Here is a 115,343-nt window from a genome sequence, read left to right on the forward strand (position 1 = left end):
TTTGATGCTCTCCAGTTCCATTTTGAAGCGAATCACAACTTCCAGTGCGGTATTCTGTAACTCCCCAGGTGTAAGCCCATCGCGATGCTGTTCAAAATCCATGCGAATCCGGTCAGCAAGTTGTTCAGTATTGCGGGACAGAATGAGTTTGGCATACTCCCTCCATTCAATGAAAAAGGTCGCCGTTGAATTTCCGCACCTTTCCAGCATGGCATGGTCGATGACTTTAAGGTCGGGATAAATCATCACATACTGGAGTGCTTTTTTGGCCTCCGCATAACTGGTCGGCGCATGGTATAACCCTTTCATCAATCTGCCTGCTCCAATGCGTGCCGCCGGATGGGTTACGGTTATCTCATCAGATAATGCCTGCAAGCCATCCATCAACTTCTGTTCCTCGTCACTCGTACCCTGAATGTTGGCAATAATGACGATGTCTCCATCGATATCATGAAATACGTTCAGATGGCGTCTGTCTCTCAGCATCTCTTCTACACGTTCAAACATGCCAGGTACTTGCCCTTTGTCACGCAGAATGGCCACAGCAACGTCCGGTGCATCCAGCGAAAGGTTCATGAACTGAGCACGTTCTTCAAATTCAGTAGCTGCAATCTGCCCCGTAAGCCATCGATGAAGAATGTTATCTTTCAGAATCTGGATGCCATACGCATCATCGGCTTGAGGTGATACCGTATGATCCAGCTTGGACGCCGTGTTGCTCAGCGTGGATTCCAGTTCCTCTACATTAATCGGTTTGAGCAGATAGTTTTCAATCCCCAGCTGCATGCCTTCCTTCAGATATTCGAACTCATTGAAACCACTGAGGATAATGACCTTAATCTCAGGTTTCACTCGCCTTGCTTCCCGAATCAGGTCAAGACCATTCATGAGTGGCATGGATATATCCGTGATCAGAATGTCCACAGGCTGAGAAGAGAGCGCTTGTAACGCCGCTTGTCCATTGCCCGCATGACTAACAATTTCCATTCCAAACGAAGACCAGTCCACAATATCGTATAAACCTTCAATGATGAATGGCTCATCGTCCACAATAAACACCTTGTACATATTACACACCTGTCCCTTCTGTATGTGGATAACGCACCCTGATTCGTGTTCCTTCTCCGAGGGTGCTCTCTATGGTGATACCGAACTCTGGCCCGTACAGGAAGCGCAATCGACTATGGACACTGCGTAGCCCGAACATCTGACCAGACTCTTCAGGACGTTCCAGTTCTTCAAGGATTTCCGTCAGGCGTGCCGGATCAATGCCTTTGCCATTATCTTTGACTTCCACTTGCACCACATTATCCGTCTCTTCCACAACAATGGATAATCGGTTATCCAAACGTTCTGTTTGAATGCCGTGTACGACATAATTCTCAATAATGGGTTGCAGCGAAAGTTTGACCACAGGGTGTTGATAATATGCAGCATCGATCTGGATCGTATATATGAAAATATCCTTGTAGCGGATTCGGAATAACTCCAGATACAAGCGGCAAGCTTCCATCTCATCCTTCAGCGTATAATTTTTCTTTTGCTGTACCAGGCTCTTGAACAATACGGATAAACTATAGATCATCTCGCCAACATCTCTCGCCCCTTGGGATATCGCCCTCATCCGAATCACTTCAAGCGTATTGTAGAGAAAATGAGGGTTGATACGCGCCTGTAACGCGACCAGTTCGGTCTCCTTCTGTTTGATCTCGGCTTTGTAGACCCGTTCAATGTACAGATTCAGCTCGTCCAGCATATCGTTGAAGCTATGTGAGATCTGCCCCAGTTCATCATCTCGCGGATCGTCGATGCGAGCCGTCAAATTGCCATATTTCACTTTTTGGGTGAAGCGGATAATTCGACGGGTTCGTTTGGCAAAGTTAATAATGAAAAATGCCGGAACCAGCACGGCAAACAAAATACATACGATACTGATCGAGATGATGGTATTGCGAATACCCGCATAGGTTTCAGCCATCTCTTCTACCGGAACGGTGCCAATGACCACATACCCCTGATCAGCGGAGACAAACTTGTTCACATACATGTTCTGCTCCTTTTTCATTGAATCCATATCCGTCTGATCAAACAGGGAATCGGCTACATTCACGTAGGGATACTTCTTCCCGTAATAATGATTGTTGGAGTCAAATAACACTGTCCCTTTCGCCGATAACACCACGATGTCTCCCTTGAGATTACTCTCGTAGTTATCCAGCGCATTACCGATTCCCTCCGAGTCAAAGAAGACAAGAAATTGGCCCAGATTCCGAAGAGTCTGTGTATTGTTAATTGGTACGCGGATGGAGTAGATCGCAGGGTCCCATTGATTAACCTCTTTGCGAATCCAGTAGTTGGGTGCACTGATATTGGGCGTTTCCATCGCCATTACGTCCGGAATATAGGAATGAGCTACATTGGCGTCCAGCTTGCGGAACTGCTTGTGTTGATTAAAGGTAGACAGATCCTGCTGCTCAGCGCTATACAACATGAGTTGGTTAATCTGCGAATTGCGATCCATAATATTTTGAAAATGTTTCAACACATCGGCCGAATAGTCATCCTGATTGGCGTAATATCCATTGGTCATGTGCTGAACATATTCAGCGTACGAATGATTCATCAGATAAGTAATGTTGGCGGAAAGCGCCTCATTCTGATGCATATCCCTCACCATGTTTTGCACCGATTCATACTGCTGATGAATGTACCGATCCACATGTTCCATCGCCGCTTTCTGGATCGCCAGTTCCCGGCGAATCGTGGAGTCGGACACCGACAGGAAGATGATATAAGACAATGTAATGATCGTGACAATCGATATCATCGAGAAAATCAGGAGCATTTTCATAAACATATTATTTTTGAAGAAATTATTGTAAACGCTAACAATTTTCAATTCGCATGTTCCCTCCGATGCTGTTTTCCTGACTTGAATTATACCATCAGGCTTCTGACATTAACTTGTCACCTGCAACTTTTCTTTAGTTTATATCTGTGTTTCTTTAATTTCACCCTATTTAAAAACGCTTTCATCCACTATCGTTAACCATAAGTTTAGCTTTGTGTAAAAGAATACCTTACATTCATTCCACTTGAAGGAGGAACAGCATGACACGCAAACTCAAAGCAAAAGGCATCATTCCCAAGGTCACTGCCATGGTCCTGACTACGGCTCTGCTTGGACAAGTTGTTGCATCATCCGTTTATGCCGGAGACACGCTCCCTTACACCGGTGAAAGCGCCAAAGGGATGAATCAGCCCTATCAACACGGGTACACCTCGGCCCAGATTCTGAACTGGACACCAGAAAGTGATATCCATGGTGATCTCCTTCGTGCCCATGTTCCCTTGCAGCCCCGTAATGAAGCGTTCGCTGCCACACAGGCTTATCCTGAGCTTAGCCCGGACACCCAACTGTTCACAATGAGTGGTGATTATGGCAATGCATTCTTCGATAGCACACCTTATACCAATGAATTCAGCCAGTATCTATTTAATTATTGGCAATATACAGACTACTACAGCTATTGGCACGGCATGGCCTCTGCGGGAGTACCTGAGGAGCTGTACGATCCGAGTAAAGAATGGACGGAGAAATACTTCGAGTTTGGCATTTTGAACATTCCGAATCCGGCCTACACCAATGCAGCCCACAAGAACGGCGTTAAGTCCATTGCCAACATCTTTTTCTCGGACAATGACCGTGGGCCACAAACCTATAAACAAATGCTGATCCAGGATGAAAACGGTAATTTCCCTGTGGCCGAGAAACTAGCCGAGATGGCAGAATACTACAACTACGATGGATATTTCTTTAATCAGGAAGAAGTTGCCCGGGGTGTAGCCCCTGAAGATATCGCATCCTACAAGAAATTCATGAAATATCTAAGAGATAAAGGCCTGTACGTTCAGTGGTATGATTCCACCATCAATACAACAGGCAAAATTCAATACCAGAACCAATTCAATGGGCTCAACAGCCCATTTGTGCAGGATTCCGTTCTCGGCAGAGTCTCGGATTCCATCTTCCTGAACTATGTGTGGAACCACAAGATGCTCCGCGATTCCCGTGATCATGCCCTTAGCTTGGGACTGGATCCACTGGAAACCGTATTTGCTGGTGTCGAAGGTGGACATGACAAATTCGGCCGCTGGAAGCAATCCTATGACCTGCGCCATAACCTGGATGAGAACGGTCAACCGATGAATAGCATTGCGACACTGGGTGCCGACTTCACCCACAACGCCCTGGATGAAGAGATGGGCGATGGCAGCACCAATCATCGTGCGGAAGATGAGTACCAGTGGATGACCTTTGTACGCGATCGTGCGTGGTGGTCAGGGCCAAATCAAGACCCGACAGATGCACGTCGTAATGCGTCTGCCGATCTGTCGGATGTGTATGCTTCCGGTGCAAATTGGGATGGAATCGCTGCGTATCTGACCGAACGCTCCGTTATCAATGGCTCCAATTTTGCAACCAGCTTCAATACAGGTCATGGACTGAAATATTATGAAAACGGTGCTGTCTCGAACGATAAAGAATGGTCCAATATCAACATTCAGGATATCCCTGTCACTTGGCAATGGTGGATGGATAGTAAAGGTGACAAGCTCAGTGTTGATTTTGACTACGGTCCATCTTACGAGAAAGGCGCAAGGTACAACTATGACTCCATTGGCGCGTTTAATGGCGGCAGCTCTCTCGTGGTGAACGGTACACTAGACGCGGAGAACTTCCTGCGCCTCTACAAGACCGATCTGTCCGTCAACGGACAATCGAAACTGGAGCTGACGTATAACAAACCGTCGACTAGTGACGCTTCCTCCCTGCATGTTGGGTTGATCTTCGAAGATGATCCATTCAACGTGGTCAATGTGGAAGTGCCTCAGTCAGGCCAGCATACTACAGGTTGGAAGACAACTTCGCTGGATTTGAGTGCCTATCAAGGCAAAACCATTGCCGCTATGGGATTATCTTTTGACCCGAATGGCAAAGCGATTGAGAATTACCAGATGAATATTGGAGAGATCCGCATTTCCGACGGTTCAGCGGCTGTACCGGATGCACCGACCGGATTCCATATTGCCAAAGCACTGACCAACACCGACGAACTGGTTGTTGCATGGGACATGAAGGACTATTCAGAGGTCAAACAATACAATTTATATGAAAATGGCGCCTATGTTGGCGGCGTGTATGATTCCACTTTTTATATCAAATCGCTAAAACAGCCGTCTGGTGAACTGTCTATACGTGCGGTTGGTGCAGACGGTACCGAAAGTGAAGCAACCGTCCTGCCTTACGATCTGAATGCAGCCGTTCAGAATATTGATGTGAAATTCAAAAAGAATGGCGATGCTATTGTAAGCTGGAAAAACCCGAAGAAAGTGAAAGACTCGGGCAAAGACAAAGATAAGAATACGGATAAGGACAAGGATAAAAATAAAGACAAAGGAAAAGGCAACGAGTCAATTCAGCTCACACTAGGAACAGAATACACAAAAGAACCCTTCACCAAGTCGCTTCAGGTCAAAAAAGGAAAACAATCTGCCGTCCTGACCGGACTTCCGACCAATGGTGAACATTACGTGCTGAACATCGCCATTGGCGGGCAGAACCCGGTAACCCATACCGGACAGCTCGCAGATCTTCAGATTACACCATACGCCAAGGAAAAGGTCACGGTAAAAGATGGAAAGTACAAATTATCCCTCCCGAATCTGGAGGACTGGTACAAGATTTATATTTATGAAAATGGGGTGGCACGCGAGTTCGGAGTCACTTACGTTTCGCAGAAATTCCCGTATATCATTCGAGGAAGAACAAAGCTGAGCGAACTGACTTTCACGCCAGCGTCCAGCAACAGCTCTTTGAAGCTGGTCATTGAGGATTATGCGGGCAATCAGGCTACTACAATTTTGAGGTAACACTACAAGGTATTTTTTTGTTCTCGCCTGCATACCAGTTGAGATAAAAACAGCCCTTCACTTCCAAAAGGAAGTTGAAGGGCTGTTTTTGTTGATCTAACAATAAATATTCTGCCCAACAGCTATTAAACAGCATTCCCGTTAGCATAGTCCTTCGGATGAAATTGAGGATAGATGCTTGCGCAACTGCTTTTTATCTATTTTATCCACGGCTGTTCTCGGCAAAGTATTCACAATGAACAGTTGAGTCGGCCATTTGTACGGAGCAAGGTGTGGCTCACAAAACGCCCGCACCCGCGTCAGATCCATACTTTCACCGTCCCGTAACACGATGAAAGCGACGAGTTCCTCGCCTTCGTCAGGAAGAGGATGTCCGATTATAGCCGCCTCGCTTACCGACTCATGGCTCACAATAACATGCTCCACTTCGGCAGAGAACACATTGGAACCGTCCACAATAACCATATCCTTCAAGCGATCAAACACATAAAGGTAACCTTCGACATCCAGGCAACCGACATCCCCAGTTCGAATCCAGCCATCGGACATGGTCTCGGCAGTAGCCTCCAACTGGCGCCAATACCCCAGCATGGTCTGTGCACCTCGAACAACGATTTCTCCAGCCTCGCCCGTAACTGTCTCACTTCCGTCCGTATCTAATATCCGAACTTCAAAAGCCTGTTCACCCTGAGCAGCCAGGTCAGCAGGACGACCTACGGATCGAAGGAGATGAGGATCGCCCATATGCTGAGCAGGAAAAAGACGGCTTATGGACATTCCACATTCCGCTTGTGAGTAGTTGTTCACAATGATAACTTCAGGAAATTGCGATACGACCTCCTGTAGTGTATCCGGAGAAATAATGGACCCTCCGCAGCCAATAAGCGACAGGCTCTTCAAGTTTCTCCCCCCGACGGATGCCTCGCGGGTAAGATCACGGAGCAGTTGGCCTACTGTGCTGAGTTGTGTAATCTGATCACGTTCAATAGCTTCCATAATGCGGTGTACATCCGCTGGGTATTCGTCTAGGAATACAAGACAGCCTCCAGCAGCCATGGTCGCCCACAACTGGAACTGACCCACCAGATGGGATAAGTTGAGCACTAACACACGACGCTTGAGATCATGACCGAAGCCTGCAGAAGGCGTAAGTTGATTCCAAGCAGCCATACCACGATGCGAATGCATGACCCCTTTTGGCCGACCAGTTGTCCCACCCGTATAAATCAGGACTGCCGTATCGTCTACACTTCGTTTGAAATGGTCTTTTGGAGAGAACGCGGGTTCCTGCTGTAAAAGAGTAGCGAGCGAACTGTTATTCGTCCCTTCTTCGTCTGTCGTGAACAGTTTTGGACAATACCCAAGAAGCTTTACCGTGGCAATAGCTGCTTTAGCATGTTGGTCATCATGAATAACCATATATGGTTCTGCATCCTGAAATATGGCAGCAAGTTCAGGTACTGTTAGCATAGGAGAAGGAACGAGTGGTATAGCACCAATCTCAACTGCTGCATAAAACGCAACAACGAGCTGGGGATCTGGATCACCTAAAAGGGCAATACGATCACCGGCCCGGAGTCCTTCAACATACAGGGTATGACTGAATCTTTCAACCAGACCGTAAAGCTCCCCATAACTCATCGTTTGCCCATGTCTCATTAACGCAGGTTCCTCAGGGTACAGACTTGCTGCAATTGGCAATCGTTCGGATAGAAGCAAGCAATTACCCCCAACATTTAAATTTCCATTTCTCCGTTAAGAAAACTATGGAATAAAAAGAGAGTAGCATATATCTGGAATAATAAGTAATCATCATCCCCTATTAAGCTCATAAATTCTCCTGATATTACAGTTCTGCCCACATACGATCCTTGCCGTTAACCTACTTGCTAGCTTAATTAGACAGATCAAATTGGACTGCTTTTTAAACTGAAATCCAACATTTCTCGTTATCATTACGTTTATTTAGGAAACGAGTACCCAGGAGGGGATTGTCATAAAAGTAAAGACAATGCATTTTATTTTCAGTGTTGTAGCGTTATTTTTACTATCAGCTTGCGCAGGTGGCGTTACTGGCTCTAGTCAGCAGAATGAACCAGGTGAACCTTATCGTATGGCGTTGGAGGAGTTAATTTCAACAGATACGGCTCTTAATGAAAACATGGAGTATATCTCATTAGATTTTGATAAAGGAATTCCATTAAAGGATTCTGATAAGAAAAGCATTGAGGATTACCTTCACAGCAAATATAACGTAAAAATTTATAACCTAACCTATGAAGAATTGATTGAAGAAGGACTGTCAGAACAGTCTGAAAACACGCTAAAAGGGATTTTACTGAAAATTGAAAAGCAGGAGAAGCAATCAGATAATAACATTGCCATAGAGGTCAGTAAGTATCGTGCCAATGAGGGGACGCTCTCTGCAAAAATAACTTTAACCTATGAGGAAGGTAAATGGAAAGTTGCTACTCATACTCCTACAAGGGAAAGTTAAAGGAAATAATTTCTTTTACCAACGAGAGTGCTAGGAAAAGTTTATTATGACAATTATGGAAGTAGCCCTTTTGGGCTTTTTTTTGTCCGTATTTTCTGGAGTACATCCCCCCTAAAGGTATACCCATAAGGATCCTTAGCATTTTGCAACGATCCCTATTGTCATCCGTTAGTTGTAAACCACAGTTGATTACGTTGATTCTTTGAGCATTAAGCTAACGTTTCCCGTTATTTTAATGAACCTCAATTATGCATAAGAATAATTAATCGAGACCACTCCTCGTTAACTACGGAACGAAGGATTACCCCAAGTACCCAAAGAAGAACTTCGGCTCCTGCTCCTAGTTTGTATCCTCCCATAGTTGAACGGAAAAGAAGTATCTTTATATACTAAAAGTGAGGCCTTTACATCTAAAGTAATCTTCAACTTGTTTAATTCTTTTCCAATATACTTAACAAAAAAGTTCATAACGTCTTTTTACCATTCAAATAATCTACTCATGATGTTTGTAATTATATATGTATGAGTGATTTAGTAGGACGTCCAATTTTATAAAAAATAATCCCAACCTTTATTTCTCCTGGCACACTATATTATTGTCAGGAATTACAGATGCAAATATGGAGGAAAAAATGGATTCAATCAGTAAAAACGGAAAAGAAGCCGCGGAAGCGATTCGGAGCTATGTCAAACCGATTTTCGGTTTTGCGTTAAACCGGGTCAAGCAGCGGGCCGAGGCGGAAGATCTGGCTCAGGAGATTATGCTGCAGTTGTTGAAATCCTTCTCTGGGGTGCGGGACATTAGAAGCCTGGACGCTTACGTCTGGACGGTTGCTCGATACACTTGGGTGAATTGGTTGAAAAAACGTGCGCACGCTCCCCAAGCGATCGAAATCAACGGCATGTCTGAACTGTCTGCCGCCCCTTCCCGGGAACCGCTTGACCGTCTGCTGGCAACCGAAGCTTCACGCGAGCTGCGCCGAGAAGTCGCGTTTCTGTCCGACATCCATCGCCGGATCGTGGTCATGCATTACTATGACGGGCTTAAAATCGGTGATATCGCGATTGCTCTGAACATTCCTGTAGGCACGGTGAAATGGCATTTGAGCGAGGCTAAAAAGGAGTTACGGAAAGGGATGAAACGTATGCGTACAACAGGAACTTTAAGTGTCAATCCGGTCAGCATGGGGGAAATGGGCCATTCGGGTTCGGCCGGCAGTTTGGGCGAAACCAACGATTTTCTTGGACGCGCCTTGGCGCAAAATATCGTTTACGCGGCTTATCACAAGGCGCGTACCGTACATCAAATCGCGGAGGAGCTGGGAATGCCGCCGGCTTTGTTGGAAGGCGAAGTCCGGCATCTGGCCGATTACAATTTTCTCATCCAAACCTCTCCCGGCAAATATCAAAGCAATACCATCATCTGGGACCTCTTCGAGTTGGCCGTAGCCGGTCATCAATTTTGGCAAGATTGTGCTGCCGAAGTGGCCGATGTTCATTTTGACGCGTTAATGGAAGTTTGCCGTCAAGTCGAGGATAGCGGAGTGTACGTTCCGGACAGCGACTATAACTTCCTGCTTTGGACCTTGCTGCCCAAAAACATCGAGGAGCAATCTTGGCGGAGCATGCCAGCGGGCGAAAACTTCGATGCGGTCGCACCAATACGAAAGGACGGAGGTCAATATATTGCCTATGCGGCGTTAAATCGGAGCCACTATGCCGATCCGGGTTTTGATATGAGTAGTTACGTCACCTTCGGTCCGTCGCTCCGCTATGTCGAAAACTCTCCTTTATACTTGTGGCAATTCAATACGTACTGGAGCGACCGCCAGATGGATTGGCGTTCCCTGGAATATCGGAATGTCGAGATTTGTCATGCGTTCCAACAAGGGGAACTGCCCGACAACGAAGAGAACGCCGAGCAATATTCGTTCCTGCTGGAGAAGGGGTACATCCGCAAGACGGAGGAGGGGTACAAGTTCAATGCGGTTTGGATCGACTCTCCGCAAACGTTGGATCGGTTGAACAAAGCAATGCCGGATTTGTCCGCTCTGTATGCGCCTGCTGTCGGCAAGCTCTACGATAAAATGCTCAACCTGTTCCTGCAAAATCAGCCGAAGCATTTGGAGCCGCAGCTTGCTTATATGGTGAGAGGTAACACCGGCGGAGGCCGGCTTGTCGCTTATATTTTGAAGCATTTGATCGATAACGGGAAGTTGAAACCGCCGTTGCCGCACCAGCAGAAGAAGATTTCAACCTGGATGGGGCCGGTCAAGTAAGTCGGTTCGGAAATGTATACGAAGAATAGCCGTTCCCGGGTGGTGGCCATTTTCACACAAAACTTTGTCTGTCCTGTCCAACGAAGTGATTAGGACATCGCTATTTCACCACGGCCCCCTCCTGAACGTAGAAAATGATTAAAAACTCCCCATGACGCGTGTGCGCCATGGGGAGTTTTTAATCGCAATCGTATCTGCAAGATCTCCCCTTTACCTTACGATTTTTATCTTTCTTGTCCGCAACCAACCGTGAGAGGCCAGATGCTCCACATACTCAGCAGATCTATTCAGCAAAACTGCCCGTTAGTTGAGTAAAAGCAGCCAATCACAATGATCAGCTGCTTTCTTGTTGTTATTGAGCTAACGTTTCCCGTTAGCTTAATACATCAGGCGCAAAGTTTCATTTATTATTGAACAATTTCATTTACTAATTCATCATTCCAATGATTATCGGTATACCCACGGCTGTTGTTCCATTCTGCTAACATTTTTCTTTGTCTCAATTCTAAATCTCTGTAAGGGGCTGCAACAAACTCGATGTCGTGGAACAGATCATTATAAATAGGTAATTCGCTATTTAATTCCTTGAATTTTTTAAATGCACCTATATCCTTATCATTTGCAGCCCAAATCACTTTTTTAATCAAAGACAATACGATTGTACCTGTGCACATGGGACAAGGCTCACAGGTAGTATATAAGGTAAGTTCGTTCTTAGGAATAAATTTCTTGCTCTCAGGGTGAAGTATCACATTTCCAGCTTTTCTTATAGCGTCCACTTCGGCGTGAGCTGTAGAATCACAGCTTGAAAAAACTCTGTTCCTACCTCGGCTTACAACTGAACCATCTGCATCAACAATAATTGCACCGATAGGAAAGTACCCTCATCTCTTGCCTTTTCTGCTTCTTCAAAAGCTAACAGAAGGTTTTGGTAATGCTTGTCCATCTTATACACATCCCATCTCAGTAATTCCCAATAATAATATATTCCAAAAATATACTGCTACTCCTTCTCCCATAATGCTAATTTTTTCTTGTATGGCTAAGCTAATCTGCCCGCTAGCTTAATGAGGAGCTCATCATCCTAATATAATTTTCCTGTTCTCTACTTTCTGTAAAGGTATACAAAAAAGGAGCTTCAGCATTTCTGCAACGCTCCTATTGTCCGTCCGCTAGTTGAAAACAGCAGATGATCACTTTGAAACCCTGCCGACTATAGGCCCTAGGAATATTAAGATTGCATCTGTTTACAAACAGTATTCCAATTATAAAAAGGAGATCTGAGATGATCACCTGTTAGCCATGATTTTATACATTAAAAGGAATTACTTATGTAAGGTCACAGCCACTCACCCTAATTAGAGCGTCTCAACCAACTTCTGAATCTTTGAGTGGGAAATTAAATATACAGGTCCCATTATTTCTATTTTGCCGTCCTTTACACGTATAGCGCTCTCCTGTTCTGCCGCATAAACATCAATCGCTTCAGACAAGGGGGACAGGTAGCCTTGAACAAACGTGGCGTAGTCGCGTTGAGAATGAGATTCGTAGGCAAAATGATCAAAACCAATACCATTATAAATAGTACTTGTTTCAACTTCATCAGTGTTATTCAAGCTTAACCATTTTGCAGCCATGTTTAACGCACCGGCGCTGGCACCCATTATAATGGCATTGCTATTCTTAATAACATCCGATAATTCATAATCCAACAAAAAATCGTTCTGTAAAACAGGATATCCACCACATAAAAAAATGACAGAAGCGTTCCGAATGAATCGCTGAGCATCTTCTTTCTGCATACGGTAATCGATGAAATGATATTCATCAAAAATAATGTTAGCCTGATTCAACCATGTCCATTCAGAAACATCATCAAAGTTAACTTGCTCATCTTTATAACCAGACGGATTAGCACTAATCATAACAAGCGATTTTCTGTCTTGTATATCCTCCTGTAAACAATGGACCAGCTTCTCAGGAAAAAAATGATTAAACCAACTGAAATAGTAGTGAGTTTTCAAACTTAATTACTTTACATTCATCCATTCTTAACGAAAACATATTATACATGCTAGAAAGATGAACGGTTCTTCAGCCGCGTTAACCTGCTCGTTGGCTTAAACAATCGCATCACTAAACGATTCTTACTTTACTAATGCATATATGTTCGTGTCTCTTAATTCACTTCCATCAACAGACAGGTCTTCATTCCTAATAACACCTTCCATGTCAAACTTCAATCTTTCGGGGATCATCTTGCTTTTAGTGTTTTTAGTATCACAGCGTATTTCTATTCGATTTGCATTCAAATGATTAAAAGCAAAATCAGTGATACCTTGTACAGCTTCAGTCATATAACCTTTCCCACTATACCTAGTATCAATCCAATACCCAATTTCAAACTTTCGAACTTCCCAATCAATGCTGTGTAAGCTAGAAGAGGCTATTAATTGCCCGGTATCCTTCAAAAATACAAGTAGCCTTAGGTTTTCTCTACTTAGGAATTTAATATGAGCTTCTCTTATACCAAGTTCTGAATTATACTCCGTATGCTTTTCCTGAGCCCATTTCATCCAAGGCTTCAACTCTTCTATAGAAGCATTTACAGCTTCACATACTTCCTTTCCATCACCTGGTTTAGGCATTCTAATCAGTAGACGCTCTGTAAAAAACTCATCTGGAAAATCAATCATGATAGGATTCATAGACAACCTCTTTTTATATGCATTATACAAAATAATCCAATTAATTGATAGTACATTTAACATATCTATAACCACGTTAAAAAAAGCCCGGTTCTTCCCCCGGGCAACATACATTATTTGTATGGGTTACTTACTTATAAACTCTACCATCTTCTGATGTAATTCCTTCTCGGAACATTGAAAGATACCATTAAAATCCTGAGGGTCACGGATCAATTTGTTTAAATGGTCTATTCCATATCGTTGAACTACAAACTCCACAAATAGGAACGAAAACTGAAATCCTTTCATCGTTTCGAAATCCCAGGTATCATTATCTAATTGTTCGAACGTTGGGATCTCTAAATTGTGAATAGCCTCTTCTGTTGTACCTTCAATATAGCCCTGAGTCATCCCCTTGGCTTCATATCCACCAATTCCTTGCCTTATCCATTTCGGAGCCTTCGGATTGATTTCACTTATTAGCCACATGGTGAACAAGTGAACCGTACCTTTAAGAATCGATTGATAGGTATGCTCCGGTCCTGGATTTAATGGAGATACAATTTTGAGAATACTCCCTTCATAGGTACCCATGAACCAATTCGGAGCATCTGCTTCTCCGACCGCTTGGTGAAACGATGGCATATCAGGATATACTTCAATCGTTACTTTTCGCGATGGATGATAATTGTACTTTAACGAGATTCGTTCAATATGATCACTTAGTTCATTGAACAAATCATGGTGTACTTTATTAGGCGTATTGTTCAATCCCTCGTTTTCACCCTGATTAACAATTGAAATCAAATCTTGAATAGACATGATCGTAACGCCTCCCCATTCTTTCAGTTCCTTTTTAAGTTTTTCCAAAGCTCTATAGAGTCTGTTCTTTACTGCACTCTCACGCATCCCTACAATCTTAGAAATTTCAAGCAATGTGCAGTCCACAAAAAAGCGTAATGCAATGATTTCCTGGTCGGTTTCATTTAACTTTTTCAGCGCAACTCCGATATCAATTCGAAAATCAACATACTTCGTAAATTCAAGGGAGATCGACTGTGATTCATATCCCGTAAAATCAAACGGCGTTTCTTTTTTCCGCGATAATCTTCGATATTCGTTTTTCACTGTATTCTGAGCAATCTTGAATATCCATGTAAATAAATTTGATTTCCCTTGGAATCGGTGAAGATTCTCGACTGCTTTTAAAAACACCTGTTGAGTCAAATCATCTGCAACCATCGGGTTCAATTTCAGGGAAAAGTAGTTGCAAATTCTTTGACGATACAGCTCATAAGTGTTTTCAAAGTTAGTGATGCTTTCCTGTTTATCCGGATAAACAGGTTTTGTGTCATGAGCTCCTGACATGGTAAGAACCTCCTCTTGATTTACAATGAATTAGACACCAGAGAGAGTCAGAAGGCCACATAAATATAAAATAAATATGTATTCAATCTTTCAGGTTTGTTACTTACAGGACTAATCACCTTTTTGAAATCTCACTTCATATCATCTCTATGATTTCATATCTTTACAAATTTATAATGATAAGCAAAGATTGGAATAGTTCTGGAGGGAATCACATCATGTAACCGCCTTCCCAAAATGAAGGAGAGATAATAATGAAATACACCAATGTTTTATTATCAAGCGTTATTGTTTTAGGTAGCTTAGGCACGTTATCAACTGCATCATCTTCACTTCATACTTCAGATAAAATAGCACATATTGCTGCTAACTCAACATCTGTGAACTCTTCGACATACCAGAGTATATCTAAGTTTGAAAAAACAAAAGGCTCAAACAAAATTGTCTGGAGAGGTGACGACATCACGATAACCGCGAACACCTTAAAGCTAGATGCTGCTGCCGATTTTGAGCAAAACATCATTGACACCATTGTAGTTACTCATGGTAAAGAAAAGCACACCCTACAAACAGGAGATTTTGAAGTGAAATTATTGGATATAAGTAGTGTTGCTGAATCTCCATCGAATGAATGGGTTGCTATCCAAGTAGAAAAAAGTGCCGGCAGCAACCTCATTCTCATGAACCTTAAAACAGGAAATTACACAATTATAAACGAACGTCTTGAAACGGCAGGTAAACAAAATGTAGAAACCATTTCATCATATAATTGGTCACCAAAAGAAGACATCATTGCATTTTCTTATGGAAGTACGGAGAAAAGCACGTTAGCAATATACGACACTAAGAAAGACAGTGTTGTTTATCTCCCTCGGGCAACCAACTATATTAGCACAGGTCTAATATTATGGCATGAGAACGGAAAAAGTATGGATTACATTAGTGAGTATCCTTCAGATCAATGGATTCTTTTCAGATACGATATAGGAATCAAAAAAGTTAAGCCTGTAAAAAGAATCACCAAAAAGGAATTTCAGCAGTGGTTTAAATTAGATAAATATCCTGCAAAATAATAAAAAAATGATTGGACGAAAAATACGTTTCTTCAATTCAACTTATATAGCAAAAAGGCGAGTCTCCATTAATCGGGGGACTCGCCTTTTTGCTATATAATAAACATTTAAGAAGTTCCTTTTTGTTTACTCGCCTGCATCTGCTGGGCAAATCTCATCATCTCTTCGAACTCTTCCTCGGATACGGCATCTCCATCGGTGCTTATGTCTTGTACAATCGGAATTTCGGGCTTGGCTTTGGTTCCTTTGCCGTATGTACGGGTACGGGTTCCAGCTGCACCAGCAGCCTGTTTGCCTTTGACCTTGGCCTGATCACGAATATATTGAACAGCTTTCTCGTAGGAGTTCACCTGTTTGAGCAACATGTTGGAGGCGATCGCCTCAACAAAGTTACGGTTAATCCGTTGCTCGCCGCCGGATACAAGCAATGCCATCAAATAATGAATCAATACATTGATAACTTCACCAGGCAACTTGTAACTCAGATCAATTTTCTCAAATATATCGATCAGATTGTCCGGTACTGCACCAGGGAAGAACGTCTGCAGCAGACGCGTATACGGCTCATTCCGCAACATCATATTGTATTGATGAATATCACACTTGGTCATAAATTGTGGAGGCACTTCGACGTAGTACTCCATCTGCACTCCATGCTCAACAGGTGGTTCACCAGAGTCCTCTTTCCGTTCAGGCTCCTCCATATGCTGTCTCAGTGCCACGACCTTGGCTGCCTGTACAGTCTGTTGCTCATGGCGCTTCTTCGTCTGCCTGAACTGCATGCTCGCCTTATGCTGAAGATCATCCAGAATCAGCTGGCCCTGTGGGCTGAAGATATCATCTTCGTCCAGGAGTCGGCATACATCCTGCACACTGAGATTAAACTTGTTAACTACATAATTTACAATGCCCAGTTGTTCATGATCGAATCGCAATTGTTCCACATGACGACGATTGACCGACTCCCGCGGGAAACGCAAAATAATGTCGGCATAGTTCAAACTATTTTCTTCCGCTGCATCATTCGTGCCTGTCCGCTGGGCCGTAGTTGATACTTCCGACAATGCTTGCTCCAACTCATAATCAATTACGTGGGTATTCAATTCAAATATATCGTAAAAGGGAACGGAAATATTCTCTTTATTGGCTGCCGGATAAGGCGCGTCCCCATTTTCCACTGCCGAGAAACCGGAACGCAAGGAAAGTACGGCGAATTTGCCTATCTTGTCACGAAGCAGCAGTGTCAAATGCTGTGTCCGGAAAAACTCTGCCGGAGAGAGCGGCGGTTGCAGCTCATATTCGTAGATGTAATCATCATTTTCCGGTATATATAGACGTGATGTCTGAAGTAGCCCCACTGCCTCAAGCTTGGATGTCTGCTCTAACAAATATTTGCGCCCTTTCTCACTTGGCTCCAAGCCAAGCGTCATGAACAACCTCCGTTGCTGTTCAAGCGGCGAATAACCGACCTGTTCACCGGGAAGATGCTGAAACAACAGCCGATACAAGCCAACCGCAAAAGCACCTACCATGGGCTGATATGCTCCTGTAAGCATACGGTCATCCAGGGCGCTAAGTCCAAACTCCCTGTATACGCAGTAGCGATGATGTTCAGTATAATGGTGCAGATTCTTCATGCGCATAGCCTGATCTCCTTCTCCCCAAAAGTATGTTTATCTATTCTATCATAAATGTCTGATCCTCAAATGCTCAAAAACAGTTAAAAAGATGGCCTGTTCTCGTTCCGTTTCGTCCTAGGTCGACATCATTCACGTTTTCGCCGAATTCAGCAAATTTCTAAAATAAAATGTCGAGAGCCGCTAGAATACTATAAAAGCTGTAGCCGCAGAATACAAGGGAATATCTAAAGAGAATGTTCTCCAGATGTATATGAAGTACAAGTGTACAATAATCCTTATAATATAAATGAACAGCAAAAAAGCCTTCCCTTTGTACTCGTAAGCGTTTACGACAAAGACAAGACTTTCACGCGATTACAGTGGCATGTGTTACCTCTTTCCAACAATCTAAAACATTCTGTACCCACCCAAACGCAACTTCTGGATCGTCCATCCACTGATTATCGCACCAGCCAGTCCAGCGATGCCCGTCATATAGTCTACAAGCTGGAAAGAACCCAGATGTGACATCAGAGATGACGACTGATCCCATAGAGAGTACACAACAATAGGCAGAATTACAATAATGAACAGATAGGAAGGAAACCAGGTTGTCTTCATCAGCATGTTCAGAATGAAACCGATACCAAACATCATAACGAAAAATAATACCATCAATACCAACACAGGTATAAATTGCATCGGGCGACATTCACCTCTTCTTTCACACATTCAGGTTTCACTTCTAGATAGTAGTTAGTGTACCGCAAAAAATGTGGCGAAGCAACGAACTTTCTGGACAAATTTCCCTATATTTATACTCTGTTCATTTGCCCTTCTGCTTCATGTTGGGATACAATGTAAACGATAAAGCAATCACCCGTCCCTTATAGGGATTTGGAAATATACCTTGCAGGAGGAACACAACCAATGAACGAAGCCGCATCAACACTGGAGGGCTGGTACGCCCTGCATGATTTTCGCTCGATTAACTGGGCCGCCTGGAAAGCAGCAGATGATGAAGAACGCGCTGTAGCACTGGACGATCTGGAAGAATTCTGGAAGGAATGGAAAGAAGTCGAGAATTCATCCAAAGGAAGTACCGTTGTGTATACGGTTGTAGGTCAAAAAGCAGACCTCGTCATGATGCATCTGCGTGAAACGCTGGAGGATCTGAAGGCTGTTGAGAACGCGTTTAACAAAACGATGTTTGCCCAATACACAACTAAGTCGTATTCCTACGTCAGTGTAGTGGAACTGAGCAACTATCTTGGCAAAGAAGGCGAAGACCCGATGCAGAATCCGGATATTATCGCCCGTCTGAAACCTGTTCTGCCACAACGACAATACATCTGCTTCTATCCGATGAACAAAAAACGTGAGCTGAATGACAACTGGTACATGCTGTCCATGGACGAGCGTCGCACCATGATGCGTAGTCACGGCATGATTGGCCGCAGCTATGCGGGTAAAGTGAAACAGATCATTACCGGCTCTGTCGGTTTCGACGATTGGGAATGGGGCGTTACGCTATTTGCGGATGATGCACTTCAGTTCAAGAAACTTGTCTATGAGATGCGTTTCGATGAAGTTAGCGCCCGTTACGGCGAATTCGGTTCGTTCTATGTGGGAAGTCTGTTGAACGAAGGAACACTGGAAGACATGCTTAAGCTGTAGAAACAGCACAAAGCACAATAAAGCACCGCGACATCTCCTGTAAAGGATACTGTCTGCGGTGCTTTATTATCTATCTATATTCTACTACCTCAAGCTTGATTTAGATCTATATTGTTTGAACTATTTATTTACACAAAAACGGAAAGGACAGAAAAAACCTGAAAAAGCGAAGCTATAAGCTTTCTGCAAGAAAGCTACTTCGAAAGCATCCACTTTGCCTACAAGCTTTCTGAAAGAAAGCTACATCGGAAGCATACGCTATCACCGGATTTTCCCTTTAACAAAAGGGAATCAAAAAAATCTGGGGATAACAGCGATTGGAAGGTTATTCTGTCATTGAAGTGTATGTGTAAACATCTTTAGTTCAACTTATATCGTCTCTAATCCTCGTCCTCATCATCTACCGCTTTCAGCGATTCGAGGAATTCGGCTGTGGCCCGGTCACGGTCACGACCCTTCTCTTTAAGCCGCTCAATCGCAGGCATAATGAGAATATCCACTTCTTTCTGCACGATGTAGGCCAGATCATATTGATCCTGTTCCTCCAGATAACCACCGACCTGCATCAGGGCGTTGTAACGATCCAGCTCTTCACGTGTTAATAGTCCCCGGACCTGAACACTGCAATGTCTCATCCAAAAAACCGCCCTTTCTTCAGGACTAACGGAATACCACCAATGATGAACAGATAACGCAGATCTACCAGCTTCTTCAACTGAGCCGCTTTCCAGCCCTTGTATTTCTTGCCGCCCACAACGGCAATAGCTTCACCTTTACCCAGTGATGCAACCGTGCCTTTGCTCGTAAATACAAAAGGTTGTGGCTGTTTCTTGCGAATGGATGCCACAACGTTCTTGGCGCAGTTCACACCCTGCTGCATCGCAATCTGGGCTGTTGGCGGATAAGGCCGTCCTTCCGCGTTGAAGACAAGTGAATTATCACCAATGACATAGACATGCTCATGCCCTGGAGCACGCAAGTAGTCGTCTACTTTCACACGTCCTCGCATCACTTCAAGACCTGCCTGTTCAAGCAGTGAGTTACCGCGAATACCGCCGGTCCATACGACTGTAGCTGCATCGAGCTTTTCACCTTCACCCACAATAACCCCGTCCGGGAGACATTGCTTGATTGGAACACCAATTTTGAAAGTAACACCCTTTTTCTTGAGCACATTCATTGCATGTTCTACCAATTCCGGGTCAAATCCAGGCAAGGCCGAAGGCGCTGCCTCTACATTATAGATGTGCACATGTTTCGGATTCACGTCGAACTCCTTGCACAGCTGTGGAATACGATCTGCAAGTTCAGCTACGAATTCAACACCACTGAAACCCGCTCCACCTACGACAAACCGAATACGATTTCGTTTGTTATCGTTTTTGTACATCGCAAATTGATATTCGATGTGTTCTCGAATCAGTCTGACCGAGTTAATGCTGCGGATTGTCATGGCGTGATCGAGCATCCCCGGAATACCGAAGGTCTCAGGCTCACCGCCTAGTCCAATAATCAGATAATCATAGGATAACGTGCCGTCCTCCAGAATAATCTTCCGATCCTGCAGACGAATCTCCTTCACGGAAGACTTGACCAGATCAATCTTGAACTCATCAATCAGCTTGGAAATGGGCACTCTTGCATGCTCAATGGTATCCGTGCCGGCTGCCGGCATATGTAGATGTGTAGTAATATAATGATAATCATGCCGATTCACCAATGTGACGTCGGCCTCGTTATAGTTCAATTCCTTCTGCAGCCGCTGGGCTGTCAGAATCCCGCCATAGCCCGCGCCGAGGATGACGATTTTGGGAATACTGCTCATGTCTATACCCCTTCCGGTTTCACTTGCATCAGCCCGATCTTGGGTGAGATGCAAAATGCACATACTTACAAATATTGATGAGGTCTTGCCCATTATGACGACAAATGTTAACTTCGCGAATTTATTTAAACGTTTGCATCAATTTCATAACTCACTAAAAATGGATTTTATGAAACTAGATATCGACGTATCGAACCGTTTTGATCTATATCTAGACTTGATTGAAGCAACTAAAGGGTTTATGAAATTGATACGTTTGCACGCAAGTTATCGTTTCAAGTTGTGAAATTAACCACAAGATTCTACAAAACACGGGATCTGTCTTCATATTACATATTGACTCTAAATTAGACAAAAAAACACATAGTACAGGTCAAGGATATCTGTATTTCTAGTAAAGATCAAGGTTTTTTTTGTTATTTTTCATAACCTTTCATTTCCAATTTCATCCTATTCTCATCTGATCTTCATCAATTGTTCCCAGTTTCGTGACGCCGCTAACTTTGCAACCCTGAATACACCGTTTATAATAGGAAAGACAGTTCAGCACCCATGCCGGTTACGATACGTAGCCTGCACATTCTTTCTGTTAACTACCTATTAAAATATGAAAGGTGTTGTTGATTCTTGACTGCACAAAATTCCAGTCATGATATGACTGATTTACTTATTATCGGTGGAGGCCCTGCGGGTCTGTTCGCCGCGTTTTATGGTGGGATGCGTCAGGCATCCGTTACACTGGTTGAAAGTATGCCACAGCTTGGTGGACAGCTTGCCGCTCTTTACCCGGAGAAATACATCTATGATGTAGCCGGATTCCCGAAAGTAACAGCTCAGGAACTGGTGAATAACCTCGTTGAGCAAATGAATCATTTTAACCCGAACATCCGGCTTGAAGAAAAGGTTGTATCGGTGGAGAAAAAGGATGAGCAACATTTCGTCGTGAAGACGGATGAGAATGAATATCATGCCAAAGCCGTCATTATTACAGCTGGTGTAGGTGCATTCGAACCACGTCGCCTGGAGCTTGAAGGTGCTGCCAAGTTCGAGAAGAGCAACCTGCACTACTTCATCAGTGATCTGAATGCCTTCGCTGGCAAAAAAGTACTGATCAGTGGCGGCGGTGACTCCGCGGTAGACTGGGCACTTATGCTGGAGCCTATCGCTGAGCAAGTAACGCTGATCCATCGCCGGGACAAGTTCCGTGCACATGAGCACAGTGTCGAAAACCTGATGAATTCCAAGGTGAATGTGGTTACACCGACCGAAATCACGGAACTTCACGGAGATGACACGATTACCAAAGTAACCCTTTCTCATGTGAAAACCAAAGAAACTCAGGAAATCGAAGTAGATGACGTGATCGTTAACTTCGGATTTGTCTCTTCTCTCGGACCGATTGCCGAGTGGGGTATCGAAATTGACAGTAACTCCATCGTTGTTGATTCCCGCATGGAAACATCTATTCCAGGAATCTTCGCTGCTGGAGATATCACAACATATCCGGGTAAACTGAAGCTGATCGCTGTCGGATTCGGCGAAGCTCCAACAGCCGTCAACAATGCGAAGGTGTACTTCGATCCGGATGCCAAGTTGTCCCCAGGACACAGCAGTAACATGAAACGCTAGTTTTGCTGAAATAACATATATTGATACAAAAAAGGGTATCTTACTCCTGAGTGAATCCATATCAGGAGGGATACCCTTGTCTTATATATGCCCGCTGTGTAACGGTCTGGTTGTACCGGAGCAGGCTTGCCCCCACTGCCTTCAGGGACTGTTAGAATGCGGCAAATTGGATGATTACACCGGACCATACAGCCCCTACGTATTCCAACCTTCCTCTGACACGGCAGACGAAGTCGAAAACGTTTGCAATCATGTGATGTACTGTCACCATTGTCAGACGAGCACGCCATGGCCAGTCTCACTATGGGACTTGTCCGGAAACCTGTAACATTGCCTGCAATGAGGATCTCTAGTGAAGAATGGCAGATACGTCGGTACCCAGTTTGCGCTTATGGATTTCTGCCAACAGCAGTGCGATGAAATCTCGTTCGAGATTCAACTCAATCGCTTTATGGTAGGAATCCAACAACATCTCATCGGATAACATAGCCATTTCCCGCCACAACCTTTCCTTTTTTTTCCTCAAAACTATCATATCAGAGATTCATATAGAGAACAAGCGTTCTTGTTATCCACAACGATATGTGGAAATCCTGTGCATAGTTTGTTGATAAATGGAAAAAATATAGAGTAATCAACGTGTATAGTGTGGACAATATTTATGCACAGGGAGTTTGTACTACTGTCAGAACGTTTATCAGCGTATTTTTTTTGGAATAAATTCATAGTTTCAAGACTTGTTGCGAGTAAATTACCCGGTAATGTAAAATTTCAAACGGTTTTCATACCGTTTTCTTTTATATATTATCGGTTTTTCTTGAATTTTCTTGAGTTTTCCCATTCATTTTCTATTGGGGTCTGGTATTCACTTCCAGAATCCAGATCTTGCCTGAATAATCCAGTCCATAATCAAATCCAAGCTGACCTACACCAGGGAACTGACTTTCCATAATGTACGTACATGTCAGTGTAAGTGAACGCATTTCCCGGCGTTTGTGCCGACCGGATATATGTGGCAGGGATAAACCAAGAGCTCGCCTTCCTGATAACATGGTGCCACCCTTGCTCAGATTCGTCACACAGAGTCCGGGACGAGCGAGTCGTCCTACTAAGGAACGGAATACCCAGCCTCGTTGGGTTTTGACAACTTTGACTCTGTAATCAACAGGTCTCCCTTGAATTGTTGCCAGATGTATGCCTTGCTGGATCAAGTACTTGCGTCTAGCCTTTACACGCACCAGAGAGCGATACATCTGGCTGAAACTGGCGAAAGAACGGGTTGTTTTCATATGGGTGTATCGATAAGCCCCACCGCTGGCCGATACCCGGATAACACCGTAACCTCCGCCTCCTACAATAGGTTTGACATACACCATTCCATAACGACTGAGCATTTGCAGCAGATTACCCGAGTTGAATGCCTTGGTCTGTGGGATATGGACAGCAGCTACCGGATATTTCATCAGAGCCGCTGTCTTCCGCCATTTGCTTGCAAGTTGTCTCGACATGGGTTGATCTCCTTCCTTGAAACAATAGTCCTTCCTTATACATACTCAACAGAAGCCTTGCTTTCTTGGATGTCTGTCCACGGCAAAGGCCCCTTTTCCATGTAACCTGTCCCAGGGTGATGGCGGAAACGGGAACACGCGCCCGGTTTGCTTTTCAAACAAGTCAATCTGTCGTATGCTACTAAGGAATGGCTTGGAAGGGCTTAAATATGAGGATCTAAGGAGCGTTAAGAACAAATGGAAGCATTTTTCAAATCACTTTATGGCGTAGCCTATTTTGCAATGTCGATCGTTCTGGTAGCTGTTACGGTACTTCTCTTTGTCACAGGTATTCGACTGTTTATGCAAAAGCGTAATCGCGGTTTTGCCGTGAGTTGTCTTATATTTGCCTGTTTCATCGTCTTTATCATTGTTGTTATGTTAACTACGCCCTTCTCTGCCACACCGCCAGGTTCACCGGAAGCCATGGCTGCCCTTCTTCACTTCGGGTAGTTGAACCTCTGTAGAAGGAGATGCTTATGACACGTACTAATGAAACCTTAGGAATTATTGATATCGGCTCGAACTCCATTCGTCTGGTTATCTATGAACTGGACCAGGACGAAGCCTATCGCATCATTCATGAAGACAAATACGCCGCTCGTCTGAGCAGCGTTGTTGAGTCCGATGGAACCATTCTGCGCCATTCTCTGGATAAAGCCATCACCATCTTGAGTCAATTCAAAGCGACCTGTGAAGCGTACCAGACCAAACTGATTCGCGCAGCAGCTACCGCAGCTATTCGTAATGCAAGCAATGTCCTGGAGATTATTGAATGGCTGGAGACAGAGACGGGGCTTACCATTGAATGTGTATCGGGAGATCGGGAGGCCTATTATGGGTTCCTTGGTGTCACTCAATCCATTGATCTGGCAGACGGTTACGTCGTGGATATTGGAGGCGGCAGCACAGAGATCACGGTCTTTCGGGATCGGAAAAGGTTACATAGCATCTCCCTCCCTATTGGTGCAGTGAATTCACATGCCCGTTACGGGGGCGAAGATCAGTGGACTGAGGAGAATGCAAATGCATTATGCAACGAAGTCACCGCGGCTCTCCGTGGACAGGATTGGATTCGTGAGCATCCTGGTCTGCCACTCATCGGACTTGGCGGCACAATGCGTACACTCGCCAAAGTGGAACAGAAGCGTACCCAGTATTCTTTGCCTGTCAGCCATCATTATGAGATCAGTGAGGAAGCGATGGAGAACATCGCTCGCTCCTTGCCACATCTCACCTCGGCACAGCGCAAAAAGGTACCAGGGCTCGCCAAAGATCGCGCTGACATCATTGTGCCCGGCGTACTGATCCTGCGAACTGTCTTCCAGATAATACAGGGAGATCGTTATGTGGTTAGTGGCGCGGGTCTACGAGACGGGTTGTTGCGTGATTACATGGCTGGAGGTCAGCCGGTCGTTCCGGACGCGCTGAAAGACAGTATCCGCAACTTTATCCATTTTGGTCCGCCTATCCCAGAGAAACGTCTGCAACGGATTCATCAGGATACGGTTACCCTGTATACGGCATTACAAGGTACCCCTCCTGATCAAGCAGATGCCCGAATCCTGTATGCAGCCTCCATGCTGCACATGGCAGGTAAACAGATTAACTATTTCCGTTATACACAGCACTCGGCCTATTGGATTATGAATTCGAGCATTTATGGACTTTCTCATCGGGAGACCATTCTAAGTGCCAGTGCAGCTGATTATCATCCCAAAAAAAGAACGCCCCAGCTGCTGAATAAGCACCGGGACATTCTGAAAAACTCGGATGAGCGGCATGCTCATCGTTTAGGCTCTCTGCTGCGCGTAGCTGAAGCCATCAATCGATCCGAGAGCATCGCTGCGATCAAAGCAACAAAAGAAAACGACTCGCTGCAGGTGCAATTCACCTGTACAGCTGAGCCGTTACTGGAACTTGATGGCCTGGAAGAGGCCGTCAAGGATCTGAAGGAAGCCTGGGGAGTTACGTTAACGCACTCCATTCAGCAGGCTTCCAAGGGATAATACCCATGGCCTCCGTCTGACTTCTCAGCGGGGGCTTTTCATTTTCTACAAATACATAATTGCCACCAGGCATAAGTTGTCTCGCTTTGACATTATCCATAAGGGACAGATTAAGGATATCCACTAGCATCTTTTTCAGCTCTGGATCAAATACGGGACACATCAGTTCAATTCTTCGATTCAGGTTACGTGTCATCCAGTCTGCACTGGAGATGAATACATCGGGGTTGCCGCTATTTTCAAAATAAAACAACCGTGAATGCTCCAGAAAACGATCCACAATGCTAATGACCCGAATATTCTCACTGAGCCCCTCTACCCCCGGACGCAGACAACATACACCACGCACAATCAGATCGATCTGCACGCCAGCTTGAGAAGCCTCGTACAATTCATCAATCATTTCCTGATGGGATAAGGAGTTGATCTTGGCAATAATTCTGGAAGGTTTGCCTTTCAGTGCATGCTCTGTTTCTCTACGAATCAGTGCAAACAGCTCATCCTTCATACCATCCGGAGCTACGCGGAACGCCTGCAATGCCTTCGGACCGGAGTATCCGGTAATCTCATTGAACAATTCGGATGCATCTTCCCCAATAATCGGATTAGAGGTGAACAGTCCCACGTCCGTATACACTTTGGCTGTACTCTCATTATAGTTACCGGTTCCTACATGAACATAACGTCTCAGCCCCTGCTGTTCCCTGCGTACAACAAGAATTATTTTGGCATGGGTCTTCAGTCCAACCAGTCCATATACCACGTGACAACCGGCTTTCTCCAGCTTACGCGCCCAAGCAATGTTGCGCTCTTCATCAAACCGGGCTTTCAGTTCCACCACCACCGTGACCTGCTTACCACTCTCAGCGGCAAGTGCAAGTGCCGGAATAAGGCGTGAATCGCCATTGACCCGATATAAGGTCATCTTGATGGCCAGAACTCTTGGATCTTCTGAAGCCTCCAATATAAAATCAGTGACTGGTTCAAACGATTCGTACGGATGATGCACCAGTACATCGCGTTTGCGTAGCAGCTCAAAATGACTTTCTCTTGGCAGAAACTCAAGTGGGTAGACTGGCTTCACCGGACTGTATTTCAGATGTGAGAAACTTTCCAGACTGTCTACGAATCCCGCCAGAAAACTCAGATCAAGTGGTCCATCAATTTCATATACCGGGTCCTGAATATCAAATTCATCCTGCAGTTCCAATAAGGCATCCGGACGAAAATCCTTACAGACTTCCAGTCGTACAGGAGCCCCGCGGCGTCTGCGGCGCAATTCTTTTTCAATAGCCTCAAGCAGATCTTCCGCTTCTTCTTCATTAATAAACAGATCCGCATTACGGGTCACTCTGAATTCCTGTGCAGCAAGCGAGATATATCCGCTGAAGAGCGTATGGATATGATGTTTGATAAGGTCTTCAATCAGTATGAATGTTTTCTTTTTGCTATTCGCCCGAATTGGAGCCTGAACTACCCGCGGCAGATTGGAAGGCACCTGAACAATAGCCATAAACGGCTCGCCCTCTTGCTCCCCTTCCTTCTGTAACATCACGGACAGATAGACAGACTTGTTGTGTACCAGTGGAAACGGACGACTCTGGTCAATCGCCATCGGTGTGAGTACCGGAAAAATAATTTCATGAAAGTACTGGTCCATTGCGCGCTGCTGTGTCACATTAAGATCTGTATATTCCTGAATGTTCACGCCTTTCTTGGCGAGTAGACGAATGAGTTCACGATACGTTTTATACTGTTCGGCGACCATGGTCCCGGTTCGTTTGATCAATCTGCGGTACAATCCCGAAGGCGTGTATCCTGTAAAATCTTTTTGCGTGAATCCGGCCTTGATCTTCTCTTTTGTCTCCGCCACCCTTACACTGACAAACTCGTCCAGATTACTAGCGACAATGCCGAGAAATCTCATGCGTTCCAGCAGAGGCGTTGTTGGATCCTGGGCCTCCTGAAGTACGCGCCGATTAAATTCAACCCAACTCAAATCACGATTAACGTAGTTGCCTGTTTTGACGTCTCTATGCATGTATGGCCTCCGAATGTGTTGCATATCTATTCTTGGTTAGAAGTTCTCATATAATTGTACTATTCGTAATCAACATCAAGCGTCAGCGCAGTGTAAACGCTACGTAAAATTTATGTAAATGATACCTCATGGCCGCAACTTTTTCCATCCCTTTACAAAGGTCAATAGACAGAGTAAAGTGAAGTACAGTGTGATTTGGTCCGGTTGCTTGTTCTCATTCCAAATATAGTTGATTAAAGGAGTATATAATGAAATCCAACAAACCTAGAACGTTACAAAAAAATATAGAGTTTTTCACGGCTGCACTATCCCAATGTATGGTAAGCGCATGGCAGGAAGACCCGGCTGGTGTCTATTGCGAGGTCGGTTGTGGCATTGTGGAGCGGATCAGTGAAGACAGTGTGCGCATCCGAAACAATGACGGAACCAAGAGCCATTATGCACGAGATATCACGATGTTCCAGACTGAAAAATAATTTTTCGTAAATACGTAAAAAAGACTAGCTTTCCGAAACAAGGTGTTGTATACTCTTGCCACAAGGAAAGGAGGTGCGTCAACATTTCTAATGTCATGTTGAACGTGTCCCTTACCCGATCCACTAGCTCAAATTAAAAGAGTCTGGTGGAGGCGCGGGATACGGATCAATGTTTCAAAAAGCGCCACGGGTAGAAAAGCCGTCTTCGGACGGCTTTTTGTTTTCTCATTTTCTGTAGAGAGGTTGATAAAACACCCAAAATATTGGAAATGAACCCTTTAGTAGAGTAAACCAGGATGGCTATAATTAGGATGCAACTCAACCTAAATCCGAGGAGGCATCTTGTAATGTTCAAAAATGTAAGGGGTTTCAAGACATCCATCATGTTGGCTTTTGTTTTGTTATTCACCTCCATCATGTTGCCCGCAGGTCAGCATGCCAGCGCAGCACCAAGTTTCGCCAAAGGAGCCGACATCAGTTGGGTTCCCGGAATGGAAGCCCAAGGTTACAAATGGAAAGATAAAAACGGCGTACAGCGCGACATCATTGATATTTTGAAAAAAGACTATCAAATCAACTCCGTTCGCATTCGGGTATTCGTTAATCCTTCGAATGATTATGGGAACGGTTACATGAATAAGGATCGTGCGGCTGCACTCGCACAACGTGCCAAGAATGCTGGCATGAGTGTGATGCTTACCCTGCACTACAGCGATTCCTGGGCAGACCCTGGTCAGCAAACCAAACCTGCTGCCTGGAAAAACTATACGTTCCAACAGCTCATGGATGCGGTATGGAACCACACTCGTGAAGTTATGACGGCGATGCAAAGCAAAGGCGTTACCCCTGACTGGGTACAGATCGGTAATGAAACAAGCAACGGTATGTTATGGGAAGATGGCAAAGCATCCACCAACATGAAAAACTATGCGTGGCTGGTGAACACAGGCCATAACGCAGTGAAGTCCCTGAGCAGCGGCACCAAAACCATTGTGCATCTGGCAGGTGGAGATGATAACGCCCTCTATGTATGGAATATTGGTGGTCTGATTAACAACGGAGCTAACTTTGACATGATCGCCATGTCCCTCTATCCTTCAGCTTCCGGCTGGAACACCGCTGTGACAAATACGGTAAACAACGCCAAGGATATGATCAACCGTTATGGCAAAGAGATCATCATCTCCGAAATTGGCATGGACAATAACCAGGCTGCAGCTGGCAAAAGTTTTGTTGCCGCGATGAAAAACCAAATTCGCAATCTGCCAAATGGCAAAGGTAAAGGTGTATTCTACTGGGAGCCTCAGGCTACACCAGGTTATAACAGTGGATATGGTAAGGGCGCTTGGCAGTCGAATATGATGCCAACTGTTGTCATGGAAGGATTTATTGACTAGAACACGGAGAGGTTAGAAGTTTGGATGGGAGCAGTGGTGGCGTTCCGGTGGCGGATCGTTCTTATGATCGCTGTTGTATCCTAATTTCTTGAACAACTTTCAAAAGTTGAAATTAGGATACAAAGGCGAACGCTCCGCTTCTTCAGAATCGATTCCGCCCCCTCCACTGCGTTGCTGCTCCTTGAGACACTTCTAAAACCGTGTGTAGGCAAATGGATTAGGGTAATGAAGAGCGGAAGGCGCTGTTCCCGGTGGGAGTAGCGCCTTTTTTTACGTTGGAGCGAATGTACAGTTGAGGGTGCCATTTGGGTAGCGTGCAGGGCATTCCGGGGGCGCAACGTTCTTATGAGCAGGCTAAATGCAGAATGGTTTTTTCGCTTACATATGAATATAATAAAATAAAATCATGCAGAACATCGGTTAGCTTATTTTAAGAGCGGGGGAAAATAGATGAGTTTTTTAAAAGGGTTCGGTCAGTTAGCTGGGGAAGTTACCGGGAGAGTCTTGGGCGGCAGCGTGAGGGTTGTTGGTGAAATTGCGGGAAGCCCCTTTATCAAAGAAATCGGGAACGGCGTAGAGAAAGCCACAATTAATACAGGCAAAACCGTTGGACAACTGGCTAGCGGGACATATGATCTTGCCAGTGGTGCAATTCGAAAAGATGATACCGCCATAGACGCGGGGCTTGCCGATATTGGAGGTGCTGTAACCAATACTGCAAAAGGTGTAGCGATATCAGCAAAGTACGTATATAACAGCGGTAAAGATGTTGTTGTGGGCATGAAAGAGGAAGATAAGGACAGAGTGAAGCTTGGTGCCAAGAATCTTTTAGCTGCTGCTGCGGTAACAACACTCGCTGTCGGTGTCATCGATGCAGTTGATGGGGCTGAAGGTGTGGATACGTAGGGATTTGGATTAGATCACCAATAACATAACAACTGAAGAAATACAGCCTAGCAGGGCAACAAAAATATGGAGAAAACTAAATGAGATTTTTTCAAGAAAAATCCGTTGTTTCTTCTGAATAAAACACGAGTAGATGAACACCGTAACCACAACGGGCAGATATAAATGAAGATCCGGACCATCCGTGCTCGGTAATAGTTTATTAATATATCCACCTATCGTCTCGTTGACCATCATGAACCCATATATAATACCGATTATCGCTGAAACTGCAAACTGAAATAGTATCTGAACTACAGCCTTCTTTACAAAGAATGGATCACGTTTGCGGTAACGGTTATTAACCATCATATATCTGTCGCCTCCTCGTTTTTCTATTACTCTTTTTGGTTACTATTTTTGATTACTACTCCTGTATTTTACCATAACGTTGATCAGCCTTCCTTTTTAGTTTTTATCGACCTATCGCTCCCCCACAAACAAAGAATTGCCCTCTCCACCTCATTGGCAGAAAGGGCAATTATGTCGATACCAGATACCTCTGTTCAGCTTACCTTAGCGAGTCTCGTAGCACGTATCGATGCGGCAGCGTATACGATAAGCGCTGTCCAGATGAGTGCGAAACCAACGAGCAGAACTGGCGAGACCGTTTCCTTGAACACAAACACACTCAGGATCAGCATGATTGTTGGCCCAATATACTGCACAAAGCCGAGTGTGGACAACGACATTCGAGCAGCCGCCCGTGCAAAGAACAGCAGCGGCAGCGCCGTCACCACACCGGAAAGTAACAGTTCGAAGAACATCGGCGCAGGTAGCGTCCATGCCGTTGCTTTTCCTACAACAGCCAAGTAGATCCAGTAGCCAAGTGCGACGGGCAGAACTACAGCTGTCTCCGAAAATAAACCCACAGAAGCGTCTTGCTTAATCTTCTTCTTCGCCAGACCGTACAAGCCAAATGACACGGCCAGCGAGATCGCAACCCAAGGGAAACGTCCGTAGTCGATAGCGATGATAAGCACCGCGACACCAGCGATGGCAATCGCGAGCCATTGTCCACGGTTTGGCTTTTCATGAAGGAAGACAACCGCCAGCAACACATTTAGTAACGGGTTCAAATAATAGCCCAGACTTGTCTCAACGACATGACCGTTGTTAACCGCCCAAATGAAGATAAGCCAATTAATAGCAATTAGCAGTCCACTCGCGGTAAGGGATAACAGGGTCGAACGACTGGTCAGAATGCGCTTCATGTCACTCCAACGACGTTGGACGGCAACGAAAATCCCCATAAAGACAAATGACCAGACAACCCGGTGCGATAAAATCTCACCTGCCGGTACATTTTCAAACAACTTCCAATACAGCGGGAGAACTCCCCACATGATATACGCAATGATCGCGTTGATTAATCCACTATTCATAACTGTATCCCCTCTTATTGCTCTGATATCTCAACGGATTATACGCCTCGATCCTCGTTTAAGTAAAGGGGGTAATAGGTCATACAGGAATCCATGCCTAGTTCAAATGACTTTTTGTTTGAGCAAAAGCTACACGTTTAGCACTACCAAATTATGCTTTGCGCTTTTTCTTTCTTACTCTCATGATGAAGGTAAAGATCGCCGCAAATACGACTACACCTACGATAAACAAATCAATATCTTGCTCAAACATAAACCACATTTTGTGTTCTACGTTCACTTGTTGTTTTGGTGGATATCCTTCCCCGAATAGTTCAGTTGCTTGGTTCAAATGATTCATTTCGATGGTCAAACTGCACGGACTACTACTTAATTCACCATCCACTTCGCTAAAGTATATTAAGTATTTGTTACCTTCCTTGAAATCAAATCCCCATGTGAAGTTAGTTGCAATAATTAGTTGAGAGTCAACTTCAGTATTCCAACTCCTCTCAACTTCCACTAAAATATATCTAATTTTCTCTTTGGTCCCCGTAAATCCCTCTTGCTTCAAGTCGACCTTTACTTGCTTTACTTCACCATATACAGCTCCATCATATATTTCTAACTCTTCTTGGGGGCTTCCCGATTCAACACATGACAAAGCGTTAACATCTTGTGCATTTGAGATAAAGAACACGGTAGATATAAAAAAAATTAACGTGATTATACGAAGCTTCAGTTTTTCCACCTTCTTCTCATAATGTTAATTGGTACATCTTTATTGACCTGTTTAACAGGAAAAATGTTGCATTTTTCCTGGCCATTAGGTGAATGAATAAAGAAGCAACCAATCGGACACAATTGTTTGCTCCATTTGTCTTTATTAAGTTATTATTCAAGACTAATCTAAAAGAAATAAAACTAAGATATTTTTCTTACAGCAAACCATAACTCAACAAAATTCAGTCCATCTTTAACTCCAGTAATTTCAAATTCCATTCCGTCGACCTGTTCATATCCTGTAGTAGGAAGCCATTCAGAAAAGAATCGTCTATATAAGGTTTCAATGGTTGCATCGAATTTATCCCATGTAAAGGGATCAGAGGAAAAGATCGCCCACGTATGTGCTGGTATCGTTATACTTGTGTAACCATCGGGTTTACTTGTTTCACCTTTAAATACACCCAACATGTATGGGAAAGTATCTTCCCCAGTTTTTTTGTAGCTACACACAGCATGCACTTTATGATAATTCGAATTCAAAGAGTTTGGTAGATCACCGGCATTTGTAGCAAGTCTTTCAACCTCGCCATTTTCGTGGCTTTGCTTCCATAATTCTGCTGGTGTCTCTACCCCGTTTAATTGAAACACTTTCTCGATTCCAAATATTTCGAAAGATTCTTTTGTTTCGATACGATAGTTCATAGGCTCTTCCCCTTTAATTGAAATAAGGAAGGAAAGCCGAGGATAGGCTTTGAGGGCAGTCCCTTCTTCACGAGCCATCGCTGGATTAACACCATGCAACGATTGAAAAGCTCTTGCGAATGATACCGGTGATTCATACCCATACTTTATGGCAATATCAACAACTCTCCTATCACTATTCTGCAATTCAATTGCAGCGAGAGTCAGCCGTCTTCTTCGTATATATTCCGCAAGTGAAACATTGGTAATGAACGAGAACATTCTCTGAAACTGATGTGAAGAACAATAAGCACATTGAGCAATTTCCTTCAATTCGATCTCGCCGACTAAGTTCATTTCAATATAATCCAATGCCCGATTCATCCTCATAAGCCAATCCATCTCATCCCTCCTCTCAACCAAAGTATAGTTTCGTTAGGTTTTCGTATCGCAACTATTTGTGCGCAATTAAGTTTCGTACCCGTCGGAAAGATATATGTTGTAAATATCCTTTCCGTTAGCTTTGACTTTTTAAGTGCCGTATTTCCTTTCCCATTCTTCACTCCATTTTTGAAAACTTTTTCCCGTTACTTCTTCCAATTTTTTTCCATCCAACGAATATGGTGCCCCATCCATTGCTGTATTCGGGAAGGATGTTCCCCCTATAACTTTGCCTTCACAAAGTAATATTGAAACTTTGGATTTACTATCGTCAAACGTTCCCAGAGGATGGTTTGTTACTGTAAAGCTATATACCGATATTTCCATTCCGAAATACTGTTCGGGTTCTACTTTTTGAACCCCCCAGGTCTGTCTATATGGTATCGTTTCCGTTATCCCGTAGAGTAGTTTATCTTTGTTTAGAGTGTATTTCTGAACTTGACCATCGTACGAAGAAATTTTATAACCTTTTGCCTTAACATATTCTGTGGCAGTCTTTTGATCACCTGTAATCGTGAGTTCATCTGTACCCATCATCGTGACCTCGTTATTGCACCCAGCAATGATAAAAAAAACTAGCCCCATTACAATACGGATAGGTTTAAAATACATCAAGTTCCCTCCAATGTGCAGAAGTATATTCATCATTTTGACGATTCGTTCATTAACTAGTTGCGTTATTCTGCCATTACATAAACAAGGAAACAGCCAATTCCTTTGATCAGGAGTTTCCTTGTTTTATTGTCCTATTATTTGAATCACTTCTCTTTTTCAGTTCCCAATTGGATGTCTTCAAATGGTACGTATTTATTCAGTTCAACTTCTTTATATACGTGTACATAATTGACAGCAAAGGTTGGAAAAGGAGCCAATTCCTTAATTGTTAAGAGCTTCATTTCTTCTATCTCAGTCTCGTTCATACCCCAATAGGTTTGCCCCAAGGTTAAATGAGGATGATATTTATCCATTTCAAAGTAACGGTCTAAAAGTTCTTGTGATGGAGAAATCGCTTTTACCAAATTTCGATGTAACTCAATGATATTGCTCGTTTCAACACTAAGAAATGTAACAGCACTTCCAAACGATCCCGGTTCTGATAATGATAATTGAAAACTTGGCATTAAAGAGCATGTCTGTCTCACACTTTCTAACCAATGAAGATCAACGGTAAGACCACCCTGCGCTTTTACAGTGATATGAGGCTCGACTACATCATTAAGACGATTACTTGCCCAACGATCACGAAATGCCACAATCTTTTCTTTATAATCATCTGGAGGGGTAATTCCAATGAAGTATTTCATATTACCTTCACGTCCTTTACCAAACTAAATAAAGCTTAAAATCAAAAAGCAGCCGACCCTTTTGATCAACTGCCGAATGGTGTTCATTTCAGTAACGTTTCACTTTCCTCCAACATGAAACACACCGATTACGGTTTCACCATCCTTGTCATACAGTGGAATATCACGACCATCTGGTGATCTGCTGTTCTGTATCGCAATAGCTTCTTCAGGTGTTTTGGGTTGCTCGCCATCCATGTCTTTTTTCAGCAGATATCCGTCTGTACCATCCACACCAGTAGCCAAGATTAAATCAGGTTCCGTTTCTGGAGAAGTCGCATATGCGGCAGAACCATATGTCTGTCCATTCTTATTTTTCGGATAAAGAGAAGTAATGTGAAATTGATTCATCTTATTTTTAACGTTTGTATATTGGGATAACCCTGAACCACTCGATACACTAATCATAAAAACCGCAAAGATCAATAGTATAACTCCTTTGGAATACATCTTCACAACTGTTCACTCCCTTATACTTTTGAACTCGCAGCAATTCCAATGAAGAGATGATGGTTCTCACATAATCACATTTCCTTCCCATCTTTAGAATAATATAACATAGATTCAAAGGAGTAGTTGGAAGTTGAACAATAATCATCTAACCTGTCTAACGTTATTGCAGAACATCCCTCTTCGATAACATAAAAAAACGGACACTGATCTGTGGAGATCAGCGTCCGTTTGTATTTCCATATTATCATTTAAAAGTGTTACTTCACTTCGCCAACAACGGTAAAGCGCTCGTTTTTATGTTGTGGATTTTCGATCTCATCAACCAAAGCAATCGCATAGTCTGCATAGCTGATGTAGCTGTTGCCTTCGCTATTCACGAGAATAACGTCGTTGCCTGCTTGATATTTGCCGGTGCGTGCACCTTCTCGATTAAAGAATCCAGCCGGGCTCAGGAACGTCCATTGAATACCCGAAGATGCTTGCAGATCCTGCAAGTTTTGGCCTTGGTTCGTTGCAGTTGCTTTGTAAGCATCCGGGAATCCTGGGGATTCAAAGACACGCAATGTTTTGGACTCGTCTGTGAACAGGCTTCCTGCTCCACCCACCACGATCAGACGAGTGTTTGGTGCATCCTTCAGGATGTTGATCAACGCTTGTCCTACTTCCACATGCAGGTTTTCTTTACCCGCTGGGGCACCAAATGCATTTACAACCACATCAAACGCTTTAACATCTTCAGCTGTAAGATCAAATACATCTTTCTCCAGCGTATTCAGGCTTTTATCTTCCAATTTGGATGCATTACGAACGATTGCCGTTACTTTATGCCCTTTGTCTGCTGCTTCTTTCAAAATTACACTTCCTGCTTTGCCTGTTGCACCAATGATTGCAATGTTCATCATGATCTCTCCTTTAAATTATCGATATTGTTTATGTTTGAACTTTATATTGTAACTATAGTTGTTACAACTAAGTTTGTCAACCATGCACAATCAGTACACGCAAAAAAGCCCCTGATATCATGCCCGTGCAAAACGGATACAATTCAGAGGCTATCTATTAAAGGGATTGCAAACTGCTTATTTCAAAACAGAATCGGGAAACCGCTGTACAACTCAGTTTCTTAACAATCCTTATCAGGCACACCCGCGTCTTCCTTCGTACGGAAAGAAGATCCACAGCCACAAGTGGCTACCGCGTTCGGATTATGGATGGTGAACCCACCCGTCATACCGGACTCTTCAAAATCAATTTCGAGACCATCCAGATACTTCAGGTTTTCCTTCTCGACTACAACCTTCATACTCTGAATATCCATATACAGGTCCTCATCGGACTCTTTATCGTCAAAGCCCATGGCGTACGAAAATCCGGTGCAACCGCCCGGTGCTACGCCAAGACGCAGGAACATACCAGGTGTCTCTTGCTGTGCAAGCATCTCTTTCAATCTGTCAGCAGCCGTTTCGCTGATGTTAATCATGCCAGGTCACTCTCCTTTTTCATATAAAATCATGTTCAAAAAGGGCGCTTTTCAGTACCAAGAAGATGGGATGAAGATAGAAATGGAGTAGCGGAGCGTAGGCAAAACTACGTGAGCAACGGACATTTCGGCTGAATCCCATATTCGACGCTGAGATGCCGCTAGGCATCCTTCGTAATCAAAAGCGTACTTTTGAACAACCTTTCATTAACTCTTCTTTAAATTATACTCCACCCCGTCAAGGGTCTCAAGTCATGTTTGCCTCTTTCCGCGTTCCCCCTGAACTCCTTTTTCTTCCCAGTGTATTGAACCCCCGCGACACGAGGTTTATAATGAATAGGTGGTCGCACTGAAATGTCGATATTTTGCCATGACTTATTCAGGTGACGATCATATATAGAGTTGTAATTTTTTTCACATTTCGAGACTGTCCGCAGTCCCCAATGCATATAGAGTCACAAGACTCACTTTAATGAAAAAATTAGCTTTACGTACGCAGCACACGCTGCACCGGGTAAATAAGAGTTAGTCCATATAAGAAGGCGGCAGTTGACCGCATCTTTGCTATGTAGTTCTGTATACAGATCCTACACACAACTCAAATCCGGTTAAGAACAGGAGGAAACAGTATGTCTACATTGGTAACACCGTTCACAGACAAAAGAATGGCTGAAATCGTTGAGAAAGTGCAGAACGGCGTAAGGCTGAACGTAGAAGACGGCGTATATCTGTATGAAACAGATGATCTGCTAACTTTGGGCCAGCTGGCCAATGAGGCCAACTTGCGAAAGAATGGCAAGAAAGTATATTTCATCGAAAACATGAGTCTTTATTTTACAAACGTATGTGAAGCTCACTGCGCTTTTTGTAATTTCCGCAAAGACCAGGGTGAAGAAGGCTCCTATACATTATCCGGTCAGGAAATGATCGATTATGTAGAACAGCATATTCATCCGGGCGTACGTGAGTTCCATATCGTAGGCGGACATAACAACCATGTTCCTTTTCAGTATTATGTCGATTCCCTGCGTGCTTTAAACGAGAAATATCCGGATGTTACGCTTAAAGCCTACACGGCAGCCGAGATCGATTTCTTCACTCGCATCAGCGGACTCAGTATTAAGGAAGTTCTGCAGGAGCTGCAAAAAGCAGGTCTGAAAACATTGACTGGTGGCGGCGCTGAGATTCTGTCGGATGAATATCGCAAAAAAATGCGTGTAGACAAAGCGAACGTCGATCGTTATCTTGAGGTGCACCGTACTGCTCATAACCTGGGCATGCGTACCCATACAACGATGCTGTATGGATCGATTGAATCCTATGAGGACCGCGTCAACCATATGGTGCAGATCCGTGAATTGCAAGACGAGACCAACGGATTCATGGTCTTTATCCCACTTTCCATGCAGCCAAAAAGTAAAAACGCGAGCATTATGCGTCGTAACTCGGCTTATGAGGATCTCAAAACAATTGCGATCAGCCGTCTGATGCTGGATAACATCGATCATATCAAAGCATACTTCATTAACATCGGTCCACAGCTGGCTCAAGTTGCCCTTGGATTCGGTGCTTCGGATGCACACGGCACAATCGTTCGCGAACGGATTAGTCATGCGGCAGGTGCACTCACACCTGAAGGCCTTACACGTAAAGAGCTCATATGGCTCATTAAAGGTGCAGGACGTATTCCGGTAGAACGTGATACGTTCTACAATGAAATTCAAGTGTACGAATAGGATATAACTCCATTCACAACCAATATTGCACCAGCACCACTCCAGAACGCAGCTTTCATTATAGGGAGACGTTTGAATTCGAGTGGTGCAAACTGCTGATTAATATCTTCAATTTTCAATATCTACTTTTCAATTATTCAAATCATAACAAAAGGAGCAGCTATGTTATTGCATAGCTGCTCCACAGTTTACAGCCCCATTTCAGTGGGACTGATGCAGAAAGGAAGCCGAGTCATGAAAAATTTCGTCATTCTTGGAGGCGGTTATGGCGGCCTCACCATCATCAAGGAACTTCTGGAGGGTAAAATTCCATCCGATACACAAATTATTTTGGTGGACCGCAGCCCCTTTCAGGGATTAAAGACAGAATATTACGCACTCGCAGCAGGAACCGTATCTGATTATGACCTGCGTATCCAATTTCCAGTGAGCGATAAAGTCACTTACCGTTATGGAGAAGTTACTTCGATTGACCTGGAACAGCGTCAGATTGAATTTGAAGGCCAAGACCCGCTCGTGTACGACAAACTTGTCATTGGACTTGGTTGTACAGACCGTTTCCACAACACGCCAGGCGCCGAAGACTACAGCTGTACCATTCAGAGCTTTAGCAAAACACGCGAGACCTACCTGCGCCTTAATGAAGTCAAAGCCTATGGCAATGTGCATATCGTAGGTGGCGGATTAAGTGGTGTCGAGATAGCAGCCGAACTTCGTGAGAGCAGACCGGATCTGAACATCAGCATTTTGGATCGTGGTGAACGTGTATTATCTGCTTTCCCGCAACGTCTATCCGTGTATGTGCATGAATGGTTCAACGAACATCAGGTAGAGACACGCGGGCATATCGCCATTTCACGCGTTGAACCTAATGCCATCTATAACCGGGATGAACAGATTCTAACAGATGCTGTCGTATGGACTGCAGGCATTCAGCCTGTAAAAGTGGTACAGGATCTGGACGTAACCAAAGACCCTCAAGGACGTGTCGTCTTGAATGAATACTACCAAATCCCGGAATATACCGATGTGTACGTCGTTGGTGACTGTGCCAGTGTACCTTATGCACCTAGTGGTCAAGCTGCGGAAGTACAGGGTGAGCAGATCGCCCATATTCAGCATGCCCTCTGGAAAGGCGAAAAGCCCAATCCACATCCACTCAAGCTTCGTGGCACACTGGGTGCACTCGGCAAGAAGTCTGGGTTTGGGCTGATGGGCAAAACGTCCATGATGGGACGTGTACCTCGTATTTTGAAAAGTGGTGTGCTCTGGATGTCCAAGCGCCATCTCGGTTAGTCGAGATCGAGCTCGTCCCAGACATCGGCTTCGGCAATTTTGGCCAGAATGGCGTTATATAGATCTTCCACTTTGTCCGTGATGACAACTTCACCATTCACCAGTGCAAAAGGAGTCATAGAACATTGGCCGCAGTTGGTGAGGCAGCCGTATTCAATCACGTCATAGTCTGGATTTTCTTCCAGTTGATCCATGACTTCATCTGTGCCAAAATGCATATTATTGGCACAAAATTCAATAATCGGTCTCATATAGGTTCACCTGCTTTGTTTGACCATTTTAATTTGTGGCCATTTGTAATATAATATAGGGGAAAGGAGTTGAAAAAAATGAGCGAAAACGCACAAAGCACCATGTATGATGAAGTAATTGATGTGCTTGACAAACTTCGTCCGTTTCTGCAACGCGATGGCGGTGACGTGGAACTGGTCGACGTGGAAGACGGCATTATTAAGCTGAAACTGGTCGGTGCCTGCGGCAGTTGCCCAAGCTCCACCATTACCTTAAAAGCCGGGATTGAACGTGCCCTTCTCGAAGAAGTTGAGGGTGTACAAGAAGTCGTACAAGTATTCTAATCAATCCTTCACGAAATAAACCTCAAGAGCCTTTCGCTTCGCTTGAAGCGGAGGGCTCTTTTTTTGTGTGCATATGCAGAGTGTCCATTTCATCTGTCCCTTTTACCAGATTCCACGTACAATCCTTCAATTCACCTTTTAAGTATCCTCGCGCTGTATGGTCGGACGAATCGGATCAAGTCCTCCAGATACATCCATAATGTTACCTGTTATAAAATCGGAATGATCAAGGCACAGATACGTAATCACTCGTGCAATATCTTCACCGCTGCCTGGGCGCCCTCTTGGCGTTTCCTCGTCGGTGATGCCTGCCATTTCATCAATCGTTTTCTCTTTGTTCGCACCACGAATGTCACCTGGACATACCATGTTAACCGTAATTCCATACGGGGCTTCTTCAACCGCGAGTGTCTTTGTGAACGAAACCAGACCCACCTTGGCAGCCGCATATACGGCGCGATGAGGCCAAGATCTCGCTTCTCCAGCATGACTGAAGCCAAAATGGATAATGCGTCCCCATTGCTTGCGTCTCATCTCTGGCAATACACGCTGATCCAGTAACATCGGTCCCAACAGATTTCCCTGCACAAGCATCTGGACCTCAGCTTCAGAATAATCCGCAAATAATCGTCGTTCACGGACAAATGGACCTGCGTTATTCACCAAAATATCAATGCTGCCCAGGTTACCTTCCACCTGCTCAACCAATGAAGAGATATCTTCCACCTTGGATATATCAGCCTGGATGGCAATGCACCGCACACCCTTGGCTATAATCTGAGCCTTTAAAGCCTCAGCTTCTGTTCTGCTGTGTACATAGTTGAGGGCAATATGACACCCCTGATCTGCCAGACTGAGGGCCGTCATTTTACCAAGACCTTTGGCACTTCCCGTTATGAGGGCAACCTTTCCCTTCACGTTCATCCCCCTCTTCAAAGAGCAGTCACTATCCAGTATAAAAGATTTATCGTCCTCCTACAACTCGCTTATCCACAAGGGATTATCCACCTTTAATTCCAAATATATTTTGACTGAGCAAGCACCTGATGAGTACGATTGGATTACTGGACCAGCATCTGTCTCTCTGGACGGTAAGGCCACCCTGGAAGTCCCTGAAAGCCATTCCTATCTGGATAAGCCCAATACCCAACGCTCGATACTTAACAGTGATGGAAAGCCTAACGGGAATGAAATCGGAAGCCTAACCAGCAATAGTGAATTCGGCTCGTGGTATGTTGTGTTCGAATACGTGAAGACAGGTCATATCCATGATGACGATCAAAATTTGAGTGCCGAAGAACTGTTAAGCAGTTATATCCGAGGCACAGAAGAAGATAACAGAGAACTTGATCCTGAATATAGAACGTACATAACGGGGTGGGAGATCGAACCGACATATGACAGTACCAAACATCAGTTGGTTTACTCCCTCGGTTTTAAGAATGCTGATCAGCAAGCCATGGTCAATTACAATGTAAAACTCCTGACACGCGAAGGGTACATCACAGCCATTCTGGTTACCGATACGGCCAACTTTCAACAGAGCCGCCAGGTATTCGAGGAAACTGTCCTTAATCAACTTAGCATCAATGCAGGATATACCTACGAGGAGTACAATGCTTCGACTGACAAAAAACATCCACCATAGGGCTCAACAGTCTTCTGATGGGAGGGATCGGGTACACGGCTTCCCAGAAATTCAGTGCTCTTCTTTTGCTCAAAAAAGGATGGGCTTTGATCCTCGTTGTCGTCCTTGGGTTAATCGGTTGGATCAGATACAAAATCAAAAGCTCACACGGAGAAGAAGAGAAACTCTCTCCCTCCGAGAGGACGTACCTGCAAGAAGCCGATGAACAGCAGTATGCTGATCAGAATGAATTATCCTACTACCTCCAATCTGGGCATCCATCCAACGCGGAGAAACAAGATAAGCCCTAACCCTTCCCTTGTTGATCCCCACGTCAGCACAGATTAGGAAACATAAAATAAGCCGTATATCTCTTCAGAAGAGATATACGGCTTAATCTTAATAGCTTCACATCATATCATACATATCGTGAATTATTCAGTTGCAGGTTCAACTGCACCTTTATAACGTTCTTTGATGAATGTTTTTACTTCTTCGGAGTGCAAAGCAGCAGCCAGTTTTTTGATTGCATCTGCATCCTTGTTGTCCTCACGGGAAACGAGGATGTTTGCGTATGGGTTACCTTGCAGATCTTCGATCAGCAAAGCATCATTCGCCGGATTCAGGTTCGCTTCAAGCGCATAGTTAGCGTTGATAAATACCAGATCCGCTTCATCCAATTGACGAGGCATCATGGCTGCATCCAGCTCGATGATATCCAGGTTCTTCGGATTGGCTGTGATATCTTGAATCGTAGATGTAATATTTGTGTTGTCTTTCAGCGTAATGATACCTTCCTTCGCAAGTAGCAACAAAGCACGTCCACCATTGGATGGGTCATTTGGAATTGCTACTTTTGCGCCGTCTGCCAATTCATCCAAAGACTTAATCTTTTTGGAGTATCCACCAAAAGGTTCAACATGAACAGGTGTTACAGAAACGAGGTTGAATCCACGTTCTTTATTCTCTGTGTCCAGATATGGTTGGTGCTGGAAGAAGTTTGCATCCAATTTTTTGTCAGCAAGTTGCTGATTGGGTTGAACATAGTCGTTGAATGTAACGACTTGCAGACGGATACCTTGTGCTTCCAGTTCAGGCTTGATGCTTTCCAGAATCTCTGCGTGTGGTGTAGGTGAAGCTCCAACTTTCAATTCAACTGTACGAGGTGCACCTGCTGAATTGTCTGCGCCGCTATCGGCGTCCTTGTTGTTTCCGCAAGCTGCGAGAACCGCAATCAACATAAGACTAAGTAGAGCAAAAGACCATTTTTTCATGTGTAAAACCCCTTCTCTAATCATTTTGTCATGTGGCATCTGCATTAATGCATATCCATCATGTTATCTATGTGTTATTTCCTGGTGAAAAATGTAACCAAGCGATCTCCAGCCATCTGGAGAATTTGCACTAGAATGATCATCGACACTACGGATATGATCATAATTTCATTTTGATAACGGAAGTATCCATAGTTGATTGCCAGTGTTCCCAGACCTCCACCGCCAACCATGCCCGCCATCGCCGTATAGGAGACGAGCGTAACAATGGTGATCGTTATACCAGCAAGCAGTCCAGGCAGTGCCTCAGGCAGTAACACCCGTCTTACAATCTGTCCGGTCGATGCACCCATCGACTGTGCCGCTTCAATGACACCACGATCAACTTCTCGCAACGTCGTCTCCACCAAACGAGCAAAATAAGGAGCTGCTGAAATCACCAAAGGAGGTATAACGCCGAGCACCCCCGTAGCTGTACCGACGAGTATACGAGTGAATGGAATAAGAGCAACAATCAATATGATAAATGGGACTGAGCGCAAAATATTCACAATCAGGGATAGTATAGTGTACACTGCCCGTGACTTAATCGAAGCAGATCGGGCTGTCATGAATAGCAGTACTCCGAGCGGTAAACCTAAGATAACGGTAAACAAGCCTGATACACCCAAAATTTGCAGTGTCTCTATGGAAGCTTTACCAACCTCTTCCCAACGTACGGTTGAAAAATCCATCTAACGAAGCACCTCCACATCAAGTCCCTCAGCGGTTAATTCTGATATCGTCCGATCAATCGCATTTGAATCACCCTCGAACCGAACGGTCAGCTGCCCATAAGGAACCTGTTTGATCGTAGAGATTGTACCTTGCAGGATGGCAAAATCCACGCCTGTTTTACGTACCGTTCTAGACAAAATCGCTTCATACGTTTTGTTACCCAGAAAGGATATCTTCACAAGTTTGGAAGCAGCACCTGCCTGCAATTCAACGCCTGCATTTGCCAGAGCGGTCTCTTCCAGAGCAAGTCCAGCTTCATGGTCACGCATCATGAAGTCCCGCGTAATCGCATGCTGCGGCTTCAGGAACACGTCTGTTACAGGTCCTTGTTCCACAATGCCACCTTGATGAATGACAGCCACCTTGTCACAGATGTTCTGAATGACATGCATCTCATGTGTGATCAGCACAATCGTAAGGTTGTACTTTTCATTAATGTCGAGTAATAACTTAAGGATTGAATTTGTCGTCTGCGGATCAAGTGCCGAAGTTGCCTCATCACAGAGAAGAACATTTGGGTCACTTGCAAGTGCTCTCGCAATCCCTACACGTTGTTTTTGGCCACCCGATAATTGAGCCGGATATTTGCTGCTATGGTGCTCCAGACCAACCAGTGCGAGCATTTCCTTCACTTTGCGATCAATGGCTTCCTTGGGTGTATTCACAAGCTTTAGTGGAAAAGCTACATTGTCATATACCGTTGCCGAAGATAACAGATTAAAGTGTTGAAAAATCATCCCGATCTTGCGTCTCTGTTGCTGCAATTCGGTTTTGCTCAGTTCAGTCAGGTTGATTCCGTCGACCCATACCTCACCCTCCGTAGGCCGTTCCAGCAAATTAATGCAGCGAATCAATGTGCTTTTTCCAGCTCCGGAATGGCCAATCACACCGTAGATTTCACCCTTTTGGATGCTCAAATTCAGCTCGGATAACGCTGTTGTAGATTTTGCCCCTTTGCCGTACGTTTTCGTTAAACCTTTTAATTCAATCAATCGCACTTGCCCCTTTCCAAACACCTACATGTATCTTTACCCGATCTAAAGGAAAACTCCCCTTAAAGTACAAAAAAAGAGCCCTTTGCAGATACAAAGAGGGCTCTTCACGTGAAAGAATATACCTTCTCATCTGCCAAAATCGTGTCTTGCACCATTTTGTAGGAATTAGCACCTAACATCTATAACGAATGATACATGTATCATGTCATTACAAATCGGTTGCCGGGCTTCATCGGGCCTGTCCCTCCGCCGCTCTCGATAAGAAATATGTTGTTGTAGGATTTTATAAGTTCATGTAGTTTATGCTTTATAATGTGAACGTAACTTCCGAAATATCAGTTATATCCATGTAACATTCGATTGAAACTCAGTATATTCCAAGTATTCCGATTTGTCAAAGGGAATTATTTCTTTTCCATATTTTATTGATATAACTATAAGAGGCTGTTAACGTTTCACAGACCATATCCACGCCCTGACGCATTTCCTGCACATGCTGATTCAGATCCTCCAATTTCACTTTACCTTGCAAGGTCTGGTGTAACTGCCACAGGTCATCGTGCATTTCTGAGTTCATGTAGTGAATTTCCATATTACGTCGCTTGCGCAGCTTGCTCATCGGTTCACGATAAGAGTCCTTGATCTGTATTAATTGCAATGCAAGATCATGATGCTCCCTTGCATAGTCGAACTGCCTTAACACAGTAAAATAAGAAAAATGCGCTTTGGTATTGGAAGTATTCAGCTGGAATATTTCATTTAATACCGTGCCGACTTTATCCAGAATGGCAAAGCAGCGGATAAAGCCATCTTTGTAGAAATACACATACCGTGCATACTCGGCTTTTTCAGTCGGCGTCATATCATCCGTTGATCCTGCAACGACCTTTTTACGAAAATGAGCAGCAGCGAAACAGCTTTGCTCCAGTTCATCCAGTGAGGAGATGAGTCCCTGAGTCCACACATACAGTTTCCGATAGTCATGCGTGGGATCATGGTCCACATGCATTTGTCGTTGAAATAGCTCAAGCGTATGCGCCATTGCGTCCATCGCTGCCTTCAATTTACCTTCGTTTATACGCGGCTTTTCCCCCAACAACGTTCGCAGCATATCTAACCTCCTCTTTTCCAAATCAACAAGAATTCATCACCGTAAACGAAACATCATTCATTCCGTGTAATTGCTGCTTGCCATAGGTTGCCCTGATCCCTCTGACATCAAACAAAGTCCACCTGTCCAATGATGTACATCACTGGATGGTGGACTTTCATATTTAAAAACGATTAGCCGGGCGATGTAGCTTGTACACCAGGAAACTCATATACGTTAAGACTCCGAACAATATGGCGATATCCAGCATATGAGCAAGAGCTACGAACATGTATACTTCCGGACGGTTCATTGTCACCATCATGAAAATACCAATGACTACTTGCATCAGAATAAGAACAACGGATACCACACCCAGAGTACGCATTTCCTTGTTGTCCGGATGATTACGGTAAGCGAAATGACCCAGGATTGCGATAACAATCACGAGCGACGCAGCTGCTGCACGGTGAGCAAAAGCAACCGCTACCCCACCCGAAAGCTCAGGAATAATCTGACCGTTACAAAGCGGAAATCCAGAACATCCGCCGGCAGAATCCGTGTGACTCACAAATGCACCTGTGTATACCACGAGATATGTGTAAATGGTGGAGAACCAGACCAGATTCCTGAATTTTTTGCTAACCCGAGGGTATTTATTCAGGCGCTCCAATCCGCCATCTTTGGCCTCCTGCCTTATGCCCAGCGCCATCATTAGAGAACTGGCAAAAGCAATCAGTGCAAAACCAAAATGCAGTGCCATGACTGCTGAAGATTGGGAGAAGACAACGGCAAAAGCCCCCATGATTCCCTGGACGATAACAAATACCAGAGTTAGGAAAGAAAACAATTGCAGGTCACGGCGTGACTTGCCAAACCGCAGAAAGGCAACAAACGAGGCAATGGACAACAGTCCAGCCAGTGCACTTACAGCGCGATGGGAATATTCAATGAGTGAAGCCACAGTATGTGCGGGAACGAGTTTTCCGTTACATAAAGGCCATTCTGTTCCACAGCCAAGGCCTGATTCCGTTTTGGTTACGATGCCTCCACCAAAAGTGGCCAGAAACATGACAAGACAGGTTAATACGGTTAACCATTTAAACAAAGTTAAGTGTTTCAATTTTTTCTCACCCGCTGTTGGTTTAAGATGGCGAAGAATATTCTCCGCTTGTTTCGGTACTTTGACACTTATTTCACAACTAAATTCATTATACCGGATAAAATGTTCATTGACGTCGCGCTTTGTGACAAAATGTTAACGTCTGGTGAAATAATGACCCACAGGTCATTGGAGTTATGTAATTGAGGGATATGCCAGTTCAATTGTGTCTTAAACAGAATCCTGAACACACAAACGCCATTTCCCTATTTCAAGAGAAATGGCGTTCTTTTTATTATACCCTTTTACAACATGAACCTGTCATACTTTTATATAAGTTCAATGAAATATTTACACAATAACGGAGAGGACAGAAATAGCCTGAAGAAGCGGAGCTAAAAGCTTTCTGAAAGAAAGCTGCAACGGAAGCATATGCTTCGCCTTTATCCCCGGATTTCTCCCCTTTATAAAAGGGATCAAAGAAATCTGGGGATAACAGCGATCGGAAGGTTATTCTGTCATCGGAGTGCCTGTGTAAAAGTTGAGCTTGTATAACATTATTTATGAATCGTGTTGTACACCTCAACTGCGCGATCCAGGAACTGCTCAATCTCTTCTCTCGACTTGCGTAGCTTGTTCACATACCGTACGAGTTCGCGGCCATCTGTATACGCCACAAAGCTCGGAATGCCAAGAATATTCTGTTCTTCACTAACCGTCCCAACCTGATCCACGTCGACCTCAATCAAGGTCAGTTCACGTGAATATTTCTCTTCAACCTCAGGCATAAACGGATCGATGTATTTGCAGTCACCACACCAGTCTGCCTTGAATACGGCAATCGTCAAACGTGGGGATTGGATGGCTACATCAAAAGCCGGTTTGGAAGTAATCTGTTCCATTCGGTTCATCTCCCTTTCTGTACCTTGTCTTACCCTAAGTGAAGCAAATTGGCGAGTGGAAGTCAAATAATCAGCGCATACTTAGAATAAACCACATGGTCTGTGAAATTAAACCCAGAACATCATGAAAGGATGTCACATCATGACTTCCACCAGAACCGATTCTTCCAGCGAACAACATCACGGGTCCCTTCTGCAGATGGTCCGTTCCATTCCGGGTGCTGCCCGTGAAATCTGGCGTGGCAAACAGGCTGCATGGCAAGCTTCAGCACAGCTTCGTCACCCATTGCGTGACATCGAGTGGGATACCGATACGGCAGCTGCCTTACACTCTGAGGTGGAGCGTTTGTTACCTGCCAGCAACAAATCTTTTACACGCACGGACCAGGTTCAAAGCGCACTCGTCTGCGAAGAAGATTGCATCATTCTGGAAGAGATTAAGACACTGACTCAGGAGCACAATCGGAGTAATATCACTCGCACGGCAGCCTATCTGGAATGTTATGAGCAATATCCCGAACTGCATTGGGCACTACTGGCCCATATGGTCTCTCGCAACGGCGGATATCACATGACAGATCTTCAGAGTGACTTAATGCATAATCTACAGAATCAAAGCGATCGCGAGCATATGTATCGGCTGCTGGAGCGGTGCAATGCACTCATTTTCCAGGATGCCTATCCACAGCTTCTGCTGTATATGAACAGTCGCCGGATCGGACGTAGCTGTTTCCATCTCTTGTCACACTTTCACGTATCGGCGTTTATGACGCCGTTTTGGGAACGCTTTTGGCTGGAACGATGCAGTTCACTGCTAAGTGTGGCATTAATTATTAATGAGCAGAACTATATCGAGAGCCGGGTGGTGCATCATCCTTATTTTCAAAAAGAAGTACTATCCAAACCCGCATTCCATCTGCATAATCTGGCCGGTCTGAATCATATCGTCTTTCCTCTTGGACGGGGAGCAGGACTCGCAGGACGCGTCATTGAACATTTTGGCAAACTGGATGAGCGAATCATGTTTGGCAAAGGCCTATATGCTCTGTTGTTTGGCGTGGAGCAAGTACACACACAAGTGTTGGAGTTCGCACGTTTGGTTCCCCATCGTGGCTCGCGCGCTGAATATTGGCCTGACCTGTTTACCAATCGTGAAGACGAGGCGGGTGAACATACATTATACGCTCAGGCGTTACTGGATGAGGAATGGCTTCCAGAAGGGCAACGATTATATAGTCCGGAACTGCTCTCCGTATGGGGGGACACGCCTTATGAACCGATTACCAGACATGACTGGCTTCAGACTCGGGATAGTCTCGGTTATCTGACGGCACCGCGTCGCCCATGGCTGTTTGAGATGAGTCACGAACACCGGTATGGCATGCTGAAAACAGCACTGGCTCATGATGCTAAAGCCATCACACACTAATGCTAAAGGACACATAGAGTCGGCAAAGACGGATGATGTGATACCCGATGTACCGCTAATCCTCACTTGCGGGGCTAATGTCGAGTTCAGTCGCTTAGCATTCCCTAACTATACAAAAAGCCCTGTCCGCTTAACAGCAGACAGAGCTTGTATCCTATTTTCACAAAATATTGGAGCATGAATGATGCTCCTTGCATGTTTAACCTCTTTGCCCAGCTCCACGTTGAAGACGCATAAGTGGACGAAGAATTTTTTGCAGAATACGGGGGTAACTGCCCAGCTCGTCCTTGCGCAGTACACGCAGCACAACCATGAGAACCAGATACACCACCACAACAAGCAAACCAACCACAAGGCAGGTAAGCAAGAAGGATACACGCGCTGGCAGGAACAGTCCAAAGATCGTATTGCCAATCCAGTTCGTTGCAAATCCTACACCTGCTGCAAGCAACACTGTAATGATAAATCCTTTCCAACGATCTCCCATGATGGAGAACTCAACGATTTTGCGAAGGACCCGCAGATTCAGGTACGTGATGACCAAGAAGCAGAGGGCCGTTGCAATAATGATGCCGTAAATGCCGAAGATCGGCGCCAGAATCAGACTTGCGATCAGTTTGATCACAACACCTGCTGCGACACTGATCATCGTAATCCGCGGTTTCCCTACCCCTAGTAAAATAGAGTTGGTGGTCATCATCGTAATCTGGAAAATGGTACCGAATGTTAACAAGGCAATGATCGGCGTTCCATCCAGATTGGTAAACAGCAATCCGTTGACCGAATACGCTGCCGCACAAAGTGCAATGACAATCGGCATACCTGTCAGAATCGAAATGCGCAACGCAAGTGTAACCTGACTCTTTAGATGCGCTTCATCCTTGCGGGCAAATGCTGCCGATATGACAGGCACCAACGATTGACTCAAAGCGATAGCCAGAATCGGAGGAATACCCGCAATACTTTGGGCTTTCGCACCCAGGATCGCAAGTACACCTGTCGCTTCTTCGAGTCCGATCTGGCCACTTAGCAGTGGTACCACAAGGGATGAATCGATGAAGTTAATGGCTGGAACCGCAAGTGAAGACAGCACAATTGGAATAGACAGCTTAAAGATATCACTGTAGATACCTCGCATCGGCAACTGCTCTGCACGCTCGTAATTCAATTGGGCCGCACGGTCGCTACGACGCAGCTTCAAGGTGAAGTACAGCATGACACCGAAGGCACCCACACTTCCTAATACCCCACCAAATGAAGCACCTGCAGCAATCGTCTGGTCATCATAATTCCATTGTAGCATGACATAAGCCACGATAATGGCTGTACCTACACGGGCGAACTGTTCAACAATCTGTGAAATACCACCCGCTGTCATGTTGCCGCGTCCTTGGAAATATCCACGCATCATCGCAATAGCCGGGAAAAGTAGTAACGCTGGAGCCAAGGCGCGAATGGCGCTGACCGACTCCGGTACTTTGGACACATACGTAGCATAATAAGGTGCCGCGAACCACAACAAAGCAGACATGACTACCCCGGCCACAGCGGCAAAGATCAGGGCTGCACGGTAGATCTGTTGGGCTTCACTCGCGCGTCCGAGCGCATAACGTTCCGATACCATTTTACTAAGTGTACTCGGTATGCCCGCCGTTGCTACAGTTAACAGCATTAAATATACTGTATTGGAGATGGTAAACGATGCGTTACCGATATCGCCGAGGATATGCTCCAGCGGCACCCGTTGAACCAATCCGAGTACTCTTGCGATCAGTGCAGCGGCCGCCAGAATGAGCGTACCCCTAATGAATGTTTCTTTCTTAGACAAACGAATTCCCCTTCTTTCCTCCACACCGGACGTGCATCCCGTTGAAGCTAATCCTGAACGTTTAGGCGAATCTTACCACCCAGATAATAAAGAGAACAATCATGACGATTTGCAAAATAATTTTCATCACAGTACTCGTAAATAGCCCCACGACGGAACCAAATCCAACTTTCGACGCTTTGGAAGGTGAAGACCCTCCGATCAGTTCCCCGATAAAAGCACCGATAAATGGTCCCAGCACCAATCCGAATGCCGGAATGACAAATGGGCCAATGATAACACCAATGGTACTCAGCGTTGTTGATAACTTGGAGCCACCGAACTTCTTCACGCCCCATGCACTGACGACATAATCAGCCACAAACAACACAACAACAATCAGAATCTGAATGATCCAGAACCACACACCAAACGGATCAAAACTGAAGAACCAGCCGTAGACCAGAAACGCGAAGAAAATCGCTACAGCACCAGGCAGTATGGGATATACCGTTCCAGCCATCCCCACTGCAAACAGCAGCACAATTAAAATCCAGGCAACGGTTGCGAGCAAAGGTTACTCCCCCTTCAAAATATGTTCACGGATCACTTCGACGATGCCGTCTTCATTGTTACTCGCTACGATCAGATCAGCCGCTTCCTTCACCTGCTCCTGCGCATTACCCATCGCTACACCAAGACCCACGGCCTCAATGACAGCCAGATCATTCAAACTGTCTCCGACAGCAACAACTTCGGACATCTCGATGCCCAGCAGCTTGCAGACTTCAGCTACACCACTGGCTTTGGATACGCCGGCAGGGTTGATCTCAATATTAACGGGTGAGGAGTTGGTCATTTGCAGACCGCCCATTTGTTGCAGTTCCATCATGATCTGGTGACGCACTTCATCCACTTCCGTATTGAAGCCGAATTTCAACCATTCCAGACCTTCAATGTTGTCCGTCCAGCGGTCCCGATTGAACAGTTCTTCCACGGAGTATGCCCAGTACCAGCTATTATATTTTTCACCGATTTCCTGCATTCTGCGAATCAATGCCGGGTCCATCAGATGACGCATATGCAGGTCATGCGGGGCTTTCCAGACCTCACTACCATTAACAGTAACCATCGGTGTCTCCAGCCCAAGCTGGACCGCATAAGGCATGGCGTGGAATACCGCTCTTCCCGTAGAAAGGCACACATGTACACCCCGACGAATGGCAATTTGAATCCACTTGGCGGTCTCCTGTGTAATTTCATGATTATCGTTAAGTAATGTTCCATCCATATCCAATGCAAGCAATTTGTATTTCAGTTCACTCATACAGTAGTTCCTCCTAAGTTGTCTCTCTCCAAGTTGAACTCATGGATATCCATTCAGGCACTACGCGGGCAGAAAACCTTTCGAGTCGTAGTATCTTTGTTTTAGAATTACCTTTTTCTTTAGTGTATTGAGATTATACGAGGTAATCGTTACGTGTACGGATCGTCTTCCGATCGCTGTTGTCTCCGAATTTTCTAGATTCTCTCTTCTTAAAGGTTAGAAATTCGGAGACAAAGGCGAACGCTATCGCTTCTTCAGATCGATTCCGTCCCCTTCACTACATCACCTTTGTATTTAGAGCTCATAACACCTAACATCAAGAAGGAAATTCATAAACAAATTTCCCTTCTCTAGGTTTTCTGCCCTCTCCGTTCCACAATGGTTCTCCAGTTCAACTTAAAGGTTCTCTTTATCTAATTTTAAAAATTCTTTCACAACAAGATCGCCCGGCACCCGTAACAACGGACGCTCCGGACGTCACAGCTAACGACATTTTACCACAGATCATCTGTATGCAACAAAATAACCCGTAATCGGCAGGATGACGCCAGATTATCAATTTATATTGCATATGTTATGTCCGGTTGCCCTTGTAAAAGTAATACGACCAGATAAGCAAAAAACCGCCTGCGATGCAGACGGCTTAATATAATTTTGTTTATTCACCTGTTATCTACTTGAAATCCAATTAACGTGCCGCTTTGCGACGAGCGTAACGGAATACGATGCCATGTTTCGGTGACAGCAGCAGTGCAAGAACAAACAAAATTCCAGCAACAGCTACCATGCAGCCCGCGATGGAAGCATCCAAGGCGTATGCCATGATGTAACCTCCAACCGAAGATGCTGCTCCGATCAGAACGGCATACAGAATCATTTTGCCCAGACGATCAGTGAGAAGGTAAGCCGCCGCCGCAGGTACAATCAGCATGCCCACAACGAGAATCGAACCAACACTTTCAAATGAAGCTACGGACGTCATCGAAACGAGTCCCATGAGCAGATAGTGGAACAGCACTACTGGAATGCCGCAGGCCGCAGCCAGCGCCGGATCGAAGGCACATAACTTGAACTGTTTGTAGAACAGCCCAATAACGACGAGGATGACTAGCAAAGTAATACCCAGCATCCAGACCGCCCTCGGCCCGACATCCGTACCTCCAAGGGTTAGCGTATCCCACTGTACATAAGCGATCTCACCGAACAAAACACAGTCCAGATCCAGATCAATATGCTGGGCGTTCAGACTAATCAGAATGACCCCTACTGCGAAGAGTGCTGTGAACACAATTCCGATCGAGGCATCAGACGACAGTCCACCCGCCTGCAAACTCTGTATGAAGAACACCGTCAGTAGTCCAAACACCGTTGCACCAAGTAGCATCCACAATGAATCTCTGGAACCGCTCCACAGGAAAGCAATCGCAATACCGGGGAGAACCGCATGGCTGATCGCATCACCGACCAGAGCCATTCGCCGCAGAATCAGAAAACAACCGAGGATGGCGCAGGCGGAAGAAACCAATACGGCCGTTAAGATAATCCAAAACGTTGCCATTACATCTCCCCCCGTTCCTGCTGATTTCGTTGTGTGGCGAGAGTCTGGAGTGTAGCCCGCTCTTCACGCATATACGCCGATTTTGCCTGAATACTACGCAAACGTCGAGCTAATAATCCACGACGCGGAGCCAGCAAGGCTGACCCGGCAAACAACACCGTAGCCGCAAGAACGGTTACAGGTCCTGTCGGCAGATTAGGTACAAGCGTACTGAAGATCGTGCCTGTTGCACCACTCAATGCACCAAATATGCCTGCCAATACCACCATCAGTGCAAGTGAGTCGGTCCAGCACCGTGCCGCTGCTGCTGGAGTTACCAGCAAGGCTGCAACAAGCACCACACCAACGGCCTGAATCCCTGCAACCACCGCGATCACTGTCAAGAGCAGAATGAGCTGCTCTAACATGGCAACTGGCAGACCCATACCACGTGCAAATCCCGGGTCAAAACTCACCAGTTTGAATTCCTTGAACCAGGCAAGACAGGCAATCAGTAATACTAGACATACGCCACCCATGACATACACATCCGTCATGACCATGGATGCCGCCTGCCCAAACAAATATTTATCGAGTCCGCTTTGACTTCCGCTCGCCCCATGCTGGATGCGCGTCAGCATCACTACACCAACCCCGAAAAAGACGGTCAGCACAATTCCCATCGCCGCATCCTGCTTGATTCGGGAGTAGCGCGTAATCCACGAGATTCCGAAGGTAGCAACAATGCCAGCCACCAAAGCACCGAACAGGAATAATCCGACCGACTTCGTTTCCGTCAACATAAATGCAATACAGATCCCGGGCAGAGCAGCATGAGCAAGGGTATCCCCTATCAAGCTCTGTTTACGAAGAAAGGTGAAGGAGCCAATAATTCCGCTACTGAATCCTAACAACAGACAGCCAAGCAATATCCAACGTGTATTGGGGTCAGATAAGATGGCAACGATCCAGTTCCACATGCACTACACCTGGCCTTTCTCCGTCCGGCTTCCGATCATCGCAATCCGGCCTCCGTACGTCTCTTGCAGTGTATCCGGTACAAATACTTCACTTGTCGGTCCACCTGCCACCAGTCGTCCATTGAGTAGCAGCACATGGTCGAAGTATTCCTCGACTGTCGCCAGATCATGGTGAACGACCAGTACCGTCTTGCCTTGTTTCTTCAACTGTTCCAAAAGCGAAATGATCGCTTTCTCTGTGGTGGCATCCACACCTGCAAACGGCTCATCCATGAAATACAGATCTGCGTCTTGCACGAGTGCCCGCGCCAGAAAGACACGTTGCTGCTGTCCACCGGACAGCTGACTGATCTGGCGGTACATGTAATCACCCATGCCGACTTGCTCCAGGCAGTGTGCCGCCAGGTCTCGCTCCTTTTTCCCCGGACGACGGAACCAGCCTAGATGACCATACCGTCCCATCATCACCACATCGAGTGCATGCGTTGGAAAATCCCAGTCCACCGATTCCCGTTGGGGCACATAACCGATGCGGCGACGTTGTTCCCTGTACGATTGACCGAAGATCCGTACCTCTCCATGCATCTTCGGTACCAGTCCCAGAACGGCTTTGATCAGGGTCGATTTCCCCGCACCATTCGGTCCGAGGATTCCGATGAGTTGTCCTTCTGGGATATCGAAGGATACGCTGCTAAGCACCGGCTTTTTGTGATACGCAACAGCCAGATCCCTCACACTAAGAGGAGCCGATGTTGGCTGCGTTCCCTGCAAGTGACTGTTGTTCAGTTTCGTAGGAGTTTGTTTCAATAAAGTTGTATCTTCCATAATCCTGTACTCCTCTCTTCATGTGATTCATTATTTCAGTGCTTCTACAATCGTCTCAACATTGTGGCGAATCATACCGATGTATGTGCCTTCTTCCGTTCCCTCAGCCCCCATGGCATCCGAGAACAGTTCTCCGCCAATGCTGACCGTATGTCCTTTTTGAGCTGCTCCGGCAATGATGGCTTCCATCGCTTTTGCAGGCACACTCGATTCAACAAATACTGCTTTGATATGGTTATCTACGAGATAATCCCGCAGTTCGCTAACATCTTTTGCTCCGTATTCGGCTGCAGTACTGATGCCCTGAAGCCCCATCACTTTCATGCCATAAGCCTGACCGAAATATCCAAATGCATCATGCGCCGTAACCAATACCCGGCTTGCTTCCGGAATCTCCAGAATCTTCTCACGCACCTCTGCATCCAGTGCTTCGAGCTTCGCCAGATACGCCTCTGCCTGAGCCTTGTACTCTTCTGCATGGTCCGGGTCCGCCTCCACGAGCGTATCGCGTACGGCTTCTGCCGCATGCATCCAGTGGCTGACGTTAAACCAGACGTGTGGATCATATTCGGTGCCGCCTGTATCTTTGCCTGAGTGTAACTCCTCGACTGGAATAGTCTCTGTAACAGCAGTAACCAGCTTGCTTGAGGACATTTTCTCCAAAATGTCTGTCATTTTGCCTTCAAGATGCAGTCCATTATAGAAAATGACTTTTGCTTGTTCCAGCTTGCGAATATCACCTTGGGATGCCTTGTACAAGTGGGGATCAACGCCCGGGCCCATTAGCCCGGTAACATCAACATATGCCCCGCCTACCTCACGTGCTACGTCAGCGATCATTCCTGTTGTAGCGGTTACTTGTAGCTTGCCATCACTGCTTGTCTCTGCATCACTGGAACATGCCGTAAGTACAACAACCAGAACCAGAGCCGCTAGCGTAATGACCCCCCTCTGAATACTCCTCATTTTCACCATTAACAATTCAACCGACCCCTTTCCCTTTCCTAAAATACTTGTCTACATCTAATTTTGTTGTACAAGGTATTAAATTTTAATCAAGACTAATAATGTTTCCCTTGTGCAAATTTTATCCGAAGCCAAAAAAAAAGGCAAGGGATTATTTCCCCTGCCTGTCCAAATTCATATGTTGTTCACTTCATTAACCTGTTAGATGTGATGTAAAAGCGCTACATCTGCCTCGTTTCTTTTACATTACTCTTTGTCTTTCCCTTCGTCTTTCTTACCTTTCGGCGTTCCATCGAGACCATACACTTCATCATATGCATCGAAGATTTTCCGTGCTATTGGTGAAGCACTGACTGACCCGAATCCACCTTCAGGTACAACAACGGCGACAGCAAGCTTCGGATTATCTCGTGGTGCAAAGGCAATAAATACACCATTCTCTTTTTTGTTCGGTCCGGTTCCCTGCTCTGATGTTCCTGTTTTCCGAGCATAATCGTAAGGGAAACCGTCAAATGCACTTACTTTGGTAACCATACCTTTGTGCACTTCATTCCAGTGCGCATCGGCAAAATCAACTTCATTGAGCACCTTAGGTTTGATCTCTTTCACCACATTGCCGTCCGCGTCACGTATTTCCTTCACCAGATGTGGTTCCATCCGCTTGCCCTTATTGGCAAGCATGGTGGTATATTGTGCGAGTTGCATCGTAGTGTACTTGGCTTGTTGCCCAAATGAGGCAAATGCCAAACGTGTTAGAGCTGATTCGTCTTTATTAGTATATTCTAGCCTACCCAGAAATTCGTTAGGCAGATCTACACCAGTGGACACACCCAAGCCAAATTCCTTCATGTGTTTGTCCCAGATATCAATTCCTTCCGAGCCATATTTGCTTAACAAACGTTTACCTACCATATCGATCATAAACGCATTGGAGGATTTCTCGATCGCTCTTCTCGCCGTGATAGAACCATTATACGCAGAATGTGAGTTCTTCACTTGTCGTCCGTCTTTCCCCAAGATAGCATATCCCTGATCGTGATAAGTCTGTCCTGCTGTAAATAATCCCTCTTTCAATCCAATCAGCACACTTAGCGGCTTGATTACTGATCCAAGAAGTATAACGGATTCCGCGCGACTAGGCTTGGCATCATTCGGTGGGAACGACTCGGTGGTTCCATTCCGGAACACATATTTGATTTTGTCATAATCCCAATCGTTCGGATCATAATCCGGCATACTCGCCATAGCCACCACATTCCCCGTATCCACTTCCATGGCTACTGCGTATCCGGTAATTGCCTTAGGGAGTCTGCGCAATTCGTCCGTTATTGCTTCTTGTGCGGCCATCTGAATTTCCTTGTTAATGGTGGAGACCAGACTGTAGCCTTTCTCCGGTGGTGTTTGTAACATCGTCCCATCTGGCAGATTACGTGCGTCAATATCAATGGACTGATATCCGCTTCGTCCACGGAGTTCTTCCTGGTATTGAAGCTCCAGCCCATCGAAGCCAACCTTTTCTTCTTCATGGTACACAAGACCAGGATCACGCTGGGTACTTGCCCCCTCACGGATGGCCTTATATTTGGCAATGGAATCTGGTGCTCGCTTGAACTCTCTTGTGTAACCCACAACCTGAACGGCTACACCATCCGGGTCATATTTTCTTATGTTTTCTTCCAGCACCATAACGCCCGGATAATCTGCTTTTTTCTCCATGAAAAAAGCAATTTCTTTGGTCGATAGATCCGATTTCACAAGCCTCGGCACATACCCAAACGTTTTCTGGTAATCCAGATCCAATCGTTTGATGATCTCTTCCCCGTCCGGCTGCTCTTTGTCCCCTGGATTAAACTGCTTAAACACAGCCGCCAGATCATGAGCCAGTTCCTCTGCTTCCTGTCTACGTTCATCATTCCGATAATCCTCATATAACAGCACATAGAGGGACTGTACAGGTTCGGAATAAGCCAGCGCGACTTTCCCTGTCGCATCATAAATGGGACCACGAACAGGTGCGAGTGGAATGTCTTTGGTATTACGACTCGTTTCCATATACGTCAGTTCAGGACCCTCCACAAATTGCACAAAGGCTAATCTGAAAATAAGGATACTGAATATGACAAATGCCGCGAAAAAAAACAGATTCAGCCTTGCGGTGGAAGGCTTGTTGACGGGTGTATCTTCCTCAGTCATGGGTTTCTTCCTCAATCGGTTAAACATGTTTTAAGCCTCTCCCGTTCCTCTATAAAAATAAAATACTTAATCCGTCTTGTGAACGCGTTCAATCCGATATTTAATCCTTTCTCAACCAAGTCTACCAAAGGTTAGCTGTCACGTCTTTCAATATTTAGTTACATTTTCGTAAACAGAACTTTTACACTACCCCATCTACCGATTTCAATGTAAACACTGACATATCAACGTTGTCCCGCTCTCCAGATCGCGTTTACCCTTCCCTTATATAAACGTGGTACAGCTCATATGGTTACATATTAATGCAACTAATTAGTTCACTCTTACGATCCATTCTCCACGTAAAAACAAAAAAGAGGACCCACGAAGGGTCCCCTCTGTAACCAATGCCTCACATTACTGTGTGCCTGATTCCGAATCTGAATCTTTATTTTTGTCCTTTTTCGGTACACCGTCGAGACCGAACTCCTCGTCATAGGCATCGAAGATCGCACGTGCAACCGGAGCCGCACTGCTCGAACCAAAGCCCCCTTCGGGGATAACCACAGCGACAGCAAGCTTTGGATTATTACGTGGTGCATAGGCGATAAATACACCGTTATCCACCAGTTTACCGCCTACTACCTGTGTCGATGTTCCTGTTTTTCTAGCAAAGTCATAAGGGAATCCGCTAAATGCAGATACCTCGGTTGCCATGCCTCGTTGTACTTCATTCCAGTAGGCATCGTTAAACTCCACCGTGCTGAGTACCTTCGGTTTTACTTTCTCGACCACGTTGCCTTCCGAATCCCGGAACTCTCTAACCAATTGTGGCTCCATCCGTTTTCCTTTGTTCGCCAGCATTGTCGTGTACTGTGCTAACTGCATGGTTGTGTATTTTCCCTGCTGTCCAAAGGAACCATACACGAGACGAGTCAGCGAGCTTTCCGTGTCGTTCATGTAATCCCGTATGCCCAGGAATTCATTCGGCAGATCAACCCCTGTAGATACCCCAAGGCCGAACTGCTTCATGTATTCATCCCATTTGTCAATTCCGGTCGCACCGTATTTTGAGTACATCTTCTTCCCAATCTCATCAATCATGAATACGTTCGAGGAATGACGAATCGCATCACGAGGATACATTGCACCATACACATGCCCTGATGAGTTCTGCACTCTGCGATTGTCCCCACCAAAGGTCGTTGAACCTCTATCCGAATAAACCGTATTGGTAGTGAAGAAACCTTCTTTCAAACCGATTAAGACACTAAGCGGTTTGATGGTGGAACCGAGTAGCACGATCGATTCAGCTCGCTTTTTAGAGTCATCCGGAGGGAATGAACGAATCGTACCATTTTGATACACATATTTGATATCATCATACTGATCATTTGTGATACTGCCTGTTCTCCAGATGTTGGTATCATAATCTGGCATACTGGCAGCAGATACGATTTTCCCCGTATCCACTTCCATCGCAACTGCAAATCCGGTCTTGGCATTTGGATGTAATCGACCGGAAACCGGATTCCGATGAAGCCAACTCAACTGATCCAGAATGGCCTGTTCTGTTTTCACCTGAACATTCTTGTTAATGCTGGAAATCAGGTCGTACCCTTTCTGCGGCGGGGTAGAACCTGCTACACCTTCAGGCAAGTTACGCAAATCAACATCAACGGATGTATATCCGCTTTTGCCGCGGAGAGCATCCTGATATTGCAGTTCCAGTCCATCAAAGCCTACAAATTCATTCTCCGTATACACCAGGCCCGGATCCGTTTGCGTTTTATTGGCCTCGTCCACCTCTTTGTATTTGTTCAAGGACTTCGAACTTCTGAACTTCTTCAGATAACCGATGGTCTGAACCGCTACCGTATCCGGATCGTAGAATCGTACACTCTCCTCGACGATCTGAATACCTTTGAACTCGTCCTTGTGCTGTAGGAAATAAGCAACTTCTTCCTCGGACAGATCACTCTTGATCAGACGTGGCATAAAACCGTTCGCTTTGCGGGAGTTCAAGTCCATCTCTTCAATAATTTTCTCCACCGTGAGTGGCTCTGAGTCCTTCAGCTTGTACTGTTCAAACACATCATGCAACCGGGTTGCAATATCCTGCACTTCCCCTATGTTAGGACTCGGTTTCCCATCAACATCCCCATAGTTTTTATACAGTGTCAGGTAGAGAGACTGAATGGGCTTGGAGTAAGCCAACTTCACCTCACCTGTAGAATCATAGATCGTGCCTCTCACAGGAGGAAGTGGTACATCCTTGGTAATGTTACTTGCTTCTTCCTGGCTAAGTTCAGGCCCTTCCACGAATTGCAAAAAGGCCAAGCGTACAATAATAACGCTAAAAATAACAAAGGAAGCGAAGAAAAATACGTTCATTCGGTAACTGAAGCGCCGTTTGTCCGTAAGTTCATCCTTCTCATTGGAATGTTTTTTCATCCATCCTACCTCTTTCATGACTTGATGCATACCGCTCAAACTGATTCTTAACGGCATGATAACCTGGCAACGTCGTCATATTCCGGACCCATGTCCGTTGTAATGTTAAGCTGATTGATCCTTTAGATGGGTGTCGGCAAAATTCGGAGGATTAAACCAGTCTCCACTGATCGCCCATGTCGGGTCAAGCGGAACCCAGCTCTCGGAACCACTCAAATACACCTCATTCCACGCATGCGGACCGTACCCTCCCTGGCCGTTATAACCAAGTCCTGTAACAACTTTGACTTCAAGTCCTTGTGAACGGGCCATCACGGCGTAAAGACGGGCATAATCAATACATACGCCTTTGCGTGTATCAAATGTATTCTGTGGATTTTGTTCATGCCATATGCCCTTTTGCTCATAGTCATCCACTTTACCATAGTCATACTGAATACGTGAACCTACCCAGTCGTATAGCGCTCTTGCTTTGGCTTCATCTGTCGATTGGCCTTTGACAATCTCACTCGCTGCTGATTCAATGTCCGTCGGAATATTGTGGTCGATAACTTCATATTTGCGTTGCAGGATGCCGCCCAGTTCCTTCTGCACAGCCTGCGTAAATACGGGTAGCTTGTCCTTGATAAACGTGCCGGACAACGGTTCGATAACCGATTTGGCCCCTTGCATATAGATCGGGGATGCTTCCACATATCGGCTGAACATGCTTCCAGGGTAAAGACTGACAATCATGAACAAAACTGCGATGACAATCATTCCGCGGACGGAGCCTATGATCGTGCCAATGAATGCACCCGTCAAGCGACTAAACATACCTTTAGGCGCACTTTCCTCGGCTGACCTCTGCCTGCTACTAAAAATAAATGAAGAGAGAAACCCGAGAATCAGTCGGATGAGTCCATAGCTAAGTACAAATAATACAGCGAACCGCATCAGCGGAAAATCTGCAATCGCCGTAACCAACGTATAATACATCTGTTCCCACCGGTTCAACTCACGGTTAGGCATGGCTGAAGCATACTCAGACAGCCACTGCTGTACATATGGCGCAAGCCACAACGTTAAACCGATCGACAACAGAATACCAATGACCGCCATAATGCCATCCATCAGGAACCCAAAGAGTCTGCCTGCTGAACGCGAAGCCCCTCTGGACCAACCCTGCAATAATGAAGCAGCCACAATCAGCAACAGCATAATCGTGATGCCATTCAATTCCTTCAGGCTGTCCAGCCAATTCTGCAGCACGTACCGATTCCCCCTTTACTACGATGCTGGTGCTGTTTTGTTCTCCTGTGCCTGTTCGACAAACGTACGTATAGTTTCATTGTCGAGTTTCCATTCGCCAAGTGAAATTCCGCGGAAGGTCACATCAACTTTATCCGATTGAGTTCTGCCCTTAATCTCAACATTGGGACTTGTGATGGTGAACGCTCCATCCTGTCCTTTGACGTATTTCGCTTTGGAAGCCTCCTTAAGCATCATGCTGGTTGCTTCCTTCTTCAATGTGTCCATCGTGCTGGATTGTACGTCTGTCACTGTCTGTTTGATCTGATCAATGGAGATGCCGCTGTATATCAGTAGAGCCGCAATAATGATGATGGCAATCGCCCATTTCAATACGGTTTTGACCACATTCAGAACAAAGAACAATATGATCAATGCAACCACGATCACCAGCCAGTTCTGCATCACAAACTCTTTGATTACTTCTATGTTCATGACTACACCTTCCGTATTAGAATTCATTTGTAACACTCCCGAATATTATACATGATTTCCGAAGCTGCTGTCAGCTAAGCCCTCTCCCTTAAAAATAAACGGTCTAAGTTCGTCCCGCCGGGCGTACAAGTAGTACCATGAGGTTCTGCCGGGAGAACGGGGAACACGTTCAAGACCTGTAGTTTGAACATGCATCGCTTAACAAGGAGGGGCTTATGTGAAAACGGCCATCTGGCTATACCTGTTTTTGTTCCTTGCTGTATTTGATTTGCACGCCCAGTATCCCATTCTGACCCCTTTTGCCATCTCGCTGGGAGCCGCCCCTACTTTCATTGGCTGGATGATGGGCATCTATTCCTTAACACATCTTCCTGGCAATCTGATTGCTGGAACACAAATCGATAAACATGGCAGTCGCCGCTACATTGTATTCAGTCTGCTCGGTGCAGGATTCATCCTGCTCCTGCAAGCCTATGTCCAGACACCATGGCAACTGCTGGCGCTGCGTTCCATCAGCGGGTTTGTACTGGCCTTCCTGTCTCCTGCATGTCTCGCTCTGCTAGCACAGTTATCCAGCGATCCGGTGAAACAGGGAAAGTATATGTCGGGTCACGGGGTAGTGCATACCCTAGCGTCTGTCGTATCACCAGCAGCCGGTGCGATCATTGTGGGTTCTATGGGATTCTCTACAACATTCTCAGGCTTGGGCTATCTGCTTATTCTCACAGGTGTCATTGCTTTCATGACCATGCCCCGTGGTATCGTCAAACAGCAGGAGAGAGTAACTGAACCTGCCAAACTTGACGTTTCACCAGCAGATGCCACAAGTGCATTCCTACCGGTGTCCTGGCGATACTTTGCCTTGCCTCTGGTGATTGCCTGTGCCCAAGGGATTCTCTTCTTCGAATTACCCCTGCGGGGCGGAGGACAATCGTCCATCATGTCTACCGGACTGCTGTTCTCTATTATCAGTATTGGGGCACTCTTCACACTCAGCATGTTATTTCTCAACCGGTATTCCCCCAAGCTGCGTCTGGTTGCGGGCGTGCTGTTAATGTCCTTGTGTTTTTTTGTGATGGCAGCCATTCCGCAAGTTCCGTTGTCTACTGTATTATTTGTACTTGGGATGTCCAAAGGCATCATCTTTCCAGCTATGGCAACCCTATTTATCCGTCTGAGCGGAGGAAGCAAGTTGGGCCGCATTTTCTCGTTGCAATCCATTGCCACCTCCATCGGCTCTTTCATCGGCCCCATCACAGCCGGGCAACTTCGTGTCGGGTTATCACCCTATTTCATCGCGTTTCTTTTGTTAATGATTGGTATGTTGCTGCTTCCATACTATACATCCAGACGCGAAGCTCCCCTGTCCGATCCGAAAAGTATATTAAATTAAATTCCGATCAGACTCTGTGTCCTTACCGTAATGGCATCAATTAGGCCAGTATTTTCATTAGCTTTGCATCATTCCCCCATTTACAGCTAAACTATATAAAATGGACTAACGTTTTACACTCGAACGGAGCGGCCTAGGGATCATCAGTGTCGTCTTCAAGATTTCATCTTTTTCTTTCTTGAATATCATCATTAGGTATGGACCATCATTGGAAGTAGTGAAGGGGACGGAATCGATTTTGAAGAAGCGGTAGCGTTCGCCTTTGTCTCCATATTTCAACCTATAAAAAATAAAATCAATCAGAAATTTGGAGACAACAGCGATCGAAGGAACGATCCGTAACCGTAACGGCCAATCCTGATCAGAATTAATTCCTGATGTACGTGAAAAAGAATTTAGAAATCAGAAGTGCTCCTGTCCGCGTGGTGAACAGTGTAAAGAAAGGAGTCCATTTTATATAATCAGTCGATTTTCGCTGCAACATTTCCCGGGGAATGTCGACATAAGCTCTCGAACAAGAGGTGAATATCATGCCTATTCATGTCATTGTGGAAGGTAAGAATGACCGAAGCAAACTGAAACGTCTGGTTGGACCCGAAATCAACATTCTATGTACGTTTGGAACACTTAATTCCCTCAAGTTGGAGACCCTGCGCAAGCAAGTCGGTTATGATGAAGTCTTTTTATTTATGGATAATGACAGTTCCGGCAAAAAAATTAGAGGTGTACTTCGGGATGCTTTCCCGGATGCAGTACAGATGTATACACGACGAGGATATGCGGGTGTGGAAGGAACACCTGATGAGTATATCATTGCCCAGCTGGAGAAGGCTGGGTTAGAGACATACATCCAATACCCTGAACATCCTTCCTATTAAAATGAAATACCAAAAGGCTGCCTTTGGATTGATATCCAACCAGAAGGCAGCCTTTACAGTATGATGATCAGATGATTATTCCTTAATCAGATTGCGAATATCTTCGGCTATGACAGCAGGCACAACGTCCTCTGTATTAAATGCATTATATACCTTGCGCAGCTGGTTGTTCTCATCCACCAGACCAATCATATTCATATGGGCAAAATCATCCTTACTCTCCCCATCGATCAGGATCTGGAATGATTCCCTAGCCAACTGTTTGGTTTTGTCCATATCCCCTCGCAAGAAGTACCATCCGGAATAATCCGCGTGGAAGCGGTCCGCAAACGTCTTAATCTTCTCTCTTGTATCGACTTTGGGGTCGAATGAAATAGATACAAATGAGACGTCTTTACCAAAGGTGTCGTCCTCTTTCAACAGATCCTGCACCTGGGATAACGTAAAGGTCGTAATAGGGCAGACATCCGGACAACTGGTGAAATAAAAGTAGAACAATCGGACTTTCCCTTGCGTATCCTCCAGTGATACTGTATTGCCATCTACATTTTCCATGGAAAAGGATTGGATTTCACGAATCTCGGGTAATTTTTCCTTACTGGCAAATACAGTGCCCCACATCAGATACACAGCCATTATTAGTGCGAGCCCGAGCAGCATCCATGTCCATTTGTACTTTTTCAGCATTTTCCTCGTCCCTTCTGTATTTCCTCTTATGAATACGCATACATATGTGAATCCAAAATCACGTTCGTTTCGCTTTATCCATCTACTGTGACATATGTATTCAAAGAAACCTACTTTTTATGAGATTCTATATTATTGTAACGGTTTAAAGGAACAATGCCCATAAATATTTATGTAATATAACCGACCGCGCATTGTCTGCCGCATTTTTTCTCAGTATCCGATATAAAGTTTATCATAGGAACTGCCAAAATAGTTTGACAAACTACGTACATTTATTGGGTATGGCACAGAAAATTGTCATAACTTTGAAATTAGGGATGTTTTGCATCCTGACAAACGGATATTATACACTATATATGGGTATCACCTAGATAGAGAAGTAATATGCCTTAGAACGATATACCACACAAAGGAGACGTTTATGGATACCTCTACACATTTTGTCATGGGGATTGGTCTAGCCGGTCTGGCTTATGTCGATCCTGTCGTCGCGGCTAGTCCCATGCTTGCAGCTGCGGTAATGGTTGGCACGATCGCCGGTTCCCAGGCCCCTGACATTGATACTGCGTTACGTCTCAAAAGCAATTCGCTTTACATTCGGAATCATCGGGGTTTGTCACACTCTCTGCCATTTCTCCTGTTATGGGTTTTGCTCATCACCGGCGTCATTGCACTGATATTCCCTGGTGTCCCTATTGGACACGTTGCCACCTGGACCGCTGTGGCCGTAGGCTTTCACGTATTCACCGATCTGTTCAACACCTATGGAACCCAAGCCGCCCGGCCTTTTACGGAACGCTGGATCGCCTGGAACATCATTCATATTTTTGATCCGTTTCTATTCACTACCCATGTCATAGCTATTCTGTTATGGGCCTTTGATCTGATCGCCCCTGCACCACTCTTCGTTACGTTGTATAGTTTGACCGGTTTATATTATATATGGCGAACGATTGCTCGTGCACAAGCGGTCAGAAAAGTTAGACGTCTCGACAACAGCCCAGAGCAGGCAAGATACATCGTTATTCCAACGATATCCTGGAACCGCTGGCATGTGGTCAAACGAGTTGAGGACGGCAGTTATGTGATCGGTAAAATGGATGGTTCAAATCTGGTATGGAGTCTGCACGCTTCGTCTTCTACTCATGCGGCCGTTGCTGCTTCACGCAAATCACCGGAAGTCAGTGCCTTCCTCTATTTCACCTCCTATGCGGTGGCAGAGGTTGAAGAACTGCCTGCCGGTTACAAGGTCCGTTGGGCAGATGTACGTTATCGACACCGGAAACAATATCCATTTGTCGCTGTGATTGTGATGGATCGGAATTTTGAAACGATTGATACGTATGTAGGCTGGTTAAGCGATGAGAAAATGGATAAAAAACTTTTATCTGCACGCCCTTGACGAAGTGAGCATGGCAAGGCACAATCAGACATAGGAACTGATACGCGAGAAAGCCCGGAGCGTTTCCGCTCCGGGCTTTCTTTTTATCCTGTTTTGTTGCTGTTGGTTAAAATAAATTATTTGCCAGACCCAGCCAGAGACTGCTCAGCGATTTGTACCAGACGTTTGGTGATATATCCACCCAAAGATCCTGTTTCACGGGAAGTGTAGTTACCATAGTAACCGTCTTGTGGGATAGTTACACCCAGTTCCTGTGCAGCCTCGATTTTCAATTGTTGCAGTGCTGAATTTGCCTGAGGTACCACCAAGTTGTTAGAACGAGATCCTTGAGCCATATTTATAATCTCCCTTCAATCTGTGTCTGTAATGTAATTGCAAGCTTGCAAGATTATTATGGCTCGTAGGCTACAGGTTATACGGAGTTTTACTAAATTTGTAGATGGAGGTTTTTCCCAATGAGTAAAGGCTTGTCTTTATGGTTCGCATTCTCTTCGATCATATTGTTAACGGTTTCAGCAATTATGATCTCCTACTCCGGTTGGTTTGCTGCACTACTGTTTGTCCTGTCCATTGCCAACATTGGCTGGGGATTTGTGATTCGCGCCAAAAAAGAACGTCAGGAAGTTCGCTCGGCTGCTTCAGAGCCCACTTCTTGATTAGGTCATTTGATAGTTCAATAATGAACGCATGAATAAAGAGGAGTCCTTCAATAGGGCTCCTCTTTATTTATGTTAACTATTCATTGCATGAAATGAAGATCTTTGTTCACGACTACTGTTTACGTCTCGGAACAAATCCCATACGTTCTTTCACTGCATCCAACGTTTGAGCAGCAACTTCTTCTGCACGACGGGCTGACGTATCCAGAACATCCGCCAATTCGCCAGACTCACGAATCTCATTATATCGTTGTTGCAGCGGTTCAATCACAGATACAACCACTTCAGCCAGTTCCTTTTTAAACGGACCGTACATCTTGCCTTCATAACGCTCAGCTACTTCCTTAAGCGTCATACCTGCACATTCAGCATAGATACTCATCAGATTGCTGACTTCCGGTTTGTTTGCCGGATCATATACGACTTCACGTCCCGAATCTGTAGTGGCACGGCTGATTTTTTTGCGAATCACATCCGGCGGATCCAGCAGGGCAATATAGCTGCCAGCGTTAGGGTTACTTTTGCTCATTTTCGAAGAGGCATCATCAAGTGACATTACCCGAGCACCCACCTGCGGAATATACGGATCTGGAATGGTGAAATACTCCCCATAACGGTGATTAAAACGTCCTGCCAGATCACGTGTCAGTTCCAGATGCTGCTTCTGGTCCTCACCTACTGGTACAAGGTCAGCATTGTATAACAAAATATCAGCCGCCATTAATGATGGATACACAAACAGTCCGGCACCAACCGAATCTTTACCGGATGATTTATCCTTAAACTGAGTCATGCGTTCAAGCTCACCCATGGAGGTCAGCGTTGTCATCAACCAGCCCAATTCCGCGTGCTGCGGTACATGGGATTGCAGAAATACGTTAGATTTCGAAGGATCAATACCTGCTGCAATAAACAGTGCAGCTACCGCTTCCGACTGTTCACGCAACGCTGCTGGCTCCTGAGCCACGGTGATGGCATGAAGATCAACCACCATGAAATGACATTGATAGTCATGCTGGAGTTTTACAAAATTTTTGATTGCACCAATATAGTTGCCCAATGTGAGCTTACCGCTTGGCTGAATACCTGAAAGTACTGTTTTCATTACACATAACGCCTCCCTAATTGTATATAAAAAAAACTCTTGCCATTCTCTGCGAACGCAAAAAGGCCCCACATCCGCAAGGGACGTGAGACCGTGGTGCCACCCTTATTCGCTTTTCTTCGATTGCTCCTGACCCTGAATCAAGTCAAGCCGAAGAAATGCCTTCATTGTTCCGTAACGTGGATTATACGGCAGACTCTAGTGGGGCAAGCCCATCTCTGGCTTAACCTGTTCAAACCTACACTCAAGGGTCCATTCGGTAAAGAGCTCACACCGGTTCACATCAACCACCGGCTTTCTGGAGAGGATTCTCTTGGCCTACTTATCCCTGTCATCGATTTCATGTCATTCAATTCTAATAAATGCTTTTAGAGTTCCATCTTAATGCGCACAGGCGTGAATGTCAAAATGAGTTGAACTTTTTTACCCGAGACATCAAAATCTGTTATGATGGAATTGCTTATCCTGTTGCCTACTTCGCACGAAATAGCGCAGGAAATCGCTGGCATGTACACAACGACACGCCTGCAGCAGTAGCTTCATCACAACTGTTTGCAGACAGATTTCAAGTGGGAAAAGGAGCATCGATATGAAACAAGTGACCAAAGGCCAATGGAATGGTTACGACACGTATATCCTACATAGCCGTGAATTGGAAATCACCCTGCTGCCGCGTCTTGGAAATAATATTATTTCTATTCGCGATTTAGTGCAGGACAGAGATGTCGTCCGCCGTCCGGATGAAGACGATCTTGCCTTTTATCTGCAGAAGCCGTACCATTTTGGCGTTCCTCTCCTGATTCCACCAGGGCGCATTCATCGTGGACAATTCGAATATGAAGGCGTTCGTTACCAGTTTGATCAGAACACGGCGAATGACAACCATATTCACGGTCTCCACCGTACCCAATCCTGGTGTGTCAGTGACATTGAGGAAGATGAAGACGGCTGTGCAATTACGACTGAATTACTGACCGAAAATGAAGAGCATTGGATGGCCCAATTCCCGATTCCCCTAAAACTTGAGATGACGTTCAGTCTGCAAAACGCTGTATTTAGCCAGCGTCTGAGAGTGACCAATCTGAGCTCAACGCCTGCTCCTTTTGGGATGGGATATCATACATGGTTTTTGTTAGACGGCAAACCTGCCGACTGGACACTGCAACTGCCTGTTTCCGGAATATACGGACAGAATGAAGAACAACTACCGACAGGTGAACTGGAGTCCCTGGGTGAATGGTCTGCTCTGAACGAAGGCATCAATTTGCAGGGACGTAACTGGGATACCCTGTTGAAAGCTACCGAAGGTGAACCGGCTACGGCTTACTTACGTAGGCAAGATGGATATACATTGAAATATTCAGCAGATGAAGCATTTTTCAAACATTGGGTTCTCTTTACCAAAGGTGAATCCGATCAGTTCTTGTGCATTGAACCGTACACTTGGCTCCCGGATGCACCTAATTTGGCTTTATCGGATGAACAAACCGGGTTGATTCGCTTGGAACCGGAACAGCCTGTTGAGTTATTTACACGTATTGAGGTTATACCTCCTACAGACTAAGCGAGCTGATCATGCTCTATTTTGCTTTTACGTATATCACCCTATATTTTGATATCCGAATACAACTTGCCGACCCGCATTGGGTCGGCTTTTTTATGTGTCCTGTGCACTGATAGTTATCCATATTTTCCCTTACGCCATATCATGTATATTTCCGTATTCTCTAACCATACTAACATCACCAACCCATAAGGAGGTGACACATATGTACGGAAGTCAAAACCAAGGTAGCGGTAGCCGCTCCAACAACCTGGTCGTTCCCCAAGCAACAGCAGCATTGCAACAATTGAAAATTGAAGCTGCTCAAGAGCTGGGTGTAACTATTCCACAAGATGGTTACTACGGTAACTATACTTCCCGTGAGACAGGTTCTCTGGGTGGATACATCACTAAACGTCTGGTGCAAATCGCTGAGCAGCAATTATCGGGTCGTTCGTAAGCTCGTAATTATTGCTTGAGCCTAAGCAGAATCCAAAAGTAAAAGCGGCCTTCTTCGGAAGTGCCGCTTTCTCTTGTGCAACGAATTATGAGCTCGACTCCATATCTGAATCCTTGTATGTATTGGTTCTAGGGTAACGAATCATCAGGCTCGCCATATTGTAATTAGACTCCATTGTTGCATCTACCAAAATCATACCTTGTCTTACTGTGAAGTCGTACGATATTTCGCCATGTGTCCAATTACGTTTGAATTTCAACGTCTCCAGTGCCATTGCCCGGAAAGAAGTTCTCTGGGTTTCGTTTAGCCCCCCTTCCTCCATATCCATCTGCCCATCTCGTCCAGCTATCGGATTATGTCGAATACCGAATTTCCCAATTACGTTGTTTCGTATTTGCACAAAAACTACCCCTGAATCTAACCCTGACAACTCATGATCAAGTTCTTTGAATACCAGATCCAACTGTCTCGCTAATGAAAGCTCATCAATTTTCATATTAACACTCTCCTTATATGCTTATAGTCCTATACAGCAAGGACTTACGACTCATTATATGACATCATATGTGCTCATTCAACAAAGAACGGCAAAGTTGGGTATTTCTAACTATGAATTGCACAATTAATTGCCATTCCACTCCCTTAAACTGAGCTTTTTCAATTAATTACGACAAAATCTTCGATAATCAAAAATGAGGATTCTGTACAAAAAAAGGCTGCAATCCTGTGTCTGTTAACACGGATTTGCAGCCTTTTCATATATATTCAACCTATTATTCGGTTGCTGTCATCTGCAGAAACTGCTCAATATCGGCAATAACCAAGTCCGCAGCATTTTGCCAGAATTCCGGTTGTGTCAGGTCCGTACCCAGATGTTTCTGAGCAAGTTCTTCGACCGTCATACGCCCTGTATCCCGCAACAAATCATCATATTTATCTGCAAATGCTGTACCTTCCTGCTGCGCTCTTGCATAGATTCCCGCACTGAACATATAACCGAACGTGTATGGGAAATTATAGAATGGCACACCCGTCAGATAGAAATGCAGTTTGGATGCCCAGAAATGAGGATGATCTGATGCAAGTACACCGCAGAACGCTTCCTGCTGGGCCTCCACCATTAATTTGGATAATTCATCCGCGTTGACCAAGCCTTTTTTGCGTTGTTCATAGAAACGATTCTCAAACAGGAAACGGGCATGGATGTTCATAAAGAAAGCCACACTTCGCTGTATCTTGTCTTCCAGCAAAGCCAGCTTCTCTTGCTCATCTGTTGCCGCCTGCACCAGGGCATCTGCTACAATCAGTTCAGCAAATGTGGACGCTGTCTCAGCCACATTCATCGCATAACGTTGATTCAAGGCAGGCAGCTCTTCCATAATGTGTTGATGATATCCATGACCAAGTTCATGCGCAAGAGTCGACACATTAGATGGTGTCCCAGAGAAGGTCATGAAAATTCGGGTTGCTTTGCTAAGTGGCAAAGACGTACAGAATCCACCTGGACGCTTGCCAGGACGGTCTTCTGCTTCGATCCAGCGTTTCTCAAAAGCCATCTCTGCAAACGAGGAAAGTTTAGGACTGAACTTGGCAAACTGTTCAACAATATTGATGGCTGCCTCATCGTAAGTGATTTTGCCACTTGATTTACCTACAGGTGCATCTACGTCGCTCCAGCTGAGCTTGTCTACCCCCAGCAGTTCTGCCTTGCGCTCCAGATATTGAACAAGCGCAGGTTTGGCACCGTTAATCACATCCCACATCGTATCCAGTGTCTGACGTGACATCCGGTTGATGGCCAGAGGTTCTTTGAGGATATCATCCCAGCCACGTTTCTCATATAACTTCAGACGGAATCCCGCGAGGTGATTCAGCGTGTCAGCACAGAAATCTTCGACATCGGTCCAAGCCTGCTCCCAGTCTGCGAATACCGTCTCGCGTACATTCCGATCACTATCACTCAGCTTGTTGGCAGCCTGTCCTGCGGAGAGCATCACCGTTTCCCCATCTTGCTCAAATGGAATGTTCACCTTGCTGACAATCGTGTTGTAGAATTTGCCCCAACCATGGTAACCATCCACACCCAGATCCAGAGCAAGACCTTCCAGTTCAGGCGACAGCTTCTCACGAGCCAGCGTGCGACTCTCGTTCAATACAAATGCCAGCGGCTGGATATCTTCCCGAGCAATCCAAGCGTCCCACACCAAATCCGATGTCTGACTGAGTGTATTATCAAACTTCGATTTGCTGCCGTTCAGCATCGCTGCAATAGAACTGATGGCGCCCTGAAGCTGCGTTGCCTTCTTATCCTTCTGGTTTTGCGATGAAAGACAGGATACAAACGCAGAACCTTCCGATACGCGAACATAACAGCTTTGCAGCAGTTCCAAAATGGGATCAAACGCAGCCGTCTCTTCTACTGAAGTCGGTGCAGCTGTTTCGTTCAACAGATGTTGCAGTTTACGTACATCCTCTTCCAGTTCAATCAGATACGCAGCAAATGTCTCGGAGGAAGAACCTCCACTAAAAATGGACTCCAGATCCCATACGGGGTGTAATGGCGTTTTCATTTAATAAGGCACCTCTCTCTATAAATTGGATGGTTAGGATTGAATTAAAAACTGGTTTTCTGTGAGCCATATCTCTATACTAGAGAAATACTTATAGCAACCTTCAGGAGGTAAACGTATGAAACCTTTACAAGTATCGGCTGATACAGCCGTCAAATTAGCAGAATCCCTGGGCGTACCTTTGGAGCACCTGATGCACATGCCCCAACATATCCTGATGCAGAAGATTGCGGAACTCGCCAAACAAGAAACCTCCAAACCTTCCGCACCAGAAGGCGAACAAGAATGATTCCGTTTGAGAACAGCTGGCCTTACGATATTGTGATGGGAGACATCTATGTACAGCAATGTCCCTACTGTCACGCAAGCAACGTGCTGCTCCCCCTCAAACCCAAAGAGCTTGTGCTCATTCGCGAAGGCAAAAAGAAATTACTGGTCTTTCCCTGCTGTAATACAAGCATGACCGTGATCGACAACGACAGTGACTATTTGTTATCCAGCCGTCCTGTCCGTAACTAATGTAAGATCAACCTAGAGGGGGCTGCGCTTTGCAGCCTCTTTGTCTGTTTCCAGCATCTCTTCAGGGAGTTCCAACTTACTTGAAATCATCTGCTCACGCAGCACGGCCCACTGTTCCCTTGAAGCACGAATCATGGCCGCATCTGTGATCCGCTTGTCATGAATGACCTTGCTGAACCATTGCACTGCTTCATTAAACCGTCCTACCCTGCGGTTCAATTCCCCGAGCAAATACAACAGTTTGGCTTCATTGCCACCCGTTCCTTCACGTTCGAACACCTTCACATAGGCTTCCAGGCTAAATTCAAGAAAACGATGTTCCTGTGCATGGTCCTCCATATAACGATACAACCAAGCTATATGATGCAACAGACCAGCGACGACACGATCTTTCTCCCGGATAACCTGTGCGCACAGCAAGGCAAGCTTGTACGTTGCCAGCGCCTGTTCCAGTGTTCGTGCTCCGCTATAATCACGTTTAACCCAGCGGTTACCGATCTGTTCCTTAAAAGCCTTGCGCTGAGCATCATTTAGATGCTCCGTTGCGTTCTCCGTCGTGGCAAACCCGCACTGCGGACAGATGCGAACCACATAAAAATCTGGATTCTCCAGCTTGTAGTAAGCACAAAAATCCGAATCCGTCCGGTAGGGCCTTTTCAAACTCGGTCTTACCCGTGAGGTTTCATACTCGGTTTCGCAATAATGGCAGGTCACTTTCACCTTATACAGCGGCTCTAATTCCAATCTATTCCATCCCTCTCCCGTACGCTTGTAATCATATTCGGATCTACGGTGTATTCACAAAATGATGTGCAGGCCCGGATAAACGCTGCAGGATAAACGAATGCAAGGGCTCCTCCACACCAATCTGTGTTAAGGCTTGATCCATACATGCAAGCCAAGCCTCAGCCCGTTCAACCGTCACTTCAAAATGCATATGACGGGCACGCATCATCGGATGTCCAAACGCCTCGGAAAACAGCCCTGGTCCTCCAAAAAACTGAGACAAAAACATATACTGCTTGTCGATGACCGGCTGAATATCTTCCGGGAAAAGCGGAGCCAGCTGCTCATTCTGCTGAACGATCGGATAGAAAGCCTCGACCAATGCGCGAACACCTTTCTCACCGCCAAGATTGTCATAAATACTCAAACTGGGATTCATTCGTCTGATTCCCCTTTCTGATGTCGAATTTTGCCATATATTACACGTTCCGTGAACATTGTGAAAACAGTAACAATATCCAGGCCACAAAAGCCTTTATCTCCATTCTATCAAAAAAAACCAAAAAGTCCTATATAACATGAAATCATCAGGACATGTAACCTGCCATCTGTGTATAGGACCTTATTCAAAATGTAACACAAAAAAAGCGCCAACCGCTTGGGTTGGCGCACTAGATATTTCATTAATAACTCCGCCAGTCCTCTTCCTCAGAGCGTACCAGCGAGGCACGTATCACATATACAAAAGCACAGACCAGGATTCCGGTGACAAGACTCATGATCATCACTCCATCCGAATTGAATTCCACCTTGGAGACAATTAGGTGACGTTCAGGCGTTTTTCTCATTTTAGCACACATCACTCAAAAACACAGCCACTTTTGCAAGCGCTTTCTACGTATAATTTTGTACTGTTTGTCCACTTTTTTTCATATATTGATGGCAATAACACCACAGACTTCCGCACACCGACCATTCCAAAAATAAAGGAGAAGAATTCATGGCTGCTTCACAACGACTCACCCATGTCCTGGTCACACTCGCTCTCCTGACCCTTTGTGTGTTAATGGTCTTGTATCCAGCGGAAACCTGGCATGCAGGTGTACGCGGACTGTCCATCTGGTGGGACGTATTGTTTCCCTCCCTTTTTCCTTTTTTGGTGCTGTCCGAGCTGCTGCTCGGCTTTGGCATTGTTCATTTTCTAGGTACCTTGCTGAATCCACTGATGCGTCCATTGTTTCGTGTTCCCGGAAGCGGTGGTTTTGTATTTGCCGTGAGCTGTGCATCCGGTTATCCTACAGGGGCGAAACTGACCGCTCAGTTATGGGAACAAAAGCTGGTTACCCGGGAAGAAGGAGAACGGCTCGTTGCCTTCACTACATCATCCGATCCGATCTTCATGATTGGAGCGGTATCGGTTGGGTTCTTCCATAATGTCGCCATTGCTCCAGTATTGGTTGCGAGCCATTACGCTGCAGCTTTTCTGGTGGGTATGCTCATGCGTTTTCACGGGGGTACAGCAAAAGGCTCACACCCAGACAGTTCTTCTGGATCTCCATCGGAGGGGATACCTAGAAACAGACTGGTCCGGGCCATCTATGCGATGCATGAAGCAAGAAAAGCTGACGGACGTGCATTCGGTGAACTGCTGCGCCAGGCAGTCTCCTCATCCCTTCGCCTTATTATTATCGTAGGAGGGCTGGTTGTATTCTTCTCGGTCATGATGGAGCTACTTGTCCAGACCGGTTGGCTTGGCGGATTATACGGGATAACCGAGCAATTGTTACGACATAGCGGACTGCCTCCATCCTTATCTCCTAGCTTGGTCGGTGGGCTGTTTGAAGTAACGCTGGGGAACAAAGAGGCTGGGAGTGCCGGGGCATCCATCCCACTCGTCTATAAAGTAGCAGCAGCAGCCTTTGTTCTCTCTTGGGGTGGATTATCCGTCCATGCACAGATTATGAGTGTTCTTAGCAACACACCCATGAGATACGGTCCATTTCTATTTGCCAGAGCAATCCATGCGCTAATCGCACCTGTGCTGGTCCTGCTGTTATGGACACCCATGATGGGGCGTTCCTCTTCACCCGTTCTCATGGAGCCCGGTTTCATCCCATCGTTATCAACGTATACACCGGACTGGGGACTGATTTTCTTATCCGGAATGATTGTTTTTGTAAGCCTCATCGTGTTGTTGTTATTCCTTGCAATATTAAGTTCCATTCTCAAGCCTAGACGACATGCCAAAAAATAAGTGAACGATTCATCTATATTTAACTGAATATGCGCCCAAACGTTGTGTTCTTCCGCGGAATTGATTATCATCGGTAGTATAATGACCACAAAGGAGCTTTCATCTTGAGATACTATGTTCAAGACCGCGGAGACCAGTTATCGATTGATCTCAGTCAGCAGTTTCACGCGCTGGCGAAGGAAGAAGGGTTCAAGCTGGATGCAGAATCGCCGGAGATTGTTATCTCCATCGGGGGCGATGGTACGATGCTACAAGCATTTCACAATTTCATCGACCGCATTCCGGATATTGCTTTTGTTGGGGTTCATACAGGCCATCTCGGCTTTTACGCCGATTGGAAGAAGGAAGAATTACGCGAGTTAGTCAGGCTGATGAGTGGCAAGGGAGATCCGGAGCGTCTCAAACCACGTATTGTACAATACCCACTCTTGGAGCTTGAGATTCGTAAAAAGTCGGGGAATTCCTCTTACATCGCCCTTAATGAATTTACGTTAAAAGGTGTAGACGGTACCGTCGTAGCCCAGGTCGATATTAACGATGTGACATTTGAGATGTTCCGTGGGGATGGCATCTGTGTATCCACGCCATCAGGCAGCACGGCATACAACAAGGCCCTTGGCGGTGCCATGGTTCATCCAACCATCGAGGCGATTCAGATTGCGGAGATTGCATCGATTAATAACCGGGTCTATCGTACACTTGGTTCACCGGTTATTTTGCCCAAGCATCATCATTGTGATATTTTCTCCCGCAAGGATCAGCGGTTATTGATGACGATTGATCATGTGAATGTGATGGTGGAGGATCTGATCTCCGTCCGTTGTCAGGTATCCAGTCACAAGGTCAGTTTTGCACGTTTTCGCCCTTATCCATTCTGGAACCGGGTTCGCACGGCATTTCTTGACTAAAATAACACACCAAAAAAGCGGTCCTTCTCAGGAACCGCTTTTTGCTTTGGCTTGAGGTTGATCCTTGCTCTTCTGAAGCACAAAGTACGCACAGCCAAAGTTACAATATTCATTGATATAATCCACCATACTGGCGATTGTGGAATCCTTCGTCGCTTTTGGATGGTTATCACGGTAAAAACCTTTTAACCTCAACTGGCTATAACCCCAGTCCCCGATAATATAATCATAACGCTCCAGCACTTCACTGTAACGATCACGGAAGACCTCTGGATTCCAGCCCTCTTTGTGGTTCTGGACGATTTCATAATTTTTGCCGCCGATCTGTACAATGACCGGTTCTTTGGGCTTTTCTTCAACTGACTCAACAACCGATTCCTGAACCGGCTCCTGGATCTGCTCCTGAAGTTGGTCCTGAATCTGTTCTGTGATTTTTTCTTCTTCCAATCCGGTATCCTCCATCACGCGTGTGTTGCCGCCTGTTCAGCATGTTTGGTAGCCGATTTCACCTGTTCATGCGCATGGTAGGAGCTGCGTACCATAGGGCCGGATTCGACGTGGCTGAACCCACGTTTTAATCCCTCCTGTTTCAATGCAGCAAACTCCTCTGGCGGATAATACTTTTCAACATACAGATGTTTATCCGATGGCTGCAAATATTGACCAATCGTCATAATATCACAGTTCACCGCACGAAGATCATCCATTGTTGATAAAATTTCATTATATTCCTCACCTACACCAAGCATAATGCTTGATTTCGTAGGGATGTTAGGTTGCATTTCTTTGGCACGAGCAAGCAATTCCAGTGAACGTTTATATTTTGCCTTGGCACGCACTTTGTCTGACAACCGCTCAACCGTCTCAATATTGTGATTCAAAATGTCCGGTTTGGCATCCATTACAATCTGCAAAGATTCCCGATTACCCAGAAAGTCTGGAATGAGAACTTCAACGCTGCACAATGGCAACCGCCGCCGTACGGCCTTCACCGTCTCTGCAAAAATCGTAGCTCCTCCATCCTTCAGATCATCACGAGCTACACTTGTAATTACACAGTGTTGCAGATTCATCTGCTCTGCTGCTTCCGCCACACGTTCTGGTTCCTGCAAATCAAGCTCCGTTGGCAAGCCTGTATTCACCGCGCAAAAACGGCATGCCCTTGTGCAAATGTCGCCCAAAATCATAAAAGTGGCCGTTCGATTGGCCCAGCATTCATAAATATTCGGACACCGCGCTTCCTCACATACCGTATGCAGCGTTTTGGAACGCATCATCGTTTTCATTTCCTGATAGTTATCGCCGGTTGTCAATTTGATCCGAATCCAATCCGGCTTCGGTTCTTTAACACGTTTAGCCAATGCATAAACCTTCTTTCTACTGAAGTTAGGCTGTTGCTCGGAACATATTATACCATGAAAGCGCTGGAAAAACCCCCATTTGTCACATCTTGTGCATTCATGCCCGATATGGACAATTTGTATAATTGGATTCCCCCCCAAGAGCTTACATGGATAAAATGAGAACTTTTGAAGAACGCTAACCTTTAGCTTGGTTCATCGGGTACCTTGTATCATTCTAATGGAAAGGGGCTGCATCCCAGTGCAACAACGCTTGACCTTCAGGCACACGTACCGCTTTTGGATCAAAACATTACTTGCAGGTACTCTGCTTCTCCCATTCTTGCCTGTTGAAGTTTACGGTGAACCCGCCCAGGCCGCTCCCAAACCACAGGCTACCGAGTTAAAACCCGCAGAAGTTTTCGCTGCACGTCGCCATTTATATGAAACCATCGGTCAGATGACTCAGATTCCCTGGTACAGGCTTGCCGCCATTGATCAGTATGAACGTACGATTACTCGCGCACACCCAAAGGATCGTAAGCATCCAGAGCGGCTTACGGGTATCTTCATGACCCCTCCGGCCTGGAGAGGATGGCTAAATCCCGATGAGACGGATCAACATCCCGAATCCATTCTTTTTTTCAAAGGATATGGACGTGATGGTTCAGGAGACGGTATAGCAGACGCCAACAATGATCAGGATGTGCTGTACAGCTTGGCTTCTGTTATTCAAGGTTACGGGAACAAACAAGAGGACTTCAACATTGCCTTGTGGGAATATTATCACAACTCCCGTGCTGTGCAACGGATACAGCAATTCGCGAAGTTATATGAGCATTTTGACAATCTGGATCTGTTCGGACATGCCTTTCCGGTCCCGCTCGGAACCAACTACTCCTATCGCAGTACCTGGGGGACAAAAAGAAGCTGGGGCGGTTATCGCATTCATGAGGGAACAGATATTTTCGCTCCGCATGGCCTGCCTGTACGCAGTACCTGTTACGGTGTCGTGGAGATCAAAGGCTGGAACCCGTTTGGCGGCTGGCGCATCGGAATTCGGGATTTGAACAACCATTATCACTATTACGCCCATCTTTCGGGTTTTGACAAAAGTGCACGCATCGGTGAAGTGGTTATCCCCGGTCAGGTCGTAGGTTGGGTTGGCAGTTCGGGTTACGGGAAACCTGGAACACAGGGCAAATTTCCTCCGCATCTGCACTATGGTATCTACCGGGACAGCGGACTGCACGAATGGTCGTTCGACCCTTATCCACAACTGAAACATTGGGAACAGGATGAACGCAAACAAAAGAACAAGAAAAGTAAGTGAGACGAGGATATGCACGATAAGTATTCGAAAAAGGGACCTCTTTAATAGAGGCCCCTTTCTTTGCTTTACAATTCAAATTTGTGTGTATCATGGGTGCGCGTCCTTATTGAGCTGTAATCCCCCATTCACATCAGGCAGATCATCCGGTTCAATTTCTTCAAGTTCATTCCCTTGCAAATGGTCTGACGGCGTTTGTTGCTGATTCTGGCTAGGGGGATTCGTAGTTACTCCATTACCGCTTGATACACCCGTATGACCTGATGGCAGCGCAATAGCTGGGGCATTACTGCCGTTACTGCCCACTGGCTTGCCCTGATTATCGTAATAATACATTGGCACATCCCCAACAACCAGAAGGTAGGAAATCGGGATTTCCGTATCGACCGTTTCGGGTTCCATGTCGAAGGGTACCACGACCGCAACCTCAGCAATGATGTGAATGTACACTTCCACCAAAATCATGTTAATACCCGCATTCTGTTGACGGGTGTTCAGATCCACTTTGACAGCGCCTTGGGGCTCAATACGGACCGGTATACTCGGGCCAAATGAAGCCAACACCGGACTGCCCAGCGCCTGCCCCAGCGGGATTTTTTCTTTTAACATGTGTACATTCTGCAGCGTGGATTGCACAATATTCATCGTACTTGCAGTGATTCGCATATGTTCATTGTAGTTCAGCATGAAACCGGACACTTTCCCGGCGGTATCCGTCTTCCAGTCAATCAATCCTTCGTTGGTTTTGCCATCGGCAACCTGTGCTGTAATCGCCTTGTTGATCGCTTCAGTTGCAATCTGCTTCACTCTAATCTTGGCCAAGTGCATGATGGGGGGCTTCATCTTTTTATCCACATAAGCAAAGCCCTGCATCAAACAAAACGCGGTGACCAATAAAATGATCAACCACATTTTGCGTTTGCCGCTTGGCGGCTTACGGCGTCTCCGGCTTCGCCATTTTCTTCTCATCATCGAAGTGTCCCTCCCCTACGGGATGAGCTATAGGCTATATGTTAACCTTATGCACCGTTGTACCGAAAAAGAAGGACAGCACATGGACACTGGATAGAAAGTAACAACAACATGAAAGGGACAAGTACTCCTCATTGGTTAAACTAACCCGGAAATCGGAAACACATAAACGGAGATAAAAAAAACCTTTCACCCGCAGATTACTCTGCAAGGCAAAAGGTTTTATGTTCAGACCACCCAAAGATTCAGGCCATGTCTATCCTTTTATTTCGGAACAGATTCCCAGTCTTTCAGGAAACGTTCAATCCCGCTGTCCGTCAGTGGGTGTTTCCAAAGTGTCGGGAGAAGCGAACCCGGAATGGTAGCAATATGCGCACCGGAAAGGGCTGCATCCTCTACATGTTTGATATTGCGAATGCTTGCTGCGATAATCTCGGAAGGCAGATCATACATGTCCAGAATAAGGCGCAGATCACGAATCAATTTCATACCATCCACCGCAATATCATCCAAGCGACCAACGAATGGACTGATGTAGGTTGCACCGGCTTTCGCCGCCATCAGGCCCTGTGCTGCGGAGAAAATCAGCGTTACATTGGTTTTGATCCCTTTTTGCGTTAACTCATGACAAGCGTACAACCCATCTTCGGTCATCGGCAATTTAATGACTACATTCGGTGCCCATTCTGCAATTTCATAAGCTTCCTTCAACATATCCTCGGCTTTGAGACCGATGACTTCAGCACTGACCGGGCCTTTAACAACGCCACAGATCTCCTGAATGACTTCTTTAAATACGCGACCTTCTTTGGCAATCAAAGACGGGTTAGTCGTGACTCCATCCACCAGACCCAGACGTTCGATCCGTTTGATTTCTTCCACATTCCCTGTATCCAAGAAAAATTTCATGATATGTTCCCTCCACTTGATGAATTCGTAAACACGATATAAGTCATTACCCGATGTTCATCATATGTTAACAGTTATATATAAAATTAATTTTTCTCTACAGCGTGACCGCCAAATTCATTACGCAATGCTGCTACCACTTTACCTGTGAATGTGTCTGTTTCCAGGGAGCGATAACGCATCAGCAAGGACAACGCGATAACAGGTGTAGCAGTTTGAAGGTCAAATGCCGTTTCTACCGTCCAGCGTCCTTCACCGGAAGAGTGCATTACGCCTTTAATTTCATCGAGGTTTGCATCTTTGGAGAAGGCACGTTCTGTCAGCTCCATCAACCAAGAGCGGATAACGGAACCGTTGTTCCATACGCGAGCCACTTGTTCGAAGTCGAAATCAAATCCACTTTTCTCCAATACGTCAAAACCTTCACCGATGGATGCCATCATACCGTACTCGATACCATTGTGAACCATTTTGAGGAAGTGACCGCTGCCCGCTTTACCAGCATACAGGTAGCCATTCTCCACGGAAGTATCTTTGAATGCCGGTTCAACGATTGCCCAAGCTTCCGGGTCTCCACCGATCATATAACATGCGCCATTACGTGCGCCTTCCATACCGCCAGATGTACCTGCATCCATGTAGTGAATGCCTTTAGGTTTCATCTCTTCGTAGCGACGGATGGATTCTTTGTAGTGGGAGTTACCCGCTTCAATAATGATGTCACCTTTGGACAACAATGGGCTAACTTCAGCCAATACAGCGTCTACCACGTTGTGGGGAACCATGATCCACAATACACGTGGGGATTCGAGCGAAGCCACCATCTCTGCGTAAGAAGATACGCCTTCAGCGCCGTATTCTTTCATTTCATTTACTGCTTCAGCGTTCAGATCAAAAGCAACCACTTCGTGTTTGTGATCAATCAGGTTTCTACCCAGGTTCAATCCCATTTTTCCTAATCCGACAAGTCCAAGTTTCATTTCAAAATCCTCCTGTTATGAACAATGTTTAAATTTCATGTGCGCTCAATATTAAAAATAAGTGCTTAACGTTTGGCGAAGTAACCGTTCCGGTAACGAATCGTTCTTTTGATCGCTGTTATCCCCAGATTTTTTTTGAATCTCCTATATAGGAGAAAATCCGGGGATAAAGGCGAACGCTTTGCTTCTACAGAATCGATTTCGTCCCCTACACTACATTCTCAGCGTTTAAGCCAACCCATTTTCAAAACTGAACAGCTAATCTATATTCAAAAATTTTCACGGCCTTCCGGCAAACATAACCGGAAGGGCTTATGCAAAATTGGAACGGTATAATTCGTAATAGATACTGTGTTATATCAACAATTTACCTTCGATCCAACTCGCTTCTGAGTTCAAGCTCTAAGGTAATAAAACATCTCGTTCTATATCCTGTTGACTTGGAAGAAGCATTTGGATTGTGCAAAATGTTCATGGGTGAGCAGAACGGATTGTACTGTTGTTTTTACTATTGTGTTCTCTTATGCTCGCTTTTTCGTTTCACTTACCACCAACGGTAACCGTCTGCTGCTGTCAGGCGATCTGCTGACTCTGGTCCATGCGAACCTGCACTGTACGTATCCAGTGGCACGCTGCCAGCTTCGAATGCTTCCTGAATCGGTTGCACCCATTGCCATGCCAGCTCCACTTCGTTCCAGTGAGCGAAGAAGGTGGAATCTCCACGCATCGCATCAAAGATCAGATTCTCGTATGCTTCAGGGATATTACGTTTACCGGAGTTGAAGGTCATATGCATTGGTTCCACTTCACCATGGTTCAATGGATTCTTCGCATTTAATTGAAGGGAAATACTTTCTCCCGGACCAATTTCAATCGTAAGCAGGTTAGGTTCCGTTGTATTCTCGGATTCATGCCCCGTTTTGAGTGGAGACTTGAATTCAACAACGATTCTGGTGGATTTCTCAGCCAGGCGTTTACCTGTACGGATATAAAATGGAACCTCGCTCCAGAACGGATCATCGATCCAAAGTCTTGCGGCAACATAGGTCTCGTTCTGAGATCCGGCTGGGATGCCAGGCTCGTCCAGATATCCAACAACTGAAGATCCTTGCAGTTCACCTTCTGCATATTGCGCACGAACAACTTCAGAAATGATATTTTCTTTCGTCAACGGACGAAGTGCTTCAGCAATTTTTTGTTTTTTGAATTGAATTTCTTCCGGTGTGCAACGTTTTGGCAAATGTAAACCAATCATCATCAGCAACTGAAGCATATGGTTCTGGAACATGTCACGAAGGGCACCGCTTTGGTCGTAATACGCGGCACGTTCTTCAACACCCACCGTCTCACTTGCCGTGATTTGTACATTGGCAATATAACGGTTAGACCACAACGCCTGAATTACCGGATTTGCATAGGTGAGCGTCTCAATATTTTGAACCATCGGTTTACCCAGGAAATGGTCAATGCGATAGATCTCTTCTTCCGCAAAGGTATTGCTCAGTTTTTCGTTCAGATCACGAGCCGATTGCAGATCGTGTCCGAATGGTTTTTCGATAATCAGTTTCTTCCAGCCTTTGGTGTTACCCAGGCCACTTTCTTGAATGTTTAATGCGATTGGCTCAAAGAATTCCGGTGCCACCGACATGTAGAACATGCGGTTTTCGGGAATGTTAAGCTCTTGTTCACGCTGTTGAACCAACTCCAACAGTTTGGTGTAATCTTCAAGCTTCGTATTATTTAAAGAACAATAACGGAAAGCTCCAATGAAATCACGAACCTGAGATGCTTCTTCTGGCGTCTGACGTGAGAATTCGTGCAGTGACTTTTCAACATTGGCCTGGAAGTCCATATCCGACAATTCACGTCGTCCCAATCCGATAACGGAGAAAGATTTCGGCATTTTCTGATCCATGTACAAGTTATATAATGCAGGGTAAATCTTGCGTTTGGCTAAATCGCCTGTTGCCCCGAACAGGACAAATGTCATTGCATCCATTGGAGTGCCTCCTGTGATCTGTGCAGTATAGTATATGATGTTGCAAAATGTTCAAATCCAAGCATGACAAAAGACGGAATAAGTGGGTGTGTTCCCCGCCTTGCCTCCGTTTATATAACGCACCTGAATTCAACCATGGAACATTCCTTCTCTCCACAACCTGTTTATAGGTTATAAATTGTAACCATTTGAATTAACGTTACCCATATTACACCTGTCGTCACAATTCGTCAACAATCGTGTCGAACCTGTGAACTCCAGTGTTTATAGGGTTTTTATTTGATGATAACGCTTTATGTGGTAACATTAAGAACAATTGGTATGTGACATTTTACACATATGGCCTGTGGACAAGTAGGTTACAATAAGTATACTAATGATATTACAAGCAATACTAAATCAAAGGAGTACAATCATGAGCGATGATGAGAATGCCAAGCAGATATGTACAAAAGTGGAACAATCTTATCAGATCATTGGCCGAAAATGGGTAGCCCTCATTATCCATGCGTTGATGGAGGAACCCAAACGCTTCAGTGAGATTCACGCTTATATCCCTGACTTGAGCAAACGTGTGTTAAATGAGCGAATGAAGGAATTGGAGGAAGAAGGACTTGTGGTTCGCCATGTGGTCACGGAACGTCCAGTTCGAACTGAATATATGTTGTCACGAAAAGGAACGGAACTGGGGAGGGCGCTAAGCGCCGTGGAACGTTGGGCTGATAAGTGGCTGTAACAACTTGAGGAATCCTTAAGGTTTATTTAGCTTGAAGGTTACCGCTGTTGCAATCCCGGAGGTGGAGTATCGCATTTAGCAACTGGCTAGTGCACTCCACATTCGGGATTTTTTCACTTCAAACGGTGAATACTAATTGTATATAGAGACGTAATAACGCTATTATTTTACAAACTAAAATAATGCTTGCTGCACCGTTCAAATTGTTGCCGATAATACAACGGGCTCGTCCCGGCAGATTTGCGAAATAACTGGATGAAATACATCCGTTCGGAAATCTGGCACGTCTGCCAATCTCCTCCACCGAAAATGTTATTATATATCAAGGCGTAAGTAGTCATGCTTCAACCTTCGAGCTGTGACGTAATCCGTAATGCTGCTACCTGTCTCTTGATGAAAAATGCGGGAAGCATACGATTTGGACAGGTGAACATCTGCCGCCATCTTGCCCAATCTGATCTCATAATCCAAATGCTTTTTAATCCACCACATCATCTTCTCCAAGTGTCTAAAATGACGTGAATCCGCTAAATGTGAAAGCGCTTCATTTACGCCCTCTTTCTGTTAAACCAACACACTCAAAAGCTGAAGCTAAACAGCAATGATTCTTCCTATTCTCCCTCACACGACTACGAGACTGATTGTAGCTCTCATTGATCCAATCCCTGACCATGGAGATTATGATCTTGAAGTGAATACGAGTTACATGGATGGAAAAATCAAGTGTATTGATTTTTTATGGTGATGTAGGTGTAATCGACCTAGTACAAAAAAAGATGCCCATTCTCACTTATGTGAGGGGCATCCTTTTCACGGAAAACACTACGAATCCAACTTGCTCCCGAGTGTAATACTCGAATCCTCGAAGTTGTCCACCGTCGTCTTTTTTTCATAAAAGTGTACGGCATGTTGCATAATTCCTTCTCTTGTGTAAAACGCGTCTTCCGCCCCTAGTGGAAAAACAACCTTCTCTCCCGTACTTGCCGACTTATAGATACCCACAATCAGTTCAAGCGTATTCCGACCACTTTGGCCATCCACCAGAAGGGGTGATCCTGTCTCAATAGCATTTAACACATTCTCAACTTGCCCAGCGTGACCGACATGAGTAACATCCGGTAATTCGTCAGCGAGCTTCTGAATCTGGTGTTCCAATTCTCGATTCGGTTCCGGAAATCCGTTATTCCGCGCGGTAGAAGCAACCACTTTCCAAGGTGCAGATACCCGGGCTTCTTTGCCCTGAAAAATTAACTGCTGCTCCTCTCCGTGATGTACGACGGAACTGGTAATCATGCCAAGCGCCCCTTCCTGGAAGCGAAGCATCGACATGGATATATCCTCAACTTCGGCATTATCATGTGCCGTATTTGCCATCATGGCCTGTAATTCCACTGGAGGTCCCATCATCCAAAGCATGGCATCAATATGATGCACCGCATGATTAAGGGTACAGCCTCCTCCTTCTTTTTCCCATGTCCCGCGCCACCACAGATCATAATAATTGTGGCCCCGCCACCAGAACGAATCAACCTGCACATGTACAATCGGTCCCATCCGTTTACTGTCCAGCACACCTTTTAGCTTCATCATTGGTGTCGTAAACCGATTCTGTGCTACTACGGATAACAACTTGCCACTTGCTTGCGCTGCTCTCAACATCAGATCCGCTTCCTCCAGGGAAGAAGCCATCGGTTTTTCAACCAACACATGTGCACCTGCTTGCATGAAATCACACGCAATGGGAGCATGCGTATACGGTGGTGTACAGACTGATACCAGATCAATGTTTTGGGCAAGTAACTCTGTGTAATCCGTGACAGCTTGTGCACCTTCCAGACCATATTCATTAATTCGCTTCTGTGCTTTTTCCACGTAGATATCGACCACAGCAACAATCTGACATCGCTCAGGGAACGACATATATGCTGAGATATGTGCTCCACTAATTGCACCTGCTCCGATAATCGCCACTTTTAACATCGTTGCATACCTCCCTTATTCCCTTCACAATACACAATAATAAAGCGCTTTTATGCGTTCATCTTGTGCTAAAATAAAACTATCTTGCGCATGATAAGGGAGGCATACATGAAGTCCATCTTTCTGGGAGAACAATTTAATCTGGTCTGTCGTCGTACATCCAACACTACGTCTCGCGAAGTGTTCCATGCTCATTCGCAGCTGGAGATAACCTATATTCACGAAGGATATGGGCAGTTGATAACCGAGGGTCAGGTTTTCTCCCTTGAACCCGGTATGCTCATGATTTTTCGACCTTTTCAATTGCACCACATCCAGATTCAAGTATCCAGACACAAGCCTTTCATTCGAAATGTACTCATGGTTGAACTTGATCTACTGAAGGCACATTGGCCCCAATTTATCGTTACTTACGACTTCATACAGGATCTGCTGGAAGAGCAATCCCCCATTCAGCCCATCCGACTTGCTGCCACATCTCCACTCGTTCAACGAATGGAACAATATGCAGATACGTATCCAGATCTGCTTCCTCACGAAGTAGAGGAGGATACACGCCTCTTTTTATTGGATCTGCTCGCACAACTTCGCTATCTGTGGCAGGACGGGCAGCAGCACCGCTCCCAAGATGTACTTTCGTCCAGTGCTAACGTTCTTCACCCTCATGCCGAAGCCATCATGCAATGGATTGAGCAGCATTACCAAGAGCCTTTTCGTTTGGAGCATATCGCAGATACACTTCATCTATCTCCCTATCATCTATCTCATGTATTCAAAAAAGCGACTGGCACCACCATTGTTGCTTATGCCCAAGCCACCCGCATTCGTCATGCCTGTGTGCTGCTCACTCGATCCTCGCTCACCGTTCCCGAAATCGGTCACCGTGTCGGTATGACCAGCCCCTCTTACTTTTGCAAAGTATTCCGTTCTACCACAGGCTCTACACCACATCAATATCGGCTGAAGGTGCAAGGGAGGAAGTAATGGATTACAACAACAAGAAAGAAGCGAAAGAATTCACTTCTCCGCTTCTTCTCGTACAAACCGATTTCACTTGCTTCACCGCACATCAAGCCCCAACTTCTCCAAATACGGAATAAGTCGCTCTCTTAATTGCCTCAAATCATCCTTCTGTTCCACTGACAAGCGCTCATCATGAATGCTTCCATCCTTGTCTACCACCATCACTTCATACGCCTTCATTTGTTCATACACAGATTTGAACTCGGTAAACTCCTCTTTAGTTAACATCTCCTCCGCCCGCGCCAACTGCTCCGTCCAGAATTGTTGCTCATTCATAGGATCCTTTTGTGAAGCAGTACTCACAGCTTCCAGCTTCTCGAAAAACGGTTCCAGCTCGGCTACAAGAAGGTTATATCGTTCCTGCTCCACTGTACTCCACTGCTCTGGATGCATATTGCCCTGAGAATCGGCATACTTCACGGCCATTTGCCCTAATTGCTTCAGCAAGTCCATATATTGAACAAATTCTTCTTCGCTGAAATGGGCCTTGGCCGTCTGCAGCTTTGCTTCCAACCTCATATAATCTTCAGCTGTTCCCCCCATAGCTTTGATATTCTCCTGTGAACCATATATTCCGTCTGCGAGATAGGTGTATCCTGCGTAGGCTCCGGTGGGTATAATGAGCACAACAGCTAATAGTCCAGTGATCAGCCATTTTTTTCGATTTCTTCTGATGTGTGAATCATTTCGAATACTATCCATCATTTTATGTTTAATTCTCGCAGGAACGGACCAGTCTTTGGTCTCTTCCTGGTAGGCTGTTCGCAACTGTTCATCGAGTTTCATGCAGATCCTCCACCTTTCCCCGCAATCTTGGATTCATCTTCTCTTTCTGTCTTAACTTCGCCAGCGCCGCATGTATGCGCGATTTTACGGTTCCAAGTGGAATTTCCAATATGCCAGCAATCTCCTCTTGCGTGTATTCATTTAAATAATGAAGTGTAACCACCTGCTGCAGCTTGTACGGTAAACGGCACACCTGTTCCAGCAGAGGACGATTTGCCAGTTTGTTGACCAGATCAGTGGAAAAATCATATTCTAGTCCCACGTCAGATTTCTCGATCCGCTTGCCAAACCGAAACTGCATCAATCTTTTGCGTCGATAACTCTGAACCTGTCGCATCGTCACCCCCATCAACCAGGGACGAAAAGCACGCTCCGCATCATATCGCGCCAATGATCGATACGCCTGAATGTAAATCTCCTGTACTACATCCTCCGCATCAGACTTGTCCTTGATGAGAAATCGCACAGTTTGATATATCCTCGTCACTGTTTTCTCATATAATTCTCCATATGCTTCTTCATGCCCCGCCCGTATTAACGTTACAAGTTCTATGTACTCATCTTGTTCACTCATTATCCATTCCCCTCCTCCTTACACTATATATTGGCATGCCAGCATCATATCGTTCGATTTATTTATTGATCTGGTGTTTATCATGATATAATATACCTAATTTTGATATAATTGGAGGTTCCGCATCTGAGTTATAAGATCCCCTTTGGTCTTTTGCTATTATCTATATCGATCGTCGGATTTATAATCGCCAGAAGCTAACTCGAGGCCTACGCCACGGTATACAGACTTATTGGGATATTGGTTATCTTATCGTCTCTTTTTCTTTCGAAAGCGGATATAAGGGAGTAACTTAGCAGGGGTGGTCACTACTGTAATGAAACTTTTCAGCAAATTGTACTCAGAATATCTCCTGATTCCACGACCTCTACGTTTGTTGTTTTTATGGGGATGGATTGTTTTGTTTTTTGTTGCTGGTACCAAATTCAGATGGTTCTACTTCCTACAATAAGCTGATTCAAAGAAGTCTGATCCCCTGGGACATAAAAAAAGAGCTGAGTCGTCATTATGACGTCTCGGCTCTTCTTTGATCATCCTCTTCCTTGCAGATAAAGATATAGGTAATCAACTCGAACTCGCTTATATGTTCCTTTTTGAGACAAACTTTATTTGATATTCAGAAATTCATATCACTTGATCACCGCTCCTGAATAGTTCTACCTGTTCAAGTCTTGCTAGTAAGTTGGCAAGGCTTTTTCTCTTGAACGCAGTTGTTTGGCTTTGCTTATGTATTCTTTAGATTTTCTTCAGATTTATGCTCATTAATTCCTTAGTTTTTTTCATTAAGATTGCTATATCAACAAGAGAGGAGGCAAAACAATGATCAGTAATACGATCTTAGAGCTACTTCATCAGTATGGTTATCTGATTTTTTATTTTGCCTTCTCATTAGGGCCTTTCGGAATTCCAATTCCAAATGAGATCACGATTATCAGCGGTGCCATTTTGAGTCACACAGGAGTTATCAATTCATGGATCACATACTTCTGTATTTTATCAGGACTATTAACGGCCATTACCTTTGCTTATTTTGCAGGGAAGTTATTTGGACCCAAGATAAAACACAGATTCCAGCATCATAAACACTTCGTCAAGGCTGAACTGATTCTGAATAAGAGTGGCAATTGGGCGATGTGCATCGGTTTGTTCATTCCAATCGTGCGATATGTTCTCCCTTTGGTGATGGGACTCAGTGGCGTGCAGTATAGAAAATTTGCTCTTATCTCCTATTCCAGTGCTTTGTTATGGACCATCACCTATTTTACAGCAGGAACTTACTTCGGCGGTCCCATTCTATCTACGCTGCAATTATTCCATTTCTAACTGGTTTGATAACATACCATCACATATATGGAGGAACCACAAATATGAATTCTAATGAACCCATTTTATTTTTGAAAAGCTTTCTGCAAAGCCCTAAACATGTCGGCAGTATCATACCCAGTTCCCGGTTTCTCGCCAGCAAAATGGTGAAGCAAGCCTCTTGGCTAGAGGCAAAAGCTGTCGCCGAGCTTGGATCGGGTACAGGTCCGATCACTCGTTATATTCATCAACAAGTACACGATTCCACCAAAGTCCTATTGTTTGAGATGAACGAAACGATGAGGAATACTCTTCAGACGGCATACCCGGAGTTCTCCTGTTATCCAGACGCCGCTCGATTGGTAGAATCCATGAATCAAGAGGGCGTTCAGCAACTGGATTACATTTTTAGCGGATTGCCGTTTTTCAACTTTGAACCTGAATTAAGAAATACGTTGGTAGACCAGATCTATAAGGCACTCAAACCTGGAGGATTATTCATCGCCTTTCAATATTCACTTCAAATGAAAAAAACATTATCCGAACACTTTATCATCGAAAAAATAGAATTAGTGCCTTTGAATATCCCACCTGCGTTCGTTTATGTCTGTCGCAAAAAGGAAACAATTTAAACATTCCAGACTATCGTTTACACTGATGTTATCCTAATTTTTAAGGAGTGTTGAATTATGAATACCGTTCTCGTTGTTGATGATGAACCCGATATCCGGGATGTCATTCATGTCTATTTACGTAACGAAGGATATCATGTCATTGAAGCAGCCAATGGTGAGGAAGCGCTAAATATTATCAAAACAACATCGGTCCAACTCGTAATACTGGATGTCATGATGCCCATTATGGATGGAATCAAAGCCTGCTTCAAAATAAGAGAAGTATCACCCACTCCCATTATTATGTTATCCGCTAAGGAAGAAGACATTGATAAAATCACGGGCCTGACTACCGGGGCCGATGATTACATGGTCAAACCGTTTAATCCATTAGAGTTACTTGCTCGCGTTAAAGCTCAGTTACGACGTCAAACACTGATCGGAAAACCAGAATCCAACTCACTTATTTTAATTAAGGACCTTATCATTGATACAAATAAACATTCCGTGAAGCTCAAAGAAAAGGACATTTCGCTTACACCACTGGAGTTCTCCATTCTGGTGTTGCTTGCCAGCCATCCTGGACAAGTATTTAGCTCCGAGAAAATTTACGAAACCGTATGGAAAGAACCTTACGGGTATTCAGATAATACGGTGATGGTTCATATTCGTAACCTGCGAGAGAAATTGGAAGTAAATCCGCGGGAACCCCATTACATTAAAACGGTATGGGGAGTGGGATATAAAATTGATTAAACGATTACCACATTTTAAAAAAAAGATACAGATTAACATCCTATATCAAATGTTGATCAGTTTATTGATTTCGTTTGTTGGCTCTGTGGGTGTAAATAATATGTTGATCATAGCTGCCGCAAAAATTAGTGAAAGATTTAATTGGCCTTCGCTCCTCTACATTTTTCCTTACGTTCTAACACCAATCTTCATCGTAATTTTCACGTTAATTTTTTTGTTTTCCACACGAAAAATTGTGAGAGATCTCATTACATTAGAGCAAGGGCTTCAAATCATATCTGAAGGAAATCTGAATTACAGGGTGCCCGTTAATCGACAAGATGAACTTGGACGCGTTGCTTCCAACATCAATCATATGACAGAACAGTTAAAGCAACAGATTGCTAAAGAACGTGAATTGGAGCAATCCAAGATGGACATGATCACTGGCATCTCACATGACCTGCGTACACCGCTTACCAGCATAATTGGCTATATTGAGCTTCTCAAATCAGAATCATTTCAAGACAAAGCAGAGTATGATCGTTTCATCCAAAATACCTATAACAAAGCAACACATTTGAAGAAGTTACTCGATGATTTATTTGAATATACGCGTCTTAACGAAGTGAACACCCAATTGGATTTGAAAAATATTGACCTCTGTCAGCTATTGGACCAATTGTTGTTTGAATTCGAACCTTTAGCTCAGGAGCATGGGATTCGTATTGAAAAAACACTCGGTAATGCTCCAATCATGGTTTCCCTGGATAGTGATAAGATCGCTCGAGCTATCGACAATCTCCTCATGAATGCACTAAAGTATTCCTTTAAACCGGGCACGATTCATGTTCGAATGAGTGTGCAGCATAATCACGTTACCATTGAAGTAGAGAATAAAGGCATACCACTAACGATAGAACAAAAAAACAGACTGTTTGATCGCTTTTATAAGGTGGATTATTCGAGGAATAGCGAAGGTATTCAATCAGGATCTGGTCTGGGACTTTCTATTGCGAGAAACATTGCGGATTTACATCAGGGGACTTTAACACTAAAACATACGCGTAACGTATTTATATTCCAACTAAGCTTGCCTTCTAACATCCAGTGAAACATCAATAGCATTGATAATGGAGGATACCGCTATGAAAACATCCGAACCACTTCTTTTCCTGCAAGGATTTCTGAGGAACCCTAAACGAGTAGGCAGTCTCCTCCCCAGCTCCAAATTTTTGGCTAAGAAAATTGTCCAGTCTGTACGATGGGATGAGGTAAGAACCATTGCTGAGCTAGGGCCAGGAACAGGGGCAGTCACACGTCTTATGAGAGCTGAATTACCCCAATCTGCTACCGTTTTTTTATTTGAAAGAGACCCGAAAATGAGGAATGATCTGAAGAAAACATATCCTGAATTCATGTACCATTCGAATGCATCCTATTTAGTGAAAAAGATGCATCAAGAACATATACATCAATTGGATAATATCATTTGTGGACTGCCCTTTTTTAATTTTTCCAGAGAAATGAGACAAAACATCCTGTCACAGATCCATACAGCGCTCCGACCTGGAGGCACGTTAGTTTTATACCAGTACTCCCTTCATATGAGGAAACAATTAGCTGAGTTATTTGAGATGGAGAAAATTCAATTTGTGCCTTTCAGCTTCCCTCCTGTTTTTGTGTATGTTTGTCGTAAAAGACAAGATGAAGGACAACGTGTATCGATCGACTTGAGGAGGACTTGATTTATCCTCTTTATATGTTTAATGTCCTGTCTTGTCCTGTGAGGATCTAATTATGCGAGTCATCATCTTACGCGGCAACAACCGCGGCATAAACGCGATGAATCGGTTCCGAGCTCCAGGCATAATTAACGTCTTGCCACGTAAGAAGCCTCGATACCCTTCTTCGGCCACCTGTCCAGCTTCCATGATCGGGCCCTGCAACATCTTCGAGACACCCATACCCGAACGATCAACAAACCCGGTGGATGTCAGGCCTGGGCACAGTGCCGTTACTGTAACGCCAGTTCCGCTTACTTCATTCTCCAAAGCCTCAGTGAACGATAGTACATATGCCTTTGTTGCATAATATACCGACATCAACGGCCCAGGGAAAAAACCTACCAACGAAGCCACATTCATCACACCGCCTTGCCCACGTTGGATCATATCCGGCAAGAATAGCTTTGTCATGACGGTTAAAGCCTTGATATTCACGTCAATCATATTAACTTCTTGTTCCATATCCGTTTCCATAAACGTCCCGAACAGACCGAAACCTGCATTGTTGACAAGATAGTCAACAACAATGCCCTTTTCCTTCAGCTCATGATAAATCTCCTGTGGTACCCCAGGTGCTGCTACATCTTTGGCAATAACCGTCGCCTGAATGCCATACTTTTTCCGATACTCCTGAGCTAGATCCTGTATTTTACCCTCGCTTCGTGCTACCAGCACAATATGATGTCCACCTTTGGCAAACCGATTTGCTAACTCTTTACCGATCCCACCCGATACCCCTGTGATTAGAACTGTCTTTCTCATATCGTGACCTGCCTCTCTTTTCTATAAAATATGTTTCATCTGGAACATCAATTAGAATGAACGTTCTATAATAGTAACAAATAGACTACCTTAGTATGAGATCCATGGATAGCATCGCTATACGAAGCAGTTTTTCCTTGGTCATCGAAGTCTTGGCCATCCCCCTTAACCCAATGCTTACGTTATGCAGATATTCCGCCAATACCTCGGCGTTGTACTCCGTTGTGAATTCACCTTCTTGCTGTCCCCACACCATAATGTCCTTGATTAGTTTCTCCGTATTTGCAAACATCTCCGTCGATCGGTGGTTCATGTCTTTATCACGTGCCGCCAATTCTACCGTCGAATTAACAATGAAGCAGCCTGATGCTGGAGATTCCTCTCCATGAATTAAAGAAAGAAATATAAACTGAAGTGCTTCCGTTGCCGTTTTAGAACGCTTTACGCCTGCTGTAAGGGCGGAGCTGATTTTGTGATCATACAGATCTACTGACTTTAGAAACAAGGTATGTTTGTCGCCAAATGTGTCATACAAGCTTTTACGATGAATTCCCATATGATTGACTAGATCTGTCATCGACGTCTTCTCATACCCTTGTTCCCAAAAAAGTCTCATCGCTTTATCCAGTACAACAGACTCATCGAACTCTTTGTTTCTCGCCATTAGCTTCCCTCCTGTTCAGAAAACAAACATTGAATAACATGCTCTCGTTGGGCCTTTAAAAGGTAAGAATGACTTTACCCTGGGAGTGACCCGTGGACACTTTAATCAATGCCTTTTCAATTTCATCAAACGTATAGGTTGAATCGATCGAGGGTTTGATATCTTCTTTTTCTATGAGAGCTGTGATTTTTTGCAATTGACTCCCGCTGGAGTGCACGAATATAAAGCGATATTCATTTTGATTCTTACGCGCTAAAGAATCCAGGCGTGCACCTACAAGGCCAAACAATGCTTTTTTCCACATTGGAAAATGGCTGTCCGCTGCAAAACGATAATTGGGTCCCGCTTTCAAAGAAACTAATTTCCCCTGTGGTTTCAAAATGCTTAGTTCAGCTTTGATTTCATCCGCACCCAAGGTGTCAATCACATAATCGATATCGGACAGGATATCAGCATAATGTTCGGTTTTATAATCAATGAATTGATCTGCTCCGATCGACAGTGTACGTGATCTGCCTCTTTCGCTCCCACTTGTAATCACCGTTAGCCCCATGGACTTGGCAATCGGGATAGCCATCGCACCGAAACCACCGGTTCCCCCAGGAATAAACAGCTTTTTATTCGGTTCGGCTTGGAGTACATCATGCAATGCTTGATACGCGGTCAAGGCAGTAAGGGGTACTGCAGCAGCTTCGATAAAAGACAGATTTTCAGGCATCATGGATAAAGCATCCTCATGTACAGCCGCATATTCAGCAAAAGCACCAATTTTATTCAGAGGTAACCTTGTATAAACCTTATCACCCACTTTAAAATTCAAAACATCATCACCGACAGCTTCAATGACACCCGATAATTCATTCCCTAAAGTTAAAGGTAACGTATAGTCGGCAATCATCCGAACACTACCATTCATATTCAAGATATCCAGCGGATTTACACCCGCAGCTTTTACTCTGACAAGGACCTCACGGCTATGAATCTGAGGTATCTCAATATTATTGATTTCCACCTGGATTTTTTTAGAGTATTTCTGTATTTTAGCTGCTCTCATCATTTATCCTCTTCCTTTGCTTATAGACTACATAAGTTGAACTAAAGATTATTTACACTGATACTACGATGACAGAACAACCTTCCAATCGCTGTTATCCCCAGATTTTTTTGATCCCCTTTCTAAAGGGAAAATCCGGTGATAAAGGCGAGGTGTATGCTTCCGAAGTAGCTTTCTTTCAGAAAGCTTTTAGCTTCGCTTTTTCAGGTTCTTTCTGTCCTCTCCGTTAATGTGTAAATGATTAGTTCAACTTATGTAGGAACATGGCGCGCAGTATTCAGTTGTACGCCATGCTCCATGCTTTGTGCTAGTGTAGCCCCTCTTGCGACTTTAATTCTTCCAACGTAGGGTAATCCGTGTAGCCCTTACTTCCCAATCCAAAGAATGTTGTCGTATCTGCTTCATTCAGTGGCGCACCTTGTCGAAGTCGTTCCACCAAATCTGGATTAGCTAAGGACCATACACCTACAGGTACCACATCAGCGAGACCACGATCTAAATCGACACTGAGATCATCCAACGTTCTTCCAGCCCGATTGACCAACAGTGGATTTTGCCAGATCGAACGAATGTCTTGGAGCAGTTGTTCATCTCCAAGATGCATAACATGAAGGTAAGCCAAATCCAATTGAGCCAATTCTTCTACAAGATAGCGATAGAGTTCAGGGCCTTGTTCGCCATCTTGAATTCCACCCAGCGGTGTCCCTGGTGAGATACGGAAGCCAGTTCGTTCTGCGCCTATTTTCTCCACGATGGCTTTGGTTACTTCAATCGCAAAGCGAGCACGATTTTCAATTGACCCGCCATACTCATCTGTCCGTGTATTTGAATTTTCTCCCAAGAATTGATTGATCAAGTATCCGTTGGCCCCATGAATCTCGACGCCATCCGCCCCTGCTTCGATCGCTGCGGCTGCTGCTTTTCGGAAATCGGCAATGGTCGTTTGAATATCCTCCTGACTCAATTCCCGGGGAACGGGGATATCCTGCATCCCTGTAGCCGTAAACATTTCTACACCCGGTGCGATTGCTGATGGAGCAACCGGTTGACGATGATGCGGGGTATTGTCCGGATGTGACATGCGACCCGCATGCATTAATTGGATGTACACATATCCGCCAGCTTCATGCACCGCACCCGTTACCTTTTTCCATCCATCAATATGCTTATCGGTGTAGATGCCAGGTGACCACAAGTAACCCTGTCCATCATCGGATGGTTGTGTTCCTTCCGTAATCAGAAGCCCCATCGTTGCACGCTGAGCATAATAAAGTGCCGCCAACTCTCCAGGTGTACCATCTTCTTGTGCTCTACTGCGTGTCATAGGTGCCATCGCTAGTCGATGAGGCAATTCCATGTTGCCAATCTTTGTTTTACTCCATATCTTTTCCAATTGGATGTACTCCTCTTCTTATTTGAGATTTTGTAGATGTATCCTCTGGATTCTGCTGTATTAATTCAATTCTGAAATCACCGGGTAGATTGCGCCTGTCAGTTGGAACTCATAGTTCTGGTCTACAATTCCCACGACCACTTCATTGTGATCATACAGATTGATCATGAAGCCTGCCATTTCTTTAGCAGTGTGGTACTTAGACATGTTTGCTTTGTAATCAAATCCTTCAGTATCTATTGATTTTTGTACAAATTCTGTTTCCGTGACCGCTGGTGCCAGCACCTTCGCTTTTAGTTTTGCACCCTTCAATTCCAGTTCTTTGGCAAGGCCCTCTGTGAAGGCACTAACGTAGTATTTCGATGCAGAGTAAGCCACACTGCCTACAGCAATGGCATATCCGAGTGCGGATGAGACGTTAATCAATTGAGTGCCTTCCACATTCGCATAATCTCGCACATACAATGTAGATAGAATGGTCAAAGATTCGATGTTAACACGCAGCATGGTCTCCACTTTATCCAAATTCTGTTCAGCAATGAACGAGCCTTCTCCAAGCCCTGCATTATTAATCCAAGTCTCAATTTCATATTCCTTCAAATCGTTATATAGCGTGTACGCCTCTGCGGTAACAGACAAATCGCTTGTATGAACGATAACATTTACTTTAGGATCGATACCCTGAATAGTCGATTTAAGTTCTTCAAGCTTATCCAATCTTCTAGCTACCAAAATCAAGTTTTTACCCCGTGCTGCAAATGCCAATGCTGTTTCATATCCAATTCCTGAACTTGCTCCTGTGATTACGGTGTATTTCATCTTATTCTCTCCCTTATATTCTTCAGATTAGTGTAATTTCAGTTTTTAGAACGATCGTTCTTTATTGTGCAAAAAAAAGTAGTTAGATCTAACTTGCTGTTAGCATATCATTTCTAGAACGAACAGTAAACAATTATTTTATATATAGAAAATATGCTTGGAACACACTTAAATGAGACTAAAATCACGCTATATATACCATTTTTTATATCATAAATTAAGAATTCCTATATCGTTTCATAAGTTCTTTAATTTAATAATCTAATGTCAGGCCGCTGGCCACAAGTATAACCATCAACCTTTCCTAGCTACGCTAATCTGAATTCGACATCATCCATGCCAGAAATTCTCCAAACGAATCGGATACCTTTTCAACCTCTTCAAATTCCGGCTCACATCCACGTACAATAGCCCCATTGTCGGTTGTTAAGTCAATGGCATAGAAGGAATATCCATCCTCCACAGACATTACGATCGGTAAGTGATGATCCCACCAGGCCGTTATCTCTGACTGCCAAATAGAATCACCCTCTGCTGCCTCCAAACTAAGCATTTCAAATTCATTCCATTGGAATGCGGTCTCCGTGCTATTGTTGAACTCAGCCTCACAAATAAACCAGGTTTGCTCATCCGGTGCAACGCATTTTTCAACTACATTTAGAAATTCTAAATATTCATCTGGAAGTCCTTTATATCTTGAAGTAACGTTGCTGTTTAAATGTGACTGCGAACCGGATTTACTCATTATGTCCCAGCCCTTTTCCCCGGCCCAAGCCATAAATGCCCTAAGGTGAGTTTTTTCTTTTCCATTATTCATTTCCAATTTATACACCTGCCTATCAGCTTAAGAAATAGAAACTATATCACCTATTCGGGATTTGAATGGAAAATCCCTGCTGTCGTGCTTCAAAGAGAAAAACAAAAAGACTGGAAACATGGTTGGGAAAAGCGGCAACCAGGTTCCAGCCTTTGGTGGTTTGAAGAAAGTTAATTTTAGTTAGGGACAGTTAATTTTAAATTGGACAGGAATTATTAGTTAGTAAATATCCGCTGTCTCATCGCCTCAAACAACAAAATCGTTGCCGCCATTGCCGCGTTGAGCGACTCTGCCTGTCCCTGCATCGGGATCGTAATCGCATCATCTACCAAACGTGCCGTAGCATCCGAAATGCCTTTGCCTTCGTTACCAATCACAAGCCATACCGACTGCGTAAAATCATAGCTATAACATGAATGCTCTGCCTGCAAAGAAGTACTTACCAGCTTCACGCCTGCAGCCTTCGCTTCGGGAAGCAAAGATTCCAACTGGCCCTCCACAATGGGCAAATGAAACAATGACCCCATCGTCGAACGAATCGTCTTTGGGTTATACACATCAGCACAGCCCGCGCCAAGTACGACCCCAGCGACTCCAGCTGCGTCCGCACTACGGATGATCGTCCCCACATTACCCGGGTCTTGCACTCCGTCCAGCACAACAACAAGCCCACGTGCTCCTGCGATCAGGCTTTCCAGTGGCTCACTGCCTTTACGCACAATTGCGAATACAGGCTGCGGTGTCATCGTATCCGTACATTTGGCGATAACCGCAGGAGATACACTAACCCACTCCACACGCTGAAGCGGGTTTTCAAGCCCGGCAAGCTCATTCGGTACGCCTTGCTCTCCATCGTACACAATACACTCCAGATCTGCTCCGGCGCGCAATGCTTCCTGTACCAGATGAATGCCCTCAATGATATATTTATGTTGACGGGTACGATGCTTTTTCTCCAGCAACTGCGCCCATTCTTTTACACGTGTATTTTGCGGTGATACAATATCCATCTTTCCATCCTTCCCATCTGTATCCATCACTTCGGATACGCAAGCTCCATTTTCGTCAAATGATCCTTGTGACCCACAATGATCAGCACATCTCCAGCTTCGATCCGATCCTCAGCGTACGGCGAGATGTTCATCGAGTTCCCACTGCGGATCGCCATCACGTTACAACCAAAACGTGCACGGATGTTTAATTCCATCAGGTTTTTACCGATCATTTGCTCGGAGGCTCTCATCTCCAAAATGCTGTAATCCTCAGATAACTCGATGTAATCCAGTATATTAGGCGAGGTCAGATGATGGGCTACGCGCAGTCCCATATCCCGCTCAGGATAGATGACTTTATCCGCCCCAATCTTCTGCAATACCTTACCATGAAGCTCATTTTGGGCTTTTACGATCAGAACGGGTACACCCATATCTTTCAATATCAGGGTTGTCAGAATACTCGCCTGAATATCTTCACCAATCGCCACAACGACAACGTCGAAATTCCGTATGCCCAGCGCACGCAGCGCTTCTTCATCTGTTGAATCTGCCGATACCGCATGGGTCACCACATTGGACATTTCCTGAGTCCGCTGCTCGTCCGCATCAATTGCCAGCACATCGAATCCCATGCCACTCAGTGCATTGGCAACACTTGATCCGAACCGTCCCATGCCAATTACGGCATACTGTTTCTTGGCCATTAGGGTCTTAACCTCCCGCTGCTCTTCAGCATGACGCATCATTACGGATACCCATGCTAACGTAAATAATCCTTCGTAGTATACCACAAAGCCTGATAAACTTGAATGCGCTAGCGCTTCCCAGGGAACAGTATTAGAGCAGCCGAATATACGAGGAGGGAATTGCGATGCCCATTACATTAAGCCTGCGTGAAGCGATTGTTCATAAAGTTCATGACAAGAGTGATGATCAGCTCCGGGAGATGATTGAAGGTTCAGTAGATGGACCGGAAGCTGCATTACCTGGACTTGGCGCCATTTTCGAGATGATCTGGAAGAACACAGAACCTGCCAAGCAGGAAGAACTCATTCAAATCGCGCAAGAGCATCTGCACACCATTCCCGTTCAACCGCTTAGCTAATCGAAGCAGTGGAGGGTAAGGTAACCATCATTACGTTTGTTCTGTCTGCAAAAGAAAGCTTTCCCTTATTCGGCTGGATCATACCCGCCTCCAGGTAAGGTGTATAGCAATAGATCCCTCCGCCAATTGGCGGAGGGATCTTATTTTTAACAAGCTCTATCTCATCACATGAACTTGTCACGTTTAACTAATCTTTTAACAATTCCCACGAAAGACTTCCGTCTTCACTTAAGGTGCAGTCTCCAGGAATTGTGCTGTAGGATTTTTATCCATAGCCGTTCTCATTGCGTACTCATTTTCGAAGAGCACCACATAATTCCCTTTTTTATCTTTTACAAGCGCAGAGTTAATCCGGAATTTGCTTGGGTCCAGATTCTCGTCCACGATCCAGCGAGCGAACTGATAAGGCATGCGCTGCAATTGCACATCTACCCCATACTCGCCTTTCATCCGGTATTCAAATACCTCGAACTGAAGTTGACCAATTACGCCGAGGATTGTCTCGTCGAAACTTGCCGTCTGGAACACCTGAATGGTTCCTTCCTCCGTCAACTGATCAATTCCCTTTTGGTATTGTTTATGTTTCAACGCATTTTTCACAGTAACTTTGGCGAAAATCTCTGGTGAGAACGTTGGCAACTCCTCAAAGATAACCTCGCTGCCTTGGCTCAGTGAATCGCCAATCCGGAAGATACCCGGATCGAACAAGCCGATAATATCGCCAGCATATGCCTCTTCGACAATATCCCGGTCTTGTGCCAGGAATTGCTGTGGCTGTGACAGCTTGATTTCTTTGCCCACACGAGTATGCTTCACACTCATTCCACGTTGGAACTTGCCTGACACAATACGCAGGAACGCAATACGATCCCGGTGTGCCGGGTTCATGTTTGCCTGAATCTTGAACACATAACCGCTGAATTTCTCATTCGTTGGCTGAATCTCTCCTGCCGTACTGCGACGTGGTTCAGGCTTCGGTGCCAGTTCCAGGAAGTTCTCCAGGAAAGTCTGTACGCCGAAATTGTTGATCGCACTACCGAAGAAAATAGGTGTCAATTCGCCGCGTTGAACTTTCTCCATGTCGAATTGGTCGCCCGCAATATCCAGCAACTCCAGATCCTGACACAATTGATCATGCAGGTATTCTCCTGCCATCTCACGGATAATCGGATCTTTGTAGCCATCTACCTTTTGTACTTTAATCGTCGAGTGATCGTCCCCTTGGAACAATTCCACCTGATTTTTCATCCGGTCATAGACACCACACAGCTCGCGACCTGTACCAATAGGCCAGTTCATCGGAACCGAACGAATACCCAGTACATTTTCAAGCTCTTCCATCAGGTCAAATGGGCTTTTACCCTCACGGTCGAGTTTGTTGATGAACGTAAAGATTGGAATGCCACGCTTCGCACATACCTGGAACAACTTGATCGTTTGTGCCTCGACACCTTTTGCCACGTCAATCAACATCACCGCGCTATCGGCAGCCGTCAGTGTACGATACGTATCTTCACTGAAATCCTGGTGACCCGGTGTATCCAAAATGTTGACGCGATGATCCAGATAATCAAATTGCATTACGGAAGAGGTAACCGAGATCCCCCGTTGTTTCTCAATTTCCATCCAGTCACTTGTTGCGTGTTTGCTGGCTTTCCGAGCTTTTACCGTTCCCGCAAGGCGAATCGCGCCCCCGAACAGCAACAGTTTCTCGGTTAATGTAGTTTTACCCGCATCCGGGTGAGAGATAATGGCAAACGTCCGGCGTTTGTCCACTTCCTGTTGAAGAATATCATTTGCAGCTTTGCTCATAGGTTTAATCCCTTTCGTCCGTTCATTCACGTTAATCCGGCATGGCCGGTCCATCATTCAATCTTTATGCAATCCGGCGAGGCCGGTTGATTGTACACGAGTTTTTACGTACTAGGTATTTACACACTAGATTAATTTTACACATTTACAATGGAGTTCATCCTCCTCAAATCTGTGCTTTCATGTATACCGTGAACTGCTTCTTAACCCAACTCTCCTATTGTACCATAATCTGTACCGAAAATAACCGATTACTACCGCAGATTCTTCTCTTTTCACTTGCAAAAAAAAAGCACCCTTCAGCCATTTCCATGGCATCCAGGCACTCCTCATTCATTTTTATTTATCGGTTTTAGAAAATCAATGCATCCAGCGCGTATTGTCCGCCACCCGTCAGGGCCAGCGCTACACCAATCACCAGAATCGCGAGATTATATTCGAATCCGTTCTGTGTGGACCAGTATCCGTTCGCACCATGGACTTTCACAATCGCAATGACCATCGTCAATGCAATCAGAATGCCACCTACTGGTGTAAGCAGACCCAGAGCCAACAGCAATCCGCCACCGAATTCCGCGAGTCCAGCCAGCAACGCCACCAATGCACCGGGCTTCATGCCCATCGACTCAAACCAGCCACCTGTACCCTTGATCCCGTAACCTCCGAACCAACCAAACAGCTTCTGAGCCCCGTGCGCCATGAACGACAATCCAATCACCAAACGAATCAACAACAACCCTACATCCAACATCATTTTCTTTTTCCTCCATTCGATATATACAAAATAGTATTCTTAGATTAAAGATATTATGCACATTTTTTCTTCATGATTCTCTGTGACGCAAACCCCTTCAACTGGTTTACATTTTATCTCATGAATGATAACTTATCCGAAACGTTTGCCCGAATGAAGTTTGTCATTTGCGTAACTCTTTAACTCATGTGTTGAGTATAAGTTACATACTTACTTTTTGTCAACAACTTAATTTAAATTACTTATTTCCTTAGGATGGATACCTACCTTTTCACCGCTAAAAAGCCTGGGTACACCGCAAAATTTGCGATTTCCCCAGGCTCAGTCATGTTGTGTATGTTGTTAATACTGTTGTTAATGCCCTTACCTTACCCTACCCTAACCATTCACTTGCCAGATCACGCTGTCCTCGTCCTGACCATTCACCGGCCACCAGTGGAATCCATCCTGCTCCAGTAGCTTATCTGTCGCTTCTGGTCCCCAAGTTCCAGCAGGGTACGTATGAAGCTCTCCTTGATTCTGCCCCCAGGCTGCTGCGATCCGATCCACAAAAGACCAGGCTGTTGCCACTTCATCCCAACGGGTGAAGTACGTAGAATCCCCTTCTGCTGCATCATGCAGCAGACGTTCATACGCTTCAGGCGAGTTAATTCCAATCATGCAGCTCTGACAGAAATCCATTGCGAGTGGCTGAATCTCGGAATCCGAGCCTGGTTTCTTGGCATTGATTTTGATATATATGCCTTCCATCGGATTCACCCGAATGACCAGCAGATTCGGTTCCAATTTATACTTTTTCCCAAGGTACACGTTGTTTGGCATCGACTTGAACTCAACTACGATCTCGGTTGTTTTCACCGGAAGACGCTTGCCTGTCCGAATGTAGAATGGAACACCCGCCCAACGGAAATTATCCACGAATACACGTGCTGCAAAATACGTCTCCGTATTCGACTGCGGATCAACCTTGTCTTCTTGGCGATACCCCGGAAGCTGCTTGCCACGGTACTCCCCTTCGGCATATTGCCCCCGCACAACGTTGTTGCTCACTTCCTCATCCGAGGTGAACGCCCGTAGAGAGCGTAATACCTTCACCTTTTCATCCCGTATGTCTTCCGGGAATAGGCGACTCGGCGGTTCCATCGCAATCATCGTCAGCATCTGGAGCATATGATTCTGCCCCATATCACGCAGTGCACCGGAGTGATCATAATAACCACCACGTTCTTCCACGCCTACCGTTTCACCAAGCGTAATCTGAACGTTGGCAATATGTTTGTTATTCCAGAGCGGTTCAAAAAAAGCATTTCCAAACCGAATCACTTCAATATTTTGCACCATTTCCTTGCCCAGATAATGATCAATCCGATAGATTTCCTCTTCACGGAATACCTCACGAATCTGCTCATTCAGATGTTCGGCGGATTGCAGATCATAACCAAATGGTTTTTCGATCACCAAACGGTTCCAACCCTTACTTTCTAACATACCACCGTCCCGCAAACTGTACGAGACACTGCCAAACAGCTCAGGTGCCAGTGCCAGATAGAACAGCCGGTTCCCCGGCGTGTTAAACTTTGATTCCAGATGCTCCGTCTGCGCACGCAGCTCTTTGAATCCTTCCACATTATTGATATCCAGTGCTTTGTATTCAAAATGATCGACAAAAGCGTTCCACTCATCAGGTTCCCCCGCTGGATAACGGCAGAACTCTTTAATGGATTCATAGATGTCTTCCCGGAATTCTTCTGGGGACCTCGGACGACGTGCTACGCCAATAACCGCAAAGTCTTCGGCAAGCTTGCCTTCACGGTAAAGACTGTAGATAGCCGGAAACAGCTTCCGGCGGGCCAAATCACCCGTTGCTCCAAAAATGAAAAATACTGCGCCTGGTGTCTGTACTTCATCTTGCAATTGTTTTTCAACCATGGGCTCCTCTTTCTTCCGGGAAGATAACCTTCATGCTCTCCCCGAGCTATGTAATGGTGTTATATATGCACGACATACAACTGTCAATTACCAGCAAGTTCCTTCTTGGATGTGATGCCATTTTAGCATATCAACTGAATGGATGCACTATTTCAAACTCATTTTTCTGATAAAGATTCTCAATATTGGGTCCTAATTCATGAAAAAACCATTCCTTAATATTCAATCGTAATCACCGGAAACCCCACTGTAATTCGATTGTCGGCCTCGTCTCCAACCTGGTGAACTGCGAGTTGCATATTCAACATGTGCGAGCCACTCTTGATCGATAGGGGCAGCTCAGCCGCCTTATAAGAGACACTTCCGCTGGCTACATCTGTATAACGTTCAACTGAGGCGATATCCACCTTTGTGGACAGCTGTTTTTCGATCAGTTCCAGTTGCTGACTCGCATCATGTTCAGTAGCAGTAACTGCTGTACCTTGCACAGACATATTCCAGGTTGCCTTCATCCCTGAGTCTACAAGCAGTTGATCGACCTCTTCATGTAATGTCATTAATGCCTTCCGATCCGTGTGTGCATCCCCTGAGAGTTGTACGATGGCATAGTAACCATTGTCTCCTGTATCGACGACATTGACCAACATGCCTACGCCACCATTAGCTGTATCGACAATCTCTTCACTACGGTAAACATCATGACCCGTCTGGCGTACCCGCACAGGTTGTTCCAGTCCCAAGTGACCAGCCAGTAACACGGCCTGCGCTTGTGCATCTCCCTTGCCTTCTCCTTGCCATTTAATAACTAGACGATCCACATTATCAATCACGCTGTCAGCAGTATAGATTAACTGTTCCAGTTGGGCTGCTTTGGATTCATTCTTCTCTGCATATACCTGTGTCACACCGATAAGAATAATGATTGCCATTGCCAATATACCTGCTGTCATCCAACGATTTAACATTTGAATCCCCCGCTTCTTTCTTGCATTCTATGAATCTATCAACAGCATGCCCCTTTCGCATATTTGCTATACTTCTTCTGCACACAACAAAAAAGCCCCACCCGCCACTTGCATGGCAGATCAGAGCTTTCCATTCATCTTTTCTATATAAATTGAACTACACAATATTTACACTCGCCACTCCGATGACAGAACAACCTTCTGATCGCTGTTATCCCCAGATTTTTTGATTCCCTTTTTCAAGGTAAAAATCCGGGGATAAAGGCGAAGTTTATGCTTCCGAAGTAGCTTTCTTTCAGAAAGCTTTTAGCTTCGCTTCTTCAGGTTCTTTCCGTCCTCTTATCTATAACTTCCGCACATGAAAGCACGGTTCTTTGGCTTAATTATGGATAGTACATATGATTCTTCTTACTCTGCAAGTCCGTTTTTATAAGCATAGATCGCAGCCTGTGTACGGTCGTCTACGCCCAATTTTGCCAGTAAGTTTGTAACATGGAATTTGACCGTCTTAATGCCGATGATTAGATCATCAGCGATGTCCTGATTCGATTTACCTTTGGCGAGCAACCGGAGCACATCCATTTCTCGGTCAGTCAATTCATCATGCAAAGGAGCTGCTGCCTGTGGCTGCCGGAAGCGATTCATCATTTTCGAAGCCACCTGTGACTCCAGAACGGATTGCCCGCGAGCTGCTGCGCGAATCGCATCTGCCACTTCATTGGCTCTTGATGTTTTCAACAGATAACTGAATGCACCTGCTTCAATGACAGGATACATTTTTTCATCATCCAAGTAACTGGTCAATACAATGACTTTGCACTCTGGATACATTTTAAGTACCTGACGAGTAGCCTCAATGCCGTCCATTCCTTCCATAACCAGGTCCATCAGAACAACATCAGGCTTATATTCCTGTGCAAGCCGAATGCCTTCCTCTCCACTACCTGCTTCACCAACAACTTCAATTCCATCTTCGGTATCCAGTACCGCTGCAAGACCAATACGTACCATCTCATGATCATCCACGAGCAATACTTTGATCGACGTTTCCGTCTCCGTTTCGACTTCCGGTTCCATTGACATGTTCTTCCTCGCTTTCATCGTTCATCAAAGGTATCGTAATCTCAATCCGCGTTCCCTTACCAGGCGCTGTTACAAAATGTATGGCCCCGCCAATCTCCGTAACACGTTCACGCATGTTAGCCAGACCGTAAGAAGCTTGTTTATTCTCATCCAGATCAAAGCCTTGCCCATCATCACGAATCAATACCCGGATCGCATCAGTACGGCGCTGGATCCGTATCTCCATTTTTTCCGCTTTTGCATGCCGTAACGTATTGGACATAGCCTCCTGAACGATCCGGAACAGATGATTCTCGATGCCTTTGATCAGATCAATGTCTTCGTCCATTTCGAGCACAATGTCCATGGGTACTTTTGTTTTCAGTTCCATCACCAGATCACGCAGACCTTGTTCGAGATGTTTACCCTCCAGATAGACTGGACGCAGATGTAACAGTAACGCACGCATCTCGGACTGGGCTACCGAAGCCATCTCCTCAATCAAAGCCACCTGCCGCTGAGCACGTTCAAAATCCTTCTCCATCTTCCGTCCAACGGCCGTTGCTGTCATGGATATCGCAAACAATTGTTGCGATACCGCATCATGCAGTTCCCGTGCCAAACGTTGCCGCTCTTCCACAATAGCCGTAATTCTGGCTTGTTCAGCAAGCTGTGCATTATGAGTAGACAATCGCTGGAGCGTAGATATCTGATCTTCCCACTTTTTGCCGATTCGTCCGAGTTGCTCACTTAAACGGCCCACATCATCATCGCCCAGATCAGGTACAGTGCGTGATAGAGAGCCCTTCTCCCACAGTAGAAGTGTTTCCCGCAGCAGTTCAAGCCGGCGTTTAACCCGGTAACTCTGATAGAACCCAAAGACCGCACCAATCCCAATCAGAAGCAGCAATAAGGCCAGACCCGATTGAATCAGATGACGCCAACCTGTAAACGGAGCAAGATAACCATATGTATACAATACATACAAAATAACAGCGAACACAATGAAAACCAGGAGGATCCCTTCACCCATACTTCGGGTTACCATGTCGGTATGTCGTTTTGTCTTCATCGGGGTCTCCTCCTTCTCTTCATCTATTTTACTACGGATTACTGATGTTTAGGTCGCCAACAATATAAGAAATGACAAATTTTGCTTTATGTTCACTGGATTCATATCCAGGCGTTCTCCATACTAATTTGTTCATCATGCCGCTATCTTGTTCTCCAAGAAGATTAATCCGGCCGAAAAGAACCGATGCTTCAATCTCCACACCATAATCTTCTGGTAGTGTAAGGCGAACATTACCCATAACTCCTTGCAGCAGCACAATTGTTTGTTTCTCCTCCGGAATTGAAAGAGATAGATCCGCGTTAACCTCACCTATGGCATGCCACAGACTCATACTACGTAACGTCCAGGATGATTGATCCCAGTAGTACCGAGCCATGAAATTCTGTTTCTTCATAACGCCTTCGTCCAGATGAATCTTTTTGTTTTTCGAATAAAAGTAAGCTAAAGAAGCCAGTACAATCAAAAATACAATCATTAAATTATCCAGCAATAACAGTGCCGCACCAATGCCAAGATACCGATGACCTTTGCGGGTATCCCCATTGCGGACTTGAAGCATTCCAACCGTTAACAGAATCAGTGCGGCAGCGGTCAGGAAGTTAATATTGTCATTCAATAACATCATTGTGCCAATAATCATAATGACAACTGCAAGCCATTTACTCTTTTGATTCATCCCCGCCGCACCTCCTCTGTAAGTTAATCTCTCTTTATTCAACGGAAAAGCCATACCAGGCAATGAAGTCCTGTATGGCTTAACTTTTGTTCTACCAACCGTACATTATACACGATTTATAGAATATCATATTGTCCACTAAGCGAACAGTTATTCTTTTGAAGTTCCGTTCGCTTCATTCTTGGAACCATTGCCCATTTTATTTTTGAGGGCTTGTAATTGCTGATCCACTTTGAATTGTTTTTCCACATCTACAGGATTCGTATACGTGGATGATGTGTTGCGATAAGGTGCACGAGCTACGTCAGCTTCAGCTTCCAGCTGCATGATTTTCTCTTCCATGCGGTGGAATCCAAGTGATGCGCCGCCACTTTCGATCGAATGCAAGCTGTTGATGGAAGACATTTGTTTTTTAGCTTTTGCCATTTGTGCACGGGATACAAGTTCATTACGTTTGTTACGCATTTTGTAGAACTCATCTTTCATATCATGCAACTGTTGCAACAGATCTTTTGCTTGTGCTTCGGACTGTGCATGCAGTTCGCTGTACTCCGTAATTTTTTGATCAAAGTAGATTTTCTCTTCCAACAATTTGCGTGCCACTTCTTCCTGACCGTTAGACAGAGCTGCTTCTGCTTGGGACTCACGTTGTACCGAAGTACGCTCCGCTTCATCCAAACGTTGTTTCATGCGGCGCTCATTTGCCATTTGTTTAGCAACAGTTACCTCTGCCTCATGAATCTCAGCCTCCATATCACGCAAGTACTGGTTCAACATTACAATCGGGTCCTCTACTTTATCCAACATATCATTTACCGATGCTTTCGTCATATCCTTAATCCGTTTAAATACTCCCATTTTACTTTTCTCCCTTCTCGTAACGAGATAATTTTTGGCGAAGCTCTTCAACTTCTTTTTTCAGTGCTTTTTTCTCGATATCTTTCATCATGGAATCAAGTTCACTTTCTTGCGGTGCTCCTGCTCCGTAGGCGTTGTTGTCATAAGAACGGGGACCAGATTGAGGTCTGCCGTTGAATCCAGGGCCGGGACCGAAGTTACCAGGACTTTGTTGGTTGTGATTATTTTGAAAAGGACCTCTTGGTGGCTGATGATCATAGTTGTCGTATCCTCTGCCAGGACCAGGGCCTTGGCCCGGACCGTAGCCATATGGATCATAAGGCGGATACGGTTCTTTTGGTACCACCAGTGCTGCAATAAAGTATATTAACAACGACGTGCCGCCAGTTACGAAGATACTGATAACAAAGATGATACGCAGCAGGGTGGAATCCATTCCGATGGTTTCGGAAATTCCGCCGCACAAGCCGGTTAACATCCGGTCACGCGTTGAGCGGTATAATTTGCTCATGTGCTTGCTCCTTTCGTTTACTTGTATCCTCTTACGTTGGAATCATAAGCATATGGATCAACGTGATTGGATTCCTTTGGTACCACCAATGCAGCGATGAAGTAGATCAACAATGATGTACCTCCCGTAGCGAAAATACTGATGAAGAAAATGATACGTAGCAGCGTGGTACTCAATCCGAGATTTTCAGAAATGCCACCGATCAAACCTGTTAGCCTTCGATTACGCGCCGAGCGGTATAATTTATTCATTGTGACTACTCCTTTCTGTCATTGTTCAATTTCTGTCTTAAGCGTTCCAGTTCCTTATCCAGCGTAGAGGATGACATGCTGCCAGTCACTCCTGAACCATCTTGATTCATCCGCCGGATATCGCGGAGACTTTGTGCTTCATATTCGAGATCAGAGACTTGGTCATCCAGTCGGTTAAACATACGGGGTACATTCTGACCGTTGTGATTGCCTCTCTGGTTCATACGTTGCTGTAACTGAATCGTCTGCATACGAGCGTAGTAATATTGGCGTTTGCTGTATACATTCTGATATTCAACCTTCAGCTGGTCGATCTGTTCATCCAACTCCTGTAATGCCGCATAACTTTGTGCATACAATTCATTGTACTGTTCCATTTTTTCCTCGTGGAGGATTTTCTCCTGCAAGGCCAGCTTAGCGAGATGTTCTTCCCCTGCTTTCAGAGCCATGGAAGCCTGTTCTTCCCGTTTGTTCACCATACCTGCTGCCTGATCGGCTTGTTGTTTCATTTGTCTGGTATGGCTTGCATATTGATGACGAAGTTTCTCGGCTTCACCGATGTCTTGGCGGGTCGAGACCAAGAACTGATCAATCAGTTTGACTGGGTCCTGACTTTGCTCCAAATGTTCGTTCAGATTAGCTACGGTAATATCCCGCATTCGACGAAATACACTCATTATGTTCTGTCCCTCCTTTTCATAATCGTGAAAGCTTAGTACCGACCACGACGACTGCGGTTATTGCTTAGCATTGAGATACCAAAGATGATTAACCCGATCGCGATGATCGGTCCGATCAACCATGCCAGTTTACCCATCAGTGAGATGATACCGATGATGAGAACAATCCAGCCAAGCATCACATTCCCTCGTTTAACTCCGTAGTATCCCAGTGCAATCATCAGGACCGGAATCAGATAACCCATTAAGTGTCCAAGAAGTGGAGTTAACTTTCCGAAGAGGAGTAGTGCACCTAGCGCAATCAATACAATCGCCCAGCCATTTCCCTTATTCAATCTCATAATTGTTGTTCACCGCCCTTTCCATTCTTTCCTTTTAATGTGTTGAGTCATTTGTTCGTTTGTTTCTTGTTTTTTGTTTCCGTGTTTCTTGTTTAACCTTATGTCCTTATTCTAGGGGATTCCGCGACTTTTCAAAACAGACCGTGGACGGTTTTTCATCCTAGACTCAGGTCGGGGATCTAGTTGGACCTTTGACTGTCCCTATACAAGACCAACGTTCCACCTAAGCTTAATAGCACTCCAGATACCTTCTATTACCCGTATACAGGCTCTACTTCACCCGATGTCACTAGGTAGAGAGAATGATGTCCATGTCTCTATTTACGTTCACACTGCAATTTCGTTTCTCATGATTCCGTATTGGATAGTCAGTCCAAGCCGTTTCTCTAACCTTTTCTGCAAAATCATCTATCAGCAATCCCTTATCTCCACTTCTATACCCTCTCATAAAATTACTTATTTATCCAAATAAACAAAATTTAGATTGTTCTATATGTAAGCGTTTACTAAAATAGAAAGTGTTACTATTTCTAATGTCAGGGGTGGAACTGAGACT

General features: G+C 45.0%; 117 protein-coding genes, 1 riboswitch and 1 other annotated feature (1 of these 119 cut by a window edge). Of the genes, 37 read left to right on the top strand and 80 right to left on the bottom strand.

Annotated features, from left to right (window positions below):
• A protein-coding gene (locus MKY95_RS27390) for a response regulator transcription factor (RefSeq protein ID WP_339195373.1) crosses the window boundary here: on the bottom strand, positions 1 to 1,068 show its 5' portion. 447 nt of this gene lie to the left of the window's left edge; the window shows 1,068 of its 1,515 coding nt (coding positions 1–1,068); its start codon is at positions 1,066 to 1,068; its stop codon lies beyond the left edge, outside the window.
• 1 nt (position 1,069) lies between these two features.
• Positions 1,070 to 2,857, bottom strand: coding sequence for a sensor histidine kinase (locus tag MKY95_RS27395; RefSeq protein ID WP_339195376.1), 1,788 nt, complete (start codon positions 2,855 to 2,857; stop codon positions 1,070 to 1,072).
• Between the two features lie 254 nt (positions 2,858 to 3,111).
• Between MKY95_RS27395 and MKY95_RS27400 the strand changes: the two genes are divergently transcribed.
• Positions 3,112 to 5,934, top strand: coding sequence for an endo-beta-N-acetylglucosaminidase (locus MKY95_RS27400; RefSeq protein ID WP_339195379.1), 2,823 nt, complete (start codon positions 3,112 to 3,114; stop codon positions 5,932 to 5,934).
• A gap of 141 nt (positions 5,935 to 6,075) precedes the next feature.
• Here the strand turns inward: MKY95_RS27400 and MKY95_RS27405 are convergent, their stop codons facing one another.
• Positions 6,076 to 7,653: a class I adenylate-forming enzyme family protein gene (locus MKY95_RS27405; protein WP_339195382.1), complete on the bottom strand. Its 1,578-nt coding sequence runs from the start codon at positions 7,651 to 7,653 to the stop codon at positions 6,076 to 6,078.
• Positions 7,654 to 7,945: 292 nt separating this feature from the next.
• Between MKY95_RS27405 and MKY95_RS27410 the strand changes: the two genes are divergently transcribed.
• The gene (locus MKY95_RS27410) at positions 7,946 to 8,431 is read left to right on the top strand and encodes a hypothetical protein (RefSeq protein WP_339195384.1); all 486 of its coding nucleotides are present in this window, start codon (positions 7,946 to 7,948) and stop codon (positions 8,429 to 8,431) included.
• Positions 8,432 to 9,063: 632 nt separating this feature from the next.
• Positions 9,064 to 10,710: an RNA polymerase sigma factor gene (locus MKY95_RS27415; protein ID WP_339195387.1), complete on the top strand. Its 1,647-nt coding sequence runs from the start codon at positions 9,064 to 9,066 to the stop codon at positions 10,708 to 10,710.
• A gap of 407 nt (positions 10,711 to 11,117) precedes the next feature.
• On the opposite strand, the gene MKY95_RS27420 is transcribed toward MKY95_RS27415, so the two are convergent.
• The 4 genes from MKY95_RS27420 to MKY95_RS27435 form a co-directional block, all read right to left on the bottom strand.
• Complete coding sequence (locus MKY95_RS27420) at positions 11,118 to 11,582, bottom strand: nucleoside deaminase (RefSeq protein WP_338595039.1); 465 nt, start codon at positions 11,580 to 11,582, stop codon at positions 11,118 to 11,120.
• 486 nt (positions 11,583 to 12,068) lie between these two features.
• Complete coding sequence (locus MKY95_RS27425) at positions 12,069 to 12,734, bottom strand: cyanophycinase (RefSeq protein ID WP_282320280.1); 666 nt, start codon at positions 12,732 to 12,734, stop codon at positions 12,069 to 12,071.
• Positions 12,735 to 12,857: 123 nt separating this feature from the next.
• Positions 12,858 to 13,418 (bottom strand): GNAT family N-acetyltransferase, encoded by a 561-nt coding sequence (locus MKY95_RS27430; RefSeq protein WP_315937843.1) that lies wholly within the window; start codon positions 13,416 to 13,418, stop codon positions 12,858 to 12,860.
• A gap of 126 nt (positions 13,419 to 13,544) precedes the next feature.
• Complete coding sequence (locus MKY95_RS27435; protein ID WP_339195391.1) at positions 13,545 to 14,768, bottom strand: sigma-70 family RNA polymerase sigma factor; 1,224 nt, start codon at positions 14,766 to 14,768, stop codon at positions 13,545 to 13,547.
• Between the two features lie 254 nt (positions 14,769 to 15,022).
• Here MKY95_RS27435 and MKY95_RS27440 point away from each other — a divergent pair, with 254 nt between their 5' ends.
• Entirely contained in the window at positions 15,023 to 15,841 is an 819-nt protein-coding gene (locus MKY95_RS27440) for a hypothetical protein (protein ID WP_339195394.1), read from the top strand.
• A 107-nt stretch (positions 15,842 to 15,948) separates the two neighbouring features.
• On the opposite strand, the gene MKY95_RS27445 is transcribed toward MKY95_RS27440, so the two are convergent.
• Positions 15,949 to 17,484 (bottom strand): helicase DnaB, encoded by a 1,536-nt coding sequence (locus MKY95_RS27445; RefSeq protein ID WP_036605770.1) that lies wholly within the window; start codon positions 17,482 to 17,484, stop codon positions 15,949 to 15,951.
• 384 nt (positions 17,485 to 17,868) lie between these two features.
• Positions 17,869 to 18,162: a YuiB family protein gene (locus tag MKY95_RS27450; RefSeq protein WP_036673352.1), complete on the bottom strand. Its 294-nt coding sequence runs from the start codon at positions 18,160 to 18,162 to the stop codon at positions 17,869 to 17,871.
• Between the two features lie 228 nt (positions 18,163 to 18,390).
• Between MKY95_RS27450 and hemQ the strand changes: the two genes are divergently transcribed.
• A complete protein-coding gene (gene hemQ, locus MKY95_RS27455; protein WP_339195396.1) occupies positions 18,391 to 19,137 on the top strand; it encodes a hydrogen peroxide-dependent heme synthase in 747 nt (248 codons plus the stop codon).
• Between the two features lie 380 nt (positions 19,138 to 19,517).
• Here the strand turns inward: hemQ and MKY95_RS27460 are convergent, their stop codons facing one another.
• Both MKY95_RS27460 and MKY95_RS27465 read right to left on the bottom strand, forming a co-directional pair.
• Positions 19,518 to 19,772, bottom strand: a complete 255-nt coding sequence (locus MKY95_RS27460; protein ID WP_036605767.1) for a hypothetical protein — start codon at positions 19,770 to 19,772, stop codon at positions 19,518 to 19,520.
• Positions 19,769 to 20,962 (bottom strand): NAD(P)/FAD-dependent oxidoreductase, encoded by a 1,194-nt coding sequence (locus MKY95_RS27465; protein ID WP_036605766.1) that lies wholly within the window; start codon positions 20,960 to 20,962, stop codon positions 19,769 to 19,771. The genes MKY95_RS27460 and MKY95_RS27465 overlap by 4 nt, the downstream gene beginning before the upstream one ends.
• Before the next feature lie 627 nt (positions 20,963 to 21,589).
• On the opposite strand from MKY95_RS27465, the gene MKY95_RS27470 reads away from it, so the two are divergent.
• On the top strand, positions 21,590 to 22,591 hold the full coding sequence (locus tag MKY95_RS27470) for an NAD(P)/FAD-dependent oxidoreductase (RefSeq protein ID WP_036605764.1): 1,002 nt from the start codon (positions 21,590 to 21,592) through the stop codon (positions 22,589 to 22,591).
• A gap of 76 nt (positions 22,592 to 22,667) precedes the next feature.
• The gene (locus tag MKY95_RS27475) at positions 22,668 to 22,919 is read left to right on the top strand and encodes a hypothetical protein (RefSeq protein WP_074096361.1); all 252 of its coding nucleotides are present in this window, start codon (positions 22,668 to 22,670) and stop codon (positions 22,917 to 22,919) included.
• 21 nt (positions 22,920 to 22,940) lie between these two features.
• Here MKY95_RS27475 and MKY95_RS27480 read toward each other — a convergent pair whose 3' ends face one another.
• Both MKY95_RS27480 and MKY95_RS27485 read right to left on the bottom strand, forming a co-directional pair.
• Positions 22,941 to 23,084: a sporulation histidine kinase inhibitor Sda gene (locus MKY95_RS27480; RefSeq protein WP_017692430.1), complete on the bottom strand. Its 144-nt coding sequence runs from the start codon at positions 23,082 to 23,084 to the stop codon at positions 22,941 to 22,943.
• 355 nt (positions 23,085 to 23,439) lie between these two features.
• Complete coding sequence (locus MKY95_RS27485; RefSeq protein WP_076253234.1) at positions 23,440 to 24,099, bottom strand: YheC/YheD family protein; 660 nt, start codon at positions 24,097 to 24,099, stop codon at positions 23,440 to 23,442.
• 237 nt (positions 24,100 to 24,336) lie between these two features.
• On the opposite strand from MKY95_RS27485, the gene MKY95_RS27490 reads away from it, so the two are divergent.
• Entirely contained in the window at positions 24,337 to 24,591 is a 255-nt protein-coding gene (locus MKY95_RS27490; RefSeq protein ID WP_017692428.1) for a hypothetical protein, read from the top strand.
• A 26-nt stretch (positions 24,592 to 24,617) separates the two neighbouring features.
• Positions 24,618 to 26,147: a Ppx/GppA phosphatase family protein gene (locus MKY95_RS27495; RefSeq protein ID WP_339195401.1), complete on the top strand. Its 1,530-nt coding sequence runs from the start codon at positions 24,618 to 24,620 to the stop codon at positions 26,145 to 26,147.
• On the opposite strand, the gene ppk1 is transcribed toward MKY95_RS27495, so the two are convergent.
• On the bottom strand, positions 26,107 to 28,188 hold the full coding sequence (gene ppk1, locus MKY95_RS27500) for a polyphosphate kinase 1 (protein ID WP_036605760.1): 2,082 nt from the start codon (positions 28,186 to 28,188) through the stop codon (positions 26,107 to 26,109). The two genes, MKY95_RS27495 and ppk1, sit on opposite strands and share 41 nt — an antisense overlap.
• Before the next feature lie 248 nt (positions 28,189 to 28,436).
• On the opposite strand from ppk1, the gene MKY95_RS27505 reads away from it, so the two are divergent.
• From MKY95_RS27505 to MKY95_RS27515, 3 genes are all read left to right on the top strand, one after another.
• Complete coding sequence (locus MKY95_RS27505) at positions 28,437 to 28,664, top strand: hypothetical protein (protein WP_017692425.1); 228 nt, start codon at positions 28,437 to 28,439, stop codon at positions 28,662 to 28,664.
• 383 nt (positions 28,665 to 29,047) lie between these two features.
• Complete coding sequence (locus tag MKY95_RS27510) at positions 29,048 to 30,061, top strand: glycosyl hydrolase 53 family protein (protein WP_051446931.1); 1,014 nt, start codon at positions 29,048 to 29,050, stop codon at positions 30,059 to 30,061.
• Between the two features lie 450 nt (positions 30,062 to 30,511).
• A complete protein-coding gene (locus tag MKY95_RS27515) occupies positions 30,512 to 30,967 on the top strand; it encodes a hypothetical protein (protein WP_339195404.1) in 456 nt (151 codons plus the stop codon).
• Between the two features lie 9 nt (positions 30,968 to 30,976).
• Here the strand turns inward: MKY95_RS27515 and MKY95_RS27520 are convergent, their stop codons facing one another.
• From MKY95_RS27520 to MKY95_RS27560, 9 genes are all read right to left on the bottom strand, one after another.
• Positions 30,977 to 31,318 carry a hypothetical protein gene (locus tag MKY95_RS27520; protein ID WP_339195407.1) on the bottom strand — a complete coding sequence of 114 codons (342 nt, stop codon included), beginning with the start codon at positions 31,316 to 31,318 and terminating at the stop codon, positions 30,977 to 30,979.
• A 194-nt stretch (positions 31,319 to 31,512) separates the two neighbouring features.
• On the bottom strand, positions 31,513 to 32,391 hold the full coding sequence (rarD, locus tag MKY95_RS27525; protein ID WP_036673338.1) for an EamA family transporter RarD: 879 nt from the start codon (positions 32,389 to 32,391) through the stop codon (positions 31,513 to 31,515).
• 151 nt (positions 32,392 to 32,542) lie between these two features.
• Positions 32,543 to 33,121: a hypothetical protein gene (locus MKY95_RS27530; protein WP_339195410.1), complete on the bottom strand. Its 579-nt coding sequence runs from the start codon at positions 33,119 to 33,121 to the stop codon at positions 32,543 to 32,545.
• Between the two features lie 173 nt (positions 33,122 to 33,294).
• Positions 33,295 to 34,179, bottom strand: a complete 885-nt coding sequence (locus tag MKY95_RS27535; RefSeq protein WP_339195412.1) for an AraC family transcriptional regulator — start codon at positions 34,177 to 34,179, stop codon at positions 33,295 to 33,297.
• Between the two features lie 129 nt (positions 34,180 to 34,308).
• The gene (locus MKY95_RS27540; protein WP_339195415.1) at positions 34,309 to 34,830 is read right to left on the bottom strand and encodes a hypothetical protein; all 522 of its coding nucleotides are present in this window, start codon (positions 34,828 to 34,830) and stop codon (positions 34,309 to 34,311) included.
• A gap of 146 nt (positions 34,831 to 34,976) precedes the next feature.
• The gene (locus MKY95_RS27545) at positions 34,977 to 35,522 is read right to left on the bottom strand and encodes a 2'-5' RNA ligase family protein (protein WP_339195418.1); all 546 of its coding nucleotides are present in this window, start codon (positions 35,520 to 35,522) and stop codon (positions 34,977 to 34,979) included.
• Between the two features lie 99 nt (positions 35,523 to 35,621).
• Complete coding sequence (locus MKY95_RS27550) at positions 35,622 to 35,969, bottom strand: hypothetical protein (RefSeq protein ID WP_288991239.1); 348 nt, start codon at positions 35,967 to 35,969, stop codon at positions 35,622 to 35,624.
• Between the two features lie 302 nt (positions 35,970 to 36,271).
• Positions 36,272 to 36,913 (bottom strand): NAD(P)-dependent oxidoreductase, encoded by a 642-nt coding sequence (locus MKY95_RS27555; protein WP_339200061.1) that lies wholly within the window; start codon positions 36,911 to 36,913, stop codon positions 36,272 to 36,274.
• 224 nt (positions 36,914 to 37,137) lie between these two features.
• A complete protein-coding gene (locus MKY95_RS27560) occupies positions 37,138 to 37,494 on the bottom strand; it encodes an iron-sulfur cluster assembly accessory protein (RefSeq protein WP_036605753.1) in 357 nt (118 codons plus the stop codon).
• 629 nt (positions 37,495 to 38,123) lie between these two features.
• On the opposite strand from MKY95_RS27560, the gene mqnE reads away from it, so the two are divergent.
• On the top strand, positions 38,124 to 39,230 hold the full coding sequence (mqnE, locus tag MKY95_RS27565; protein ID WP_047841294.1) for an aminofutalosine synthase MqnE: 1,107 nt from the start codon (positions 38,124 to 38,126) through the stop codon (positions 39,228 to 39,230).
• 234 nt (positions 39,231 to 39,464) lie between these two features.
• Positions 39,465 to 40,526 carry an NAD(P)/FAD-dependent oxidoreductase gene (locus MKY95_RS27570; protein WP_036605751.1) on the top strand — a complete coding sequence of 354 codons (1,062 nt, stop codon included), beginning with the start codon at positions 39,465 to 39,467 and terminating at the stop codon, positions 40,524 to 40,526.
• On the opposite strand, the gene MKY95_RS27575 is transcribed toward MKY95_RS27570, so the two are convergent.
• A complete protein-coding gene (locus tag MKY95_RS27575; RefSeq protein WP_036605750.1) occupies positions 40,523 to 40,777 on the bottom strand; it encodes a YuzB family protein in 255 nt (84 codons plus the stop codon). The genes MKY95_RS27570 and MKY95_RS27575 overlap by 4 nt on opposite strands.
• A gap of 78 nt (positions 40,778 to 40,855) precedes the next feature.
• On the opposite strand from MKY95_RS27575, the gene MKY95_RS27580 reads away from it, so the two are divergent.
• A complete protein-coding gene (locus tag MKY95_RS27580; protein ID WP_017692412.1) occupies positions 40,856 to 41,101 on the top strand; it encodes a NifU family protein in 246 nt (81 codons plus the stop codon).
• 138 nt (positions 41,102 to 41,239) lie between these two features.
• On the opposite strand, the gene MKY95_RS27585 is transcribed toward MKY95_RS27580, so the two are convergent.
• Positions 41,240 to 42,019, bottom strand: a complete 780-nt coding sequence (locus MKY95_RS27585) for an SDR family oxidoreductase (protein ID WP_076319815.1) — start codon at positions 42,017 to 42,019, stop codon at positions 41,240 to 41,242.
• 109 nt (positions 42,020 to 42,128) lie between these two features.
• Here MKY95_RS27585 and MKY95_RS27590 point away from each other — a divergent pair, with 109 nt between their 5' ends.
• Together MKY95_RS27590 and MKY95_RS27595 are read left to right on the top strand one after the other, a co-directional pair.
• A complete protein-coding gene (locus MKY95_RS27590; protein ID WP_076319816.1) occupies positions 42,129 to 42,749 on the top strand; it encodes a DUF2167 domain-containing protein in 621 nt (206 codons plus the stop codon).
• Between the two features lie 17 nt (positions 42,750 to 42,766).
• The gene (locus MKY95_RS27595) at positions 42,767 to 43,039 is read left to right on the top strand and encodes a hypothetical protein (protein ID WP_076319817.1); all 273 of its coding nucleotides are present in this window, start codon (positions 42,767 to 42,769) and stop codon (positions 43,037 to 43,039) included.
• Positions 43,040 to 43,162: 123 nt separating this feature from the next.
• Here the strand turns inward: MKY95_RS27595 and MKY95_RS27600 are convergent, their stop codons facing one another.
• From MKY95_RS27600 to MKY95_RS27625, 6 genes are all read right to left on the bottom strand, one after another.
• Positions 43,163 to 44,002, bottom strand: a complete 840-nt coding sequence (locus tag MKY95_RS27600; RefSeq protein ID WP_076319818.1) for a MetQ/NlpA family ABC transporter substrate-binding protein — start codon at positions 44,000 to 44,002, stop codon at positions 43,163 to 43,165.
• Positions 44,003 to 44,076: 74 nt separating this feature from the next.
• Entirely contained in the window at positions 44,077 to 44,736 is a 660-nt protein-coding gene (locus tag MKY95_RS27605; protein ID WP_036673326.1) for a methionine ABC transporter permease, read from the bottom strand.
• On the bottom strand, positions 44,737 to 45,771 hold the full coding sequence (locus MKY95_RS27610; RefSeq protein ID WP_036673323.1) for a methionine ABC transporter ATP-binding protein: 1,035 nt from the start codon (positions 45,769 to 45,771) through the stop codon (positions 44,737 to 44,739).
• Between the two features lie 126 nt (positions 45,772 to 45,897).
• Positions 45,898 to 46,039: riboswitch (SAM riboswitch) on the bottom strand.
• A 129-nt stretch (positions 46,040 to 46,168) separates the two neighbouring features.
• The gene (locus MKY95_RS27615; protein ID WP_017692405.1) at positions 46,169 to 46,885 is read right to left on the bottom strand and encodes a Cthe_2314 family HEPN domain-containing protein; all 717 of its coding nucleotides are present in this window, start codon (positions 46,883 to 46,885) and stop codon (positions 46,169 to 46,171) included.
• Between the two features lie 163 nt (positions 46,886 to 47,048).
• Positions 47,049 to 47,987, bottom strand: a complete 939-nt coding sequence (locus MKY95_RS27620) for a heme A synthase (protein WP_036605745.1) — start codon at positions 47,985 to 47,987, stop codon at positions 47,049 to 47,051.
• Positions 47,988 to 48,523: 536 nt separating this feature from the next.
• Positions 48,524 to 48,868, bottom strand: a complete 345-nt coding sequence (locus MKY95_RS27625; RefSeq protein ID WP_036605744.1) for a thioredoxin family protein — start codon at positions 48,866 to 48,868, stop codon at positions 48,524 to 48,526.
• 142 nt (positions 48,869 to 49,010) lie between these two features.
• Here MKY95_RS27625 and MKY95_RS27630 point away from each other — a divergent pair, with 142 nt between their 5' ends.
• The gene (locus tag MKY95_RS27630; protein ID WP_339195430.1) at positions 49,011 to 50,297 is read left to right on the top strand and encodes a DUF2515 family protein; all 1,287 of its coding nucleotides are present in this window, start codon (positions 49,011 to 49,013) and stop codon (positions 50,295 to 50,297) included.
• Positions 50,298 to 50,496: 199 nt separating this feature from the next.
• Here the strand turns inward: MKY95_RS27630 and MKY95_RS27635 are convergent, their stop codons facing one another.
• The 11 genes from MKY95_RS27635 to MKY95_RS27685 form a co-directional block, all read right to left on the bottom strand.
• Positions 50,497 to 52,125: a polysaccharide biosynthesis protein gene (locus tag MKY95_RS27635; RefSeq protein ID WP_339195432.1), complete on the bottom strand. Its 1,629-nt coding sequence runs from the start codon at positions 52,123 to 52,125 to the stop codon at positions 50,497 to 50,499.
• A 61-nt stretch (positions 52,126 to 52,186) separates the two neighbouring features.
• Entirely contained in the window at positions 52,187 to 52,627 is a 441-nt protein-coding gene (locus MKY95_RS27640; protein ID WP_047841365.1) for a DUF456 domain-containing protein, read from the bottom strand.
• A gap of 54 nt (positions 52,628 to 52,681) precedes the next feature.
• On the bottom strand, positions 52,682 to 53,431 hold the full coding sequence (locus MKY95_RS27645; protein WP_036605740.1) for a Cof-type HAD-IIB family hydrolase: 750 nt from the start codon (positions 53,429 to 53,431) through the stop codon (positions 52,682 to 52,684).
• Between the two features lie 688 nt (positions 53,432 to 54,119).
• Positions 54,120 to 54,989: a metal ABC transporter permease gene (locus MKY95_RS27650; RefSeq protein WP_036605739.1), complete on the bottom strand. Its 870-nt coding sequence runs from the start codon at positions 54,987 to 54,989 to the stop codon at positions 54,120 to 54,122.
• Positions 54,989 to 55,948 (bottom strand): metal ABC transporter permease, encoded by a 960-nt coding sequence (locus MKY95_RS27655; RefSeq protein ID WP_076319826.1) that lies wholly within the window; start codon positions 55,946 to 55,948, stop codon positions 54,989 to 54,991. Before MKY95_RS27655 ends, MKY95_RS27650 begins: the two co-directional genes overlap by 1 nt.
• Positions 55,949 to 55,951: 3 nt before the next feature.
• A complete protein-coding gene (locus MKY95_RS27660; protein WP_235193917.1) occupies positions 55,952 to 56,773 on the bottom strand; it encodes a metal ABC transporter ATP-binding protein in 822 nt (273 codons plus the stop codon).
• 30 nt (positions 56,774 to 56,803) lie between these two features.
• Positions 56,804 to 57,748, bottom strand: a complete 945-nt coding sequence (locus MKY95_RS27665) for a zinc ABC transporter substrate-binding protein (RefSeq protein WP_076319827.1) — start codon at positions 57,746 to 57,748, stop codon at positions 56,804 to 56,806.
• A gap of 237 nt (positions 57,749 to 57,985) precedes the next feature.
• Complete coding sequence (locus MKY95_RS27670; RefSeq protein WP_179088702.1) at positions 57,986 to 59,932, bottom strand: penicillin-binding protein 2; 1,947 nt, start codon at positions 59,930 to 59,932, stop codon at positions 57,986 to 57,988.
• Positions 59,933 to 60,328: 396 nt separating this feature from the next.
• Entirely contained in the window at positions 60,329 to 62,365 is a 2,037-nt protein-coding gene (locus MKY95_RS27675) for a penicillin-binding transpeptidase domain-containing protein (protein ID WP_339200063.1), read from the bottom strand.
• Positions 62,366 to 62,470: 105 nt separating this feature from the next.
• Entirely contained in the window at positions 62,471 to 63,616 is a 1,146-nt protein-coding gene (locus tag MKY95_RS27680; protein ID WP_036605735.1) for a transglutaminase domain-containing protein, read from the bottom strand.
• Between the two features lie 18 nt (positions 63,617 to 63,634).
• The gene (locus MKY95_RS27685) at positions 63,635 to 64,117 is read right to left on the bottom strand and encodes an ATPase (protein WP_174806458.1); all 483 of its coding nucleotides are present in this window, start codon (positions 64,115 to 64,117) and stop codon (positions 63,635 to 63,637) included.
• A gap of 190 nt (positions 64,118 to 64,307) precedes the next feature.
• On the opposite strand from MKY95_RS27685, the gene MKY95_RS27690 reads away from it, so the two are divergent.
• Together MKY95_RS27690 and MKY95_RS27695 are read left to right on the top strand one after the other, a co-directional pair.
• Positions 64,308 to 65,483, top strand: coding sequence for an MFS transporter (locus MKY95_RS27690; RefSeq protein WP_339195436.1), 1,176 nt, complete (start codon positions 64,308 to 64,310; stop codon positions 65,481 to 65,483).
• A gap of 530 nt (positions 65,484 to 66,013) precedes the next feature.
• Entirely contained in the window at positions 66,014 to 66,361 is a 348-nt protein-coding gene (locus tag MKY95_RS27695) for a toprim domain-containing protein (protein ID WP_036605733.1), read from the top strand.
• 75 nt (positions 66,362 to 66,436) lie between these two features.
• On the opposite strand, the gene MKY95_RS27700 is transcribed toward MKY95_RS27695, so the two are convergent.
• Positions 66,437 to 67,048, bottom strand: coding sequence for an SCO family protein (locus MKY95_RS27700; protein WP_339195439.1), 612 nt, complete (start codon positions 67,046 to 67,048; stop codon positions 66,437 to 66,439).
• Between the two features lie 424 nt (positions 67,049 to 67,472).
• Between MKY95_RS27700 and MKY95_RS27705 the strand changes: the two genes are divergently transcribed.
• Positions 67,473 to 68,453 (top strand): metal-dependent hydrolase, encoded by a 981-nt coding sequence (locus MKY95_RS27705; RefSeq protein ID WP_036605731.1) that lies wholly within the window; start codon positions 67,473 to 67,475, stop codon positions 68,451 to 68,453.
• A 116-nt stretch (positions 68,454 to 68,569) separates the two neighbouring features.
• On the opposite strand, the gene MKY95_RS27710 is transcribed toward MKY95_RS27705, so the two are convergent.
• On the bottom strand, positions 68,570 to 68,788 hold the full coding sequence (locus MKY95_RS27710; RefSeq protein ID WP_017692386.1) for an alpha/beta-type small acid-soluble spore protein: 219 nt from the start codon (positions 68,786 to 68,788) through the stop codon (positions 68,570 to 68,572).
• A gap of 120 nt (positions 68,789 to 68,908) precedes the next feature.
• Here MKY95_RS27710 and MKY95_RS27715 point away from each other — a divergent pair, with 120 nt between their 5' ends.
• The gene (locus MKY95_RS27715) at positions 68,909 to 69,109 is read left to right on the top strand and encodes a hypothetical protein (protein ID WP_017692385.1); all 201 of its coding nucleotides are present in this window, start codon (positions 68,909 to 68,911) and stop codon (positions 69,107 to 69,109) included.
• 115 nt (positions 69,110 to 69,224) lie between these two features.
• On the opposite strand, the gene trpS is transcribed toward MKY95_RS27715, so the two are convergent.
• The gene (gene trpS / locus MKY95_RS27720; RefSeq protein WP_036605729.1) at positions 69,225 to 70,217 is read right to left on the bottom strand and encodes a tryptophan--tRNA ligase; all 993 of its coding nucleotides are present in this window, start codon (positions 70,215 to 70,217) and stop codon (positions 69,225 to 69,227) included.
• Between the two features lie 76 nt (positions 70,218 to 70,293).
• Positions 70,294 to 70,561, bottom strand: a binding site (T-box leader).
• Positions 70,562 to 70,806: 245 nt separating this feature from the next.
• On the opposite strand from trpS, the gene MKY95_RS27725 reads away from it, so the two are divergent.
• Both MKY95_RS27725 and MKY95_RS27730 read left to right on the top strand, forming a co-directional pair.
• Positions 70,807 to 71,781, top strand: coding sequence for an aldose 1-epimerase (locus MKY95_RS27725; protein ID WP_036673298.1), 975 nt, complete (start codon positions 70,807 to 70,809; stop codon positions 71,779 to 71,781).
• Between the two features lie 205 nt (positions 71,782 to 71,986).
• Complete coding sequence (locus MKY95_RS27730; RefSeq protein ID WP_047841310.1) at positions 71,987 to 72,220, top strand: alpha/beta-type small acid-soluble spore protein; 234 nt, start codon at positions 71,987 to 71,989, stop codon at positions 72,218 to 72,220.
• An 85-nt stretch (positions 72,221 to 72,305) separates the two neighbouring features.
• On the opposite strand, the gene MKY95_RS27735 is transcribed toward MKY95_RS27730, so the two are convergent.
• Positions 72,306 to 72,716: an O-methyltransferase gene (locus tag MKY95_RS27735; protein ID WP_076319832.1), complete on the bottom strand. Its 411-nt coding sequence runs from the start codon at positions 72,714 to 72,716 to the stop codon at positions 72,306 to 72,308.
• 277 nt (positions 72,717 to 72,993) lie between these two features.
• A complete protein-coding gene (locus tag MKY95_RS27740) occupies positions 72,994 to 74,790 on the bottom strand; it encodes a M3 family oligoendopeptidase (RefSeq protein ID WP_339195444.1) in 1,797 nt (598 codons plus the stop codon).
• Between the two features lie 118 nt (positions 74,791 to 74,908).
• Here MKY95_RS27740 and MKY95_RS27745 point away from each other — a divergent pair, with 118 nt between their 5' ends.
• Positions 74,909 to 75,079 carry a YycC family protein gene (locus MKY95_RS27745; RefSeq protein WP_074096390.1) on the top strand — a complete coding sequence of 57 codons (171 nt, stop codon included), beginning with the start codon at positions 74,909 to 74,911 and terminating at the stop codon, positions 75,077 to 75,079.
• Positions 75,076 to 75,309: a hypothetical protein gene (locus tag MKY95_RS27750; protein WP_017692378.1), complete on the top strand. Its 234-nt coding sequence runs from the start codon at positions 75,076 to 75,078 to the stop codon at positions 75,307 to 75,309. Before MKY95_RS27745 ends, MKY95_RS27750 begins: the two co-directional genes overlap by 4 nt.
• 12 nt (positions 75,310 to 75,321) lie before the next feature.
• On the opposite strand, the gene MKY95_RS27755 is transcribed toward MKY95_RS27750, so the two are convergent.
• From MKY95_RS27755 to MKY95_RS27765, 3 genes are all read right to left on the bottom strand, one after another.
• Positions 75,322 to 76,053, bottom strand: a complete 732-nt coding sequence (locus MKY95_RS27755; RefSeq protein WP_036605724.1) for a DUF2225 domain-containing protein — start codon at positions 76,051 to 76,053, stop codon at positions 75,322 to 75,324.
• 43 nt (positions 76,054 to 76,096) lie between these two features.
• Positions 76,097 to 76,474 (bottom strand): globin, encoded by a 378-nt coding sequence (locus MKY95_RS27760; protein WP_036605723.1) that lies wholly within the window; start codon positions 76,472 to 76,474, stop codon positions 76,097 to 76,099.
• 244 nt (positions 76,475 to 76,718) lie between these two features.
• Positions 76,719 to 76,883: a hypothetical protein gene (locus MKY95_RS27765; RefSeq protein WP_155984997.1), complete on the bottom strand. Its 165-nt coding sequence runs from the start codon at positions 76,881 to 76,883 to the stop codon at positions 76,719 to 76,721.
• A gap of 152 nt (positions 76,884 to 77,035) precedes the next feature.
• On the opposite strand from MKY95_RS27765, the gene ylbJ reads away from it, so the two are divergent.
• Together ylbJ and MKY95_RS27775 are read left to right on the top strand one after the other, a co-directional pair.
• A complete protein-coding gene (gene ylbJ, locus MKY95_RS27770; protein ID WP_076319834.1) occupies positions 77,036 to 78,289 on the top strand; it encodes a sporulation integral membrane protein YlbJ in 1,254 nt (417 codons plus the stop codon).
• 104 nt (positions 78,290 to 78,393) lie between these two features.
• Positions 78,394 to 79,197 (top strand): NAD kinase, encoded by an 804-nt coding sequence (locus MKY95_RS27775; protein ID WP_036673293.1) that lies wholly within the window; start codon positions 78,394 to 78,396, stop codon positions 79,195 to 79,197.
• 27 nt (positions 79,198 to 79,224) lie between these two features.
• Here MKY95_RS27775 and MKY95_RS27780 read toward each other — a convergent pair whose 3' ends face one another.
• Both MKY95_RS27780 and lipA read right to left on the bottom strand, forming a co-directional pair.
• Positions 79,225 to 79,644 carry a YutD-like domain-containing protein gene (locus MKY95_RS27780; protein ID WP_235200693.1) on the bottom strand — a complete coding sequence of 140 codons (420 nt, stop codon included), beginning with the start codon at positions 79,642 to 79,644 and terminating at the stop codon, positions 79,225 to 79,227.
• A gap of 14 nt (positions 79,645 to 79,658) precedes the next feature.
• Positions 79,659 to 80,558 (bottom strand): lipoyl synthase, encoded by a 900-nt coding sequence (gene lipA / locus MKY95_RS27785; protein WP_339195448.1) that lies wholly within the window; start codon positions 80,556 to 80,558, stop codon positions 79,659 to 79,661.
• A gap of 241 nt (positions 80,559 to 80,799) precedes the next feature.
• Here lipA and MKY95_RS27790 point away from each other — a divergent pair, with 241 nt between their 5' ends.
• Positions 80,800 to 81,870, top strand: a complete 1,071-nt coding sequence (locus MKY95_RS27790) for a M23 family metallopeptidase (protein WP_339195450.1) — start codon at positions 80,800 to 80,802, stop codon at positions 81,868 to 81,870.
• Between the two features lie 87 nt (positions 81,871 to 81,957).
• Here MKY95_RS27790 and yunB read toward each other — a convergent pair whose 3' ends face one another.
• The 4 genes from yunB to zwf (MKY95_RS27810) form a co-directional block, all read right to left on the bottom strand.
• Positions 81,958 to 82,839, bottom strand: a complete 882-nt coding sequence (gene yunB / locus MKY95_RS27795; protein ID WP_051446910.1) for a sporulation protein YunB — start codon at positions 82,837 to 82,839, stop codon at positions 81,958 to 81,960.
• A 264-nt stretch (positions 82,840 to 83,103) separates the two neighbouring features.
• A complete protein-coding gene (gene fsa, locus MKY95_RS27800) occupies positions 83,104 to 83,748 on the bottom strand; it encodes a fructose-6-phosphate aldolase (RefSeq protein WP_036605718.1) in 645 nt (214 codons plus the stop codon).
• Positions 83,749 to 83,834: 86 nt separating this feature from the next.
• On the bottom strand, positions 83,835 to 84,728 hold the full coding sequence (gene gnd / locus MKY95_RS27805; protein WP_017692367.1) for a phosphogluconate dehydrogenase (NAD(+)-dependent, decarboxylating): 894 nt from the start codon (positions 84,726 to 84,728) through the stop codon (positions 83,835 to 83,837).
• A 544-nt stretch (positions 84,729 to 85,272) separates the two neighbouring features.
• A complete protein-coding gene (zwf, locus tag MKY95_RS27810) occupies positions 85,273 to 86,727 on the bottom strand; it encodes a glucose-6-phosphate dehydrogenase (RefSeq protein ID WP_339195454.1) in 1,455 nt (484 codons plus the stop codon).
• Between the two features lie 415 nt (positions 86,728 to 87,142).
• On the opposite strand from zwf (MKY95_RS27810), the gene MKY95_RS27815 reads away from it, so the two are divergent.
• Positions 87,143 to 87,463, top strand: a complete 321-nt coding sequence (locus tag MKY95_RS27815; RefSeq protein WP_036605715.1) for a helix-turn-helix domain-containing protein — start codon at positions 87,143 to 87,145, stop codon at positions 87,461 to 87,463.
• 315 nt (positions 87,464 to 87,778) lie between these two features.
• Here MKY95_RS27815 and MKY95_RS27820 read toward each other — a convergent pair whose 3' ends face one another.
• The gene (locus MKY95_RS27820; protein WP_339195457.1) at positions 87,779 to 87,958 is read right to left on the bottom strand and encodes an AraC family transcriptional regulator; all 180 of its coding nucleotides are present in this window, start codon (positions 87,956 to 87,958) and stop codon (positions 87,779 to 87,781) included.
• A gap of 327 nt (positions 87,959 to 88,285) precedes the next feature.
• A complete protein-coding gene (locus MKY95_RS27825; RefSeq protein ID WP_339195459.1) occupies positions 88,286 to 89,443 on the bottom strand; it encodes a Gfo/Idh/MocA family oxidoreductase in 1,158 nt (385 codons plus the stop codon).
• Positions 89,444 to 89,551: 108 nt separating this feature from the next.
• On the opposite strand from MKY95_RS27825, the gene MKY95_RS27830 reads away from it, so the two are divergent.
• Positions 89,552 to 90,427 (top strand): AraC family transcriptional regulator, encoded by an 876-nt coding sequence (locus MKY95_RS27830; RefSeq protein ID WP_339195462.1) that lies wholly within the window; start codon positions 89,552 to 89,554, stop codon positions 90,425 to 90,427.
• Between the two features lie 75 nt (positions 90,428 to 90,502).
• On the opposite strand, the gene MKY95_RS27835 is transcribed toward MKY95_RS27830, so the two are convergent.
• On the bottom strand, positions 90,503 to 91,252 hold the full coding sequence (locus MKY95_RS27835; RefSeq protein ID WP_036605711.1) for a DUF3600 domain-containing protein: 750 nt from the start codon (positions 91,250 to 91,252) through the stop codon (positions 90,503 to 90,505).
• Positions 91,239 to 91,826 (bottom strand): sigma-70 family RNA polymerase sigma factor, encoded by a 588-nt coding sequence (locus MKY95_RS27840; RefSeq protein WP_036605710.1) that lies wholly within the window; start codon positions 91,824 to 91,826, stop codon positions 91,239 to 91,241. Before MKY95_RS27840 ends, MKY95_RS27835 begins: the two co-directional genes overlap by 14 nt.
• 819 nt (positions 91,827 to 92,645) lie before the next feature.
• Here MKY95_RS27840 and MKY95_RS27845 point away from each other — a divergent pair.
• From MKY95_RS27845 to MKY95_RS27865, 5 genes are all read left to right on the top strand, one after another.
• A complete protein-coding gene (locus tag MKY95_RS27845) occupies positions 92,646 to 93,149 on the top strand; it encodes a DedA family protein (protein ID WP_036605709.1) in 504 nt (167 codons plus the stop codon).
• 44 nt (positions 93,150 to 93,193) lie between these two features.
• A complete protein-coding gene (locus MKY95_RS27850; RefSeq protein WP_036605708.1) occupies positions 93,194 to 93,760 on the top strand; it encodes a methyltransferase domain-containing protein in 567 nt (188 codons plus the stop codon).
• A gap of 57 nt (positions 93,761 to 93,817) precedes the next feature.
• Entirely contained in the window at positions 93,818 to 94,498 is a 681-nt protein-coding gene (locus MKY95_RS27855; RefSeq protein ID WP_036605707.1) for a response regulator transcription factor, read from the top strand.
• A 49-nt stretch (positions 94,499 to 94,547) separates the two neighbouring features.
• Positions 94,548 to 95,591, top strand: coding sequence for a HAMP domain-containing sensor histidine kinase (locus MKY95_RS27860; protein WP_081745816.1), 1,044 nt, complete (start codon positions 94,548 to 94,550; stop codon positions 95,589 to 95,591).
• A 121-nt stretch (positions 95,592 to 95,712) separates the two neighbouring features.
• Entirely contained in the window at positions 95,713 to 96,225 is a 513-nt protein-coding gene (locus MKY95_RS27865) for a methyltransferase domain-containing protein (protein ID WP_339195467.1), read from the top strand.
• A gap of 18 nt (positions 96,226 to 96,243) precedes the next feature.
• On the opposite strand, the gene MKY95_RS27870 is transcribed toward MKY95_RS27865, so the two are convergent.
• The 8 genes from MKY95_RS27870 to MKY95_RS27905 all read right to left on the bottom strand — a co-directional run bounded on the left by MKY95_RS27870 (position 96,244) and on the right by MKY95_RS27905 (position 103,511).
• A complete protein-coding gene (locus MKY95_RS27870) occupies positions 96,244 to 97,026 on the bottom strand; it encodes an SDR family oxidoreductase (protein ID WP_036605704.1) in 783 nt (260 codons plus the stop codon).
• A gap of 85 nt (positions 97,027 to 97,111) precedes the next feature.
• On the bottom strand, positions 97,112 to 97,690 hold the full coding sequence (locus MKY95_RS27875; RefSeq protein WP_036605703.1) for a TetR/AcrR family transcriptional regulator: 579 nt from the start codon (positions 97,688 to 97,690) through the stop codon (positions 97,112 to 97,114).
• 55 nt (positions 97,691 to 97,745) lie between these two features.
• The gene (locus MKY95_RS27880) at positions 97,746 to 98,744 is read right to left on the bottom strand and encodes an NADP-dependent oxidoreductase (RefSeq protein WP_036605924.1); all 999 of its coding nucleotides are present in this window, start codon (positions 98,742 to 98,744) and stop codon (positions 97,746 to 97,748) included.
• Between the two features lie 307 nt (positions 98,745 to 99,051).
• Positions 99,052 to 100,137: an alkene reductase gene (locus MKY95_RS27885; RefSeq protein WP_036605702.1), complete on the bottom strand. Its 1,086-nt coding sequence runs from the start codon at positions 100,135 to 100,137 to the stop codon at positions 99,052 to 99,054.
• Between the two features lie 60 nt (positions 100,138 to 100,197).
• The gene (locus MKY95_RS27890; RefSeq protein ID WP_036605701.1) at positions 100,198 to 100,956 is read right to left on the bottom strand and encodes an SDR family NAD(P)-dependent oxidoreductase; all 759 of its coding nucleotides are present in this window, start codon (positions 100,954 to 100,956) and stop codon (positions 100,198 to 100,200) included.
• A 313-nt stretch (positions 100,957 to 101,269) separates the two neighbouring features.
• Positions 101,270 to 101,773 (bottom strand): SMI1/KNR4 family protein, encoded by a 504-nt coding sequence (locus tag MKY95_RS27895; RefSeq protein WP_339195471.1) that lies wholly within the window; start codon positions 101,771 to 101,773, stop codon positions 101,270 to 101,272.
• A 215-nt stretch (positions 101,774 to 101,988) separates the two neighbouring features.
• Positions 101,989 to 102,783: an RNA methyltransferase gene (locus MKY95_RS27900; RefSeq protein WP_339195474.1), complete on the bottom strand. Its 795-nt coding sequence runs from the start codon at positions 102,781 to 102,783 to the stop codon at positions 101,989 to 101,991.
• Positions 102,784 to 102,809: 26 nt separating this feature from the next.
• Positions 102,810 to 103,511 carry a TrkA family potassium uptake protein gene (locus tag MKY95_RS27905; protein WP_076254620.1) on the bottom strand — a complete coding sequence of 234 codons (702 nt, stop codon included), beginning with the start codon at positions 103,509 to 103,511 and terminating at the stop codon, positions 102,810 to 102,812.
• A 128-nt stretch (positions 103,512 to 103,639) separates the two neighbouring features.
• Between MKY95_RS27905 and sspI the strand changes: the two genes are divergently transcribed.
• On the top strand, positions 103,640 to 103,873 hold the full coding sequence (gene sspI, locus MKY95_RS27910) for a small acid-soluble spore protein SspI (RefSeq protein WP_017692323.1): 234 nt from the start codon (positions 103,640 to 103,642) through the stop codon (positions 103,871 to 103,873).
• A gap of 228 nt (positions 103,874 to 104,101) precedes the next feature.
• Here sspI and MKY95_RS27915 read toward each other — a convergent pair whose 3' ends face one another.
• From MKY95_RS27915 to MKY95_RS27970, 12 genes are all read right to left on the bottom strand, one after another.
• A complete protein-coding gene (locus MKY95_RS27915) occupies positions 104,102 to 105,685 on the bottom strand; it encodes a peptide chain release factor 3 (RefSeq protein ID WP_339195478.1) in 1,584 nt (527 codons plus the stop codon).
• 352 nt (positions 105,686 to 106,037) lie between these two features.
• Positions 106,038 to 106,436, bottom strand: coding sequence for a DoxX family protein (locus tag MKY95_RS27920; RefSeq protein ID WP_024634146.1), 399 nt, complete (start codon positions 106,434 to 106,436; stop codon positions 106,038 to 106,040).
• A 381-nt stretch (positions 106,437 to 106,817) separates the two neighbouring features.
• The gene (gene zwf, locus MKY95_RS27925) at positions 106,818 to 108,368 is read right to left on the bottom strand and encodes a glucose-6-phosphate dehydrogenase (RefSeq protein WP_076328936.1); all 1,551 of its coding nucleotides are present in this window, start codon (positions 108,366 to 108,368) and stop codon (positions 106,818 to 106,820) included.
• Between the two features lie 215 nt (positions 108,369 to 108,583).
• Positions 108,584 to 109,333, bottom strand: a complete 750-nt coding sequence (locus tag MKY95_RS27930) for a YwmB family TATA-box binding protein (RefSeq protein WP_076328935.1) — start codon at positions 109,331 to 109,333, stop codon at positions 108,584 to 108,586.
• Between the two features lie 408 nt (positions 109,334 to 109,741).
• The gene (locus MKY95_RS27935; RefSeq protein WP_091020933.1) at positions 109,742 to 110,410 is read right to left on the bottom strand and encodes a response regulator transcription factor; all 669 of its coding nucleotides are present in this window, start codon (positions 110,408 to 110,410) and stop codon (positions 109,742 to 109,744) included.
• A complete protein-coding gene (locus MKY95_RS27940; RefSeq protein WP_339195481.1) occupies positions 110,352 to 111,467 on the bottom strand; it encodes a sensor histidine kinase in 1,116 nt (371 codons plus the stop codon). Before MKY95_RS27940 ends, MKY95_RS27935 begins: the two co-directional genes overlap by 59 nt.
• Before the next feature lie 31 nt (positions 111,468 to 111,498).
• Positions 111,499 to 112,146 (bottom strand): cell wall-active antibiotics response protein LiaF, encoded by a 648-nt coding sequence (gene liaF, locus MKY95_RS27945; RefSeq protein WP_036605686.1) that lies wholly within the window; start codon positions 112,144 to 112,146, stop codon positions 111,499 to 111,501.
• A 150-nt stretch (positions 112,147 to 112,296) separates the two neighbouring features.
• Entirely contained in the window at positions 112,297 to 113,004 is a 708-nt protein-coding gene (locus tag MKY95_RS27950) for a PspA/IM30 family protein (protein ID WP_017692315.1), read from the bottom strand.
• A 1-nt stretch (position 113,005) separates the two neighbouring features.
• A complete protein-coding gene (locus MKY95_RS27955; RefSeq protein WP_339195484.1) occupies positions 113,006 to 113,515 on the bottom strand; it encodes a PspC domain-containing protein in 510 nt (169 codons plus the stop codon).
• Between the two features lie 17 nt (positions 113,516 to 113,532).
• A complete protein-coding gene (locus MKY95_RS27960; protein ID WP_036673255.1) occupies positions 113,533 to 113,766 on the bottom strand; it encodes a PspC domain-containing protein in 234 nt (77 codons plus the stop codon).
• A 5-nt stretch (positions 113,767 to 113,771) separates the two neighbouring features.
• A complete protein-coding gene (locus tag MKY95_RS27965) occupies positions 113,772 to 114,443 on the bottom strand; it encodes a PspA/IM30 family protein (protein ID WP_017692312.1) in 672 nt (223 codons plus the stop codon).
• 35 nt (positions 114,444 to 114,478) lie between these two features.
• Positions 114,479 to 114,787 carry a hypothetical protein gene (locus MKY95_RS27970; protein WP_017692311.1) on the bottom strand — a complete coding sequence of 103 codons (309 nt, stop codon included), beginning with the start codon at positions 114,785 to 114,787 and terminating at the stop codon, positions 114,479 to 114,481.
• Positions 114,788 to 115,343 lie beyond the last annotated feature (556 nt).

This window comes from Paenibacillus sp. FSL P4-0176 (assembly GCF_037975265.1).
Classification (GTDB): Bacteria; Bacillota; Bacilli; order Paenibacillales; family Paenibacillaceae; genus Paenibacillus; species Paenibacillus amylolyticus.

Coding starts and splice junctions, on each gene's coding strand:
- MKY95_RS27830 (WP_339195462.1), top strand. CDS start 89,552: ATGAAGTCCATCTTTCTGGGAGAACAATTTAATCTGGTCTGTCGTCGT.
- MKY95_RS27570 (WP_036605751.1), top strand. CDS start 39,465: ATGAAAAATTTCGTCATTCTTGGAGGCGGTTATGGCGGCCTCACCATC.
- MKY95_RS27725 (WP_036673298.1), top strand. CDS start 70,807: ATGAAACAAGTGACCAAAGGCCAATGGAATGGTTACGACACGTATATC.
- MKY95_RS27400 (WP_339195379.1), top strand. CDS start 3,112: ATGACACGCAAACTCAAAGCAAAAGGCATCATTCCCAAGGTCACTGCC.
- MKY95_RS27480 (WP_017692430.1), bottom strand. CDS start 23,084: ATGGCTATGTTATCCGATGAGATGTTGTTGGATTCCTACCATAAAGCG.
- MKY95_RS27605 (WP_036673326.1), bottom strand. CDS start 44,736: ATGGATTTTTCAACCGTACGTTGGGAAGAGGTTGGTAAAGCTTCCATA.
- MKY95_RS27845 (WP_036605709.1), top strand. CDS start 92,646: ATGATCAGTAATACGATCTTAGAGCTACTTCATCAGTATGGTTATCTG.
- MKY95_RS27645 (WP_036605740.1), bottom strand. CDS start 53,431: ATGAGTGAACTGAAATACAAATTGCTTGCATTGGATATGGATGGAACA.
- MKY95_RS27880 (WP_036605924.1), bottom strand. CDS start 98,744: ATGAGAGCAGCTAAAATACAGAAATACTCTAAAAAAATCCAGGTGGAA.
- MKY95_RS27435 (WP_339195391.1), bottom strand. CDS start 14,768: ATGTCAGGAGCTCATGACACAAAACCTGTTTATCCGGATAAACAGGAA.
- MKY95_RS27440 (WP_339195394.1), top strand. CDS start 15,023: ATGAAATACACCAATGTTTTATTATCAAGCGTTATTGTTTTAGGTAGC.
- MKY95_RS27670 (WP_179088702.1), bottom strand. CDS start 59,932: ATGACTGAGGAAGATACACCCGTCAACAAGCCTTCCACCGCAAGGCTG.
- MKY95_RS27575 (WP_036605750.1), bottom strand. CDS start 40,777: ATGAGACCGATTATTGAATTTTGTGCCAATAATATGCATTTTGGCACA.
- yunB (WP_051446910.1), bottom strand. CDS start 82,839: ATGATGAGAAGAAAATGGCGAAGCCGGAGACGCCGTAAGCCGCCAAGC.
- MKY95_RS27395 (WP_339195376.1), bottom strand. CDS start 2,857: ATGTTTATGAAAATGCTCCTGATTTTCTCGATGATATCGATTGTCACG.
- zwf (WP_076328936.1), bottom strand. CDS start 108,368: ATGGTTGAAAAACAATTGCAAGATGAAGTACAGACACCAGGCGCAGTA.
- MKY95_RS27535 (WP_339195412.1), bottom strand. CDS start 34,179: ATGGATTGGCTTATGAGGATGAATCGGGCATTGGATTATATTGAAATG.
- MKY95_RS27840 (WP_036605710.1), bottom strand. CDS start 91,826: ATGAGTGAACAAGATGAGTACATAGAACTTGTAACGTTAATACGGGCG.
- MKY95_RS27650 (WP_036605739.1), bottom strand. CDS start 54,989: ATGGCAACGTTTTGGATTATCTTAACGGCCGTATTGGTTTCTTCCGCC.
- MKY95_RS27510 (WP_051446931.1), top strand. CDS start 29,048: ATGTTGGCTTTTGTTTTGTTATTCACCTCCATCATGTTGCCCGCAGGT.
- mqnE (WP_047841294.1), top strand. CDS start 38,124: ATGTCTACATTGGTAACACCGTTCACAGACAAAAGAATGGCTGAAATC.
- MKY95_RS27915 (WP_339195478.1), bottom strand. CDS start 105,685: ATGAGCAAAGCTGCAAATGATATTCTTCAACAGGAAGTGGACAAACGC.
- MKY95_RS27930 (WP_076328935.1), bottom strand. CDS start 109,333: ATGTTAAATCGTTGGATGACAGCAGGTATATTGGCAATGGCAATCATT.
- MKY95_RS27740 (WP_339195444.1), bottom strand. CDS start 74,790: ATGAAAACGCCATTACACCCCGTATGGGATCTGGAGTCCATTTTTAGT.
- MKY95_RS27595 (WP_076319817.1), top strand. CDS start 42,767: ATGGGAGGGATCGGGTACACGGCTTCCCAGAAATTCAGTGCTCTTCTT.
- rarD (WP_036673338.1), bottom strand. CDS start 32,391: ATGAATAGTGGATTAATCAACGCGATCATTGCGTATATCATGTGGGGA.
- hemQ (WP_339195396.1), top strand. CDS start 18,391: ATGAACGAAGCCGCATCAACACTGGAGGGCTGGTACGCCCTGCATGAT.
- MKY95_RS27560 (WP_036605753.1), bottom strand. CDS start 37,494: ATGATTAACATCAGCGAAACGGCTGCTGACAGATTGAAAGAGATGCTT.
- ylbJ (WP_076319834.1), top strand. CDS start 77,036: ATGGCTGCTTCACAACGACTCACCCATGTCCTGGTCACACTCGCTCTC.
- MKY95_RS27540 (WP_339195415.1), bottom strand. CDS start 34,830: ATGTATTTTAAACCTATCCGTATTGTAATGGGGCTAGTTTTTTTTATC.
- MKY95_RS27765 (WP_155984997.1), bottom strand. CDS start 76,883: ATGAGAAAAACGCCTGAACGTCACCTAATTGTCTCCAAGGTGGAATTC.
- MKY95_RS27965 (WP_017692312.1), bottom strand. CDS start 114,443: ATGAGTGTATTTCGTCGAATGCGGGATATTACCGTAGCTAATCTGAAC.
- MKY95_RS27695 (WP_036605733.1), top strand. CDS start 66,014: ATGCCTATTCATGTCATTGTGGAAGGTAAGAATGACCGAAGCAAACTG.
- MKY95_RS27485 (WP_076253234.1), bottom strand. CDS start 24,099: ATGTCGAGACAACTTGCAAGCAAATGGCGGAAGACAGCGGCTCTGATG.
- MKY95_RS27555 (WP_339200061.1), bottom strand. CDS start 36,913: ATGAACATTGCAATCATTGGTGCAACAGGCAAAGCAGGAAGTGTAATT.
- trpS (WP_036605729.1), bottom strand. CDS start 70,217: ATGAAAACAGTACTTTCAGGTATTCAGCCAAGCGGTAAGCTCACATTG.
- fsa (WP_036605718.1), bottom strand. CDS start 83,748: ATGAAATTTTTCTTGGATACAGGGAATGTGGAAGAAATCAAACGGATC.
- liaF (WP_036605686.1), bottom strand. CDS start 112,146: ATGAATCAAAAGAGTAAATGGCTTGCAGTTGTCATTATGATTATTGGC.
- MKY95_RS27745 (WP_074096390.1), top strand. CDS start 74,909: ATGAAACCTTTACAAGTATCGGCTGATACAGCCGTCAAATTAGCAGAA.
- MKY95_RS27900 (WP_339195474.1), bottom strand. CDS start 102,783: ATGGATATTGTATCACCGCAAAATACACGTGTAAAAGAATGGGCGCAG.
- MKY95_RS27855 (WP_036605707.1), top strand. CDS start 93,818: ATGAATACCGTTCTCGTTGTTGATGATGAACCCGATATCCGGGATGTC.
- MKY95_RS27940 (WP_339195481.1), bottom strand. CDS start 111,467: ATGAAGACAAAACGACATACCGACATGGTAACCCGAAGTATGGGTGAA.
- MKY95_RS27705 (WP_036605731.1), top strand. CDS start 67,473: ATGGATACCTCTACACATTTTGTCATGGGGATTGGTCTAGCCGGTCTG.
- MKY95_RS27490 (WP_017692428.1), top strand. CDS start 24,337: ATGGAAGCATTTTTCAAATCACTTTATGGCGTAGCCTATTTTGCAATG.
- MKY95_RS27615 (WP_017692405.1), bottom strand. CDS start 46,885: ATGCTGCGAACGTTGTTGGGGGAAAAGCCGCGTATAAACGAAGGTAAA.
- MKY95_RS27415 (WP_339195387.1), top strand. CDS start 9,064: ATGGATTCAATCAGTAAAAACGGAAAAGAAGCCGCGGAAGCGATTCGG.
- MKY95_RS27890 (WP_036605701.1), bottom strand. CDS start 100,956: ATGAAATACACCGTAATCACAGGAGCAAGTTCAGGAATTGGATATGAA.
- MKY95_RS27895 (WP_339195471.1), bottom strand. CDS start 101,773: ATGAATAATGGAAAAGAAAAAACTCACCTTAGGGCATTTATGGCTTGG.
- MKY95_RS27640 (WP_047841365.1), bottom strand. CDS start 52,627: ATGGCTGGAACGGTATATCCCATACTGCCTGGTGCTGTAGCGATTTTC.
- MKY95_RS27875 (WP_036605703.1), bottom strand. CDS start 97,690: ATGGCGAGAAACAAAGAGTTCGATGAGTCTGTTGTACTGGATAAAGCG.
- MKY95_RS27625 (WP_036605744.1), bottom strand. CDS start 48,868: ATGGAACAGATTACTTCCAAACCGGCTTTTGATGTAGCCATCCAATCC.
- MKY95_RS27445 (WP_036605770.1), bottom strand. CDS start 17,484: ATGCGCATGAAGAATCTGCACCATTATACTGAACATCATCGCTACTGC.
- MKY95_RS27970 (WP_017692311.1), bottom strand. CDS start 114,787: ATGAGATTGAATAAGGGAAATGGCTGGGCGATTGTATTGATTGCGCTA.
- MKY95_RS27665 (WP_076319827.1), bottom strand. CDS start 57,748: ATGGTGAAAATGAGGAGTATTCAGAGGGGGGTCATTACGCTAGCGGCT.
- MKY95_RS27735 (WP_076319832.1), bottom strand. CDS start 72,716: ATGAAAATTGATGAGCTTTCATTAGCGAGACAGTTGGATCTGGTATTC.
- MKY95_RS27655 (WP_076319826.1), bottom strand. CDS start 55,948: ATGTGGAACTGGATCGTTGCCATCTTATCTGACCCCAATACACGTTGG.
- MKY95_RS27430 (WP_315937843.1), bottom strand. CDS start 13,418: ATGAATCCTATCATGATTGATTTTCCAGATGAGTTTTTTACAGAGCGT.
- MKY95_RS27450 (WP_036673352.1), bottom strand. CDS start 18,162: ATGCAATTTATACCTGTGTTGGTATTGATGGTATTATTTTTCGTTATG.
- MKY95_RS27505 (WP_017692425.1), top strand. CDS start 28,437: ATGAAATCCAACAAACCTAGAACGTTACAAAAAAATATAGAGTTTTTC.
- MKY95_RS27870 (WP_036605704.1), bottom strand. CDS start 97,026: ATGAGAAAGACAGTTCTAATCACAGGGGTATCGGGTGGGATCGGTAAA.
- ppk1 (WP_036605760.1), bottom strand. CDS start 28,188: ATGCATAGAGACGTCAAAACAGGCAACTACGTTAATCGTGATTTGAGT.
- MKY95_RS27495 (WP_339195401.1), top strand. CDS start 24,618: ATGACACGTACTAATGAAACCTTAGGAATTATTGATATCGGCTCGAAC.
- MKY95_RS27520 (WP_339195407.1), bottom strand. CDS start 31,318: ATGATGGTTAATAACCGTTACCGCAAACGTGATCCATTCTTTGTAAAG.
- MKY95_RS27710 (WP_017692386.1), bottom strand. CDS start 68,788: ATGGCTCAAGGATCTCGTTCTAACAACTTGGTGGTACCTCAGGCAAAT.
- MKY95_RS27685 (WP_174806458.1), bottom strand. CDS start 64,117: ATGAATTCTAATACGGAAGGTGTAGTCATGAACATAGAAGTAATCAAA.
- MKY95_RS27545 (WP_339195418.1), bottom strand. CDS start 35,522: ATGAAATACTTCATTGGAATTACCCCTCCAGATGATTATAAAGAAAAG.
- MKY95_RS27935 (WP_091020933.1), bottom strand. CDS start 110,410: ATGGAACCGGAAGTCGAAACGGAGACGGAAACGTCGATCAAAGTATTG.
- MKY95_RS27950 (WP_017692315.1), bottom strand. CDS start 113,004: ATGGGAGTATTTAAACGGATTAAGGATATGACGAAAGCATCGGTAAAT.
- MKY95_RS27700 (WP_339195439.1), bottom strand. CDS start 67,048: ATGCTGAAAAAGTACAAATGGACATGGATGCTGCTCGGGCTCGCACTA.
- sspI (WP_017692323.1), top strand. CDS start 103,640: ATGCCCATTACATTAAGCCTGCGTGAAGCGATTGTTCATAAAGTTCAT.
- MKY95_RS27955 (WP_339195484.1), bottom strand. CDS start 113,515: ATGAGCAAATTATACCGCTCAACGCGTGACCGGATGTTAACCGGCTTG.
- MKY95_RS27460 (WP_036605767.1), bottom strand. CDS start 19,772: ATGAGACATTGCAGTGTTCAGGTCCGGGGACTATTAACACGTGAAGAG.
- MKY95_RS27905 (WP_076254620.1), bottom strand. CDS start 103,511: ATGCGTCATGCTGAAGAGCAGCGGGAGGTTAAGACCCTAATGGCCAAG.
- MKY95_RS27465 (WP_036605766.1), bottom strand. CDS start 20,962: ATGAGCAGTATTCCCAAAATCGTCATCCTCGGCGCGGGCTATGGCGGG.
- MKY95_RS27815 (WP_036605715.1), top strand. CDS start 87,143: ATGAGCGATGATGAGAATGCCAAGCAGATATGTACAAAAGTGGAACAA.
- MKY95_RS27580 (WP_017692412.1), top strand. CDS start 40,856: ATGAGCGAAAACGCACAAAGCACCATGTATGATGAAGTAATTGATGTG.
- gnd (WP_017692367.1), bottom strand. CDS start 84,728: ATGAAACTTGGACTTGTCGGATTAGGAAAAATGGGATTGAACCTGGGT.
- MKY95_RS27730 (WP_047841310.1), top strand. CDS start 71,987: ATGTACGGAAGTCAAAACCAAGGTAGCGGTAGCCGCTCCAACAACCTG.
- MKY95_RS27410 (WP_339195384.1), top strand. CDS start 7,946: ATGCATTTTATTTTCAGTGTTGTAGCGTTATTTTTACTATCAGCTTGC.
- MKY95_RS27835 (WP_036605711.1), bottom strand. CDS start 91,252: ATGAAACTCGATGAACAGTTGCGAACAGCCTACCAGGAAGAGACCAAA.
- MKY95_RS27920 (WP_024634146.1), bottom strand. CDS start 106,436: ATGTTGGATGTAGGGTTGTTGTTGATTCGTTTGGTGATTGGATTGTCG.
- zwf (WP_339195454.1), bottom strand. CDS start 86,727: ATGGATGCAATGACATTTGTCCTGTTCGGGGCAACAGGCGATTTAGCC.
- MKY95_RS27820 (WP_339195457.1), bottom strand. CDS start 87,958: ATGATGTGGTGGATTAAAAAGCATTTGGATTATGAGATCAGATTGGGC.
- MKY95_RS27600 (WP_076319818.1), bottom strand. CDS start 44,002: ATGAAAAAATGGTCTTTTGCTCTACTTAGTCTTATGTTGATTGCGGTT.
- MKY95_RS27825 (WP_339195459.1), bottom strand. CDS start 89,443: ATGTTAAAAGTGGCGATTATCGGAGCAGGTGCAATTAGTGGAGCACAT.
- MKY95_RS27515 (WP_339195404.1), top strand. CDS start 30,512: ATGAGTTTTTTAAAAGGGTTCGGTCAGTTAGCTGGGGAAGTTACCGGG.
- MKY95_RS27675 (WP_339200063.1), bottom strand. CDS start 62,365: ATGAAAAAACATTCCAATGAGAAGGATGAACTTACGGACAAACGGCGC.
- MKY95_RS27715 (WP_017692385.1), top strand. CDS start 68,909: ATGAGTAAAGGCTTGTCTTTATGGTTCGCATTCTCTTCGATCATATTG.
- MKY95_RS27750 (WP_017692378.1), top strand. CDS start 75,076: ATGATTCCGTTTGAGAACAGCTGGCCTTACGATATTGTGATGGGAGAC.
- MKY95_RS27630 (WP_339195430.1), top strand. CDS start 49,011: ATGACTTCCACCAGAACCGATTCTTCCAGCGAACAACATCACGGGTCC.
- MKY95_RS27660 (WP_235193917.1), bottom strand. CDS start 56,773: ATGGAAGATACAACTTTATTGAAACAAACTCCTACGAAACTGAACAAC.
- MKY95_RS27550 (WP_288991239.1), bottom strand. CDS start 35,969: ATGATTAGTGTATCGAGTGGTTCAGGGTTATCCCAATATACAAACGTT.
- MKY95_RS27860 (WP_081745816.1), top strand. CDS start 94,548: ATGTTGATCAGTTTATTGATTTCGTTTGTTGGCTCTGTGGGTGTAAAT.
- MKY95_RS27760 (WP_036605723.1), bottom strand. CDS start 76,474: ATGAATCCCAGTTTGAGTATTTATGACAATCTTGGCGGTGAGAAAGGT.
- MKY95_RS27850 (WP_036605708.1), top strand. CDS start 93,194: ATGAATTCTAATGAACCCATTTTATTTTTGAAAAGCTTTCTGCAAAGC.
- MKY95_RS27960 (WP_036673255.1), bottom strand. CDS start 113,766: ATGAATAAATTATACCGCTCGGCGCGTAATCGAAGGCTAACAGGTTTG.